The organism is Tsuneonella flava (genome assembly GCF_002870965.1).
Taxonomy (GTDB): domain Bacteria; phylum Pseudomonadota; class Alphaproteobacteria; order Sphingomonadales; family Sphingomonadaceae; genus Tsuneonella; species Tsuneonella flava.
The window spans coordinates 55,826-165,027 of sequence record NZ_PHSO01000002.1; the positions used below are offsets into that span (position 1 = coordinate 55,826).

Consider the following 109,202-nt stretch of genomic DNA (forward strand, 5'->3'; position numbering starts at 1 on the left):
CCTTTTCGATATCCGCCTTGGTATAGGGAACACCGACCCGGTTGAGAGCCGTCAGGTTGGCTTTCATATCCGCAACGTGGAGGTCCGTATCCGCAAGGAAGCCATACTTCGGCATAACCGAGTCTGGCACCACCGCTTCGGGGTTGGTCAGGTGCTGTACGTGCCACGCATCCGAATAACGCCCGCCGACACGCGCCAGATCGGGCCCGGTACGCTTGGAACCCCACTGGAACGGGTGATCGTACATCGATTCCGCTGCCAGAGAGTAATGGCCATAGCGTTCCTGCTCGTCGCGGAACGGGCGGATCATCTGGCTGTGGCAGACATAGCAGCCTTCGCGCACATAGATGTCCCGACCGGCCTGCTCCAGCGGAGTGTAGGGCCGCATACCGTCCACTTTCTCGATCGTGTTATCGATCCAGAACAGAGGCGCGATTTCCACGATGCCGCCGATGGTTACCGTAATGAATGCCAAGCCGGCCAGAACCGTGACGTTACGTTCAATCTTCTTATGAGTACTAATAATGCTCATGGCTCAGGCCTCCTGCGCCGCAAGTGCGGGTGCGGAAACGATCGGGCGGTCGAGTTCGGCGTCGTAAGGCGCGTTCGTCATCGGAGCTTCCTCACGCTGCCTGCCCTTGATCGTCATCCAGACGTTGATGACCATCAGCACCGCGCCGGAGAGGTAGAGCACGCCACCGATTGCACGCAGGGCATACATCGGGTGCAGCGCAGCCACCGTTTCCACGAAGGAGTTCACGAGATAGCCGTCCGGCCCGTATTCGCGCCACATCAGGCCCTGAGTGATACCAGCCACCCACATCGAACCAGCGTAGAACACGATACCGGCAGTCGCGAGCCAGAAGTGCCAGTTGACCATCCGCAGACTGAAGAGGCGTTCCCGCTTCCACAGGCGCGGCGTCAGGAAGTAAACCGCTGCGAAGCTGATCATCCCGTTCCAGCCCAGAGCACCCGAGTGCACGTGGCCAATGGTCCAGTCGGTATAGTGGCTCAGGCTGTTGACGCTCTTGATGCTCATCATCGGGCCTTCGAACGTGCTCATGCCGTAGAATGCCACGCTCATCACCAGCATACGAATGATCGGATCGGTGCGGACTTTGTCCCATGCGCCGTTCAGCGTCATCAGGCCGTTGATCATGCCACCCCAGCTCGGCATCCACAGCATCACCGAGAACACCATGCCCAGCGTCTGCGCCCAGTCGGGCAGCGCGGTATAGTGAAGGTGGTGCGGACCGGCCCAGATGTAGAGGAAGATCAGTGCCCAGAAGTGAATGATCGACAGGCGATAGCTGTAGATCGGGCGCCCGGCCTGCTTCGGCACGAAGTAATACATCATCGCCAGGAAGCCGGCAGTGAGGAAGAAGCCGACTGCGTTGTGGCCATACCACCACTGCACCAGCGCGCCCTGCACACCGGCAAACAGCGGATAGCTCTTCGAGCCGAGAACACTGACCGGAAGGTCGATATTGTTGACCACGTGGAGCATCGCCACGGTCAGGATGAAAGCGAGGTAGAACCAGTTGGCCACATAGATATGCGGCTCTTTACGCTTCACGATCGTGCCGACGAACACCACCAGGTAAGCAACCCAGACAGCCGTCAGCCACCAGTCGACATACCATTCAGGCTCGGCATATTCCTTGCTCTGCGTAATGCCCAGCAGATAGCCGGTCGCGGCGAGCACGATGAAAAGCTGATAACCCCAGAATACGAACCGCGCGAGCTTGGGGAACGCCAGTTGGGCGCGGCAGGTACGCTGCACCACGTAAAAGCTCGTCGCGATCAGGATATTGCCGCCAAACGCAAAAATCACCGCACTGGTGTGCAGCGGACGGAGGCGCCCGAAATTGAGATATGGTTCGAGATTAAGCTGCGGGAAGGTCAGTTGCAGCGCAATCACCACCCCCACGAGGAACCCGGCCATGCCCCAGAAAACGGTGGCGATAACGCCCCACCGCACTGGTGCATCGTCGTACACCTCCGGCCCATCCGGCAGCTTGAACATGCCAGTCTTTGTGGCCAGCGGATCGTGCGCGCGCGCAGTCGCGACCAGCGCGATGAACGCTGCGATCCCAACTATCGCCATCTGGATGGCGAATCCACCGTCTTGCGCCCCGGCGATCGCCATGATCGCCAACAATAGGATCGCGAACCAAAGTCCGATCCTTCCGAGTGTAGCTTGCATCGTTCGGGTTCCTCCTGCGCTCGCGCCCTAATCGCCTTCGCGCACCGATTGATTGATTTGGGTCAATTAGACTGAAAAAGTCATGCATGCGGGCCAGTCGGGCCCGCACGTTGCAACAGTGCCTCGGGGTCCAGCACACGCACGCCCGATCGCCCCCCGGTCTCGATCAGGCCTGCATCACGAAGTTCGCCAAACTGGCGGCTAACCGTTTCAATGGTCAACCCCAGACTATCGGCAATATCGCCGCGCGACATAGGTAGCTCTATCAGCACCTCATTATCGCTGGCAACGCCAATTCGCCCCGCCATCTGCATTAACAGTCTGGCAACCCGTTCCTGAGCCGTTTTGCGGCCCAGCCCCACCGAATCGTTACGACATTCAGCCAATGCGGCATCGGTCCGACGGTGAAGTTCGACCAGCAATTTCGATTCTTCGTTCACCGCCTGCAGAAACCGGCGGGTCGGGAACGATAATATCTGCGAGGGGGTGAGCGCGATCAGACCATATTCGTGCTCCGCCCGTGCAGGCACCGAAACAAGATCCCCCGCAAAGTGAAACGACAAAACCTGCGCCCGATCAAGCGCGGCCCATGCAACAAGTTTGCACGCGCCCTCCGCAAGGAAAACGAGGGAATCTTCGTCGGAAAAAATCGTCGCGCTTTCGCCTTTGCCAATTTCAACCGCTTTTCCCAGCGACATTATCTGGGCCTGCACATCCCACGCGAATCCGCGCGTACCGAACGCTTCTTCGAATCGCACGAAGCATTGCGCGGTAATCGCGTCGATTTCCGGTTCACCGGAAGACAGGATGTCAGGTCGATTCATGCTGTGAAATGCAGATATGACTGTTGTCGATAGATCAGGGAACTGATCGAAACTTCCCCGACGTTCATTGACATAGGTCAACTACAACTCTGTCGGATGGGGCCATTGGGCCTCCAACGCAGCAACAATCCTTGGCCGCACGGGGTGGCCACTGCTGTGTAGGACAGTGAATATGAAAGCCTATTTTGCAGCCGCCGGTGTCGCCGTGGCGGCACTCGCCAGCCAGCCCGCCGCCGCCGCAGATGGCGGCAAGATTCAGGTCAAGGTAATGGCCACTGCCGTTCTCCCCGACGGCAAGATCGACAAGGTTGAAAGCATGGACCCGGCCATCGCTACTGCGCTGACCGGTGTGACATTCGACACCACCGCCAACGACAATGTGGTTCCCACGATTGCCGCGGAATATTTCATCAACGATGCCATTTCGGTTGAAACGATCTGCTGCCTTACCAGCCACCATGTGAACGGCACGGGTGACCTCGACGGTGCCCGTCTGGTCGATCACGTGATGATCCTGCCGGCCACGATCACACTCAAGTATCACCTCGATGCCGGCCCGGTTAAGCCTTATGTCGGCGTTGGCCCGACAGTGTTCTTCGTAATCGATGAACGGCCGGGCCCGGATGCCACCGCAGCTCTCGGTGCGACACGGGTAAAAATGTCGAATTCGTTCGGCGTTGCGCTTCAGGGCGGCTTTGACATTCCGGTCAACGACAAGGGAATGATCATCAGTCTCGACGCGAAGAAGTACTTCGTGAAGCCGACCGCCAGCTTCTACGATGCGAACGACACACTGCTGCTGAAAACCAAGCACCAGCTCGATCCGTGGGTACTGAGCGCAGGCGTCGGCTTCCGCTTCTGACCCGACCGGATCGTTATCGATCCAGGCTTATTCGCTCGCCGTCATCCGGTTCTCAATGCACTATGGGGTGTAAGAGAGCCGGAGGGCGGCGACGAATTTTATCTGCGGTTCACCGCCCCCTTCCGCTTGTCCGCTTGATCGTGTGGCGCATTTCTTACTCGAAGGCGTCGCTGCCGAGCACCTGATAGAGTGTGATGCGGTTGAGAATGGACGCCAGTTCCATCGACACCTCTGCCCGCTGAGCGGTGTAGAGACTACGCTGCGCCACCAGACTGTCCAGAAAACTGGCGACCCCGTTGGTATAACGCGCCTCTGCCAAAGTCGCTGTCGTCGAAGCGGCAGCCGCATTGGCCCGATTGGCGCGCAACCGTTCGGCCAGTGTGCCCTGCACTGCCAGTGCATCGGATACTTCGCGAAACGCAGTCTGAATGGCCTTCTCGTAAGTCGCCAGCGCAGCATCGCGCTGCGCTTCGCTGACAGCAACATTGGCGCGGCGACCGCCCGCGTCGAAGATCGACAGGCTGGCATCCGCCCCGGCAGTGGCGCGGAACGCACCGCCAGTGAACAGATCGACCAGCGCCGTGCTCGCCAGCCCGACAAGGCCGGTCAGCGAAATCGACGGAAACAGCTTCGCCCGCGCTACACCGATATCGGCATTGGCAGCGCGCAGATCGTATTCCGCGGCGATCACATCGGGGCGGCGCAGCAGCGCCTGCGAACTCAACCCTGCCGGAAGAGTGGCGAAACTGCCGTCGATTTCCTCCAGCCCGCCGGGCAATAGAGCCGGATCGACATCTGCGCCGACCAGCAAGCGCAGCAAATTTTCATCCTGGGCCAGTGCGGTTTTCTGAGCGGCGATACTGTCCTGCGCGGTGGCGAGGATCTGTTCTGCCTGTGACAGATCGCTGCGCGGTGCGACCCCGCCTTCGAATCGGGCGCGAGTCAGGCGCACGCTTTCCGATGCGTTTTTCGCTGTCGCTTCTGCCAGCGCGAGCAAGTCGCGGTCGGCGGCATAAGTAGCCCATGCCATAGCGACATTGGCGACAATACCCAGCCGCACAGTTCGCGCTGCCGCTTCGGTCGCCAGCGCGCGATCGCGTTGCGCCGCGGTGGCATTCGACAGCTTGCCGAACAGATCGACTTCGTAACTGGCGATGCCGCCTTGCAGCGAATAGAGTTCGGACCAGTCGCCATCGGTCCCTTGCGCGGTGCCAGTAGCCGAAGCGGTCGCGCCAATGGCCGGAAACTGCGCCGAACGCACAGCGCGCACTTGTGCCCGCGCCGCTGCCAGACTGGCCGCAGCAATGCGGATATCGCGGTTATTGGCAAGCGCCTGCGCGATAACCTGCTGCAACCGCCGATCGCGAAATACCTCGGTATGCGAAACCTGCGGCAAGCCCGCTTCGCTCTGCGCCAGATAGGCGTCGCCCACTGGCCACGATTGCGGCACAGGCGGCGGCGGTAAAGCGGTTTGCGGCGCGAGCGAACAGGCAGTGAGCGACATGGCCAGTCCGCCTGCGATTACACGACGCGCGATCATGACGATGCCCCCGCTTCATCGTCAGACCCGTTCACCGGCCCAGCGGATTGTTCGTCTTCCTCCCGCCAGTGGCGCACTTTGTCGTTCAGAGCCTTCAGCGAATCCCGCGTGCCACGACGCACCAGCACGAAGAACAGCGGGATGTAGAAAATCGCCAGCAATGTCGCCGCCAGCATCCCGCCGATTACCGATGTGCCGATGGCGATCTGGCTATTGGCGCCCGGCCCGCTCGCCAACGCCAGCGGCAGGACGCCGAACACGAATGCAAAGCTGGTCATCAGGATCGGGCGAAGGCGGATACGCGCCGCCTCCAGCGCCGCATCGATAACACGTGCACCCTTCTTCTCCTCCTGCTCAGCGAATTCGATCATCAGAATGGCGTTCTTGGCAGTCAGCCCCATCGTCGTCAGCAAGCCGATCTGGAGATAGACATCGTTTTCCAGCCCACGCATCGTCGTGGCGATAATCGCGCCGAGCAAGCCGACCGGGATCACCAGCAGCACCGCCACGGGGATCGACCAGCTTTCGTACAGTGCGGCCAGGCACAGGAACACGACCAGCAGCGACAGAGCATAGAGCAGCGGTGCCTGACTGGAAGCATTGCGCTCTTCATAGGACGAACCCGACCATGCCACACTCGTGCCGGGATATTTCGCCGCCAGCGCGACCATTGTATCCATCGCTTCACCCGAACTGACGCCCGGCGCGGCCTGCCCGGAAAACTCCGCAGTCGGCACACCGTTGAACCGCGAAGAGCTGGATGGCGTGGTCGCCCAGCCGATGTCGGCAAAGGCTGTGAACGGCACCATCTGGCCCGATTTGCCGCGCACATACCATTGCGACAGATCGCTCGGATCGGATCGAAACGGCGCATCGCCCTGGACATAGACCCGCTTCACGCGTCCTTTATCGAGGAAGTCGTTGACGTAGCGCCCACCCCATGCCGCCGCCAGAGTGGCATTCACATCCGATTGCGTCAGGCCATAGGCCGCCAGTCGCGCGGGATCGATATCGACTTTCAGCGTCGCGACATCCGACAGGTCGCTCAACCGCACCGACTCCAGCTTAGGATTGGCATTGGCATCCGCCAGCAACCGGTCGCGCGCGTCGGCGAACTGAGCGGAGGACAAGCTGCCGCTGTTCAGCAACTGCATCGAGAACCCGGCAGACGAGCCTAGCCCGCGGATCGCGCCGGGCACCAGTGTGAACACGCGCGCATCGCGAAAACTGCGGAGCGCGGCATTGGTCCGGTCGGCAATCGCCTGCGCCGAACCTTCGGCGCCGGGGCGGTCGTCCCAGTTCACCAGCTTGGCAAAGCCCAGTCCGGTATTCTGGCCGCCACCTCCCCGCGAAGAACCGGCCAGCACGAACAGCACCTTGATGCGCTCGCCTTCGTTCTTGAGCAGGTAGTTCTGGATTTCCTGCGCCACCTCTTCGGTCCGTGCCATCGTTGTGCCCGAAGGAAGCTGGTATTGCAGGAAAACATCGCCCTGATCTTCGTTCGGCAGGAACCCGGTGGGCAAGCGGAAGAACAGCACCGCCAGCGCAGCAACCAGCGCGACATAGATGCCCAGAAACAGCCACTTGCGTTCGACCACAGTGCCAATCGCATCGCGATAGCGCGTGGACATGCGATGGAAGCCCGAATTGAAGCCGTCCTTCGCCCGGTCCATCGCGTGGACCATGCCCGGATGATGCCGCTCCAGCCAGCTTTCCCCCTCGCCCGCCGCGCGCTTTCGCTTCAGCAAAGTGGAAGTAAGCGCCGGGCTGAGCACCAGCGCGACCAGCACCGAGAGGACCATCGCCGCAATGATAGTCAGCGCGAACTGGCGATAGATCACGCCGGTCGACCCACCGAAAAACGCCATCGGCAGGAACACAGCGGACAGCACCAGTGCAATCGCCACCAGTGCGACCTGAATTTCCTTCATCGATTCGATGGTCGCTTCACGCGGAGTCATATCCGGGTTTTCTTCCAGCAGACGCTCGACGTTTTCGACCACGACAATCGCATCGTCCACCAGCAGACCGATTGCGAGTACCAGACCGAACAGGGTCATCGTGTTCACGGAAAAACCGATCAGCGCGAACACCCCGAATGTGCCCAGCAAGACCACCGGCACCGCAATGGCCGGGATCAGCGTGGCCCGCCAGCTTTGCAAGAACACGAACATCACGATCACGACCAGCACGATCGCTTCGAGCAGGGTTTTCTGCACTTCGCTGACCGACAGCTTGATAAAATCGGTCGAATCGTTGGCGTATCCGATCACCAGCCCTTCGGGCAGGTTCTTCTCCAGATTAGAGATCAGCGCCTTGACCCGTTCGGCTGTCTGCAACGCGTCCGCACCGGGGGACAGCGAAATCGCGATGCCCGCGCCGGGGTGGCCGTTGATCCGGCGGATCGTGCCATAACTTTCCGAACCGACTTCGACCCGCGCCACATCGCCCAGCCGCACACTCGATCCATCGGCCGTGGTCTTGAGCGTGATCGCCCGGAACTGTTCAGGCGTCTGCAGTTTGGAAAGCGCGGTCACCGTCGCGTCGAGCATCTGCTCTTTCAAGGTCGGCAAACCGCCGATTTCACCTGCCGGAATTTCAGTGTTCTGCGCCTGAATCGCACTGATGACATCGCCCGGCATCAGGCCGACCGCCGCCAGTTTGCGCGGATCGAGCCAGATCCGCATGGCGTGCGGGGCGCCGAACACATTGACATCGCCCACGCCGGACACACGCGAAATCGGGTCCTGCAAATTGGAACTGAGATAATCCGCGACAGCATCGCCCGAACGGGTATCTGTCTCGTCGTAAACCGCGATGGTCAGCAGCCGGTCGGGGTTCGATTTGGTGACCCGCAACCCTTGCGTCTGCACCTGCTGCGGCAAGCGAGCCAGCGCCGACTGCACTTTGTTCTGGACCTGCACTTGCGCGATATCGGGATCGACATCCTTCGAGAAGGTCGCGCTGATCGATGCATTGCCCTGCGATGTCGATTGCGAACTGAAATAGAGCAAACCATCCAGCCCGGTCAGTTGCTGTTCGATCACCTGCGTGACGCTGTTCTCGACCGTTTCCGCCGATGCGCCGGGATAGCTGGCGCGAATATTCACGTTCGTCGGCGCGATATCGGGATATTGCTCTGTCGGCAGAGTCAGCAATGCCGCCAGCCCGCCCAGCATCACGATAATCGCCAGTACCCATGCGAAAATCGGGCGTTCGATGAATATGCGTGACATCGACCGATCAGCCGCCCTGCCCGGCAGAACCTGTCGCACCAGCGGCAGGCTTATCCGCAGGCGGCTTACCCACCCGGTCAGGCGTTTTGGCCGGAACGGGTCTGATCGCCGCCCCCGCTTTCAACGTATCCTGCGCCTGCGTGATGACTTTCTCACCGGCTTTCAGCCCCGATGTAATCACCCAGTCGGAACCTGCCGTCCGCTCCGCCGTCACAGTGCGCCGCTCTGCCTTGCCATCCTTACCCACCAGATAGACATAGGCAGCTCCGTCGAAATCGCGTTTCACCGCCTGCTGCGGGATACGGAACACACCTGTCTGGCTGGACTGATCGAAACTGGCATTGACGAACATGCCGGGCAGCAACAGCCCGGCGGGGTTGGGGAAGCGCGCCCGCAGTGTGACCGTGCCGGTATCTTCGCTGACCGAGATTTCCGAAAACTGCACTGTGCCGGGCAGCGCATATTCGCTGCCATTGTCCAGAGTGAGATGAACCGTCGTGCTGCCCGCTGCCGAACCACCTTGCGCCAGACTCTGCCGCAAGGCAGTAAGTTCAGCAGCCGACTGTTGCATGTCTACATAGACCGGGTCGGTCTGCTGAATCACTGCCAGCGGATCGCTCTGATTGTTGCTGACCAGCGCGCCAACGGTGAACAGCGAGCGACCGATACGCCCACCGATCGGCGCGGGCACTGTCGTGAAGCGCAAGTTGATCTGCGCGGTATCGAGCGCAGCGCGGCTCTGCGCGATGGCAGCACGCGCCTGATTGGCCGCAGCCAGCGCATCGGTATAATCCTGCTGCGAGACTGCGCCCATTTCGACCAGTGGTTTGTAGCGATCGGCTTTTGCGCTGGCGGCAGCGGCGCTGGCCTGCGCGCTGGTCAGATTGGCACGTGCCTGCTCAACCGCGGCCCGATACAGGCTCGGGTCGATCTGAAACAGCGGCTGCCCCGCCTTTACATAGCCACCCTCTGAAAAATAAACCTTATTTATCAATCCATTAACTTGCGGACGCACTTCGCTGGTCTGGAATGCCACCACGCGCCCGCCCAAAGTAACGGGCACCGGAACAGTGGACGGCTGCGCCACGACGTAACCGACCGTGGCGGCCCGGTCTCCTTTGCCCGCTCCACCATCACCGGTGCCGCAGGCGGCAACGCCGGAGATCAGCAATACGGCCAGACAAGAAGTAAGCAGTCGACGAGCGAGGGAGCTATCAGTCACAGGAATCCGGCAAATCAGGGGAGAGAGGCGGGCTGAAAGACGTTTGTTGCCGATAATCCGCGGCGGTGCAATGCGATTGATTATCAAAGTGTCTGTCGGCACCATCTGGCGGACATAACCGGATGATGCAGCACCACCTGAAACCCGGCTCGCCCCGGCATTCAGCTTCCGATCACGGACGTTTGGATAGAGCGACAGCATGAAACGCTCTGCCTTCGCTTTTGCCATACCGGCGTTGTGCCTTGCCGCCGCATCGGTTGCTGTCGCAGAAATCCCTGCCGCCGCGCAGTGGGATATTGGCCCATGGGTGCGTGGCCGGAATTACTCGGTCGGAATGCCTGCCCATCCCGCTCCCGGTGCCAATGGCTCGGTATCGTTCGCTTTCCCGGTTGCCGGGTCGGGCGAAGTCGATGCAATGACCACTGCGGTACATCCATTGGGCGGGGCGCAGCAACTGACAATGCGTTTTCGCATCGACGCGCCTGCGGGCACACGCTTCGTCCCATCTGAAAACCCTGACCAGACCGCCACAGTCTCGCTCTATTTCCAGCGCGCCCGCGATACATGGACCGCCAAGGGCAAATACGCATCGTATCGCTGGTATGTCCCTGCCCGCGCGGTCATCCCGCTGGCGCCGGGCGAACACACTGTCACCGTGCGGTTCGACGAACGCTGGACCAATGTGAATGGCCAGCCCAACAGCAGCGACCCAGCCGGTTTTCGGGCCGCGCTGCGCGATACATCTCAGCTTGGGATCGCGTTCGGATCGATGGGCCGCCGTAGCCACGGAGTCTATGCCACCGGCCCAGCGCGGTTTACCTTGCTCGATCTCGACATTCGTTAGGCAGGTGGTGCCCCTCCCCAACCGCGCCCGTCCCTTGTCATTGTGAGGAGCCGCAGGCGATGCGACAATCCATGGCCCGCTCATCGCCCCTCTCACAACCGCCGCGATAGGCGAGTACCTCACCCCATGGATTGCTTCACTCCGTTCGCAATGACGAAGGGAGAGGTAAGCGCGGAAAGCTGGCCCCGCCTCAAGGCCGGGGTAGCCGCGGGAGAAAGCAACTTCCCGTCCTCTCCGCGCCGATGCTTTCCTACATCCCCCTTGCATCGCATAAAGCCGCCGCGCCCCGGACTGGTCCGGGGCGTGTTCGCACTTGCGGGCGGAGTGGGTTTTTCTTGCTCAGGACTGTGTAACATGTGGTCCACGGCTTCAGATAACTGCAATGAAGTCTGAACGGGAAACGCAGGCTTGACCGAATGGCCCTCCGTCCGCTTGATGCGGAAAATGGCAACAGGACATGGCATGACGATCCCTGACGATATCTACACCGAACCCGAAGACATCGATCCCGATACGCTCGCCCATCTGGGGCCCCTGCTGCGGCTGGCGGGGGTGTGGGAAGGCAAATCGGGGGTCGATATCAACCCCAAGGCCGATGGCCCGCAGCAACGCAGCTATATCGAACGGATCGAACTGCAGCCGGTCGATCCCCAACCCAACGGGCCGCAACTGCTCTATGGCCTGCGCTATCACACGCATATCAACGATCCGGAAGAAGAGATCACGTTTCACGACCAGATCGGATACTGGTTGTGGGAACCGGCCACCGGCCTGATCCAGCAAACGCTGGCTATCCCGCGCGGGCAAGTCGCGCTGGCATCGGGTTTCGCTGAAGCAGATGCGGATAGCTTCACTGTCGCGGCGAAGCGCGGATCGACCAGTTACGGCATCTGTTCGACCGAATTTCTGGAAGGGGCGTTTCGCACCGATTCCTACAAACTGGACGTAACCTTCCACTCTGACGGCACGTGGAGCTATGTCTCGGAAACGATGCTGGCGATCCGCTGCGAAGGGGAACCGTTCCTCCATCGCGACACCAACCGGCTAACCAAAGTGGCCGAACCCAACCTCAACCCCTGGGCAGAGATCGTTCGCAACGCGAAAGGTCAGTGAAACCGCACTGCGATAGTGAAATCGAGGCTGGCCGCATCGTCGGGCGGGGCCGCGAATGGCGCCGCCTGACGCACCATTCGCAAGGCCAGACGGTCCAGCTGCACATCGCCGCTCGATTGCGCGATACGGGCCGCGGTGAGTTGCCCTGTGGGAGTAAGGGTGAAGGCCACCGTCGCCTCCCCCTCCTTCCGCAAGCCACGTGGTTTCCAGCGCATGATCGCTGCCCGCAATTGCGCGGCATAGGCGGCAAGCGGGTCGGCCTTGGCCGTGGCTGGTTGCACGTGCGGCGGCGCGGGGCGGGGCACATCGGGCGACGGAGCGCGCACTGTGGGGGGAACCGGCACTAGCGGTAATGGGGTGCTCGGTGGGCGATGCATCGATGGGGCGTCGGCAACAACCGGCGGTTGCTTACCAGTGGGGCGCGGTGACGGTCGAACCTGAGGTGCAACCCGGCGAGCTTTGCGCCCCTCCATCGATGGGGGTGGTGGCACCGGGCTCTCCACCGCTTCGAATATCGCGATCACATCGCGGGTGCGATGGTGCCGGTCCCCCCGTCCGGCAACGGCAAAGGCCGATACCGCCGCGACCAGCAGTGCGCCATGCACTGCGATCGCGGCGGCGAGGCCGGGCAGGCTCCAACCAGTGCGCGTGTCGGCAAAGGCCATCGCCCGCGCCTGGTCAGAACTTCGTCGAAAGGCCGACGTTGAACGAACGGCCACGGCCCGGCACAGTCCGCAATACGCCGGTCGCCTTGTAATCGCCGAGCGACATCCCGCCGAGCGGCAAGGCATATCCCTTGTCGAACAGATTGGTCACGTCGAAGCTCACCCGAACGCCCGACACGGTATAAGCCGCACCGATATTGGCCAGGGCATAGGCATCGGTAACAGGCTCGCCCCGCGTCGCATCGACCCGGCTCTTCTCCGCCACCCATTCGACATCGGCACTCAGTTCCAGCGCCCCCGAACGATGGGCGACACCTGCCTTCACATCGAGCGGCATCTGGCGATAGACCGGCCCGCCATCGCTGAGGTTGTTCGCTTCGAGCCACGACACCGAAGCAGTCAACTGCGTGCCATCGTTCCCGCTACCCTTGGCGATCTGCACTGCGCCAGACAGGTCCACACCATAGAATTCGGCATCCTGATTGGCGAACTGCAACTGCACGAACCCGGTCGGCTGCCCCATCATATCGGTGAAGACTACGCCAGTGGGAGCCGCATCGATATAGTCGTTTACGCGGGTGTAGTAGGGCGCAATCCGCAGGTTCCAGCCCTGCGCCTCTCCGCCCAGTGCAAGCGCCACGCTGAACGTATCGGCCCGCTCCGGCTTCAGATCGAGGTTGCCAACATAGCCGTTGCCATCGCCATACCAGCCAATCATCCGGCTCGCCATCGAACCGCGGCCCCAGCTATAGCGTTCGTAGATATTGGGCGAGCGGACCTTATGGGCATAGCCCAGCTCCAGTGCGGCATTGCCGGACAGGTCATACACCAGCAGCGCCGACCCGCTCCAGTTACCATCGCTGCGATGGCGGTCGGCGGCGTTGAACGCTGCGGCGGCCTGCACATCGGCCATCTGCATCATCCCGGTGCCATATGGTTGCACATCGCCGGTATCCATCGTCACGCTATCGAACCGCACACCGACGATGGAAGACAGCCGGTCGCTCCAGTGACGTTCCCACTCGCCATAACCGGCAATCCGGTCGCGGGTGGCACCGTTGACGTTCACGAAAGTGTTCGGCCCCATCATCATGTTGCCTGCAACCGGCGGCCAGTAATCGTCCAGCCACTGATGGTGGTATTCCGCGCCCAGCCGCACTGTGTCGTGCGGCGATGCAAGAACAGTGACTTTTGCCGATGCATCGAAGCTATGCACTTCGGTGTTCATCGGCATCGAACCGGGCAGTTTGTCTTCAAGGAAGTTCATCTCGTGATCGGTGTCGCGATAGGCCGCCTTCAGGTCGATATCGCCCCAGTCGTAGTATCCGGCATAGCTGGCGTTGAGGAACCAGCTCTTGTTATCGACCATGTCCATGTACTGGTTCGGGAACCCTTCGTAGGGCGCGTACTGAATGCCGCCTTTGACTTGCAGCAGCCCGGTGGCGTGTTGCCAGGCCAGCGCCAGCGCGTGGTCGGTCTTGGCATATTCGGTCGATCGCACGATGCCGTCATTGTCACCGCCGTCGTATTGATCGGACTGGCTGTACGATCCGGTATATGTCGCACTCAGATTGCTGCCCGCTACCGTCAGCTTCACTGCGCCGCCAAATCCATCGCCGTTAGAGCGGTAGTAGGTGGAGGCATTACCGGTGATCAGTGTTTCTCCGCTCGTGGCGAACTGCGGTGGGGTGCTCTCTACCGAAATAACCCCGCCGATATTGTCGCCTCCACTGCTGACCGGTGCAACACCCGTCAGCACAGCAATCGAAGAGATCGATTGCGGATCGGTATAGGACAGCGGTGGATTCATATCGTTGGGGCACGCCGCATCGATAGCGAACCCATCAACCAGCACTGTCAGCCGTTGTTCCGACAAACCGCGAATAGACGGCATAGAGGAGAACCCGCCACCGGTTGCGGCGCTGACGCCCGGCAGAGATGACAGAACAGCCCCCGTATCGCTCGTGGTCGCTTGCTTACGATCGAGTGTCTTGCGATCAATACGGCTTCCCGTGATCGGGCTATTGGCGATCTGTGCACTGGCCTGTTCGGAATCGACATCGATCGGATCGATCCGGGTCGCTTCCTGTGCATGGGCAGCCAGCGGTGCAAGCGCGCACCCGGCAACCAGAGCGGCACGAAGGGCGATGGAATTTCTGGACTTCATTTCATAACTTCCTGCGATTGCCCGCAGCGCGGCGAAGGCATCAAACCGCGCGGCGCAAACGTTGTGGTACGGGCAGTTGAGTCTGGATACGTTGCGACTGCCGCAGTGCTCACCTCTGCAATTTGGCGAGGCGGCAGTTCCGGCGGTCAGTTCAGGATATCAGACAGTCGCAGGTGGCCCGCGCAGCGGCGGCCGGAGGTACAGCGCAGGCGCGAAGGGCAAAACACGCGCGGGGGCAAAGCCCAGTACAAGGATGAACGCAAATGCCAGCGCCTGCAACACACCATCCGCGCCGCCCAATGCAGCATGGAACAGGCTGGTGAAACCGCAGTGCCCATCCTTCTTGGCATGGTCGGTAGAACTGCCGCCGCCGTTGGGCTTGCTTGGTATAATCAGCTTCATCTGCCTGAGGGCACCGGTGCCATCGGTACAGATCGTTACCGTCAGCACAGTATTGCTCGACGGTGAAAGCATGAAGCCGGCCGGAAGAACGGCTTTGATACAAAACGCCACTACCACCAGCGCGAGTGCGAGGTGGCGATGCTGCCGAATCAAGGCGCGCAGGGCGTTCATGGCGGCTCAGCTAGAGCCAAAAGAATGATATGTCAGCCACAACCGTACCCAGAGGATCGATTGCGACAGACGCCTCACCATTTATTCGAGAGGAACGCCAGGCTCGTGCTTGGAGGTGCGAATGGTCAGCGAGGTCTTCACGCTGGCGACATTGGGTGCCGGGGTCAGCTTGCTGGTCAGGAATTCCTGAAAACTCTGCAAGTCGCGGCTGACGATTTTCAAAATGAAGTCGATTTCACCGTTCAGCATATGCACTTCGCGCACTTCCGGCAGGCTGTGCATATGCGCCTCGAATTCGCGCAAGGCATTTTCGGCCTGGCTCTTAAGACTGACCATCGCAAACACCGTGATGGCAAAGCCCAGCTTCGACGGATCGAGTTCGGCGTGATAGCCGCGGATGACCCCGTCTTCTTCCAGGGTGCGTACCCGGCGCAAACATGGCGGAGCAGTCAGTCCGACGCGCGTAGCGAGTTCGACATTCGTGACACGTCCTTCGCTTTGCAATTCGGCAAGCAATTTCCGGTCGATATCATCAAGGTTGGCCATTGCCGCGCCCCTGCCTGAGCCCCTACTCTCCCCTACCTACGGTCATGCACGAGCAATGAAACCACAGGCAAAGCAACGAAAGCCGCAAAGAATCGCCTCTACAGCTAATATTATTGTTTCTGGCAGCAATTGTCCCACTTTGCAACGTGACCCGCGCGATGAATTCCGAATGGAAGGCAAGGTGTTAGGAATTAATAGCGCGGCAATGTGTAAGGCAGCCGAATCGCGCATTCGATGTCGGTCCACAGCAGAGAGTAACGTACAGGCAATGCAGATCGACGACCGCCTCGCGACAGTGCTGCGCCATCGCGCCGCCGGCGAACGTGCGGCGCGTACACAGTATCGGCAGTTGCTCGACCTGCTCGGCGCACGACGCACGACAGGTGACGAATCGATGCTGGCCGCTGCATGGCTGCGCCTCGCGGCCTTGGGTGAAACGATTCCAGTGCCCGATCGCGCTGCGATGATCCGCGAACCGGGACTGCGCTTTCGCAACCCCGAACTGGCGCTGCATCTGGCGGATGACGAACCCGAAGTCGCCGCCTCCGCTCTGGCGGTAGCACAACTTTCGGTGGACGACTGGGAGGCGACCATTCCCCGTTTGCCGGTTCGTGCCCGTGGGTTTCTGCGCCTGCGCCGCGATCTGCCGCCGCAAACGCAAGAGCTGCTCGAACGACTGGGTGTTCACGACCGCGGTTTACCTCGCCCGGATGTTGCCGAAGAAGCAGCAGAAACTGAAAACTCCAGCCCGGCAGCCGATATCGCGGAACGCCTCGGCGCGAAATCCGCAGCCGTCTCGCCGATCCGCCCGATCCCTGCCAATGATCACGCCGCGACAGCGCCCGTTCGGGATACGAACGACGATGGCGACGATGGTGAAATCGGCGCACTGGTCCGCCGGATCGAGAGTTTCCGTAAGGCGCGGAGCAATCGCCCCCAACCGGATAACGCACCGCGTCTGCCGCTGGGCGAAAAGGCGGACAATGGCCGGGTGCCACTGATCGGCTTTGCCTTCACGACCGACAGCGAAGGGCGTATCGATTGGGCGGAACGCAATGTAGCACCGATGGTTGTCGGCGCTATCCTGCCCCCCGCGAGAGAGGCTGCGAAGCGTCATCGCCAACCTTTACGGCATGTCGAATTGCATTGGGAAGGCGCCCCGATGGTAACCGGGAACTGGATCGTGGATGCGGCACCGCGCTTCACCGATCCGGGCGGACGCTTCTATGGCTATGCCGGGCGTTTCCGCCGCCCGCCCCCTGCGGACACCGTGGTGGATCGGCCACAAACCGATCGCAGCGCCGATCTGATGCGCCAGCTGCTGCACGAACTCAAAACACCGGTGAACGCCATTCAGGGTTTTGCCGAAGTGATTCAGCAGCAGCTGTTCGGCCCGACACCCCACGAATATCGCGCGCTTGCAGCAACGATTGCAGGCGATGCAGCGCGTATGCTGGCGGGGTTCGACGAACTGGACCGGCTTGCCAGGCTCGAAAGTGGAGCGTTGGAGCTTCAACTCGGGCATTGCGATTTCGCCGAAGTCCTCGGTCGCACCGTCGATCAGCTCCAGGATGTGCTGAAATCCCGTGGCTCTGCGTTCGAGCTGGACCAGCACGGAAACCGCGATGCCTCTGTCCCGCTTGCCTGCGAAGATGCAGAGGCGCTGGCATGGCGGCTGCTGGCAACCCTTGCCGGATCGGTCGGCGCCAACGAGCGGCTCAGGCTGGAAGTCGCCGATACCGATGGTGTCATCATGCTATCGTGTGACCTGCCCGCTGCATTCGCTGCGCGAGACGATATCTTCACCGATAGTTCCCGTGCAACGGGATCGGTCAGCGCCGGCATGTTCGGTACAGGCTTTGCCTTGCGGCTGGCCCGTGCAGAGGCCCGCGCCATTCATGGAGATTTGCACCGTGAAGGATCGCGGCTGATCCTCCTTTTGCCGCAACTGGCAGCAACCCAACCGGCGATGAGCGCAACCGAAGCTTAACTGGTGCGCGTATAGAGCACTAGATGTATTACCGAATGACAGGGGTTGCGTTTGGACCGATCAATCATCGCTGTTCCGCCCGATGGCCGGCAAGCCGATTTTGGCCCTGACTTTGGCCAACGATCATTGCTGACAGTCGATACCGAAGAGGAATTCGACTGGGACGCGCCGTTCACGCGCGACCGGCACAGTCTGAATCACGTACCCGACATCGCCCATTTCCAGCAATTCTGCGAAAAGCGCGGGGTTGTTCCGCTCTATCTGGTCGACTGGCCTATCGTTCAATCGCCTGCTGCTGTCGAAATCCTCGGCAGCGCAGTGAGGAATGGGCAAGCGGAAGTGGGTATCCACCTGCACCCGTGGGTCAATCCTTCTTTCGAGGAGGAGGTCAATGCCCGCAATTCCTATGCCGGAAATTTGCCTCCGCAACTGGAGCGTGAGAAATTTCTGCTGCTGCGCGATGCGATTGCGGAAAAGTTCGGCAGCGAACCGCTGATCTATCGTGCAGGCCGTTATGGAGCGGGGGCGGCCACGGCCGATCTGCTGCGGGAGACAGGTATACTCATCGACACCTCGGTACGCGCCAATTTTGATTATCGCGCGGACGATGGACCGAATTACGCCAATCATCCTCTGTCTCCCTATTGGATGGACAGCGAAAGGCGGCTGCTCGAACTCCCGCTGACTACCGTTTACTGGGGCCTGTTGCGAAAGCAGGGTCGCGCCCTCAACCCGATCCTCGATCGTATACCACATGGCCGCGGCGTATTTTCGCGCCTTAACCTGCTTGAGAAAATCGCACTGACCCCGGAAGGTGTGAGCGTGGAAGAGGCGCTGCGCGGGATCGACATCGCAATTGACGACGGGCTTCCCCTGCTGGTGATGAGCTTCCACTCGCCGTCACTTGCTATCGGACATACACCTTATGTTCGCAATCAGGCGGATCGGGAAAAGTTCTACGAATGGCTCGACCGGGTCTACGCCTATCTCGCCAATCGCAAGGTGCTTCCGACCTCTGTTGCACAAATTGTACAGGCCGTGGGGCTTCGATAAGCTTGCCAGTTGGCGCGATGGCCGCTACCGGGCGCGCTCCGGCAACCGGAACGGGCCTGTAGCTCAGCGGTTAGAGCTGGCCGCTCATAACGGCTAGGTCGCGGGTTCGAATCCTGCCGGGCCCACCACCGGGGCCGGAAGGTAACGTCGGGGAGTAGCGCAGTCTGGTAGCGCGCCTGCTTTGGGAGCAGGATGTCGCAGGTTCGAATCCTGTCTCCCCGACCAACCTTCGAAAACCGCTGCATTGTATGATTTCGGGGCTCGCTTCGTAATGTAGTCTGTGCGCTGACGAGGATAACTTCTATGTACGGTTGCGCCATAAAGTGAGCGCCCCGGACAGAAATCAGATCCAATCCGTTATCGCCCCCGATGGCTACGCATGGCGAAGCTCGATGTGATACGAGACACCCCCGGCAACCGCGACAGTACATCGCGATGGAATTGTCCGTAATCGTCGATCCCGGCGATCTGTACGCGCAGCAGATAATCGCCATCGCCTGTCATCAGATACCATTCCTGAATCTCGGGATGCATCCGCAGCGCATTTTCGAACCGGGCGAGATATTCTTCTGTCTGACGCTCCAGTTCGATCTGGACGATCGCGCTCATACCTTCTCCCGGCCCCATACCGGAAATAATTGCGGTATAGCCCTGTATAACGCCCGTGCGTTCGAGAATCCTGATGCGGCGCAGGCAGGCTGACGGGGACAGGCCGACCGCTTCGGCAAGAGCATTGTTGGTGATCCGCGCATCGAGCCGGAGACACTTCACTATCCGGCGATCGATCTCGTCCAGCATGGCCATGCAAAATAATCCATTTGTTCGCAGCTCGTGCATATTACGAGCGAAGATCAGAATAAACCGCGCCACATCGGCAGATATTTCGAATCTTTGTCCCCTATCCCTACGGCAGGGAGGTGGCCATGGCCGAACGATATCACCAATATGCCGCGTCCAGTATCATGGAAATCGATCTGGATGCCTTACGCGCCAATTATCGCGAGATCTCCTGCAAGGCTGAGCCCGCCCAGTGCGGTGCGGTAGTAAAAGCCAATGCATATGGGCTTGGCGCCTGCCGGGTGGTTCCTGCATTGCAGCGCGAGGGATGCCGCCTGTTCTTCGTCGCTCAGCTTTGCGAAGCTATTGCGATAGAGCCTGTTCTTGGTCCTGACAGCACGGTCTACGTTCTGAACGGAATCGATCCGGGCGACGAAGCACTATGTGCGGATCATGGCTTTTTCCCGGTAATCAATTCCACGCTTCAACTCCGGAACTGGCGCACCCTGGCTCGCGAACGGGGGCAGGCGCTGCCCGCCGCGTTGCAAGTGGATAGCGGAATGTCACGGCTCGGCCTGCCCGCGGCAGTGGCCGCCGATTTGGCCAGAGATCCTTCTTTACGAAGAGAAATCGACTTCAGGTTACTCATGACTCATCTGGCATGCGCTGACGAACCGACCCACCCAGCCAATCGCGATCAGCTTGCAACCTTTTCCAGTCTGTCTGCTTTGTTCCCCGATGTCCCGAGCTCGATTGCCAACAGCGCAGGCAGCATCTTGGCCAAAGCATTCCACTGCAATGCGGTCCGCCCCGGCATCGCGCTCTACGGTGTCGATCCCGGCCCCGGCACCGCAAGCCTGCTCCCGGTCGTAAGACTGAGTGCGCGCGTTTTGCAGATTCGCAAGATCGTTGCCGGAACCGGTGTAGGTTACGGACTGACGCATGTCGCGCCGGGCGCGCAACGGCTGGCGACCATCGCAATCGGTTATGCCGACGGCTGGCCGCGTAGCCTGAGCGGAATCGGCGCGGCCTATTTCAACGGAATCCGACTACCCATCGCAGGCCGCGTATCGATGGATAGCATGACCGTCTGCCTCGATGCGCTCACCAGCCAGACTCTGTCCGAAGGCGACTTCGTTGAGCTGATCGGGCCATCGCAGACGTTGGCCGATGTGGCCCGCGATGCGGACACAATCGCTTATGAAATTCTGACCCGGATCGGGTCGCGCCATCAGCGGATATATTCCGAACAAGGCGATATCGAAGTCCTCAATCCAGGAGAGCTAGTGTGAGAGTCGTTGTCTTGGGCGCCGGCGTAATCGGCGTCACATCGGCGTGGTATCTGGCCGAAGCCGGGCATGAAGTGGTCTTGCTGGACCGACAACCCGGCCCGGCACTGGAAACCAGCTTCGCTAACGCCGGCGAGATTTCGCCGGGCTATGCCTCCCCATGGGCGGCACCCGGCATTCCCGTGAAGGCAATGCGCTGGCTGTTCATGGAACATGCTCCGCTGATCCTGCGCCCTCGCCTTGATCCGGCGATGATACGCTGGATCGCGGCTATGCTCGGCAATTGCACCGAAGCCCGTTATGCATTGAACAAAAGCAGGATGATCAGCCTGGCGGAATATAGCCGGGACGAACTTGTGGCACTGCGAAACAGGCTCAATCTGCAATACGATCACGGTTCGCGCGGAACCCTGCAATTGTTCCGCTCCCACAAGCAAATCGATGCAAGCGCAGGCGATATCGCGGTCCTGCAAAGCTATGGCGTACCATACGAAGTGCTCGACCCCGATGGCTGCATCGGCGCGGAGCCAGGCCTTGCCGCATCGCGCGAGCGGTTCGTGGGCGGCCTGCGCCTGCCGGGCGACGAAACAGGCGATTGCCACCTGTTCACCAACGAACTCGCCCGCCGCCTCGCCGGCGCGAATGTCGATATACGATACGGCACGCGCATCGACGCTATCGATCGCGTTGGCGACATCATTGCAGGCGTACGCACCGAGAGAGGCGTGGTCCAAGGCGATGCCTATCTGGTGGCGACCGGTAGCTATACGCCCGCTCTGCTCGCGCCTGCGGGCATAAGGGTGCCGGTATATCCGGTGAAAGGTTATTCGATCACATTGCCGGTCTCGAACCCCGAACTCGCTCCGGTGTCCACTTTGCTTGATGAAAGCTACAAGATTGCAATCACCCGCCTCGGCAATCGTATCCGCGTAGGCGGAATGGCGGAATTGTCCGGTTTCAACGCAGCGCTGCCACCTGCGCGCGAAGCCAGCTTACGCCATTCGTTGAACGATCTGTTTCCGGGCGCAGCGGACCATGACGCATCATCGAATTTCTGGTCCGGTTTGCGGCCTATGACCCCGGACAGCACTCCGATTGTCGGCTCCACTCCGGTAAGCAACCTGTTCCTGAACACGGGCCACGGCACATTGGGTTGGACGCTGGCATGCGGCTCCGCAAGTCTCATCACCCATCTGATTTCGGGCAAAAAACCACCTGTCGAACCTGAAGGCTTCAACATCGCCCGCTATTTACGCTGAAACAGCAGTAACTTGCCCTGCAAACGCAATGCGAGCGCCTGATTGGTTGTATATCCATTGGGCGAACCGGATGGCCCCGTGCAGCGATCACCGAAATTGAATTCTCCCGACCCCGTTTCGCAAAGGTTGTTCTCGTGATTTCCCGCCGCGCAACTCGCTGACGTCAGTTCTGATCAGCAGGTTTGATCATACCACTTTCGTTGGCCAGAATGCCCGTCACCTGAGTCCATACAGCAACATTTTGCCGCAAGGCTGCGGGATCGATCTTGTCGAGTGTGTCGTCAGGTGTGTGGTGCAGATCGAAGTAATGCGTGCCATCCTGGTTAAGATCGATGATTGCCGCCCCTGATTCCCGCGCCAGGTTCAGGTCTGCACCACCAGTGGCTTCGTCCTTGCCTGCCGTGACTCCGAACCGCGCGACTGCGTCCGCCAGTCGCTTATAAAGCGCAGGGTTGCTTTCCGTGAAATTGGTATCGATTCGCCAGATGCGGTCGGCACCGAAATCGCTCTCGATCCCGACAGCGATCTTCCCACCCTTATGTGCCGCAGCATAGGCTTTCGATCCCCATAGCCCGGTTTCTTCCGAACCGGCGAATAGCACGCGAATCGTCCGCAGAGGCTGTCCGGCCAATGCCACGCCTTTCGCGGCGGCGGCGGCAATTCCGCATCCGGCGCCATCATCGATCGCACCCGTGCCCATATCCCAGCTATCGAGATGGCAAGCGAGCAAAACCGGTGGCAGAGAGGGATCGCGCCCAATGATTTCCCCGGTCACATTGCCGCTTTCGACAACCCCCAAATCCTTTGGCGTCAACACCAGCCTGAGCGTGAGCGGCTTACCCCGCTTGATCATCCGCACGAGATTGTCGGCATCGGGATTGGACAATGCCCCTGCCGGTGTAGCGGCAACCCCATCGGGAAAGCTCGTTCCACCCGCATGGGGAGTCCGGTGATTTTCCGTACCGATAGAACGGATAACCGTTGCGATCGCCCCTTTGCTCGCCGCCAGCCCCGGACCGGTCCACCGCGCGGGGCCGGCAAAGCCATAACCCGACCCGTCTTGCGTGCGCTTCATATGATGATCGATGAAAGCGATCTTTCCCTTAAGGCTACCCGCAGGTGCCGCCTCCAGCGCAGCATAGCTCGGGAAATAGGCCACTTCGCCCGTTACTCCGCCAGGCGGAGTGGCGACACTACGCCCCAGTGCAGTAATCGTCAGCGGTTGCGCGAAGGGGGAAACAACCCATGCCTTCTCTTCCCCGCGCACCCAGCCCTGAATGGGAAAGGTTTCGACCTTCACATTGGCAAAGCCGTTGGCGTTCAGCCATGCCTGTGCCCAATCGCGGGCACGCGCTTCCGCCTCCGTCCCCGCCATCCGCGGCCCGATTTCGGTCGTGATCCCTTCGACGAAATTCCATGCCACCGTATCGCTTTCAAGCACCTTATCAGCGACAGCCTCCACCGTTGGCTGCTTGAGCGAAGTGGCCTGAAGCGGGGATGCAAGCGACAGTGCGACAAGCGCGAAAATGGTTTTCTGCATGAAGGCTTAGCTATCGGCATCGGCTGATAGTGCCAAGCCCTTTAACCGCGCTTGCCCTTCTGCCTGACTCCTCCTATCTGCCGCCACACGTTTTCTCACATCCCAGCGACATCCGAAGGACGACTGATGGCCGCCCAATATGCATTCGTCATGAAGAACATGACCAAGACTTTCCCCGGCGCACAGAAGCCGGTTCTGTCGGACATCAACCTGCAATTCTATCAGGGGGCTAAAATCGGCATCGTCGGCCCCAACGGGGTGGGTAAGTCGACCCTGATGAAAATCATGGCCGGGATCGACACCGATTTCACGGGCGAAGCCTGGCCGGGTGAGAACATCACTGTCGGCTATCTGCCGCAGGAACCGCATCTCGACGAGAGCAAGACCGTCCTTGAAAACGTCAAAGATGGCGCGCGCGAAGTGGCGGACAAGGTTGATCGTTTCAACGAAATCACCGGCCTGATGGGTGACCCGGATCGCGAAGATTTCGACGATCTGATGATGGAAATGGGCACTCTTCAGGAAGAGATCGACGCAGTTGACGGGTGGACTCTCGACAACCAGCTCGAAATCGCGATGGAGGCACTGCGCTGCCCGCCGGGCGACTGGGAAGTCAGCAACCTTTCCGGTGGTGAAAAGCGCCGCGTCGCGTTGACCCGGCTGCTGATCCAGAAGCCGTCGATCCTGCTGCTTGACGAACCGACCAACCACCTTGATGCCGAATCGGTCGAATGGCTGGAAAACCATCTGAAGGAATATGCGGGGGCGGTTCTGATGATCACCCACGATCGCTACTTCCTCGATAACGTGGTCGGCTGGATCCTCGAACTCGATCGCGGGAAGTACTTCCCCTACGAAGGCAACTATTCGACCTACCTCGAAAAGAAGGCCAAGCGTCTCGATCAGGAAGATCGCGAGGAATCGGGTCGCCAGAAACAGCTCAGCCGCGAACTCGAATGGATTCGCCAGACGCCCAGCGCGCGGCAGACCAAGTCCAAGGCTCGTATCCGCAAGTTCGAGCAATTGCAGGACGCGCAGAACGATCGCAAGCCGGGGAAGGCGCAGATCGTCATTCAGGTGCCCGAACGGCTCGGCGGCAAAGTCATCGAAGCGAAAGGCATCACCAAGGCATATGGCGACAAGCTTCTATTCGAAGACTTGTCATTCATGCTGCCCCCCGGCGGGATCGTCGGTGTGATCGGACCCAACGGCGCAGGTAAATCGACCCTGTTCCGCATCATCACCGGCCAGGAGCAGCCCGACAGCGGGACGCTGGAAATTGGCGACACCGTGCGACTGGGCTATGTCGATCAGAGCCGCGACGATCTGACTGCATCGAACAACGTGTGGCAGGAAATTTCCGACGGGCTCGATTACATGAAGGTCAATGGCCACGACATGAGCACACGTGCCTATGTCGGGGCGTTCAACTTCAAGGGTCAGGACCAGCAGAAAAACGTCGGTAAGCTATCCGGCGGTGAACGCAATCGCGTGCACATGGCCAAGATGCTGAAGCAGGGCGGCAACGTGCTGCTCCTCGACGAACCGACCAACGACCTCGATGTGGAAACACTGGGCGCACTGGAAGAGGCGATTGAAAACTTCGCCGGTTGCGCTGTGGTCATCAGCCACGATCGCTTCTTCCTCGATCGTCTGGCAACACATATCCTCGCCTTCGAAGGTAACAGCCATGTCGAATGGTTCGAAGGCAACTTCGAAGCGTATGAAGAAGACAAGCGCCGCCGCCTTGGCGATGCGGCAGATCGGCCTACGCGCCTTGCGTACAAGAAACTGACGCGCTGATAGGAGGCTTCTTCGGTGGGCCTGGATTGGTTCACACGAAGACACTAAGGCACGAAGAAGTGGAGCAATGGTGGCGGCCCGTGTGCGGCAGCCATCATTCTCACACTAAAGGCATGAACGGTTTGATTGCTGCCGCACGCTCATCTTCGTGCCTTAGTGTCTTCGTGTGGACAAAACGACAAACCACAAAGCTTCCTGCTTCAAGGCTTCTCGATTTCCACACCCTCACTCGCTTTGGCGGACTCTTCAGGCGTTGACGGGATGAACCCTTCCGCCAGCGCATGATACAGCCGCTGGCGACACACCATCGCTCCGGCCCAGTCCCCAATCAGCGCAGTGGCAAACAAGGGCAGAATGGCGGTCGAATTACCAGTCGCTTCCGACAGGATGATTACCGCCGTCAGCGGCGCGCGGACAACGCCGGTGAAATAACCCGCCATACCCAGCAGCACGATCATCCCGGCATTTTCCGGTGCGAATAGCGGAGTGAACAGATGGCCGATCCCCGCACCCACCGACAATGATGGTGCGAATATTCCACCGGGAATTCCACTCACACTCGTCGCCAGCGCAGTTATGAATTTGGCAGGGCCAAACCACAAATCGCCGTGCGAACCGGTTTCCAGCATCAGTTTGGTCGGCGCATAGCCAGTGCCCGATGTTGCCCCTGATGTCACGAAGCCAAGCGCCCCCACCACGATCCCGCAGACCAGAGCAGCTTTGACCGGATGCGCCTTGAACGGCCCGGCCCATTTTCCCGCCGGGCCGCGTGCCGCCAGCATCAGTCGCGCGAACAAGCCGCCCAGCGCCCCGCCGACAATACCCGCCAGCGGCGCAGCGATCAGCACGGTCGTGACAGGCAAGCTGCCATCGATCACTCCGAAATAGGTGTAGTTGCCCGCCAACCCCTGTGCCGTAAGGCCGGAAATCATCACAGCACCCATGACCAGGACCGCCACACGCTGTTCATATGCGACAGCCAGTTCCTCGATAGCAAAGGCGATCCCTGCCAGTGGTGTATTGAACGCCGCCGCAACCCCGGCCGCACCACCGGCGATCACAACACCCGATGTAACCCGCACGTGGAGGATCTGGTGCACTTTCACCATCAGCGCAGCGGCCAGTTGTACTGTCGGCCCTTCACGCCCGACCGACGCTCCACCGAACATTCCCGCAACTGTCGCCACCACTTTGAACAAAGCTACGCGCACAGACACCAGTGCTTGCGCCGCCTTTCCGTTGGGCTGATGGCTGGCGGCAATCGCCTGTGGGATGCCTGAGCCACGGGATTCGGGCGCAATTCGCATCGTGACCCATATGATCCCGGCGAACAGCGCAGGCGTAACCACAAGGTGAATCCAGGGATAGCTGCGCTGGAGATGTTCGAACGTATCCTGCGCGCGGTCGCCTGCCCATGCGAACGTCAACGCGCCCAGACCAACCAATACCGCCGCGACAAGCGTTGCAATGCGCCGCCCCCAATCCTCTGGATTGACGAACTCGTCTGGCATGGACTGGCGCAGGCGTCGGCTTGAGGGGAAGCGCAACCTCATAACACGGCGCTTATTCCTCCGTCTGCCACATGTCGAGCATGGTTGCCACAAAATCGCCTTTTTCTTTTTCGTTCAGATAAAGGACAGCCTAGCTTAACTAAATAACGATTCATCGCATATTGGCCGCAGGTGGTGGAGCGGCTTCATGATGGAGAGCCGCCATGACTTTAAAAGCCTTACTACATACCGGGGCAGCCGCAGCGATCGCTTCAGCGATGATGTTTGCGGCCTTCCCCTCCGCTGCCACCGCTGCGGAAAGAGGCCCGCGCTGGGGCCGCGAAGATGCCCCGCGCATGGAACGCCAGTCGCGGCAAGAACGGCCGCAGCGCACCATGCGAGCCCCTGTCCAAACTCAAACTGCCCCACCGCAACGCCGAGCCGAACAGCGCGCCCCCGTCGTTCAACAACGCAGCGGCGGCAACTGGAACCGTAATGACCGTGGCACCCGGACGTGGAACCGCAGTGATTCGCGACCGGCCGACACACGCACCGATGCACAACAGGCCGGAGTTCCCGCGTGGGATCGCAGCGGTCGCAATCGCAGCTATACCGACAACAATCGCAACCGCACTTATTCCGGTCGCGATGGCGACCGCCGCAATAACTGGCGCGACAACCGGCGAACCGACAACCGTTCCCGAGGCACCTACAACCGTGACAATCGCCATTGGAATGGCAATCGTCAGACTTGGAATCGCGACCGGAACGGCTGGGATCACCGCCGTGACAGTCGGCGGTGGAGCCGCAACTGGCGGAGCAATTCGCACTACGACTGGCACCACTATCGCAGCCACAACCGCAGCGTTTTCCGCATCGGACGGTATTACGCGCCGTACAATGGCTATCGATACAGCCGGGTCGGGATCGGATTCTATCTGAACAACCTGTTCTTCAGTAGCCGGTACTGGATCAACGATCCGGGCTACTACCGCCTGCCGCCCGCCTATGGCCCGTATCGTTGGGTGCGTTACTACGACGATGTGCTGCTGGTGGACATCTACAGCGGCGAAGTGGTCGACGTGATCCACAACTTCTTCTGGTGAAACAGCCACTTATTCGTTGACGACGGTTTCGAGTGGTTCGTCGTCAAACGGAGCCCCCGCCAGCGATACGCTGGCGGGGGATTTCATATGAACGCTCAGTCGCGCGCGGTGCCGAACGGCAGCATTCGGAACAAATTTCCGTCCTTGTCGACGAAGGTGTGCTTGAGCGCGCCGAGCACGTGAAGCCCGGCCAGATAGATCAGCACAGTTCCCGCAGTGGCATGAAGCTCGAAAATTTCATGCCCGGTCCCCTCGTCCAGCCCCAACGGGAGTGCCGGGAATTCGAACAGGCCCCAGAAAGGAACGCCCGAACCATAGCCCGACATGGCGATCCAGCCACCCAGCGGCAATCCAATCAGCAGAATGTAGAACAGCGTATGTGTTGTCTTCGCCAGAATACGTTCCCACGGCTTGAGACCGGCTGACAAAGCGGGAGGACGGTGCATCAGCCGCCAGATCACCCGCAGCAGCGTGAGCAGCAGGATCGTCATCCCAAGCGAGAAGTGATAGGACATTACTTCGCCCCGTTCTGCCTGTGGCAGATCGTGTGCACGTTCGGCGATCTGCCAGTTGGCGATCACGGCAATCGCGATCAGCCAGTGCAGCAGCATTGCTACTTTCGAGTATTTGGCACCCTGTGTCATGCTCATCGTAGAATTCCCCAAGTATGGTCCCCCGACTCCTGCAGTGTTGTAGCGATGGTGCGAATCACCGCAAGCGGCAGGCTTGAAACCATGCGCCAGCTTGCTAGGAAACCGGCATGGCGAAGACCAAGACGATCCCCGATCAGGACGCGCTGCGCCGCATTGGCGAAACGGTCCGCGCGCGGCTCGATGCCGATCCCAAGGCTTACAAAGTCCCGACAGATAAAGCGGAAATCTGGGCGATCGGCGAGTTTCTCACTCCGGTCGAATGCGACCGGATGATGCGAATGATCGACGCGGTCGCCCGGCCCAGTTCGCTGTACGATCAGGATTACGAATCCGGTTTCCGCACCTCCTATTCCGGCGATCTGGAGCCATTCGATCCGCTGGTCATGGCCGTCAGCCGCCGAATCGACGACCTGATGGGGATCAACGGTATCTGCGGCGAGACCCTGCAAGGGCAGCGCTATGCCCCCGGGCAGGAATTCAAGGCCCACAACGACTGGTTCTATACCGATCAGGATTACTGGAAATCGGAACGCAAACGCGGTGGCCAACGCAGCTGGACCGCAATGGCATTCCTCAATGAAGTAGGAAAGGGCGGCGAAACCCAGTTCGTGGAGGCAGAGATCAAGATCGCCCCTAAGCCCGGCGTCCTGCTGGTGTGGAACAACGCGCTGCCCGATGGCACTCCCAACGAAGGCACGCTGCACGCGGGCACCCCGGTGATCGAAGGCGTCAAATACGTGCTCACCCGCTGGTATCGCACCCGCAAGTGGGGGTGAGCGGCGGGCTGCGCCAGAGCGTGGCGGAAGCAAAGCCGCCATTTGCAGGCTGTCGGGATAGACTGAAGCCTCACATCCCCCTCGTCATTGCGAGGAGCGCAGCGACGCGGCAATCCACGACCCGCACCTCACCCCATCCACAACCGATGCGATAGGCATCACCCGCGCGCCATCGATTGCTGCACTGCCTTCGCAATGACGAGCCGGTGAATGAGCGTTTGAGTGAAGCGGGCAGAAAGCGAGCTTGCCCCGACCGCCCCCTAATCCTCGTCCGGCGCGCGCTGCTTCACCGTTTTCGCATCGTCGCGTTCCAGCACCAGCGTCGCGAACCTGTCGATCTTGCGCGACAGGCGCAGGATTTCGAGCTGGGTCCGCAGGTTCACTTCATAATCGTGCTGCGCTGTAATCCGGTCTTTCGCAGATTGCCGGTTCTGGCTCATCATGATGACCGGAGCCTGTATCGCCGCCAGCATGGAGAGCATCAGATTGAGGAAGATGTAAGGATACCGGTCGAATGGCTTCACGCCCAGATCGGTTAGTATCTCGCTGTTCACCAGCATCCACATCAGCAACACGACACCGAACGCGATGATGAAGCCCCAGCTCCCGCCGATGGCCGCCACACGGTCCGCCAGGCGATCGCCGAAGCTGGAGTGCAATTGCGCCGCTTCGGATGCATCGATGCCCAGGTAGCTGCCGCTAGCCACGCGCTTGATAACGCGCTGTTCTTCCGCGTCGAGTTCCTCCAGCACCCGCCCCAGCAGATCGCGCGCAAGCTTGTCCGGGTCGGTTGCCGATGCTGTCATCGCGCCAGCGCCTCTGCTATCAGCGCGCGGGTTTCGGGAATGCCGTAGAGCGCGATGAAGCTGCCCATGCGCGGCCCTTGCGCCGAACCGAGCAGTGTTTCGTACTGCGCCCTGAACCAGTCGCGCAGCGATTCGAACCCGAATTCCTCCCGCTTGCCGATTTCGTACACTTCGGTCTGGATGTCTTCCGCCGAAGTATCGGCGGCCATTCCGGCCAGTGCGCTGTCGAGCGCCCGCAGTGCCGCCGCTTCGTTGGCGGTCGGGGCGCGCTTGCTGAGGGTCGGTGCCACGAAGTCGCGGTTATAGGCCAGCGCGGTATCGACCAGTTGCGCCAGCGCAGGATGCGCTTCGGGCGTAGCATTCTCGACATAGTTGCCGAGGTATGACCACACCTGCTCCGCATTCGCTTCCGCCCCCAACACTCCGACGAGGTTGAGCAGCAGGCCATAGGTCACCGGCAGAGTGTCGCCCGCACCCGGCGCTTCACTCGATACACCGCGGTCGGATGAGAGGTTGGCGCGCAACAGGTGCCACACCGGGTTGCCCAGTTGCTTGTCCAGTTTCTGTTCGGCCAGCCGTTCGCGGAACTGCCAGTAATCGTCCACCGCGCGCGGGATCACCCCGGCGTGGAGGCTCTTGGCGCTCTTGGGATTGGGGAAGATGTAGAAACTCAGCGAATCGTCGCTGCCGTAAGTCAGCCATTCTTCGATCGTCAGACCGTTGCCCTTCGACTTGGAGATCTTCTCTCCCTTCTCGTCGAGGAACAGTTCGTAGATCAGCCCTTCGGGTTTACGACCGCCCAGCACCTTGGCGATACGCCCCGACTGCACCCCGCTGTCGGTCAGATCCTTGCCATACATCTCGTAATCGACGCCGAGCGCGACCCAGCGCATCGCCCAGTCGACTTTCCATTGCAGCTTGGCCTGACCCGACAGCGCCGACTGTTCGATCACAGTCCCGTCTTCATCGGTGAAGCGTATCATGCCCGCATCGGCATCGATCACTTCCACCGGCACTTGCAGCACCGCGCCGGTCATCGGACTGATCGGCATGACCGGGGAGTATGTCTTGCGCCGTTCTTCGCGCAAGGTCGGCAGCATGATGTCCATGATCGCACCGAAATTACGCAGTACACCGCGCAAGGCATCGTCGAACGCGCCCGAATTGTAACGTTCGGAAGAGGACACGAACTCGTATTCGAAACCGAACCGGTCGAGGAAGTCGCGCAGCATGGCGTTGTTGTGCGCGGCGAAGCTGTCGAACTTGCCGAACGGGTCGGGAATGCGGCTGAGCGGCTTGTTGAGGTTATCGTGCAGCAATTGCGCGTTCGGCACGTTGTCGGGCACTTTACGCAGCCCGTCCATATCGTCGCTGAATGCCACCAGCCGGGTGGGCGCGCCGCCGGTCATCGCTTCGTAAGCGCGGCGCACCAGCGTCGTGCGAAGCACTTCCTGAAATGTGCCGATATGCGGCAGGCCGCTGGGGCCATAGCCGGTTTCGAACAGCACCGGCTCGCCGCCCGGTTTGCCGTCGGGATAGCGTTTGAGCAGCTTGCGCGCTTCCTCAAACGGCCATGCCTTGGACACGCGAGCGGCTTCTGTCAGTGCATTATCGGTCATATCAGCGCGCCTATGCCCATGCCCGCCACCGTTGCAAGTGCGAACAGCGTTCCACGGTGCAGACATGGACCGCTCCTTAGAGTTTTGAATGATGTGACTTTTGCCCGATTGTCACTATTTTTCAATACACTGTGCATGACTTTCCAAAGCGGAGTGTGGACTTCGCCAAATCGGCAGTTGAAACGGCAAATCGATAGTGTGCAACCGATGGTCATAACCCGCCAATAAACGATCCGCCCGTCTGTAGGACAGACGGGCGGATTGCCTGAGAGGTATGCTCCCTCCCTTCGGACAGAGAGCTATCTGTATGAGAGCGAGCGCCGGGATTCAGAGCACCTATGCAGACGCCGGTTTCCAGCCGCGCAGCGCGGGCCAGTGATAGGCGTACTGGCGCAAGTCGATCCGTGGCTTGGCCTTTTCGAAACGACGACCAAGCGACTGGAGGATCAACCGCGCACGGCGGGCACGCGCACGGGGCGACCGAAACGGGTTGGCTCGATCCGGTGCTGCGGCAATCATTCGCTGGAGCAAAGCGTCGCGCTCCTCGAATGTCTGCGGCAACTCATCGGGCAGCGGCACCGCACCGCGGTCGGTAGCCGGTTCAGAGCGATACGGCGCATATGTTCCCGCAAACGCAGTCGGTTGCGACGCTGTACGCGAAGCAGAGGCGGCCTGCACAGGGGCATCCAGCGCGGTGACTTGCGGTTCGCGATCGAACACCGGTTCAGCGGCGGACGGCGCAGGCTGGCGCGGCCTGACCGGAGCAGCCGTTGCCAGAGCAGGCGCACGGCGACGGCTCCGCGAACGCAGCAGGAGATAAGTTCCGGCACCAATGCCACCGGCGGCCAGCAGAGCGATCAGGATTTCGAACGGAATACCTTCCCCCCGATCGGGTTGCTGAGCGGGATCGGGCGCGACATCGGCAGCAAGCGGAGCGGCGACATCGCCAGTCATTTCCATCGCAGCGCCGCCGGCCACACTTCCGGCTGCGTTGTCGGAGGTAGCCGCGTCGCCTTCGCTCGGCACCGCCGATGCATCGCGCACCGTATTAGCGCTGGCGCCAGCAGCCGGAGCGGTGGTGGTTTGCCGAGGCGTGCCCACGCTGCGCTGGCTGGTGGTTTCGTTCGCAGCTTCGGGTACTGAGGCTTCATTCGCGGCTTTGGGCGCGGAGACAGCGGAGACAGGGGCAGTGCGCGCCTGCTGCACAGGAGCGGCCTCAACCGGAGATGCCATCGGCATATCGACAGGCTCGCTGGTCACCGGCTGTTGCGGCGCGGACGCAATGCCGGGCAGCGTTACCGTGTCGGGCTGCCTCTGCGATCCGACGGAAGCACTATCGAGCACGATCACCGGGGGCGACGTGCTCGTGGCATCCTGAGCCATCGCGGCAGCGGGGAGGAGCGCAGCCATCGCAATCGCGAGGGGGGCGCAAGCGAGCGGATTGGGGGTCTTCGTCATGCCATTAAAAACGGTCACTGTTTCGCCACAGTTCCAGACAGCCCAATTGGTAAAAATTTATAGTACATTGTTTTTAAATGATTTTTCGTTTTAAATTCGCGGCAAGCTGCCGATCGGGCGCGGTGAATGGATTGGCCCTGGCACACAGAATCCGCTGGTCTGTTTACTTTTCGTTCCGGCGACTTCATGGTCGCCGCAATGGCCGACCCGCTGCCCCTTCCCGCCCTTCATGCCAGCCACGCGGGCACATGGTTGCGCGATGGCATTGGCGGCACGCGGGGGGTGAGCAAGGGCGAGGCGGTGATGGCCGTGGCCGATACGCCGCTGCTGATCCTCAATGCCCCGCTCGTCGCCAACCGGCTGGGCTATCCCGATCTGTCGGGGCTCGATCTGCTGGAACTGTTCGCTTTCGTCCATCCGGCGCGGTTCGCAGTGCCGACCCCGCGCGGACTGGCTCATGCGCTGGGGATCGACGAACCGGACAGCGACGACGGCGTGCCGGCATTCCTGCAGCGCGCTGCCGGTCATCTGCTGGCGACATGCGAAAGCCACGATTGGGCCGAACGAGAGGGAGCATGGTCCAGCCTGCAATCGCTGGTTCGCCTGCGCTGGCCCTGGGCAAACATTCTCAGCCCGCATATCCGCAAGCCCGAACGCGCGGAAAAATGGCTATTCGCCCGACTGCCCGAATGGGAGGAAAGCCCCGAACGCGGCCAGCCCGCCAACGTGCTGATCGAAGAGGCGGAGGTCGAGGCGCGGCTCGAACGGCTGACCGGCGAAGGTTCCGAACAGCGCGAGGGGCAACGCCGTTATTCGCGCGATGTCGGCAAAGTGTTCGCGCCCCGGCCCCGCCGCGAAGTGCCGCATGTGTTGCTGGCGCAGGCAGGCACGGGGATCGGCAAGACGCTGGGCTATCTCGCTCCGGCGTCGCTATGGGCGGAACGGTCGGGCGGCACCGTGTGGGTTTCGACTTATACCAAGAACCTGCAACGCCAGTTGCGGCAGGAAAGCGGGCGCGCGTGGCCGCCGGTGCGCCGCGATGGCAGCCGCCCCGTGGTCGTGCGGAAGGGGCGCGAAAACTATCTCTGCCTGCTCAATCTGGAAGATGCGCTGCAAGGCGGCTTTTCCGGGCGCCTCGCTGTGCTGGCGCATATGGTGGCGCGATGGGCGGCCTATTCGCAGGATGGCGACATGATCGGTGGCGATCTGCCCGGCTGGCTCGGCTCGCTGTTCCGCAAGCGCGGCATTGCCGCACTCACCGATCAGCGCGGCGAATGCGTCTATGCCGGGTGCCCGCATTACCGCAAATGCTTCATCGAACATGCCGCACGGGCCAGCGCGCAAGCCGATCTGGTGATCGCCAATCACGCGCTGGTGATGGTCAATGCCGCACGCGGACGCGACCATGCCCAGCGCCCGACCCGCGTGGTGTTCGACGAAGGGCACCACGTATTCGAAGCTGCCGACAGCACGTTCGCCGCTGCGCTGACCGGGGCAGAGGCAATCGAATTGCGCCGCTGGATCGTCGGCCCGGAAAAATCGCACAAGGGCCGCCGTCGCGGCCTGTCCGCTCGCCTTGCCGATGTGGCAAGTTACGATGAAGCCGGGGGCACCGCGATAGAGGCGGCAGTGGAGGCGGCGCAGGCCCTGCCCGCCGATGGCTGGCTGCAGCGACTGAACGAAGGCGTACCCGCTGGCCCGGTGGAGGCTTTGCTGGGTGCCGTGCGCGCAGTGACATATGCCCGCGATGAAAGCGGCGGGCAGGAAGCGGGCTATGGCATAGAAACAGAGGCTGCCGGTCTCGATGGCCCGGTGGTGGAACTGGCCGGGCAGGCAGCAGGGGCGCTGGCCGCGATCCGTTCGCCATTGTTGCGACTGGGTGGGCGGCTGGAGGCGATACTGGCCGACCCTCCCGATTGGCTCGACGCGCAGGGCCGCGCGCGGATCGAAGGCGCGCGCCATTCGCTGGCCTGGCGGTGCGACTTGCTGTCCGCGTGGGAGGCTTTGCTCGACCGGTTGGGCGGGCCGGGCGATCCCGAATTCGTGGACTGGCTGGCGGTGGACCGCAACGAAGCGCGCGAATTCGATATCGGACTGCACTGCCACTGGCTCGATCCGATGAAGCCATTTGCCCGTGTCGTGCTCGAACCCGCCCACGGCGTGATGCTGACCAGCGCGACATTGAAAGACGGGACCGAATGGGATGCAGCCATCGCCCGCAGCGGCGCGGCGCATATCGACAGCGCACCGATGCTGGGCGAATTCGAAAGCCCGTTCGATTACGCCAACCGCGCCGAAGTGCTGATCGTAACCGATATCCGCAAGGGCGACATTCCCGCGCTGGCAGGTGCCTATGGCCGGATTATCGAGGCATGTGGCGGCGGCGTGCTGGGCCTGTTCACAGCGATCCGCCGGATGCGCGCGGTGCATGGCCGCATTGCCGACCGGCTCGCGCGCAGCGGATTGCCGCTGTACGCGCAACATGTCGATCCGATCGACACCGGCACATTGGTGGACATTTTCCGAGACGATCCGGCGGCCAGTCTGCTGGGCACCGATGCCCTGCGTGACGGGGTCGATGTGCCGGGCCGCAGTTTACGCTGCGTCGTGATGGAACAAGTCCCTTGGCCGCGCCCCACTATCCTGCACCGGGCCCGCCGCGCGGCGGGCGGTGGCAGTGCGTATGACGACCGCCTGATCCGCGCCCGACTGGCACAGGCATTCGGGCGGCTGATTCGCAGCCGGAACGATGCCGGGCACTTCGTTGTCCTGTCGCCTGCATTCCCCAGCCGCTTGCTTTCTGCCTTCCCTGAAGGGACGCCTGTTTTGCGTCTGACGCTGGAGGAGGCTTTACAACGGCTCGCCAACAGTGTTTTCGAAACGGCGAGCCATGCCGATGCCTCGGCCCCACCGTTCGAAGGATGATCTGACCGTGCCCAAGTTGCTCGGCCTCCTGCGCCACGCCAAGTCCGACTGGGATGATATGGGCACCCGCGATTTCGACCGCGGGCTGAACGATCGCGGGCGGCGCGGTGCGAAAGTGATCGGAGATCATATCCGCGATCACGGTGTAAAGTGGGACCGCGTGATCGCCAGCCCGGCCGAACGTGTCCGGCAAACACTGGCAACTGCCCTGCCCGAATTCACGCCCGAATTCGACAAGCGCGTCTATCTGGCCGATGCCGATACATTGATCGATGCGATCCGCGAACATGCGGGCGATGCATCCTGCGTGCTGCTGGCGGGGCACAACCCCGGCTTGCAGGATCTGCTGTTCACGCTGGTATCCCCCGCCAACGAAAACGCGCTGTTCGACGAAGCGGCGGTCAAATTCCCGACGGCAACATTCGCTGTGCTGGAACTGGCAATCGACGACTGGGCCGATCTGGGCAAGGATTGCGGCAAGCTGGTCCATTTCGCCCGCCCGCGCGATCTCGACCCGGAACTGGGGCCGGAATCGTGATCAACGCAGCACGCGCGGCCCTGCCCCCTCCGCAGCCCATTTATCCTGCGGGTTATAGAGCTTGCACCGCGCCAGGCTGAGGCATCCGCAGCCGATACACCCGTCGAGATCCTCGCGAGTCTTTTCCAGAATGGCGATTTTCGCGTCGATGGCTTCGCGTACCCGCCCGCTGATCCGCCGCCAATCGCGCGCGTCAGGCGTGCGACCATGCGGCAGACGGCGCAGCTCCTCCTCTATATCGCCTAACGACAGGCCAAGCTGCTGTGCGATCAGCACGAAACTGAGCCGCCGGATATCGCTGCGCGGGAAGCGCCGCTGATTGCCGCCGGTGCGGATCGGTTCGACCAGCCCGCGTTCCTCGTAGTAACGGATCGCTGAAACAGACAACCCGGTGCGCCGGGCCAGTTCACCGATGGTCAGCAGATCGCTGGCGCGCAAGCGACGGGTCATGGCACTAAACTCCTTGACCTCAAGTTACCTTGAGGTTGCATTAATGGCAAGCAGGCGATTCGCCGCCCTGCCCGGCACTGGCCGGACACGATTGATACGAAGGACTGAGGCAATGCCCACCGGAACACTCGAACACGTGAATATCTCTGTCACCGACCCACGCCGCAGCGCGGACTTCCTGAGCAAGCTGGCCGGATGGCGGGTGCGCTGGGAAGGCCCTGCTCTCGGCGGTGGCCATTCGATCCATTGCGGTAACGACGATACGTATGTCGCGCTCTACACGCACCCCAGCACCAAAGGCAGCTTCCAGAAGGGTGTGCCACTCAACCACATCGGGGTAGTGGTTGACGATCTCGATGCCGCCGAAACCGTTGTAACAGAGGCAGGGCTGGAGCCATTCAACCACGCCGATTACGAACCGGGACGGCGGTTTTATTTCTACGACTGGGACGGGATCGAATGGGAAATCGTCAGCTATTCGTGAATTGCGCTCGCAGCGTTTGCGATGGAGGCGCTGTTTTTGAAGTGTCACGCCGGAAGATAAGCTGGACCCCGGCTCGGAGGCCGGGGGGACAGGACAGGGAAGATACGACCCGCCCCTGCATCATTGCAACTCCCCTCCCCCCTCTCGTCATTGCAAGCGCAGCGAAGCAATCCACGGACTGCCACGTCGCCTGACGGCTCCTCGCAATGACAAGTGGAGCGACACAGACCAAACCATGCCTTCCCCACACACAGAGACTACGAACTGCCGACCACAAAACACGCCGCAGCCATCAACGCCCCGGCGAAGCGGTTGGCGCGGAAGCGGGCCAGGGGATTGGTCGGATCGCGCTCGTCAAGAGTGGCGACCTGCCAGCTCAGATGCGCCGCCACCGGGATCAGCGCAAGCAGCGCGATCCAGTCGTGCCGCAGCAGCCAGAACGCCAGCGCCCACAGCGCCACTGCACCGCCGTAAAACAATGCCACGCCCGCTTTGACATGGCCGCCCAGCCGCAGCGCGCTGGAGCGGATACCGACCAGCGCGTCATCCTCCCGATCCTGTAAGGCGTAGATCGTATCGTATGCGATGCACCACAGGATTGCCCCGCCATAGAGCGCAGCGAGCACGTCGAGCCGGTCGCTCCGCATCGCGACCCAGCCAGTCGGCGCGCCCCAGGTGAATACCAGCCCCAGCCAGGCCTGCGGCCACCAGGTGATCCGTTTCATGAAAGGATAGGCGATGACCAGCGCGATACTGCCCAGCGCCACCACCTGCGCCTGCCAGCGCAATTGCAACAGCACGACAAGCCCCACCGCACACAGCGCCAGCAGCCATAGCCATGCCAGTTTCGCGGAAATGCGCCCGCTTGCGACCGGGCGGCTGGCAGTGCGCGCCACCTGGCGGTCGAGATCGGCATCGACGATATCGTTGTAAACGCACCCGGCCCCGCGCATCGCGATCGAGCCGAGCAGCATCCATGCCACCAGTACCACCTGCAATCCGCCACCGGACAGCCACACCCCCCAGGTGCACGGCCAGAATAGCAGCCACCAGCCAATCGGCCGGTCGAACCGGGCAAGCATGGCCAGATCGCGCGGCACTTGCGGCAGGCGCGCGATCAGTCCGCGATGTTCGCTGTCTGGGACGATGGGTTCGGGCGTTGCCTGTTCGGTCACGGCTTGTCCCCTAACGCCGCGCGTGCCAACTGCATAGTCATGGCTGCAACACACGATCCGAAGGTTCCCGCCTGGCCGCCCCGCAGCGCGCCGCGCCTGTTCGTTCCCGCTCCGCTGGCGGCAGGGATGCCGGTGACGGTTTCAGGCAACCCGGCGCACTATCTCTGCCGCGTGATGCGGGTGAGCGAAGGCGACGCTGTGATCCTGTGCGACAATGCGACCGGCGAATGGGCCGCACGCGTGGTGTCGGTTGGCAAGCGCGATGTCGTGCTGGAACCGGTGGAACGACTGCGCTTGCGCGAGGCTGTGCCCGATCTGTGGTTGTGCCCCGCTTTGCTGAAGAAAGACCGGTTCGACACCGTGCTGGAAAAGGCGACCGAACTGGGCGTGGCCGCGATCCGTCCGGTGGTGACGCGCCGCTGCGTGGCGGACAAGCTCAACCTCGACCGGGCACGGACCGTTACGACAGAGGCCGCCGAACAATGCGCCCGCACCGCGCTGCCCGAACTGGCCGCGCCGGTTACGCTCGACACGTTGCTGCGCGACTGGCCCGCTGAACGCGCGCTGTTCTTTGCCGATGAATTGGGCGGTGAACCCGCCGCCGCCGCCTTTACCGCGGCCGGAGCGCCTGCCGCGATCCTGATCGGGCCGGAAGGCGGGTTCGACGATGCCGAACGCACCGCTATTCGCGCACACCCGGCCACCCGTGCGATCACTCTCGGCCCGCGAATCCTCCGCGGCGAAACCGCAGCGATAGCGGCAATGGCACTATGGATGGGTGCTGCTGGCGACTGGTAAGAGGCTCCGCCCTCGCTACCCCCTCGTCATTGCGAGCGCAGCGAAGCAATCCCTGGGCCGCCCTCACTGACCACCACAGCAGTTGTAAACCGCATCCACACTTACCTCATAGATTACCACGTCGCCTGACGGCTCCTCGCAATGACGGGTGAGGGTTACCCGCCCCACAGGCCACACGAACGGGCTGAAAGAAGAATTCTCTGGCGCGTAAAGATTGGGTTGCCTACGGCCACCCACTATGAGCACGCGGACCACATCCGAGCAGGCCGATCCGGTTATAGAGAGCCGCGACCAGCTAATCGCCCCCCTCGCCGCCGGTGCGAAACCGGCGGACAAATGGCGCATCGGCACCGAGCACGAGAAGCTGGTTTTCCGACGCAAGGATTTCGCCGCCCCGAGTTATGACGAGCCCGGCGGCATCCGCGATATCCTGCTGGCGTTGCAGGAATTCGGCTGGCAACCGGTGGAAGAGGGCGGCAAAGTCATCGCGATGAGCGGGGACGACGGCACTGTCAGCCTCGAACCGGCCGGGCAGCTCGAACTATCGGGCGCGCCGCTGGAAAACCTGCACCAGACGTGCGCTGAAACCGGTCGCCATCTGGAACAGGTGAAGGCGATTGGCGAACGCTTCGGTGTCGGCTTCCTTGGCCTGGGCATGTGGCCCGACAAAACGCGCGCGGAACTGCCGGTCATGCCCAAGGGGCGGTACGAGATCATGATGCGGCACATGCCACGCGTCGGCTCGCTGGGCCTCGACATGATGCTGCGGACCTGCACCATTCAGGTCAATCTCGACTATAGCAGCGAAGCGGACATGGCGCAGAAATTCCGCACCAGTCTGGCGCTGCAACCGCTGGCCACAGCTCTGTTCGCCAATTCGCCCTTTACCGAAGGCAAGCCCAACGGCTTCCTTTCCTATCGCAGCCATATCTGGTCGGACACCGATCCGGCGCGCACCGGGATGCTGCCGTTCGTGTTCGAAGACGGTTTCGGATACGAAGCCTATGTCGACTATATGCTCGACGTGCCGATGTATTTCGTGTTCCGCGATGGCAAATACATCGATGCCGCCGGGCAGAGTTTCCGCGATTTTCTGGACGGCAAGCTGCCCGCTCTGCCAGGGGAAAAGCCGACCGAAGGCGACTGGTGGGATCACTTGTCGACCGCCTTTCCCGAAGTACGCTTGAAATCGTTCCTCGAAATGCGCGGTGCCGATGGCGGGCCGTGGAGCCGGATCTGCGCGTTGCCTGCGCTGTGGGTCGGCCTGCTATACGATCAGAGCGCACTCGATGCCGCATGGGATCTGGTCAAGGACTGGACGATGGAGGAGCGCGAGGCGTTGCGGACATCGGTGCCCAAGCTGGCGCTCGACGCACCGATCCCCGGCGGCAAGACATTGCACGACATCGCCCCCGAAGTGCTCGCCATCGCGCGCAGCGGGCTGAAATCGCGCGCGCGGCTCAATTCGGGCGGCGACAACGAAACCGGCTTCCTCGAAACGCTCGACGAAATCGTCGCCAGCGGGAAAGTCCCCGCACAGCGCCTGCTCGACATGTACAATGGCGAATGGGGCGGCGATATCGAACGGGTGTACAAATACAGTTTCTGAGGCGCGCGTGATCCTGATCGTCGGCACAGTGCGGATTCCGGCAGACGGGCTGGAGGTGGCACTGCCCGCCATGGCCGCAATGGTCGCTGCCAGCCGGGCGGAAGCCGGCTGCATCCATTATGCCTACGCGCAGGACGTGCTCGACCCCACAGTGATTCATGTATCGGAAGCCTGGCGCGACCGCGCTGCACTGGCAGCCCATTTCGCCACCCCGCACCTCGCCGCATGGCGCGAACAATTTGCTGAGCTGGGCATTACCGACCGCGATCTGAAGCTATACGAAACCGGCGAAGGCGAACCGGTCTGACGGATTGCCCGGAACTGCGGCGCGGAATTGAGCGGGCCCGCGGATCAGGCCCGGCCTGACGCAATGACACGGTAGCGGGCATCCCCTTCACTCGTCATTGCGAGGAATCGCAGGCAACGTGGCAATCCATGCGCCGCACGCCGCCTCCATCCACTACCAATGCGATGGGCGCTACTCCCCCGGGGCGGCCGTGCGCTGCATCACCGGGCCGCGCGGACGCAGAAGCCGCAGCAATTTACGAAGGCGTGCGGTTACAACGCCGTGTTCGGCCATCCACGCGTGGTATTCGCGATACTTTGCATCTTCGGACAGCAGGTGCATCTCCTCCGTCCGGGCGCGCCAGTAGTAAATCCCGCTAACGCAGGCGAGGAAGAACGCATTGCGAATCGGGTCGGTCCACGATCCCGAGGTCACCAGAAACGGCATGGTAGAAAGCCACCAGAACGTGTTTTTCGCCAGATAGGCCGGATGCCGGGTAAACGCATAAGGGCCATTGGTGATGACCCCGCGATAGGTGAGGTTGGAGAAACGCAACCCGAATGCCACTGTCGCCCAGGCATAGATCGCGGTCAGCGCCATCAGCAGCGCCGCCCAGATCCACATCAAATGGGTGTGCCCGGCGAACCAGAACGCCCAGTTATTCTCCGCCCAGCCCGGTGTGCCGACGCTGTAATCGAGCAGGCCCACGCCGTTCAGCGGGGGGTAGCATAGCAGCGCGGCAACCCACCCGGCCACGAACGGGTTGCCGCTGCGAATATGTGCGTCGAGCGGGCGGAACGTGACGAGATAGCCGACCGTTCCCAGTTGCACGTCCACCAGAAACAGCAAGCTGACCAGCGCCATGCCCAGTTTCACCGGATCGGCAGCAATCGCAGTGAAATCAACGTTGACCGCTTCCCGAAACCCCGGCGGCAAGATCGAGATCATGAACGCGCCGAAGAACCCCTTGATGACCCATGCACGCCAGTGCTTCTTCACTTCCGCCGGATCGTATGCCTCCCGCCCCAGCAGTAACGCACCGAAATGCCACGCATGATCGCGCGGTTCGATCATAAACCTGTCGAGCCACAGGACATAAGGGATCGACAGCGCGAACATCGGTAGCGCCGCGTATTTCAGCACTTCCATCGCGAACAGATACTGCCCGTCCCAATACCACCGCGCGAGGCAATAGATCGCAGCGATCGCTGCCCAGGTGGCCCACAGACCCACCAGCTTGGTACACGAAATCTCCTGCGTTTCGGAAAGCGGGCGGCGCAGGCCCCAGTCGATCCCGGTAGATGGGCGACGGTGGACCTTGTCTTTCAACAGCGACACCGCCGCCATTGGCAGCGAGGTAAACACCAGCCCGGCCAGCGCGGCGTTCGGACCGTCGAGCCGGGCATGCGGCCCCGGCAAGCCGAACATATCGACCAGCCACGGCCAGTGGCGGCAGATCATCACCCATACGAACAGACCAGCGAGACCGGCCATGCCGACTGCGGCAGATACATCGCTCGCCGGGCGGCGAGCGGAGGTGTCGGGGCGGTGAGCGCTCATATGCGCGCCCGCCTTAGGGCAAAAGGGTTAAGAGGCTGGAAACCTGGCCCCATCCCGCCCTCGCCATTACAGCAGCAGCAACGGTCGCCTTAACGGAAAGCGGTGATGCGGCCGCTGTCGTCCAGCACGTAAAGCGTCTGGTTCGCGACGACCGGCGGCAGGCTGATCGCGCTCTTGAACCTGGTCCACACAGCAGCCGAACCTTCGCCGCTGCTGACCCGCCAGATTTCGCCCTGCGTATTGGCGATCCACAGCTGGTTTCCAGCGAGCACCGGCCCGGTCCAGAAGATCTGGTTGGTCTTCTTTTTCTCGTTGCGATATTCCGGCAGATCGGTCAGCCAGCGGACTTTGCCGGTGTTACGGGCAATCGCCAGCAGCTTGGCACTGTCAGTCAGCGTGAATATCCATTCGCCTGCTACTGCCGGGGTCGAAATACCCGCCAGATTGAGTTCCCAGATACGCTGCCCGGTGGCCAGTTCGTAAGCGGCCATACGGCCACCCTGCCCCAGAGCATAGACGCGGCCACTGTCGATGATCGGATCGGCATCGATATCGGTCAGCGACCCCACTTCAGTGGAAATCGACGTGCGCGCCAGCGCGTCCGACCACAAAGTGCGTCCGTTTTCATAACGGTATGCCGCCAGTTCGCCGGTCGAATACCCGGCGATGACCGTGCCCTGCCCCGCAGCGGGGGCAGCCACGCCGAACACGCCGGTCTGCGCGCTCGATCCCGATTCCTGCCATTGCAGCGAACCATCGGTTTCGGACAACGCGAAAATCTGGTTGTCCTGCGTCATGACATAGACCGAGCCGAACGCGACCGTCGGCGATCCGCGCAGCGGGCCAGAGGGGTGCGCGCGCCACAGTTCGTTGCCGGTCGCCGCATCGAGCGCGACGACTTCGCCCACACCGTTGGTGGCATAGACATGGCCATTGGCGAAACTGGCCCCGCCGCCGAAATTGGCCGCAGCAGGTGCGCCGTCCAGCTCTGTACGGTGCGACCACACTTTGGCGCCGGTATTGGCATCGAACGCTGTCACGACGCCATCGGTATCGGATACGAACAGCTTGCCGCCGCCGATCACCGGAGAAGCTGCCAGCCGCCGGCGATCGCTTGAGCCGGAAACCTGCGCAGTCCAGATCTGCTGCGGACTGTCGGACAGCGCGAGGTTGCCCGGCGCCTTGCCCGCGGTGCCGCCCGGCTGCGCCCATTCGGTGTTGGCTTGCGGTGTCGGCAGCACCACGGAGACCCCGGCCAGCGCCGGATCGACTTTCGCCCCGCTTTCGATGCGCGACAGGATCGGCATACGATTGCCGACCGTGGGCGTCACTTTTGCGTCTTTACCGCCGAAGATCTTACAGCCGGTCAAACCGACCGACAGTGCTGCAATCAGCAGTACGCGCCCGGTAATGGAAATAGCCTTGCCAGTCATTCGGTATCCGTTCCCTGTGATTGCATCGCAGCCTGCGTTCATTGCCGGGGCGCCCCCGCGCCACCCGGCATTTCAGCGCCGACTTCCTGTTCCTTGAGCACTTTATCCACGTCGTCGATCGCATCGACGCCGAGCAGCCCGGCCATCTGCCGCGCGCGCGATTTCAGTGTTTCCGATGTATTCTTGTCCCGCACGATCTGCGCGAACAGTTTGCCAGCTTCGGCATTCTTGCCCTGATCGAGATAGGCCATCGCCAGCATTTCCCCGGCAACGGGGAACCACGGCTTGTCCGGTACGACCAGCGGTTGCAGGCGAGAGACGACATCGGCCGATTTCATCTTGTCGTAATTGGCCGCGACGGCGCGCACTGTCGCCAGATCGCGCAGCGTTTGCGGTGCACTGGCATCGGCAGCAACGGCATCGAACAATTTGCCCGCTTCGGCGGTCTTGCCCTGTTCCATCGCGATCCCGGCTTTCAGCAACTGTGCCGACGCGGCGGCACCCGGTTCGCCATCTTCAATCACCGGGGCCAGGCCCTTGTCACCGCTAGCCAGATCGCCTGCCTGCACTTTATCCAGTGCAGAGACAAACGTTTCCGAATCCGCTTCGTACTGCCCTTCGCGGTGTTCGTGCCACCAGAGGTATCCGCCGAAAGCCAGCAAGCCGACGACCACGATGGCCAGCAGCGGCCTGCCGTATTTACGGCTGAAATCCGCATATTGATCCTGCCGCACAGCGTCGTCGACTTCGCGCAGCAGAACATCGTCCTGCGCCGCCTGTTGCTGTGCGCGCTTCTCTTCGCGGGAGAGGGAATTGCCGGGTTTCAGGGCCACGTGGCGGCTCACCTTATTCAATACATAGTTTCGGGTAACGCGCGTCTTTAGACGATGGGGCAGTCAATTCAATCGTCAAACCCGACTGTCCCCGCCCGCGTGAACCGCGGCTTAAGCATAGATACGGCGTATCAAGCAGGGATCTCGCGCCCCATGATACCCGAATAGAGGCGGCGATAAGCACCAATCATCCGGTCTTCCCCAAATTCGGCGACCGCCTTTGCCCGGTTGGCTTCACCCACCGATTCGCGCAACGCTGCATCGCTCGCCAATGTGGCCAGCGCATTGGATAGCCCGCCGATATCGCCCGGCCCGACTATAAACGGCAGATTTTCATCCGCCACCATCGCGCCGACATCCCCCACAGCCGGGGCGGCAGCGGGCAACCCGGCGGCCATCGCCTCGACCAGAGAGATCGGGAACTGTTCGCTTTGCGAAGACAACGCAAAGATATCGAACAGGCCGACGAACTTCACAGGATCGCTGGCGAAACCGGGCAAATGCACACGATGTTCGATGCCATGAGCCTGTGCCTCCGCCCGGATCGTCGACACTTCCGGCCCTTCGCCCACGATCACCAGTTGCCACGGATCAGGCAGCGAGGCGAAGGCGCGCACCAGCAGGTGCAATGCCTTGATCGGGCGCAGGCCGGCTACCGTGCCGACCCACAGCTCGCCGGGATGCTTGATAATCCCGCGCAAGGCATCGGCCTTCGGCTTCTTCGCAAAAGAGGCGACGTCGATCCCGTTGGGAATTCGCCTGACCCGCCCGAACGGCTGCGCCCATTCGGTGAGCGCAATACCCTCCAGCTTTTCCGACGGGACCACCAGCGCACTCGCCCGGCCCAGCGCAATGCGGCGATACCAGTTGCGGCTCGGCTTCAGCTTCTGTTGTTCATCGACATTGAAGCCGTCTTCGTGATGGATCAGCGGGGGCAGCGCAATGGCCTTGCCGAACAGGGTATGCGCCATCACTGCGTCCATCGCGCCCCAATTATATGTCAGCACGAGATCGTATTCGGCCATCGCCTGCGCCATGGCCTGCAGACGCCACGGCGTCGGCTTGCCCACGAGCGGGGGGAACTCATCGGGGTAATCGACATCGATCCCGTGCGCGATTTCGTTCGCAGCGGACAGTTCGCCCGGCTCCCCCGATACCACGGCGTGGTTCAGGTTCTTGCCGAACGCATTCATCAACCGCACCGCGCGGCGCTCCTTTCCACCCGAAGAAAAGGTCGAATGGAGGTGAAGAATACGCGGAATCGCGTTCCTGACGCTGTCGGTCATGCGACTTGTGCCAGCAGCCGGTCGAGCGCGGCAACCGCCTCCGGCTCGGTCAACAGCGGGGTGTGCCCTACGTTGGGCACCGTAACCAGGTCCATCGCGGGAATGCGCCGCTTCATTTCCTGGGCAGTCGCGGCCGACAGCACGTTCGAGCATTCCCCCCGCACCAGCGCCAGCGGGCGACCGGCCAGCGTTTCGAACATCGGCCACATATCGGGGGCGGCAGATGGATCGGCGTCTTCGAACGGAGCGGCAATCGCCATGTCGTAATCGAATGCGATACGCCCGCCGGAACCCAGCACCATTACCCGCTTCGCCATTGCCAGCCAGTCGTCGATAGTGAAGCCGGGATGCGATTCCCTGTGCTGCGCCTCCAGCGCGCGGGCGGCGTGCATCCATGTCGGAAAACTGCGCCCCTGCCCGACATAGTCGACGATACGCTCCAGCCCTGCCGCCTCAAGCTGAGGGCCGACATCGTTGAGCAACACCGCGGCAATGCGATCGGGCGTAGTGGCTGCGATCAGCATTGTCATCAGCCCGCCCAGCGACGTGCCGACCGATACGAACCGTTCGATCCCCTGTTCTGCCAACAGCGCCATCACATCCGCCACATAATGCAGCGGCGTGTATGTCGCGGAATCTTTGGCATAATCGGATTCGCCGCGTCCGCGCATTTCGGGCACGATCACCCGCCATTCGCCCGCGATCCGTTCCGCCAGCGCGGCAAAGTCGCGGGCATTACGCGTCAGTCCGTGCAGGCAGATTACCGGCGGCCGATCGTCGCGCCCCGGATAATCGCGATAATGCAGTTCCAGCCCGTCTGCGGTTTGCCAGGTGCGATCTGCCCATGCCCGTTCGGCAGACTTGCCGCCCGCATCGGGGGCACCGGTGAAACTGGCAGTGTTGTGCATAAAGTGCGAAACGGTCCCGTATCTGTGCGCGGATTGGCACCGGCGCAGTTATCGCCCGATGCGCGCCGTTCCGCAAGCGCGCAGGTGGGCAGCAGATAGCCAGCGCCCCGTGTGGGGACGAGTTTGCTTGAACCTGCTGTACTGTATCTCTAAGTCAGGTGCGTGGCTGCGTCCTCCTGTTCAGGGCCCGTTTCGGCGGCAGTGACGCACCACCCACGTCGCACTCAAAAGGCCTGCATGGGATCGCAGGCGTGGGGGAAATACCGCTTGTCTAACACCGAACCTGTAACCGAAATCGTCTCCTTCGAACCGGCCACCGGTGCCGAACTGTGGCGCGGCCCAGCGAGCGATGTCGATGCCATTGTGGCGCGCGCCCGCAACGCGTGGCCCGACTGGGCCTCCCGCCCTCTGGCCAACCGGATCGAACTGTGCCGCCGCTTCGCCAACGAAGTGCTGAAGGCGCAGGATCAGTTCGCGGAACTGATCGCCCGCGAAAACGGCAAGCCGCTGTGGGAAGCCCGCACCGAAGTCGAAACGGTGATGGGGAAAGTAGATATTTCGGTCACCGCCTATGCCGAACGGACCGGCCAGAAAAAATTCGACAGCGCGCTGCAGGGCACGGCAGCGGTACGGCACAAACCGCACGGTGTGATGGCAGTGCTCGGCCCGTATAACTTCCCCGCGCATCTGCCCAACGGGCATATCATCCCGGCGCTGATTGCGGGCAATACCGTGGTCTTCAAGCCAAGCGAGAAAACCCCCGCCGTGGGCGAATTCCTGATCGGTTGTTTCCACCGCGCAGGTGTTCCGTCAGATGTGATCCAATTGCTGGTCGGCGGCCCGGAAGAGGGCAAGGCGCTGGTCGCGCACCGCGATATCAACGGGGTACTGTTCACCGGCAGCGCACAAGCAGGGATTGCGATCAACAAGCGACTGGCGGGCAATCCGGGCAAGATTCTGGCGCTGGAGATGGGCGGTAACAACCCCATCGTGGTGCTCGACACCCCCAAGATAAACGATGCCGCCGCCCTGATCGTGCAAAGCGCATTCACCAGCGCGGGCCAGCGGTGCACCGCTGCACGGCGTCTGGTCGTAGTCGACAGTATGTATGATGCGATCATCGACGAAGTGAAGAACCTGGCCGACCGGATCGTGTTCGACGAACCGTTTGCCAATCCAGCCCCATTTATGGGCTGCGTGATCGACAACAATGCCGCCGATCAGTTGATGGAAAGCTTCCTCTACCTGCTCTCTCACGGGGGCAAGGCGATCAAGCACATGCAGCGGCCCGATAACGACAAACCGTTCCTCAGCCCCGGCCTGATCGATGTCACCGCGATGAAGGAACGGCCCGATGTCGAGCTGTTCGGCCCCCTGCTGCAAGTGATCCGGGTGCCCGATTTCGAGGCCGCGATTGCAGAGGCGAATTATACCCGGTTTGGCCTGTCGGCATCGCTGATCGGTGGCTCGCCTCAGGATTATAACAAGTTCTGGGCCAATGTCCGTGCGGGGATCGTCAACTGGAACCGCCCGACCAATGGCGCCAGTTCCAAGGCACCGTTCGGTGGGCTGGGCCTTTCGGGCAACCATCGCCCGGCGGCCTATTACGCTGCCGATTACTGCGCCTACCCTGTCGCCAGCACCGAAATGGACCAGCCGCGCGCCAGCATCGGCGTGGGCCTGCGCGAAGAGCGCCGCCGCACCCGCCGCTCAGCGCACGACGACGAAGCGACCCAGAGCGGCGGAGCGGGCTGATCGGCGCGCCCTCTAGGAGCGCTCGAGAGGCGGCGGACAGACACGGGCAAACAATCGTGCTTTTCCACCGCCTACTCGTCGCAGGCCGCTTGCCGTATCCGAACGCGCCCTTAGACTGCCGAATCGCAGACCCGAAAGGAGCGCATGGCCCGTAAACCCGCCCGCGCCGGGCAACCGGCGATTTCACCTCCTCCCGCACCTTTGCGCGAATCGCGTCGCGCCCGTGCAGAGCTGACGTTCGAAGATCAGTCGTTGCTTGTCCCGTTATTCGGGCAGTTCGATGCCAATCTGGTGCAGGTGGAAAACCGGCTGGGCGTGTTCATCTCTGCCCGCGGGGATCGCATCCTGATCGAAGGGAGCACGGATTCGGTGGCCCGCGCGCGCGACACGCTCAATGCGATGTACGATCGGCTGGCGCGGGGCGAAGATCTCGATACCGGCGCGATCGAATCGCTGATCGCGATGTCCAACGAACCGACGCTGGACGGGATCGTGCGCGGCGGAGACGACGCACCCAAAGTGATGATCCGCACCCGCCGCAAGACCATCGTTCCGCGCAGCGCGGGGCAGATCCCCTATATGCAGCAACTGGCGAGCAAGGATATCGTCTTCGCGCTCGGCCCCGCGGGCACAGGCAAGACATACCTCGCCGTGGCGCAGGCGGTCAGCCAGCTGATCAGCGGCAGCGTACAACGCATGATCCTGTCGCGCCCGGCGGTGGAAGCGGGGGAGAAGCTGGGCTTCCTGCCTGGCGATATGAAGGAAAAAGTCGATCCGTACCTGCGTCCGCTGTACGATGCTCTGTACGATTGCATGCCGCCCGAACAGGTCGAACGCCATATCGAAAGCGGGGTGATCGAAGTGGCCCCGATCGCCTTCATGCGCGGGCGCACATTGGCCGATGCTTTCGTAATTCTCGACGAAGCGCAAAACACCACGCGCGAACAGATGAAGATGTTCCTCACCCGCTTCGGCCAGAACAGCCGGATGGTTATTTGCGGCGATCCGAAGCAGGTCGACATTCCCGGCGGAGATTCGATGAGCGGGCTGGCCGATGCCGTAACCAAGCTGGAAGGTATCGAAGGCATCGCCGTCAGCCGCTTCACCGCCAGCGACGTAGTGCGCCACCCCATCGTGGGCCGCATCGTCGAAGCATACGAAGGGCCGGGAGCATAAAATTCAGCGGCGCAGAACGCAGATGCCATGCTTTCAACGCACTTCGTGGCCGGTGAGTATCACCTGAAGCTATAACGTCGGCCCTGTTGCGATACTTCACCTGACGCGGTTTGGTAATCGGATTTGAAAGAGCCACAGACACGCCTTAAGGTTGCCCTATGCCAGCAACCCGCTTCAAACGAGCCGCTTCGTTGTTCGCCACTGCCCTGCTTTTCGCTTTCCAGCCTGCCGTTGCAAAGGATCAATCGCAAGCTGCGTCAGATGAGACTGCGGACCCGGCTGTGGGTGAGTACGTTTTCTCCCAGATGGAGCTTATTGCCGGCCTTCGCCTCCATGCAGACGGCACTTTCGAATATGGTCTGACAGTGGGCTCGCTGGATGAACGGGCGCAAGGTCGATGGAAGCGCGCCGGCGACAGAATCGAACTTGGCAGCGACCCAAGACCACTCGCGCCGACTGTCACCCCCGACACGATTGAGGCCACGCCGGGCAAGCCGTTCGCAATCCGGGTGCGGGCGCCCAACGGGCGCGATGTTCCCGGCATCGATCTGCGGATCGATTTTGAAACCGGCGCTCCGCTCGAATCGTATCTTGACGGTGGCCCGTGGACGTTTCCAGCGGACGAACATCGTCACCCGCGCTTTGTGACTTTCACCCTGAAAGGCTACCGGATCGATTCCGGCCCTTTGCCGCTCCGCGCCGAGGACGGGACGACAGCGAACTATCTGCTGACACCGAACGATTTCGGGGTCGTCGATCTGACCGGAACCTATCTGGAGCGGCAGGCAGACGGACTGCTGCTATCGCGACCGGAAGGCACGATCCTGTTCAAACGTAGAAGCAATTGATTGCGGCGCTTCGTCGCGAATATCTGCGACAAAGTCTGGCTGGGGCGGCAGGATTCGAACCTGCGCATGCCGGTACCAAAAACCGGTGCCTTACCGCTTGGCTACGCCCCAGCAGGCGGCCCCCTATAGCGCCTCCTGCGGCGATGTGAAGTGGTCTGACGGGATTACTGGATTCTATCGTGAAATGAAGGACAGTTGCAGCAAACGAAACCTGTTGTGACAGTAAAGCACCATCGGTTTGACGCGCGACAAATGCGACAGAGCACCGCAGAGGTATTCAATCGGTCGAGCGATAACTTAGCTGTTGTAGCTCTCCCGAATCCTCCTTTAAGGGCGGCAACTTTCGAACTTGCCGCCCACTTTTTGCTGGTCCCGCGCTGCGGGCAGGCAGGCAGGCGGGCTGGTCCGGTAACGGGATTTATCGCTCTCGGTAATCGAACCGATGATCGCGAATGCGACGCGCCAGCCAGCGCTTACTCCCCGGTAAAGTCGGGTTTCCGCTTTTCCAGAAACGCATCGACGGCTTCCTTGTGGTCGCGGGTTTCATGGGCCAGCGCCTGCATCGATGCCGACATTTCCAGCACTTCGTTGAGCCGCATGTTCTGAGCATCGGTCAGCAAGCGCTTGGCCAGTCGCAGCGATCGGGGCGGATTGGCCGCCACGCGTTCGGCCAATGCCATTGCTTCGTCCATCAGGCGCTCTGCAGGGACGACCCGCGATACCAGCCCGATCTCCTTCGCTTCTTCCGCGTTGAGCGTATCGCCGGTGAACATCAGTTCCGCTGCCTTCGCGTAGCCCACTGCGCGTGGCAGTGCCCATGCTCCGCCATCGCCGGGGATCAGCCCCACTTTGACGAAACCGGCAGCAAATTTTGCAGTGTCGGCGGCGATCCGCATATCGCAGAAGCACGCCAGATCGTTGCCCAGCCCGATGGCATGGCCATTGACAGCAGCGATCAGAGGCACTTCACAGTCGTTGAATGCCCGGCTGATGGTCTGCACGCCGCGGCGATAGTTGCTGCGCGTATCGGCAGGGGATGCCAGCGGACCAATGCCGTTGCGATCCTTCATCGCCTGCAAGTTGCCTCCGGCGGAAAAAGCCCGGCCCGATCCGGTGACGATAGCAACGCTGATGCCTGTATCGTCTCCAATATCGTGCAACGCCGACACGAGATCGGCGCAGTCTTCGTGCGTGGCGATGGCATTCATCGTATCGGGATGGTTGAAAGTGAGGATCGCAATCCGCCCCCGCTTCTCCATCTTCACGAAATCGCCCATTCTGCCCTCTCCTTTGCCGAATCCGAATCTATTGCAAAGGCGACCGTGGGGCGGATTGGCGATGGTGGCAACGGCTACATCGCGCCCCAGCTCTTCCACAGCATATAGATCGCGACAACGAAGATCAGCACAGCGAAGACAGTCTTGAGCTGCCCGCCGCCCGAAAGCCGTCGGGCCAGCCGCGTCCCGAAGAAAGCGCCGATAACGCCCCCGGCGATGAAAGTGCCGGCAAGCACCCAGTCGACCAGCCCGGAGAAGGCATAGTTCGCGGCTGTCGTCAGGCCGAATGCCGTCACCGCCACCAGACTGGTGCCGACAGCATTGATCATCGCCATGTCTGTCGCAGCGATCAGGCCGGGCACGATCAGGAAACCACCGCCAATGCCGAAAAATCCGCTGAACGCCCCGGTGCCGAAGCCGTAACCCAACACTTTGGGTGCGTTAGTCCGGTTGCACTGTGCCCCCGGCGTGCCCTGATTGCGCCGACCACGCAGCATCAGCACCCCCACCACCAGCATCAGCAGCGCGAAGAGGAACAGCAGTTTGTCGCCGTCAACGCTCTTGCCCAGTGTCGATCCGCCGAATGCGCCCACGATCCCGGCGGCGGCATAGATCAGCCCGCAGCGCCAGCGCACAGTTCGCTCGCGCGCATGTTGTAGCAGGCCGCTGGCGGCGTTGGCTGCCACGGCCAGCGCGCTGGTGCCGATGGCCACATGCGGGCTGGACACGCCGACAAGATAGACCATCAGCGGCACAGCCAGAATCGATCCGCCGCCACCGACAAGGCCCAGCGAAAAGCCGACGACCCCGCCCGACAACGCGCCGAGTGCCATATGTAACGGATCGAGCACTGTAAGCTCCTGAAATTATCCCGCAAACAAGCGGGCGGCAATCAGCCCTTCTTGCGCGTATCGAGGCCGATCAGCTTATACGCCGGGCAGAAGCCAATCAGGCTGGTCAGCAGCAGCACCGCCGCCACGATCCATGCGACAGTCGCCAGTGTACCTGTCAGAACCCCGGTGGCCGCCAGTACCGCCAGAATAATCGCACCGATCACGCGCAGGGTTCGATCCGATTTTCCCATGTTCAACATTGCCTTGGTTCCTTCATCGCATGGCAAGACCCGCCATTGGGCTGCCGGTTCATACCCCTTGCACGGGTATCTTGAGATAGCGCGTTCCGTTGTCTTCCGGCGGCGGGAAATGGCCCGCGCGCATATTGACCTGGATCGAAGGCAGGATCAGCCGCGGCATCCCCAATGTGACATCGCGTGCCTCGCGCATGGAGACGAAATCGTCTTCGCTCACACCAGTCGCAGCGTGGATATTGCCATCCCGCTCCTCCGCAATGGTCGTTTCCCACGCGAATTCGTCGCGCCCCGGTGCCTTGTAATCGTGGCACAGGAACAGCCGCGCCTTGCCCGGCAGTTCCAGCAATCGGCGGATCGACCGATAAAGCGTGCGCGCGTCGCCGCCCGGAAAATCCGCCCGCGCAGTGCCGAAATCGGGCATGAAGATCGTATCGCCCGGAAACACCGCATCGCCCACGACATAGGCGAGATCCGCTGGCGTATGGCCGGGAACGTGCAACACCGCAGCTTCGATTTCACCAATTGTGAAGATGTCACCATCTGCAAACAGATGATCGAACTGCGATCCATCGTGCCGGAAATCGGCCCCGACATTGAACGTGGCGCCGAAAGTATCCTGCACGTCCACAATGTGCGCGCCAATCGCAATCCGGCCACCCAGCGCCCCTTTCAGATAGGGGGCGGCAGACAAGTGATCGGCATGGGCATGGGTTTCCAGAAGCCAGGCGACCTCCAGGCCCTGCTCTTTGACGTAAGCAATTACCTGATCGGCAGATTCGTGCGATACCCGGCCCGACGCCGGATCGTAATCCAGCACCGGGTCGATAATCGCAGCAGCCCGATTTTCAGGGTCGTGGACGACATGGGTGGCAGTGAACGTCGCTTCATCGAAAAACGTGTGAACGACCGGTGCCCGCGTTTTGCCCAACAAGGCATTTTCGACGATTCCGGTCGCCTGAGATAACGCTGTATCCTGTTCGCGATCAACCATCGATAACTCCATATTCATTTTCAGATAGTAAGTAATCATGTATATGTCTTGCGTCAAGACGAGAGGGAAACTAATGACAAGGTTGATGGCGCCATTTTCAGACAGCACTCAGGACACCCCGCCGCTTCGTATCGGGGAAATCGTGCCCCGCTTTACCGCGCGCAGCACCCAAGGGGTGATCGACCTCGCAGATTATGACGATCGGTGGTTCATCCTGTTTGCCCACCCCGCCGATTTCACACCTGTTTGCACCAGCGAGCTGATCGAGCTGGCGAAGGCTGAGGCAGATTTTGCCGCGCTCGATTGCGCGCTGATCGGCCATTCCGTCGATAGTCTTTACTCTCACCTCGCGTGGCTGCGTGCGATCCACGAACTGTCTGGGGTGAAGGTCGGCTTTCCACTGGTGGAAGATCCATCGATGGAGATCGCCCGCGCTTACGGAATGATGAGCTGCGATGCCACCGATGCGACCACTGTTCGCACCACGTATTTCATCGGGCCGGGCGGCATTTTGCATGCCTCGATCTGCTACCCGCTCAATGTCGGGCGATCGATCCCTGAGATGCTGCGTCTGGTGAAGGCCTTACAGGAGGCGGAACGCAACGACGCACTGGCTCCGGCAAACTGGCAACCGGGCGACGCATTGTTGCGCGATCCTGAAGAGACTATTGGGAAGGTCCTCTCCGGCAGCAAAGCAAACGACTGGTTCTATTCCCCGTTCAGGGCCGGAGGGCGCAGTGGCAAGTAATCCCGAACGCGATTTCGAAGGCAGCGCCGAATTGCTGCGCGCCATTGCCCATCCGGTACGCCTGCAAATCCTCTGCGCGATCAAGGATACAGATCACGCGGTGAGCGAGATCGAGGATCTCACCGGCATTTCGCAGCCCGGCCTGTCGCAGCAACTGGCCATTTTGCGTAAAGCGGACCTCGTCACTACCCGGCGCGACGGGAAGAAGATCTACTACCGCGTCGATCGTGAGCAGATGCTGGGCGCGAGCGACCTGCTCGATGCGCTCGCCGGCACCAATCTGGGCCCACAGCGCGACCGGCGGGCAGCGCAACTCCACAGTGGCGGCGGGGCGGCGACTTTCGCCCGTATCGTCAGCCGCTCGAACGACTAAGCGGGCCGGGCGGCAGGCTGGGCAACCCGGCAGATCTGGCCGGAATGCCCAGCCTGCGATTGCCCGATAGCAAAAGGGCCAGCGCGCCGGATACCGGTTTGCTCGCGCCCAACCGCAAGACCGCTTTCCGCACCGGACGGGCAAAGGGCGTATCGTCGGTGTAGAGCCCCACGAGATGGCGCGTCGCTTCGTACAGCGGCAAAGTCGCCATCTGCCGCTCGATCGCATATCGCACCAGACGAGCATAGCGTGGCATCCCGCCACGCAGAACGCGCCCCAGCTCCCATGCACCCGCGAGGCCGAAGTTGAACCCGTGCGCCGTCACCGGGTGCATACCCACCGCCGCATCGCCCACCAACGCCGCGCGTGGGCGCACGAAGCGTTCGGAGAAGGTCATCGTCAGTGGATAGGCGAACGGTTGCTCCACCGCTTCGATATCGCCCAGTTCCCCGGCGAGGATCGCCCTGGCATAGGATTCGCGACATGCCTCGGGCCAGGCGAGGAAATCCGCCGCTTTCGCGTCAGGCAAAGTAAGCACAAACGAAGTCAGTCCAGGGCCGAGCGGGAGCAGCGCAACCGTGCGCCCGCGGTCGAACCATTCCAGTGCCTTACCACCCAGCGGGTCGCCCGAATGACGCACCCGCATACAGATCATCGTCCGTTGCGTTTTATGGATTCGCGCCCCTATGCCCAACATCCCGCGCACTGCGGAAAAGCGCGAGTCCGCTGCCACCACCATTGCGCCGCGCAGTATCTCGCCCGACGCCAGACGAACCTCTGCACCGCCTTCGGTGACGGCAGCGCCGATCACCCGCTGCTCGGTTCGCAAGTCGAGCCGTTCTTGCCCGCTAACCGACTGATAAAGCGCGCGGCGGATGGCGTGGTTGGGCACCAGATTGCCGAGTTGACCGCCATCCTGCCCGGTCGGATCGATGGCCATTGCGAAAGACGATCCGCCGTCGCGCACCCGCGCGCCGCGCAACGGGTGGATTTCTTCCTGCGGAATCAAGGGCCAGACGCCCAGATCGCTCAGGATGCCTTGCGAACGCAGCGTCAGCGCGATCTCTCTGCCATCGGGCCTGGGATCGGCAATGGTCGCTTCGGGCTGATATTCCAGCACAGTGACCCGCACCGGCGCATCGGCCAGGCTCCGCGCGAGTGCCAGCCCTGCCGGACCGGCACCGACGATGATGACATTATCGAGCGTTTCGTGTGACATGCGGCAAGTGATCGCACCGCATTGCCATCGGTTCATTGCGTTCGATCAAGCGGGATCGGGTTCTTTATCCTGCTTTTCGTCGAACAAAGTGAGCGGGCGGCCATCGTCGCGCAGCACAACGTAGATTGCCGGAATCACCAGAACCGTCAGCAGCGTCGAACTGGCCAGCCCGAACAGGAGCGAGATCGCAAGCCCTTGAAAAATCGGGTCTGTCAGGATCACCGCGGCCCCGATCATCGCCGCCGCAGCGGTCAGCACGATCGGCTTGAAGCGGATCATCCCGGCTTCCAGCAGCGTGTCGCGCAGCGATTTTTCCGGGCTGCGGGCGTGGCGGATGAAATCCACCAGCAGGATCGAATTGCGGACGATAATCCCCGCCAGCGCGATGAAACCGATCATGCTGGTGGCTGTGAATGGTGCGGAAAAAAGCATATGGCCCAATACGATACCGATCAGGGTCAGCGGGATCGGGGTGAGGATCACCAGCGGAATCTTGAAGTTGCGGAACTGCCCGACGACCAGCACATAGATGCCCAGCAAAGCAACCATGAAGGCCCCGCCCATGTCGCGGAAAGTGACCCAGGTAATTTCCCATTCGCCATCCCACAGCAACGTTGTCTGCTGTTCGTTCGCTGGCTGGCCGTTGAGGCTTATCTCTGGTTTTTCAAGACCATGTGCCGCCCAATCGAATTGATCGATGGCCTTGTCCACCGCCAGCATTCCGTAAATCGGCGCTTCGTAGCGGCCAGCAAGTTCGGCGGTGACCATCGCCACGCCGCGTCCGTCGCGGCGGAACAGCGCTTCGCTGCCTTTGCTCTCGTGCGCGTCAACTACTTGATCCAGGCGGATTAATTGCGGACCCATCGGGCCTTGCGCGGCGGCGACCGGGGTGGCGCCGAGCGACTGGCTCCAGCTGCGTTGCGACTGGTCTAGGCCGATCTGGATCGGCAGTGGCGGGCGGCCCATCCCTTGCGGGGCGTAACCCACTGTTTGATCGGACATAAGTACGCCGATGCTGTCGTAGACCTGCCGTTCGGAGAGGCCGTAATGATCGAGCCGGTCACGGTCGGCCACCAGCCGCAATTGCGGAGTCTGCTGGCCAAAGCTGTTGTCGACATCGACAATGAAAGGCACTGATTTAAATATCTTTTCCACTTGCAAAGCGGTCGCGCGGCGGGCTGCTTCGTCGGGGCCGTAGATTTCCGCCAGCAGTGTGGCGAGAACCGGCGGGCCCGGCGGGGTTTCGACCACTTTGATCGATCCGCCTGCCGGTAAAGCTATTTTTTCCAGACGCTTACGCATATCGACAGCGATGTCGTGGCTGGAGCGGGAGCGATCCCCCTTGGGCAGCAGAGTGACCATCACATCGCCCATCCACGGTTTGTCGCGCAGGAAGTAATGCCGCACCAAACCGTTGAAATTAAACGGCGCACTCGCCCCGGCATAGGCCTGCATATTGACCACTTCGGGCATCTGGCGGGCGACGGTTGCCGCCTGTTCCAGCACGCGCCCGGTCTGTTCCAGGCTGGTGCCTTCCGGCAGGTCCACAACCAATTGAACTTCCGACTTATTATCGAACGGAAGCAGCTTCACCGTGACCAGTTCGAAATAGAACATTGAACACGATATGGCGGTCGCAACCCCAACAAATATAAGGAAATTCCGCGCCGACTTGCGATCTTTCACCACACGAGCGGCGATTTTGCCATATAGCGCGCCCAGTTTGTCAGGTTGGCCCGTATGATGCGCGTCACCGGCCAGTGTCGTGCGCGCAAACCGGATCATCAGCCAGGGTGCGATGATGACAGCTACGAAAAAGCTGAACACCATCGCCGCGCTGGCGTTGATCGGGATCGGCGCCATGTACGGCCCCATCAGGCCCGAAACGAACAGCATCGGCAACAGCGCCGCGACCACCGTCAGCGTGGCGACGATCGTGGGGTTGCCCACTTCGGCCACGGCCTCGATCGCGGCCTGCTGGCGAGTGCGGCCGCCATCGGTGCCGACATCGGACATCGCCCAGTGGCGCGCGATATTTTCGATCATCACGATGGCATCGTCGACCAGAATGCCGATGGAAAAGATCAGCGCGAACAGGCTGACCCGGTTAATGGTAAATCCCATGACGTTGCTGGCAAACATCGTCAGCAGGATCGTGGTGGGGATCACGATGGCTGTCACCCCCGCTTCGCGCCAGCCGATGGCAAAGCCGATCAGCAGCACGATCGACACTGTCGCCAGAGCCAGATGGAACAGCAGTTCGTTGGCCTTCTCGTTCGCGGTTTCGCCGTAATTGCGGGTGACCTGCACCTTCACGCTTTCGGGGATCAGCGATCCTTCGAGTTCGTGCACCCGCTCGACGACGTTTTCGGAAACCGTGACGGCATTGGCCCCGGCGCGCTTGGCCACCGCCAGGCTCACCGCCGGTGCGGTGTTCCACGCGCCATCCTTGCCATCGCGCGACCAGTCCCACACGCGGGCCTGATCCTGTGTCGCCCCTTCGGTAACGGTCGCGACATCGCGCAGATAGACCGGCGCGCCGGTGATCGAGCGGACTTGCAGGTTGCCCACTTCCCGCGCGCCCGACACCGTCTGGCCCACCACCACCGTGGCCGCCTGCCCGTTTTCGCGCACTGTGCCAGTGGGGAACGAGCGGTTGGCCTGACTGGCGGCATCGATCACGGCATTGAGCGGCACCTGATGCGCGGCCAGTTTCGCCGGATCGGGCACGATGCGGATTGCCTGCTGCTGCCCGCCGACGACGAATGTCAGCCCGACATCGCCCACTTTGGCGATTTCGGTCTTCAGGCGATCGGCCAGTTCATAGAGCGACTGATCGCTCCAGTTACCGGGCGCACCGGGCTTCGGCGTCAGCGTCAGCACCACGATTGGCACATCGTTGATGCCGCGCACAGTGATCTGCGGCGGCGGGATGCCCACAGGGATGCGGTCGATATTGGCCTGTATCTTCTCGTTGACCCGCACTGCGGCATCTTCCGGGTCCGACCCGACGAGGAAGCGGGCAGTGACCATCACGCCGTTATCTTCGGCCTGGGTGTAAACGTGTTCTACACCGTCAATCGATTTGACGATGGTTTCCAGCGGCTTGCCTACCAGCTCCACAGCATCGCCCGCCGATAGACCGGGCGCGGCCACGCGGATATCGACCATCGGCACTTTGATCTGCGGTTCTTCCTCGCGCGGGATCGTCATCGTCGCGATCAGGCCAACGAGGATCGCCGCCAGCAGCAGCAGCGGCGTGAGCGGAGACTGGATCGTCGCCCGCGTCAGCCGCCCGGAAATGCCCAGATTCACCGCTTCACCGCTCATTTGCGCGCCGTTCCGCCCGATGCCCCGGCATTCGCCCCGGCTGCAGGCTTCACCAGCCTGTCGCCTGCGGAAACGCCGGAGAGGATTTCAACTTTGCCCGCTTCACCCGCAGGCGCGGTCTGCACCGGCACAGCGGCAGCAACGCCCTGTTTCGGCTGCACCGTGACATAATCGACGCCAAAGCGGGTGACGACATAGCCAGCAGGCACGATCAGCCCCTTGCGCGATCCGCCATCGATTTGCGCGGCCACGCGCCGCCCGATCAGCGCGGCATCGAGCCCCGGCACATCGGCATCGGCGCGCACCTGCCCCGCCGCGACCGAGGGATAGACCCGCGCAATCGTGCCGGCCCGCTCGGTCCCGTCATCGGTGGTGACGCGCACGGCAGAGCCGGGGTGAACCTTCGCCGCCAGCGATTCGGGCAGATCGAGCCGCAGGACGACCGGGCCGGAGGTAATCGTAGCGATCACCATGCCAGGCGCGACCGCCGATCCGGCGGGCACGTCTGCCGCCAGCACACGGCCACTGGCAGGTGCGATCAATGCGCCCTGCCCGGCCACTGCACCCACTGCCTTCTGCTGCTCGCGCGCGGCGCGCACTTGCGCCTGCGCGGCAGAGGCCGCTGCCTGCGCCTGTTCCAGCCGCGCCTTGGCATAGACGCCGTTTTCATAGAGATAGCGAGTGCGCGACAGCTCCGCCTGTGCCTGTGCCGCCTGTGCCTGCGCCGCAGCCGCCTGCGCGCCATAGGCACCCGACTGATAGCCAAGCTGGCTGTCGACAACGCGGCCAATCGCCTGCCCGCGCTTCACATAATCGCCTTCCTTCACGGAAAGCGCGGTGAGGATGCCGGGGATGCGGGCCATGACTTGCGCCTGATCGACAGTGGCGACTTCCGCGCTCACTGCCGTCCAGTTGGGCACTTCGGCCTGACGCACCACCAGCACGGGGCCGCTGGTCGCCGTTTTCGCCGGTGCCTGCGCCACCTCGCTGTCGCCGCATGCTGCCAGCGCCAGACTACCGCTCAGCGCAAAGATCAGTGCCGTGCCCCGCATCGTTATCCTCATTTCTTTTTGGGCCTCACTTCTCGTCTGGCCTCATTTCTCGACCGGAAGACCCGCACTGTTCCATGCACCCATGCCACCGGCAAGGTGCGTATCGACCGGCACCTCCGAACATTTCGTCAGCGCCTTGGCCGAACGAACCCCGCCCGCGCAGTTAAGCACGACAGTCTTGCCCTCCGCAGCGGGAAGCTGCGCGGGATCGAACTGCGTCAGCGGCAGGTTGATCGCGCCGGGAATGTGCCCGCCTGCGAATTCGCCGGGCTCGCGCACGTCGACCACGACCGCCTGACCGTTAGTCACCATCGTGTGCAGTTCGCCCGCAGTCACTTCGCGAACAGGAGATTTTTTGCCGAAACCGAACATTTTCGATCCTTTCGATTATTGATTTGCATATATCGTGTATATGTTTTATCCGTCAACCCGTAATCGCAAGAGAGGATTCGATGATGTCCCACCCCCATATCGTTGTTCTGGGTGCCGGCCTGGGCGGCACGATCGCCGCTTACGAGATTGCCAGCGCCACTAAGGGCAAGGCGCGCGTTTCGGTCGTCAACAAAGGCGATGATTACTGGTTCGTGCCATCGAATCCGTGGGTTGCCGTGGGCTGGCGGGAGCCGGAGGCGCTGCAGGTGCATTTGCCGCCGGTGATGGAAAAACACGGCATCGCCTTCACCGGCACGGGCGCGCGCAAGGTGGACCCGGCAAATAACCGGATCGAGCTGAACGATGACTCATATATCGATTATGATTATCTGGTAATCGCCACCGGCCCCGATCTGGCGTGGGATGAAATCGACGGCTTCGGCCCGGATCGCAACACTGTGTCGATCTGCGAAACCGCCAGTGCGGAGCAGGCGCGTGCACGTTTCGAAGAGCTTTGCGCCAACCCGCGCCCTGTCGTGGTCGGCGCGGCGCAGGGGGCCAGTTGCTATGGCCCGGCTTACGAAATGGCGATGATCCTCGATACCGAGTTGAAGAAGCGCGGCATTCGCCACAAAGTGCCGATGACGTTCATCACCCCCGAACCCTATATCGGGCACCTCGGGCTTGACGGCGTGGGCGACACCAAGGGCTTGCTGGAAAGCGAAATGCGCGACCGGCACATCAAATGGGTCACCAACGCGAAAGTGGACAGTGTCGAAACCGACACGATCCACATAACCGAAGTGAACGACGACGGCAGCGAGAAGAAGCGCCACGATCTCGATTTCGGGTGGTGCATGCTGATGCCGCCGTTCCGCGGCATTCCCGCGCTGATGGGGCTGGAAGGGCTGGTCAACCCGCGCGGTTTCGTGCTGGTGGACGAACATCAGCGCAATCCGAAATACAGCAATGTCTTCGGGCTGGGCGTGTGCATCGCGATCCCGCCGACCGGGCCGACCCCGGTGCCGGTGGGCGTACCCAAGACCGGCTTCATGATCGAAAGCATGGTCACGGCCATCGCGCAGAACCTGAAGGAAATTCTCGACGGGCAGGAACCGACGCACGAAGCGTCGTGGAACGCGATCTGTCTGGCCGACTTCGGCGATGGCGGGGTGGCTTTCGTTGCCAAGCCGCAGATTCCGCCGCGCAACACCAACTGGGCATCCGAAGGGAAATGGGTCCATCTGGCGAAAATCGGCTTCGAAAAATACTTCCTCCGCAAGATCCGCAAGGGCGAAAGCGAGCCGTTCTACGAAAAGCTCGCGCTGCATGTGCTGGGGATCAAGAAACTGACGATGGACTGATCGTTTTGAAGGAGATGTTGCGATGAACCTCGACCGTGCCGTGCTGGCCTTTGCTGCGATTGTCGTGCTGGCGGGATCGATCCTGTCGGTCACTGTCCACCCTTACTGGATCGCACTGACGATCTTCGCCGGGCTGAACATGTTGCAGGCGAGCGTGACGGGTTTCTGCCCCGCGGCGATGGTGTTCCGCCGGATGGGTGTTGCGCCGGGCTGCGCCTTTCGCTGAACGCCTTCCGTTCGCGGAGAGAACCCCTTAGCTGAGAGAACCGATGCGTATCGCTTTCCCCCGCTCCTCTTCCGTCGCACTGCCTTCTGTCACACTGGCCGTCGCGCTGGCATCCGCTGTGTTCGCGGCGCCCGTCGCTGCCGAAACGCTGGACGAAACGCTGGCCGCCGCGCTGGCCCATTCGCCTGCGATAGAGGCAGCGCAGGCGCGGGTCGATGCCGCCGATGCCGCTGTCGCGCAGGCGCGGGCGGAGCGGAATCCCAGCGCCAGTGTGCAGGGGCAGATCGGCTATGGCCGGATCGATCCGCGCGGGTTCTTCGGCTTGCAGGCGGAAAACGTCACCCCGCGCGTGGCGCAGGTCGGCGCGGAATTGCCGCTGTTCACTGGCGGGCGGATCGGCGCGGCAGTGGCGCAGGCGCAGGCCGGGCGCGACATGGCCGCGATCGGCACCGATGCCGCTGCGCTCAACCTCCGGCTACAGGTGATCGCCGCCTATACGCAGGCACTCGCTGCGCGGCAGCAAGTCGCCAGCTATGGCGCGATGATCGATACTTTGCAGGAAGCGGTGCGCCATTCGCAGCTGATGTTCAAAGTCGGCGCAGCGACCTCCACCGATATCGCGCAGGCAGAGGCGCGTCTGGCGGAGGCCGAGGCAGGCCGCGCCGGGGCGCAGGGCGCGCTGAACGAAGCGCAGGCCCGGCTGAGTGCACTGGCCGGGCGCCCGATTACTCCCGACACCGCGCTGCCCCCGCCGCCGACCGTGCCCGCCAGCGCCGATCAGGCTGCGATGCTCGCTTCTGCCGACAACCCGCAAGTGGCGCAGGCGCGCAAGGCAGCGGACATGGCCAGCGCCGGGGTCCGCGCCGCCAAAGCAGAACGGATGCCGACCGTCGGCGCCTATGCCGAAGCGTCCACTGTGCGCGATCAGTTCTTCCCCGGATACGCGGCCGACAGCGCCAGCGTGGGCCTGCGCGGGCAGTGGAAGTTCTTCACCGGCGGCAGAGTCGGCGCCAAAGTGGACAAGGCGGAGGCCGAATCCCGCGCCGCCGCCGCCGATGCGCGGCTGGCCGAACAGGGCGTGCGGATACAGGCGGTGCAGGGCTTCGAAGCGGTGCAGTCGGCCCGCGCAATGCTGGCCGCTGCGGAAAAGCGCGCTGCCGCCACGCAAGAGGCGCTGCGCGGCACCCGGCTGGAAGTGAAATCGGGGGCCAAGCCACAGCTCGCGCTGCTCGATGCCACGCGGGAGGCGCTGTCTGCCGAATCCGCCCGCATCGTGGCGCAGGGCCAGTTGCTCACCGCTGCCTACACCCTTCGCAGCGTGACCGGGATGGAGCAGCAGTAGCAGTAGCCGCAGCCACCGCGCCGCTCGAAGGGCCGCGCAATAAAGGCCGCGCGCGAGACAGTGGATCGACGCGGCAAATCGGCGGCTCCGCCCTTTTCACGGATTAACAATTGCATTAACCCAATCGGCGGGAGGACACTTTCGCATGACCGGTCAATGCTAGAGCAGCATCTGGAAATAGCGCGCCTGACGCGCGAGCTGGCGTCTCAACTACTTGAAAAGGCGGTATTGGTTGCGCGCCACTTCGATCTGGGAACGACCGAAGTGCGCGCTATCGAACAGCTTTACCTGTCTGGCCCGATGACAGCAGGCGACCTGGGCCGCGCCCTCGCGCTGACCAGCGGATCGGTGACTGCGCTGGTCAAACGATTGCAAGCCAACGATCTGGTCGAACGCACAGTCGATCGGCAGGATCGCCGCAAAGTATGGATTTCGCTGAGGGGCGACAAAATCGAGGAGCTCCTCCAACCCTACCTTTCGACCATCGCGCAGGGGCAAAGCGTGATCGATCGCTTTTCGGATGGCGATCTGGCGACGGTCACCCGCTTCCTGAAGGAATACTGCGCTGCGTCGAGCGCCGAGAGTTTGGCGACCGAACGCGATGGCGACCGCAGCGCGAAACCTGGCGGCAGGCGGGACGCGTCAGGCAAGATCACCGGGGTCGGCGCAGGGCTCGGTTAACGCAGATCCAACCACGTCCGCCCCCCACCATCCCTCCCTTGTCATTGCGAGGAGCCGCAGGCGACGTGGCAATCCATGGCCCGCACTTTGCCTCCACCACAACCGATGTGATGGGCTGCTCCCTCAGGCCATGGATTGCTTCACTCCGTTCGCAATGACGAGCGGATGGGTCGGTGCCGGGACAGGCACGGAGGCGAGGCAAAGCAGAACGGCCCCACTCCCCACCAACGTCGCCCCGGACCTGATCCGGGGCCCCGCTTTTCTTCCAGCGCGGCGCCAGTGGAAGCTGGGCCCCGGCTCGGGGGCCGAGGTGACGATGTGGGTGGGAGCAAGCCGATTGGCTGGCAGCCACGCCCCACCGCCCCTCCCTCGTCATTGCGAGGAGCGAAGCGACGCGGCAATCCATGGGCCGCCCTTGCCCCGGCCACAACTGCCGCGATGGAGGGGAGGCGGGAGGCGGGTGGAGGCTTGTCACACGAAGGCACGGAGTGGATTTGGGCCCACACTGCCGATGCCTGGCCAATACTATCACGCGTATCCCCAACCCTCGTCATTGCGAGGAGCCGCAGGCGACGTGGCAATCCATGGGCCGCCCATCGCCCCAGCCACAACACACGCGATGGGCCGCACCCTCAGGCCGTGGATTGCTTTACTGCGTTCGCAATGACGAGTGGACGGGAGCGAAGTGGACGCGGGTATACTCCGCCTCGCCCCCGCCTTACCCCCCGCCTCACCCCTGGGCGGCGAATTCGCGCAGCATGTGTTTGGCGATCTGGAGCTGGAGGATCTGCGTGGTGCCTTCGTAGATGCGATAGATGCGGGCATCGCGGAAAAACCGCTCCGCATCGTATTCCGCCAGATAGCCTGCGCCACCGTAGATTTGCACCACGCGGTCCACCACCCGGCCGCACATTTCGCTGGCGAACACTTTGAATGCCGCGGCTTTTCGCAGGATATTCTCCCCCCGGTCGGCACGGGCGGTCACATCCGCCATCATGCATTCGGCGGCGTAGATCTCCGTCTCGCTTTCAGCCAGCATCTGCTGGATAAGCTGGAAATTGGCGATCGGTTCGCCAAATGCCTTGCGCTCCGTCGCGTAGCGCAGCGCGCTGTCGAGCGCGCGGCGGGCATAGCTGGTGCTGGCCGCGCCCACCGAAATGCGCCCGTTGTCGAGGCTCTTCATCGCGAACACGAAACCCTTGCCGGTTTCCCCGCCCAGCAGCGCGTCGCCCGGCACATGGACATCGTCGAGCATGATATCCGCGATATGGCTGCCTGCCTGCCCCATCTTCTTGTCCGGGCTGCCGACCGACACGCCCGGCGCATCCATCGGCACGATAAATGCGGAAACATGCGCGTTCTTGGGCAGGTTCTCCTTCTCCGTGCGCGCCATGATGAGGCCGACCTGCGCGTGCGGAGCGTTTGTGATGTAGCGTTTGGTGCCGTTCAATATCCAGCCGTTGCCATCTGGATCGGGGCGCGCAGTGGTCGCCATCGCCGCGCTGTCGCTGCCCGATCCCGGCTCTGTCAGGCCGAAACAGGCAATCTCACCCCCGGCGATGCGAGGCCACCATTCGGCCTTCTGTGCATCTGTCCCGCCGTTCTTGATCGCGGAATTGAACATCCCGATATTGATCGAGAAGATCGAACGATAGGCTGGCGCGGCATAGGCGATGGTCTTCACCGTGCGCGCATACTGCGCGGTGTTGAGCCCGGCCCCGCCAAATTCTTCGGGAATCGACAGGCCGAACAGGCCCATATCCTTCATTTCCTGAACGATATCGTCGGGGATGCGGTCATTTTCGATCACTTCGCGTTCGGCAGGGATCAGGCGTTCGCGAACATACCGGTCGAGCTGGTCGATGAACTGTTCGAACAGTTCCGGGTCCATGCCGGGGTTTACGGTCGCTTCGCTCATAATAATCCTCTCGTCGCTGCTGCGCGGCATACGCGGTTCCCGGTATCCAGCCGGGTTTCGAAAGAATGCCTAATCGAATCGAGCAGTACAGGCCATACCCATATTTCGAAACAGACACCTGCCAGATCCTGCCAGCGCCCCGCGATCAGGCCTGTTTCAACAGGCCGGCAAGGAAAAAATCGATTACTGCCGCTGCATTGCGCTTGCTGACTTCGGCATCGATCTCTTCGCCCAGTTCGCTGCCGAGAATGAAACGCGCCGCGTTCAGCCCATCGGCCGCCCCCACTGTCGCGAAATAAAACAGCTTCTTATCCACCGGGCGGAACACGCCCTGCGCCACCCCGGCATCGATGATAGTGGCCTGTGCATCCATCATCGGGTGGATCAGCCGCTGCGTCAGGCGCGCGGCCTCTTCCGGCGATCCGTCGCGGACCATCGCCTGCAACAGGCGATTGAAAAACGGGAAGCGGAAATAGGCTTCCGCAATACCGTTCAGATGCATCCGCATCTTTTCGACCGGATCGTAATCGGCAGCGAGCAGGCTTTCCAGTTGTGCCAGCGCGCGGGCAATGCTGCGTTCCAGCGCGGCCACCAGCAGCCCTTGCTTGTTGCCGAAATAATATCCGATCAGGCCCTGCGGGTGTCCTGCCCGCTCGGCAATATCGACGAACGACACATCCAGTGTGTCGCGTTCGCGCATCAGATCGATTGCGGCCTGCACCAGTTGCTGCGCGGATTCCGAATTCGCCGGATCGCCCCGCGCGCGGCCTGTCGCCACGCTACGTGATGCCATATTCTCCCCCATGCATGGCCGCTTGTTTTGAATAAGCAGCCTTATGGGGCTTCTTTCATACAAATTTGCACAATTTGGCAAGCAATTAGCGCCACTGGCGGCAGTGGAGCGAAAGGGGGACGCGCTGCCGCCTCCCGCTATTTCTCGCTCTGGCGTATCTTCAGTGCCGAACAGGCGATCTCATGGCCAAGGCTGCACCCCTTTTCCAGCGCACGGTTCGATGCTTCGCGGTCGCGCGGGCCGCCTTCGCCCAGTTCGGCCAGCACGTTGAAGGTCATGCAGGATTTCGCATCGCCGCCGCTGCACAGGTCGGCATACATCTGCCGCGCGGCGGTGCGATCTTTTGGGCCACCTTGTCCGTCGAACGTCATCTGCGCCAGTTTGCTGCACGCGCTGACGATCCCCCCGTCGCAACTGGTGCTGTAGGCAGCGCGGGCGGCAGGCAGATCACTGCCACCCGCCAGATCCTCTATCAGCACTTCACCCAGATTATAGCAGGCGTTGGCTTCGCCGCCCTTGCAGGCAGCCGCGAACAGCGCCTTCGCACGTGACGGATCGCGATCCCCGGCAAGACCGTTGAGGAGGATCAGCCCATAATGGTCGCACGCAAAAGTGGACCCTTGCTCGCACGCAGTGCTCAGCAGCTTCGCGGCGCGGGCCGGGTCTTTCGCGACCCCTTCGCCTACCATCAGCATGTAACCCTGATTGGCGCAGGCATCGACGTTCTTGCCCGCTTCGCACACCGCTTCGAACATCGACACCGCACCGACCAGATCCTGTGGCCCGCCTTCGCCGAGTTTCATCATAACGGCGTAATTGTTGCACGAATCCGGGATGCTGGCCTCGCATCCTTTGACAAAGCTGGCGCGGGCATCTGCCAGTTCGGGAGCGCCTTTCGCGGCGTTTTCATACAGCGTCTGCCCCAGATTGTGGCACGCTCCGCTATAGCCGCCGTCGCATGCGCGGCGATAATTCCGCACCGCGCCGGGAACATCCACTGGCCCGCCCAGCCCATCTTCCAGCAAAGCGCCGAGATAATTGCAGCCCAGCATTTCCTCCAGCGCGCAAGCTTTGGCCGCGAACCGGCGCGAAGCGGTGTAGTCCTGCGCGATATCCTTGCCATGATAGAGCCGGATCGCCTGATCGAGACAGGCCCGCCCGTTGCGATCGGCCTCGCACCCGGTGGCCGGATCGGCAGCCGGGGCAGGATCGGCGGCAGGCTCCGTCGCCTGTACAGGGAGAGGAGCAAGACCGAGCGCGATCAGCGCAACCGGCGCGAGGAAACGAAGGATCGGTCCGCTCACGGCCGGTCCTCCTTCGCGGGCATCGGCGCATTCGCCCAGACGAGCGCCTTGCGGATATTGCCCATTTTCTGGCTCTGCACCGGTGGGTCGCGGCCGATTTCGAGGAACGGCGTCCATTCCTTGCCATTCATGCGATAGGATACCGTGACCGCCGCATCGTCGCCCAGCCGCGCCAGCTTCGCCTTGCCATCGGGCGGCAGGACGAATTCCGATGAGCCGAGTACGTTGCTGCCGCTGCCCGATTGCTTGGTCAGCGCAATGCGCGATCCATCGGGCAGGTTCAGCGCGACTTCGTCCACATTGCTCCGTAATTTGGCGATCCAGCCGCCCTGCCGGGTGACCAGTATCTTGCCATGCGGATCGAATGTGCCGGGGCGCGAGAGGTGGAAGAACACCACCGGCTTATCGCCCCGGTCGAGGACACGATAGACATTCAGCCCCAACGATGGACGGTTTCCGATAAAGCTGCCCATGCGCGAACGCCACGCCCCCATGTCCGCCGAAATCGGGGTGGCGGAGATGTAGGTGCCGACCGATGTGGACACCTGAACCTGCTTTTTGCCTTTCTGGAGATACAGATTGATTTCTTCTGTCAGCAGGATCGAATCGTATCCCGGCTGCATCATCTGCGACACGCCTTTCTTGCACTGCTGGTCGATGATCGCAGCGAACTCCTTCGTCAGCGCATCGTAATCCGTCCGTCGCTTGGCGATAACGGCTGCGCTTTCCGAGGCCGTGCGCGCGAACCTCCATTCGGTCGGATTGAGCGCCTGGTACACTCCGTCCACTTTGCAGGTTTTGGAATCGGTGGCGATATTCGAAGGGGCCGCAATCATCGCCAGCGCCATCACATGCGCGTCCTCAATCACCTTCCACTGCTTGGGATGGTTCGCACGGGCGAGGCACCCTTTCCATTCGGCCTTTGCCTTGTCGTACAGGCTCAGTTGATCGATCTGCTCCTTCTTCAGCACTTTGCCGAGATCGGATCGCAGCAGATCGCGGAATATACGCAGACCGCGATATTCGCCCAGCGGGAACAAGTCGCAATTCTCGTTCGCGCCGAGGGCATAGTCCGTCACCATGTACATGTTGGCAAACTGGCGGATCTGCTGCTGCATCTGTTGCTGTTGCGCGGTCGTTTGCTCCTGAGCATTCGCGCCAGCAGGCAACACCATCGCCAGCGCCGCGGCCAGAGCTACCCGTATCGCTGACCGGAATGACTCAATCATTTGTATTCGCCTCGCTATCGGGTGCCTGTATCCGGTGGGTTTCGACCGGCTTTGTTTCGTTGAAGGTGATGGAAGCCACGTTCATCAGATTGCCCGCAGGCATCTCCAGATCGATGAACGCCGTGCCGCCAGTGGCGCAGCAACCGCCGTCGCTTTCGCGCTTCACCGGAACGGCAACGAACATCTCGCGGAAATCGAAGTTCACTCCGCTCGCCAGCGAAAACCCGGCCGGCAGCATCTGCTCCGCTTCGAACAGCAGTTCGTTGACATCGAACGTGGTCCACCCCTGTTCGTGGCGGGAGAGGACGATATCGGCATTGCCCATACCCGTGCCGCCAGTGCGGCCCGGCGCGTGAAGCAGCATCAGTTCGTTGGTGTTTTCCACCAGTTGCGGCGGCGCGAACCACCCCTCTGTCTGCCGCGCGACCAGCACGTACAAATCGTTGGCAGTCACCCCTTCGAGGATCACCATCATTTCGACCCGTGGCCCGTCTTCAGGATAGAGCACCATATGCTGCCAGGTCAGCGGCGGACCTCGCTCGACAGTGATGATCCGCCCGAACGCGACCGGGTAACACCGCGCCTTCGTTTCATAGAGGCAACGGGATTCGATATCGGTCGGCAGGTCTTCGACCCGCTCCACCGCGCGGATCAGATCGGACGAGTCGCACCCGCTCTCGTATTTGCCATCGGGGCAGACGAGCACGGTTTCGACCTGATCGACATAGGCAATCTCGCCATCGCCGGTCACTTCCTGCGCCACAGCCGAATGCGCCAGACCGACCGGGGCCAGCAGCGCGGCGAGCAAGCAGGGCCTATGCCAGCCGGTCATTGGCATGTTCCCAGGTATTCCATCATCACCTCCAGCCCGTGCTCGTCGCCGTTGGCATAGTTGGCGTATCGGCGGTCGGCAGCGCTTTCGGCTTCGGCCTTGTTTTCTGCCAGATATTCTTCGTCATAGCCTTCGTCGGCGAACCGGCGCGCCTCGCGCGTCCATTTGATACGCCGCGCTTTGGCATTGCCGACCGAGAGTTCGGGGTGCAGCGCCTGCACAAAATCTGCATCCGCCGCGCTTTCGACGATATAGATCCAGCGGTCCCACATCGCCGCGCATTCGTACATTTCCGAAACCGACTGGGGCGACAGGCCGAGTTTCTTTGCGTCTTCGTACAAGGCGTTGTGGGTGGCGGCATCGCGTGCGCCCTGTTCGCTGGCACTGCCCGGCACAGCGGCCCCCAATACCGCTATCGCCGCCAATATGGCTGTTGCTGCGCGGATCATGCGCCGACCTGCCCGGCCAGCTTACAGCCATCCTGAATGCCCAGTTTGCAGCCAAGGTTGAAATAGCGCTTCGCCGCTGCCGGATCGCGGGTGCCGCCCTGTCCGTCACGCGCCATCATCGCTGCGTTCATGCAGGCCCCGGCATTGCCGGTATTGCACGCCTTGCCGAAACTGCTGCGGGCACCGGCCAGATCGGCACTGATTCCCGCGCCGCTATATTGCGCCACTCCGTATTCGAGGCAGCCGTCGGATTTACCCGCTTCGCACGACTGAGCAAACGCTCTGGCCGCCCCGGCCAGATCGACCGCGCCACCCTTGCCATCGCGTTGCAGGAGCGCCAGCGCATAGCAGCCATCGGCGGCATAGCCCGGACATGCTTTCGCCATATACTGCCGCGCCTTCGCATAGTCGGGTCCGTTGCCCACCCGGCCATAGAAATAGCTGGCGCCCAGATCGTAGCACGATGTCGCCTTTTTGGCGTTGCAGGCGGTGGTCAGCGGCGCGATTGCTCCGGCGAAATCCTGCGGCCCGCCACTGCCGTTTTTCAGCATGGAGCCATAGTGTTCACACGCCTCGGCAATCCCCTTCGCACAGCCGATCTTGTGAACACGGCGAGCGAGCGGCAGGTCTTTCGCTCCACCTTTGCCTGTGCTGGCCATCGCACCGAGGTTGGTGCAGGCAACGGCGTTGCCATCGGTGAGGCACCCTGCCTGATACTTCGCGCGGGCAGTGGCGAAATCGCCTGAGTTGTAGGCTTTCTGCCCTTCCATCGCATTGCCGGTGCCGCCTGCTTCGACCATTCGCACAGGCTGTGTATCCTGCCTGGTCGATGCAGAAGCCTGCTGCTGTGGCTTGTCCGCTTCGGAACAGGGCCTGCCTGCCTTGTGCACCTGTTCGTAGTTCAAGGCCCAGTCGATCTCTTCATCGCTGATCCGACGTTTATCGGGGCGATTGGAATTGAGATTGCCGAAGATATCGTCGTAACGCGCCTTGCACGCCTTTTCCGCCGGTGAATTCGGATTGACCTGAGCGCTGGCCGGGCCGGCGATCAGCGCCGCCATCAATAAGGCCAGTGCCGCAATCGGATTGCTTTTCTTCATCGCCTCACCCCGTCTCAGGTTATATTACTGGCAGGTCGGATGGCTGCTGGGGAGCCGCCTGCTGCCGGTGCAGTTGTAGGATCGGTATCGGTTGCGGATCTGCTTCACGATCTCCGCGCTGCTCGGCCCAGTGACCGGTTGGAACGAACTGCCACCAGATGATGGCCGGTATCCCGACCCGCGCGATCCGCCCGCAGCCTGCCAGCGGCGCGTGCTGGCGCCGGGCATGTTGGTGCAGTTCCAGATACCGCAATCGTTACCGCGACCGCGCTTGCGCTGGGCCATTTCCGACGCAACGATCCCGGCGATCGCGCCAGAGGGAAACCAGTATTCCAGCACGTAGAGATGATCTTCGAAAATGCGCGACATCGCCCCTGCGCGCGCTGCCGCCATCACAGCGGTTTCGGCCTGCGATTTCGAATGCGTGCGATAGAGCGCGTAATACAGCGCCCCATCGTAATCGCGGCGCTGCATGAAAGCATCGAACACCGCAGTTCGTTGCGCCTGTGCATCGAGCGCAGCCTGCTTCTTCGCTTGCTGCTCTGCCTCGATCTTGTGCCGCCGATCCTGCAACTGTTTCCCGAAATTGCAGATTTCCGCGCTTGCCGGATCGGCGGGTCGGCAAGCGTTGAGCGCGATCTGTTCCGCAGGCAGGTAATCGTCGAACGTGTAATAGATATGCGCCAGATCGATGCACGACTGCCGGTTGCCGCTGTCGCAGTTTATCCGGCGATAGCGCAGAGCCTTTGCCGGATCGAATTGCGGCGATGCGCCGTCTGCGAACACCGCCTCGGCCACTTCGCACCCGTCGCGATCCTGCTCCGCACAGGCACGCTGAGCGAAATTGGCGGCGCTGGGCAGATCGCGTTCGACATCCCCTTCGCCAGCGAAGAAGATCAACGCCAGACGCCCGCAGGCCGGTGCCTGACTGGCGGCGCAGGCCTGTTGCAGAAACCGCAGGCTTAAAAACGCATCGTATGCCGGGCTGGCGGTGTCGGACAGCGCCATGCCCGCTTCGCCGCAAGCCGCTCTGTCACCCGCATCGCAGCGCGCAATCGCGGCCTTCACCGCGCCCCCCGGTTGCGCGTGCGCGGGCGACAGAGCGGAGAGCCACGCTGCCGCCGCAATCGCCATGGTGGCAATGGCGGGGATGGCGGCAAGCGCAACTGAGGCCAAACGCATCACCGGCATTTGGTGATCCACATCCCCGGAAAGCCAGGTTCGGCCGGGCGATAACTCTTCTCGCAGTGCTGCCCGAGAGAGCCCACCGGGCGCGCATTCGCCTGTCGCGCTTTCTCCGCCCGGTCGGCGGCTGCACGTTCGGCCCAGCGACGCCCTTCGTCCACCGATTGCCGTTTGGCCCGCATGCGGCGGGTATATTCCGCATCTATGATCCGCGATGCGGGCGGGTTGTATTGCCAGTAATGCTTATAGGCGATGGCATAGATCGCTTCATCGCTGAAACTACGCACCCCTTTCGCGCCGATCTGCGCGATAATTTCGCCCAGATAATCGCCATCCGCGTTCGGTTTGAACAGGTCTTTGCCATAGGGATAGTGATAGACGAGGTAATCCGCGACGGCCGCGTAATCGCCCGTCTGCGCGACATGCGCGCGCAGCGATGCCGCGGACAGCGTGCCCAGCGAATTCAACTGCATCGGCGCGCTTGCTTGCTGTGGGGCTTGCTGTGGAGCCTGTGCGCTGGCCTGCCGGGTGGCGGCATTCCGGGTACCCGGCTTGTAGGTACCGGCCTTGCGCGCGGCGAGTTCCTGATAGAGGTCGGAACAATCGCGCGCGGTACCCAGCACATAGGCTTCCAGCCCGGCCTGCCCCTTCTCCTTGCGGATCTGCTTCCATATCCGCCGCACTTCGGCGTCGGCGCGTTCCTGCACTTCTTCGCTGCCACCGGTCTCCTTCACGAAGTGATCGTTGGCGAACTTGCTGGTGATGGGCAGCTTAATGCCTTTCGTTTCAGACACGTGCAGCGCTACACCGCATTCGAACAGGTATTCCGCCCCGTCGCTTTCCTGTGCCGCCGACACAACAGGCGCGGCGGAGATCAGCGCAACCGCGGCAGCGGCCACGATTGCCCGTCGCGGCGCATTGGCGGGGCGGATCATCACAGCCCCTCCAGTTCCTTGTCGCAGGCTTTCGCGCGCTGCATCATGTGCGACAGAGCCTCGTCAGCGCCCATCACTCTGGAACGCTTGCGATATTTCGCCTTGGCTTTGTCGACATAGGATTTCGCGTCGAACTTATTCCGCTCCGCGAACATCTGCATCACCTGCGCCCACTGTTCGGCGGAGTGATTGAGCCGCGCACCGTTCGATTCCGCGACATGCACCACATAGACGCATTCGCCGGCCGCTCTCATCACAGCTTCGTTGCTGGTCTTGGCCTGCGCCTGACCTGCAACCAGCACAGCGGCAACCATTGCCGCACCACCAATCAATGTCCGTATTGTCATGAGCCCATCCCTTTCGTGATGGCTCACTCTTACTCAGCGGCCCGGCCCCGGCGCAGACACGATTGCCGTTAGGATTATGACATTTGTTGTTAAGTGTCTGTTTCTGCACCCGGTAAAGGGCCACAACCGAATTCCTAACGAGATTTGTCACGGGCCGCAGCCAGCGATCGTTGCTAGGTAAGAGTTGCGACCCGAAGGGCATTTGCCCTGACACCTTGCGGGCCCCGCTCCTGTTGCGGGGCCCGCCTTTTCGGTTTGTTCGTCCCGTCGCAATCCACTGCGCGCGCTTGCGGGGGGATCGATCCATCGGCAAAGTGGGTGCGGGGAATATGTGACGCGGTTTGGGGGCTACGATATTGGCATGAAAGTCCTTTACATCGAAGACGATGCCCGCGCCGCAACCGAGGTGCGCGAACTCGCCTGGCAACAGGGCGATACCATCGTAGTCGAAAACAACGGCACCGACGGACTGAAGCGCGCCGGGCTGGAACCGTTCGACGTGATTATCATGGACCGGATGCTGGGCGATGCCGACGGGCTGGAACTGATCCAGCGGCTGCGCGGCAGCGGAGTCAGTACGCCGATCCTGATGCTGAGCGCATTGGGCCGCACCAGCGACCGGGCCGAAGGGCTGGAGGCGGGGGCCGACGATTACCTCGCCAAACCGTTCGAAGCGCTCGAACTGCTCGCCCGTATCCGCGCACTGCATCGCAGGGCATCGGGCCGCGAACACAGCGCGGTGATCCTGTTCGGCGCGTTCGAATGCCATGTGAAGGCACGCACCGCGTTCCGCGACAACCGGCACTTGCCGCTCAGCCCGCGCGAATTCGAACTGTTCCGCTATTTCATGGAAAATGCCGGGGAAGTCGTAACCCGCGAGATGCTGCTGCGCGATGTGTGGAACATGTCGTTCGACCCGCAGACCAATGTCGTGGACGTGAATATCGGCCGTTTGCGCCGCAAGCTGGAGGAAGGCTTCGGTAGCCCTGCGCTGGAAACGGTGTGGGGCGCGGGATACCGCCTGTTGCAGGGGCGCACATCATAATCGCTCGCCGCTCCATCTTCACGCATATCGTTTTCCTGTCGGCCATCCTGTCGGCGGTGCTCCTGCTCGGGCTGTGGTGGGTGACAGACCAGACGATCCGCGAAACGCTGGCCGCATCCACACGCAACAATGTGGACGTGGACCTTGCGGGTCTGGTCGATATTCACGCCAGCGGCGGACAGGCGGAGCTGGAACGGCGGATTGCCGACCGTCTGGCCGTGGTGCCGGTGGATGGCAGCCGCCCGCACTATCTGCTGGCCGATGCAAAGGGCCGCGCGATCGCAGGCGACATCCAGTCGTGGCCGACGCTCGACCCCACGATATCCGAAAGCGGGACTATCCCTATCGGAGACCGCACGCGGGCCTATGCCCGCGCCACACTGATCGCGCCGGGCCTGCGCCTGCTGGTCGCGCACGAGCCGCTGGACGAAGGGCCATTGCTGGCACGGGTAGCGACAGTGTTCCTGCTGGGCGGAGCGATTTTCGTCGCCTGTATCGCGCTGTTCGCACAAGCGGCGAGCGGACGCGTCCGCCAGCGCGTATCGCAAGTCAGCAGCGCATTCAGAGCGAGCGACGATGACGCGCTAAAGCGGCTGACAATGCCGGACCGCCCCGACGAAATAGACCGCATCGCCAGTCAGGCCGCCGACGCGATCAAACGGGCACGCCAGCTATCCGAAGCGAACCGCGAAACCTCCGAACAGATCGCTCACGAAATCCGCACCCCGCTGATGCATCTCGACACGCGATTGGTGAAGGCGCTCGAACAGCAGGGCAGCGCCCCGACAACGGCCGCGCATCTGACGGAGGCGCGGGGCGAAATCCGCCGTCTGGTCGGCACGCTGGAAGCTCTGCTCGATATTGCATCGAGCAAGGCGCACACTGGCGATACTCAGGGGATGAAACCGGTCGATCTCAGCGCGATGGTCAGCGGCATTTGCGAACTTTATGCCGACAGCGCGGAAGAGGCAGGGTACGATTTTCAATGGCAAATCGCATCCGGTGTGAGCATGATGGGGGACGAAGCGCAGCTGGGCCGGATCATGACCAATCTTCTCGACAATGCCTTCAAATATAACCGCGAAAGCGGATCGATCCGCGTGGAGTTGTCCAGCGGACCGGTCCTGACGGTCAGCGACGATGGCCCCGGCATCCCCGATGCCGACCGCGAGCGGGTGTTCGACCGGTTCTATCGCGGCAAAGCGGCCAGCGGGGATCAATCGGGCAGCGGTTTGGGCCTTGCGCTGGCCCGCGCCATCGCAGTGCGCCACGGATTGCACATCCACCTGGCGGCAGGTGAAGGCGGGGCGCGCTTCGTGGTCGAACCCACAAGCGAGGACGCGATATGACGGTGTCGCCTCGCTTGCTGGCGTACACCGCCATCGCACTGCCGCTTACGCTGGCCGGATGCGCCACTGCGCCTGCGGAGGGAAGCATACGCGCCGCCCTGCCAGCCGAGGCAGGCTCTGCGGCCTTCGCTGCGACCGATCTGGCGGCAGCGCAGGATGCCTATGACGCGGGCGACAGCGCAGCGCTTACCATTCTGCTCGACCGGCTGCGTAATCGCGGTGTCAGACCTCTCGACCCGGACGGGGAACAGACGGTCGATCGCTGGTCACAGGCCGCCACTGAAAGCGGACCGCCACTGCGGGGCCGTGCGCTTGGGCCGGGGTTCCTGCGCGGGCGACTGAAACCCGAAGAGCTGCGCGCAACCAGCCAGATTTTCCTGGCCGGCAAGCCCACCGAAATTTCCGTAGCGGGTGGCAAAGGCCAGCCGCTGCGCCTGCGACTGCTGGATGCAAAGGCGAACGTGGTGTGCGAACGCGACCCTGCTTACGGGCGGTCCTGTCGCTTTACGCCAATCTTCACACAACGTTATTCGATAGAGATCGCCAATCGGGGGGCCAATGAAACATCGTATTACCTTGTGTTCGACTAGAACAGTTATCGCCGCGACTCTGCTGGCCTTTGCGTTTCCGGCACACAGCGCACAGCCTGCGGAAGACGATTTGTTTCTCGGCACTGTCGCCCGCTACGAAGCCGCTGTCGCCAGCCTGAAGGAAAGCGGCGGCGATCTGGCACCGCAGCAAATCGGAGCTATCGCTTCGCGCGCGATTATCGCTGCTTACTTTTCCGAACGATACGATGCCGCTGCCGATCTGTATTCGCGATATCGCGATAAACCGCTCGATACACTGGCGGTGGTGACCGGGCTGGGTGCGATCTTGCAAGCCAGCAGCGATGCCGATGCGAAGGCCGCTGCCCGCAAACGTCTGGCGGCATACGCCACGCAACCGGTGCCAGACGCTCCGCTCGCCCCCGCTGTGTCGCAGGCGGCACTGGGCGCGGATGCCATGTTGCGCGACGATCTGCCCGGCGCGGTCGCGTTCTTCCGCAAGGCGATGGAACTGGCGCAGCGCGATCTGCCTGCAGACGATCCGGCGCAAGTCATGTTCGCCAACGCCTATGGCCGCCACCTGCAATATGCCGACCGCACAGCAGGCCGCACCGCTGTCGAACGGACCGAACGGCTTGCGCTCGATATCCTGCCCGAAGGCCACCCGCTGTGGATCAACGTGTGGTACGATATGGCCGCTCGCTCGCAAGCGGCAGGGCGGTTTAGCGAAGCGGCGGCGATCTATGCGCGGATCACCGATCTCGCGGCCCGCGAATGGGGGCAGGATGACAGGCGGCTCTATCCCATCCTGCAATACCGCGCGGTCGCGCTGTCCGGGCTGGGCGAACGGCAGACCGCGCTCGACATTGCCCGGCTCGCGATCACTGTCGAAGGCAGCCAACCGATGGGGGATCGTGCGATGCACCGCGAACTGATCGGAGGGCTGTTGCTGGGCGAGGGGCAGATCGAAGAAGCCACTGCCTCTTATCGCGAAGGACTGGCTCTGCTCGATGGGACGGACCCGGACGATCTGCGCTGGGCCTTCATCCAGTCGCGTCTTGCCCGCACGCTCAGCGTACTGGGGCAGGATGCCGAAGCGCTCGAAATGGCGAAAAAGGCCGAAGCGGGGTTCGCTGCCAAATTGCCCGCCACGCACCCGGCGCGGATCACGACGGATGCGATGATAGCCAAGGCATTCGCCCGGTCAGGCGATCCGGCCCACGCCTATGACATGCTGGAAAAAATCGTCGCGACAAATGAAAGCAAGATGCTGGATGCCTATGCCCGGTCGCAGGACGTGCGAAGCGTGGCGGCAGCGAACAACACACTGTTTCGCGATTTCGCATGGGTCGCGCTGAAGAACGCGCGGATGGAACAGGCCTGGCGCGCCGCGCAGCTCGCAACATTGGGCGAACTGGCGATGTCCTCCGCCAAGCTCGGCTACCCCGGTGATGCGGAAGGGTTTCGCAAGGCGTTGGAAGGGGTGCAGGCCGCCCGTACGGCAGAGGCAGACACGCGCCAGAAACTGGCCGACGGGAAAGCCAGTGCCAATGCACTGGCCGCAGCCATCGACCACCGCGAAACGGCCGAGCGCCAGCTCGACAGCGATTTCCCGCGTCATGCGGAAATCCTGCGCCCCACTCCGCTAACGCTGGCGGAAACGCAAGCCGGGTTGAGCGACACAGAAGCTGTCGTCATCCCGCTGGTAGTGGAAGATCGCAACGTCACGCTCGTTGTCACCAGCAATGCAGTGATCTGGCAGGAAAGCACCTCGCCATATAACAGCACAACGGCACTGATCAGGCAGCTGCGGGCCTCACTGGAAGAAGCCAGCGTGGCCGATGGCGATGCCGACCGGTTCGACAGCGCCGCCGCGCACGAGATCTATCGCCGTTTCTTCGGCCCAGCACTTGCCCCTGCGCTGACAGGCATAACCAAGCTGATTTTCCCCGCAGGCGGGCCGCTGGCGCAGATTCCACCCTCGGTTCTGGTGAGCGAAACGCCGGTCGCAGGCAAAACACCCCGGTTCCTGATCCGCGATTATGCAATTGCCGTGCGCCCGTCGCTACGCCCGCTGGCTCCGCCCAAAAAGACGCCAGCTCATGCGTTTGCCGGGATCGGTGCGCCTGCGCTGTCTGCAAAGAATGGCGATGCACGGTCGCTGAGAGGGATGGATATCGACATCAAGGCCCTGCGCGCATTGCCGTCGCTGCCCGGATCGCTGGCGGAGCTGACAGCGATGCGTAATGCCTTTGCCCGGGATGACGCGCTGTTGCTGACCGGTGAGCAAGCGACCGAAGCCGGCGTGCGTGCAGCGCCGCTGGGCGATTACCGGGTACTGGCGTTTTCGACCCACGGCCTTGTCGGTGGGCAGATCCGCGATCTGGCCGAGCCGGCACTGGTGCTGACTCCGCCCGATGCGCCGACTTCTGCCGAAGATGGCTTGCTGACCGCATCGGAAATCGCCGCGATGGATCTTGCCGCCGACTGGGTTATCCTGTCCGCTTGCAACACCGCCGCAGGGGATGGCCGTGGCGGTGCGACGTATGGCGGGCTGGCACGCGCGTTTCAGGTGGCCGGGGCGCATTCGCTGCTGCTGTCGCACTGGCCGGTGCGCGACGATGCCGCGGCCTTCCTGTCGGTCGAAACCCTGCGCCGCGCCGAAACCGGTGCCGACCGGGCGCAGGCGTTGCGAGAGGCGCAATTGCAGATGATCACCGATCATGCGGGAATACCGGGAGAGGTCAACCCCGGCGTGTGGGGCCCGTTCGTATTGATAGAGGGGTGAAAGGCCGGACAGCTAGGCACCTGTACCCCTTCGCCCGATGGCGGCCAGCCACCATGCCACCGCCAGCAACGGCAGAATGCCGCCGGAAAGCAGCGCCGTGCTGAATTCGCGGCTGCAGAAGAAATACATGTTCATCGACAGCGCGATAGTCAGCACCAGCCGCAGATCGGCCCAAGCGATGCGCGATGTCGCTACGGTCGCAAACGACGCGGTGCCACCCGCCATCAGAGCAAACAGTGCAATCCCCGGCCACCCGAGCCCGGCATAACCCGACCCGATAAAGCCGACCTGATACGTCGTATCGGCCCCGAAATACCTGCGCGGAATGAAGCTGGTGACGTTAAAGAATTTCTCCCCCAGCAATTCGGCCAGCAGGCCATAATTGCGGATACCCAGAAATGCGGTGCGGGCCGGGAATTCGCTGAACCACAGCCGCAATGCATCGGCCTGAGCGAAGGCCCCGCGATAAAACACCAGCTTCACCAGATCGCCGCGCGCCAGCAATCCATCGGCCAGGGCTGCGCGGTATTGCACCAGATAGAGCACGAATATCAGCCCCATCGCCGCCGCCGCCACCAATGCGGCAACAGCTTTCTCTTTCGATGTCAGTGACAGTCTGCCGCAGGAGTATGCAAACAGTGCCATCCCCACAGCGAACAGCGTGTAGATCAACGGAAATTTGTTCAACTGGATCATCGTGAAAACGAAAATCGCCACTGCCATGATCGCCGCTGCAATTCGCAGTGAGCGATATCGCATCGCGACGACGACATTGAGCATCAGCAGCACGATCGACAGCGTTTGCCGGGTGTAGTTCATCAGCAGCTCTATCGGAGCGCCGCTGAACAGCTTGCGCCTCAAGGCGGTGTAGCTGTGGGGCGACGTGCCGCGCAGATAGTCGAAAATGCCCGCAAGGCGCGGTGGCCCGACCAGCTCCACCGCATAAAACGCCAGGCAAACCATAGCGCTGATGCCGATCAGCCCGAGGGCCGCTGAACGGTTACGAAGGAGCAGCGGCGCGCCTTCGCCTCTGACGGCTATCGCTGGCGCTATCGCTTGCGGGTAAGCGGCTCGCACAGCCAGCATTGCAAACGCTATGCAGTAATTGGCGAGCGCGACAGCGAGCACATATTGCAGCTCTACCGCATCGCTCACATCGGCACTCAGATCGCGCAAGCTGCGAATCAGGGTGTGCGGACCATATTGCAGCAGATAAATCGCCACCAGAAACGTCGCAGGAGAGATCGTGGGGAAGCGCGCATACCTCAGCGCCAGCAGCAGTACGGCATAGCTGACCAGCGCAGCCGCATATCCGACCATTTCCATCATGCGCGCCATTCCGTCAGAAGCGAGCGGTAGAGCCGCCAATAGCCAATCCCCATCGCCGCCAGCGCCATCGCAGTGCCCACCGCCGCGCCCATTGCGCCATAGGTGGAGATCAGAGCGAAGCCGACCGCCAGGTTGATCGCCGCTCCCACCGCCACGATCCGGGCAATCCGGCGATTATGGCCCAGCGTCACGAACATCGGCATCAGAGCATTGAAAGGGGCAGTAAACAGCTTACCCACAGCCAGCACCGCCAGAACACCGGCCGCCTGCCGATATTCGGGGCCGAACACACCGGCCAGCAATGGGCCGGGACACACGATCAGCGGCAGAGCGATCGCCAGCGACAGCCCGGCGGACGCACGCAGCACCACCCGCGCGAGCTGGCGATGCTGAGCCGGATTGCCTTCCCCCACCCGCAACAGGCGCGGCCCGGCGATCAGCCCCACGATTTCTGGCACGATCTGAAGAAAGAAAGTAATGCGAATGGCGACACTGAAATCCGCCACCTGATCGATAGTCGACAGCGGCGCGAGCAGCAGGACATCGACCCGGTTGATCGCCTGTGCCAGCCCTTGCGATACCAGAGAGGGCAATGCCATCGGCATGATAACCCGCCTCACCCGCCGGTGAGGCAGAGGCGAAAAGCCAGCAGGCACCGGGGCAACGATACGTCCTAAATCGCGGTGCGCCCATAACGCTGCCAGCAGGTTGGCCCCCAGCAACGCCACGCCGAACGCAAATGACGTCGATATCGGTGCGATCAGCAATATCGCGATGGTCAGCCCACTTACGGTGGCCGTATCATGCACGACCGCCCGCAACCGCTGTGCCCTGCTCAAAAACGCCGTTCGCGCGATCCGGCGATAGATCATGCTGGCCGAACATACCGCCGCGATACATAGCAAAGCGATACTCTGGCCCCACGTCCGCTCCGCCCGTTCGAACACCAGCCCTGCCGCGATCAGCGCCGCGACCGGCAGCGACACCAGTACGGCCAGCGTTGCATACTGGCGCATCTTCCACAGTGCCCCCGAACGGCGGAAACGCGGCAGCACATAAGCGGCAAAACCATCCAGCCCCAGCGAACCAACCGACTGCGCGAACGCGATCAGCCCGACCAGATAGAATGCCGATCCGGCCTCCCCCTTGCTCAGCAAACGGGCCAGCAGCACAGCGATTGCAAGCTGCATCGCCTTTGATGCAGCATATGCAGCCAGCAGCGGAGCGCCTCCGGCAAGGCGCGCCTTCATCGCCCCACGGCTTCGTCGAAAAAGTCGGCCAGCAAGCGGGCGTTGCGTTCAAAAGCAGGGGTCACGCGGTCATGATGCAAGTCCGCACGACGCGCCAGACGCTCGCCCGCCTGTGCTGCTTCGTCCAGCCGGATGATCTGCCCGTTCAGGCCCGCCTGTTCGAACACACCGGCAATCTTGCGCTCGCCCGGCCCGACAAATGCATATGGCGTGGCGCCCGCCGTTGCGGCCAGCAGCAACGAATGGAGCCGATTGGAAACAATCGCCCCGGCATTTGCATAGACCCCCATCGCATCGTCAAATCCGGGCCGCCCGCCAGCCAGATTGATCATTCGCAGATCGAGCTCGGCAGCCAATCTGCGATGCAGGTTGGCATCTTGCGCGACCTGACAATACAGCTTTGGCTCCAGCCCGGCTTCGCGCATCTGCAGCGCCAGCGAACGCACTGCGATCCGCAGGCTGTCGAACGGGATGGAGTTCACTTTCCGCATGGCGATCAGCCCGTCGCGCCCGCCGTTGGCCGATGTACAGGGAAGCGCAAATGCGAGATCGGGCACAATTGGTACCTCGATACCCTGCCGCGCGAAAGCAGCCAGAGAAACCGGATCGCGCACCGTGATCGGCTGGCCTCGCTCCAACAGGCGCGCGAACAAGCGCGCATCGGCCGGTGCAGGATCGGCCATCGAAGCCCCGACCTGCAGCGTAGTGCTCCGCTGCGGCGCGATGCGCGACAGTGCCGCCAAGGCTCCGCGTCGAATCCATCCACGCCCGCTGCCGATATCGCCAGGCGACAGGGTCAACGCTATGCCATTGCGGCACAGCGCACCCACGCCGGCGTAAAGACCTGCCAGTGTGGAGGCATAACGAATGTCACACGCCCCCAGACGCGAAGCGAGCACATCGAATTCAGCGAGATATCCCTGTGGTACGCCATCGGTCAGGCACACCAGAGGCGCGCGGGCAGAAATGCATGCCGCAAGAACGGCGTTGATCGTCAGATCGCCGAGGTTGTCGAACTGCGTCCGCAGCGACATCAGATGCAGAGGGCGTGTCACTGTGCGCTCAATCAACCAGCCCGATATCGGCAAACCGCCTGCGGACCGGTCGCGCCGGATTGCCGACGCAGATCGTATATGGCGGCAGATCCCTGACCACCACCGCCCCGGCCCCGACAATGCAGCCATCCCCGATAGCGACCGGGCCGACAATGATCGCACCGAAACCGATCAGCACATCGCTGCCGATACGGACCGCGCTGTCATCGCGACGTGGCTGAGTGTACACTGTGCGGCCTGGGTCGTCGAACGGATGATCGTTGCCAACAATCGCCACGTTGCTCGAAACCAGAACGTGATCGCCGATTTCGAGATCGGTTTCGCAGGTGAAGTTCTTGCCAAACGATACGTAGCTGCCGATGCGGCAGTGGTGCGGGGCGCGTATGTCGGCATTGCGCGCGATGGCCACGTGTTCGCCGCAGACCAGATCGCCCGCCATCGTGCGCCGGACCCATGCCAGTCGCAGGCGATGCAGCCCGATCCGCAAACTGCTGAGCGGCCACGGTCGGGGCCTGAACGGAGCGCCTCTGTCCACTGGCACCTGAAAGGGTGGCGATGCCATCGATGACAGGTTCATGCGCTGCCTCCGCACGTTTCGATCACGCAGCGTTCGATTGCGGCGGCCTGCGTTTCGGGGTTCCATCTTTCATGAACGGACTGCCGCGCAGCCACGCGCACCGCCGCTCGCGCAGGGGCGTTATCGAGCCAGTCGGCAATCGCCCGCGCCAGATCGTGCGCCGCGCCATAATGGAAGAAGGCACCGGTACGGCCCGGCTCAATTGCCTCCACCTCAGGCATCTGGCGGTCGAAATCATCGTGGGTGATCACCGGAGTGCCATACATCAGAGCATGGATGGCAGAGAGGCCGATCTTGCCCGGCGCCACAACGATATCGGCGTGATAGATCGCCGGGCCGATTATCTCTTCATCGTAGCAGGCGCCGTAGAACCGAACCGCCAGATCGCGCCGCGCCGCGTCGGCTTCCAGCACGGCGCGTTCCGGCCCGTCGCCCAGCAACGCAATATTGACCGGTCGCCCCCGCAACGCCAACCGATCCGCTGCATCGAGCAACAGATCCAGCCGCACCTGCCGCGTCAGCCGCCCGGTATAGACCAGTAGCGGGCGTTTGGGTTCGTCGAACGACGCCCGCGGGCTGGCGGAGGGCAGCGTACCGGCTTCGATCTCCGACACCACACGGTCCGCCTCAGTCAAATCGAGACTGTTGTAGATCACGCGAACGCGCGACGGGTCGAACCCGCCCTTGATCCCCAAATTGCGGGACCGCCGGGAATAGACCATCACGCAATGGGCCAATGCGTGGAAGGCATTGCGGCCCCGTCGCCGGATCGCCGATTCACGCCGCAACCAGCCATGCGACCAGAACAGCACCCGCTTGCCCGTCAGGCGGGCCAGCGCCGCGCCCAGCCATGTCGCGATAAAGTGCTGATCCGCCAGATAGATTATCGCCGCATACCGGCGCGAAAGCGCAACGCGAAAGGCCGCGAATTGCCACATGAACGGGCCAAACATCCAAAATGGCGCATCGACAAAGCGGTGCACACTGGCCGGATCGACCGGCTCGATCCCCTGATAGGGGGCATTCCGACCATAGAAATCGTATTCGATGCCCGCACATCGATCCATCGCCTGCATCACGGCGCGCCGATAATGGGGCCATACGTGATAAACCACAGCCACGCGCAAGCGGCGAGAGCCGGTCATTTCCCGATCAACATCGGCGGGGCGCTATGCCTTCCGTGGCCCGCCGCCCGAACAAGGCTCCGGAACACGGACGGGCCAATGGCGCATCCGACAGCATGCAATACGCGACCTGCCTGCGCTCCCGGTAAACGCACATAGCGCTCGGTTGCGGCAAGGATCGCTCTGCCCCGCCCTGCCCGACATCCCGAAAAATGACCGGCAGTGCGAAGCAAAGTGTTGAAGCGCAACGGCAATCGCGCGCCTCTAATGGAACGCAAAAAGTCGACAATCGGAAAACTGTAATAATATTTTCCGTTTAATTTTTTACCGTTCATAAATAAAACCTGCAATATATAGGTTTTATATTGAAGACTTTGACCATAATTCGCAAGTTTTACTGTACACCACGCATATCGCGTGCCGACAGCAATATTATCCCGTCAATCCGCGCGGCAGATATCCCGGCACCAATGAAACCGACTGAAACAGCGCCGGTTGCGATGCCGGATTGGCCGCGCTGTCATGGAACAGAGTGACTCTTATCGCAGTCGCATCGGCAGGCACCATCAGGCCACTGATACACCACGGCACCCAGCAATCCGCCTGATTGAGCGCATAGTTGCGGGAGGTCGCGATAGCCGTTCCACCCTGCGGTGCAGCGGCCCGTATCTGAATGCGCGCCACCGATCCGGGCACCCCTGCGGGACGATAAACCCACGCGAGCAGGCTGACCGGCCTGCCCCGCATCCGCGCATAGTCGTTCACATCCTGATAGATCGCACAGCCGCCTTCGGTCCCCAGTACTGATGCCGCGTATCCATTGCGCGGCGAACGCCGGATGACCTCTTCCCGCTTCACGGACACTGGACCCTGAGACAACCACCCATCGGGCAAGCCGAGCGGATCATCCCAACTGGCGAAGTCCCCGTTGGATAAAAGGCTCAGCGCCGGGTCCAAAACGGGGGACAACAGTGAATCCGGTCCTGCACATGGCCGCGGGTATGCATCGCCCCATGCCGCGTGCAACGCAGGGACAAATCCATGCTCAATCCCGGTATCGCTTGGATGAATCGAATCGTAGAGTTTTAGTCGCGTATCGGGCCGATCCTGCGATCGATTGACGGTATAGGTTCCAGCACCACCCCTTCCGCTGCCCAGACCGGTCACGCATGTATTGGGATCGGTACCACCAATACGGTCACCCACCGCAATGCCCTGCTCCGGCTGCGCCAACCATTCGGACACAGTCAGCGTTTTGCCGGCGATAACGCCACGCGCCACCCCTTTCTCTGAATACCAGTCGAGCGGTTTGCCCGCCGCTATCCACGGTGAATACCCATCGATCAACGTAACATCGCGCAGTTGCTCAAGGCGCTTCCACGCGCCGAATGCAGTCGCCATCGCATCGTTCGATCCTTGCGGATTCTGGATCAGAGCGGCAATCGGCACGCCGGGGTGAGCAAGCCGGAAATACTCGATCGCCGCCAGCAATTCGCCCGCCACCATTTCGATAGTCGTGCCGACGACATGGTTATGCCCATGGCATAGCATCAGGACATCGGGCGTATCCCACGCCAATTCGCTGCTGCCTGCCCACAATTGGCCCATCGCATAATGCAACGGCGCACCCGGCACGGCAAAATTGCGGATCGTCACGGTCGGCCCGGTGCCGCGCGCTTCGGTAACCGGAGGGGAGAACGCGCCGTCCCCATTCCATGTGGCAATCTCTATGCTCGGGTTCGAATGGTGGGTTGCGATCAGATCGGCGACCCGGAATATCCATTCGCGCGGGTTCTGCCCGCTGTTGGAAAGGCTGTCCGCCCAGTTATAAATCGATACGTCACGACCTTCGTTGAGCAGCCATTTGATATGGCCGAACGCATTCGCATGGCCGCCGATCGCGGCGTTCACGGTGGGAAAAGCGGAATAAAGCAATGCCGTTCCCCTTCTCAGTCGAGCAATGTAAAAACGGCGCGTTCCGCACCATCAAGGGCGCTGATCGCCACAACGGCGAACGGCAGAAGCGTCACCCCGGCCGTTATCGGCAAGGCCACGGTGCCCCCATTGGCGAGTTCGATCATTACCTGCACGGGGCCAGTGGCAGCAATCATTAGCGCACGTCCCGGATCGAGCGCGGTATCCGGTATCGCCGCGCGCGCATGGGAATAACTCACTTCCCCGATCGGCAGAGGATTTTCGTCGTCAACAGGCCTTGCGGAGCCCGCTTTCGCGAATGCAATTGCTGTTTGCGTCACATAGCGTGCGGGGCTGGCGATGGAGGGGATCATGGTTCATTCTCCTGCAAGCGGGTTCGCGACGGCGCGAATCGGCGGGCAGCGACCTAGGTCGGGCCGGCGGCTGTAGGAAAGAACAAAACGGGAACTATTTGAAAACCAACTGCCTCATTTCCTGATCGCAGCGCTGCAAAATGGCGCTTCTTGCCCAGCTGCGTTCTGCCTTGATCCGCGCAGCCCGCCCCAGACGTGCGCGGCGATCCGGATCGTTCAACAAGTTAGCGATGGCATTGGCAAAGGCCGCAGCATCGCCGGGCGGAACGACTACGCCTGCCCCGCTCACCTCGTCGGCAATTCCGGTGCCGGGGTCTGCAGTGGCCACCACCGGCCGCCCCGAAGCAAACATGTTGGCCAGCTTCGACGGTAGAACCAGATCCGCAATTCCGGCGATCTGTGGCAACAGATGAACGCTGGCAAGGCCCAGCAAGTCTACCAGACGTTCGCGCGGTTGAAGATCGTGGAAGCAGACATTCGGCAAGTCGGCAGCACGGGATTCCAGCCGCGCGCGATCGGGACCGTTGCCGCAAATCACGAACTGAATATCGCTCCGTTGGCGCAATATCCGGGCGGCATCGACCACCAGATCGATCCCCTGTTTATTGGCGATATTGCCCGAATAGAGCGCGACATGCGGCGCGGAAATCTGCCACTCATCACGCAATGGTGAAGGCCGATCGAGCGGCCTTATCGCATCGATATCCGCCCAGTTCCGCAATTCGCGAATATGCTCCTTCGCAACGCCCTTCGCCGCCAGCTTGCGGCACATTTGCGGGGAAATTGTGCTGATAACATCGAAGCTTGTAAGCGCCCAGCGCTCGAACCGGCTGCCGACATTGAGCAGGAATCCGTCAGCCAGCAAACCGGTGGAGAGCGCCGCCTCCAGCTCGAAATCCTGTACGTGGAGCCACGATTTCGCCCCGGCCAATGCCGCTGCAAACCGCGCGACGGGCGCAGCGATGAGCGAGGGCGCGACCGCGACAACCAGATCGGGCCGCCGAACGATTGCGCGCGCCAGCATGGGCCACATTGCCGCAAGCGCAAAGCTGGCGTGATGCAGCACGCGCCTCATCCCGGTCGGTTGCCGCGGGACATAGTGCGGGCATCGCACGACTCTCACGCCATTTTCCACTGTCCGCCGCCACAGGTTGCGATGGCCTGCCGCGATGCGCCAATCGGGATAGTAGGGTTGCGCTGTTACCACCGTCACCCGATGGCCTGCGCGCGCCAGATGCTCCGCCCAGCCGGTTGAACAGGGGCCGATGCCGATTTGCTCAGGTGCATAATTCAAACTTAATATCAGTACCTTCATTGCCTTCGCGCCGCATTCGCGAGGAACCATTGGTATGTCGCGGCGATCCCGGCCCGCAGGGGCATCTGCGGGCGCCAGCCCATCTGCGCCAAAGTGCTGCTGTCCAACAGTTTTTGCGGTGTTCCATCGGGCTTATCCCGATCGGTTTCGATCCCTCCGTCAAACCCGATCTCGGCACAGACAAGCCGCGCGAGTTCGGCAATCGACACGTCCACGCCCGCTCCCACGTTGATGGGCCGTTCGCCGGTATAGTTCTGCAATAGGCACACACAGGCATCCGCCAGATCGTCGACATAGAGAAATTCGCGACGCGGAGTGCCGGTGCCCCAGATCGCGATCGCCTGTGCTCCGGCCACTTTCGCGTCATGCGCCTTGCGGATCAGAGCGGGTATCACATGGCTGTTTTCAAGGTCGAAATTGTCACCCGGACCGTAGAGGTTAGTCGGCATGGCAGCGATGAAATCGCACCCGTATTGCTGACGGTAGGCCTGGCACAATTTCACCCCGGCGATCTTGGCGATTGCGTACCACTGGTTAGTCGGCTCAAGCGCGCCGGTCAGCAACGCATCCTCGCTAATCGGCTGAGGCGAAAATTTCGGATAAATACAAGATGATCCGAGCAAGAGCAGCTTGCCCACCCCATGCTGTCGCGCGGCCTCCACCACATTCGCTTCGATCATCAGGTTGTCATATAGAAACGATGCGGGGAAACGCTGGTTGGCGAGGATACCGCCGACTTTTGCCGCCGCCAAAACCACGACATGCGGCCGATTTTCTGCAAACCAATCAAGCACTAGCGCCTGTTCGCGCAAGTCGCATGCGCGCGGTGCCGTAAGAATGGCGCACCCCTCGTGCTGCAAGCGCCTGACCAAAGCAGCACCGACCATCCCGACGTGTCCGGCAACATACACCCGCTTGCCCACAAGGTCGAAGACCGGCCGCGTCATACCGCCGCTTTCAGAGCGGGATTACGCTGCAAGGCACTGATATCCGCAGCAACCATTTCGCGCACAAGATCCCGCACCGAGGTTTCGGGCTCCCAGCCGAGCTGGCGGCGCGCCTTGGTCGCATCGCCAACCAGAATATCGACTTCTGTCGGGCGGAAATATCGCGGGTCCACTTCCACTCTGCATCGTCCGCTGGCGGTGCAAAAGCCCTTTTCATCAATCCCTTCCCCTTCCCACCGCAAGTCGATCCCGGCATCGGCGAAGGCCCATTCCACAAATTGCCGCACCGAAGTCGTTTCCCCCGTTGCCAGCACATAATCGTCAGGCTCTTCCTGCTGAAGAATAGCCCACATTCCCTGGACATAGTCGCGCGCATGGCCCCAATCGCGACGCGCAGCGAGGTTTCCGAGATAGAGCCTGTCCTGTCGGCCCAGCTTGATGGCCGCGGCGGCGCGGGTGACCTTGCGGGTGACGAAAGTTTCACCGCGCATCGGGCTTTCATGGTTGAACAGGATGCCGTTCGACGCATGAATTCCATATGCTTCCCGGTAGTTTACGGTGATCCAATAGGCATAGAGCTTGGCCACGGCATACGGGCTGCGCGGGTAAAACGGAGTGGTTTCCCGCTGCGGAATTTCCTGCACCTTTCCATAGAGTTCCGATGTCGATGCCTGATAGAACCGGGTTTTCCGCCCCAACCCCAGAATGCGGATCGCTTCCAACAGCCTCAGCACTCCGGTCGCGTCGGAATTCGCCGTATATTCAGGCACTTCAAAGCTGACGGCCACATGGCTTTGCGCGGCGAGATTGTAGATTTCGTCGGGCTGCACCTGCTGGATTATGCTCATCAGATTGGCGCTGTCGGTAAGGTCCCCATAATGAAGGATTAATTGCGGATCGAGTTCGTGCGGATCCTGGTAGAGTTCCTCTATCCGGCCGGTGTTAAACGACGAGGATCTGCGTTTTAAACCATGGACTTGATACCCCCTCCCGAGCAGATATTTCGCGAGGTAGGCACCATCTTGACCGGTAACACCCGTTATTAGCGCCGTTTTACCCACACAACCCCTTACACTTCACTACCATCGATGAATCGCGAATGATCAGGGTGACATATAAATCATGTCACACAAGTGTAGGATTGAATTCAGGAATCACATTTCAATATTTAATTGACTGTATTGCCATCATACGCCTGTATTCAATAAAACAATTGTCGACGACAAGCGGAAATCAAATTATTTGTTAACCAAACGCCTCTGATGCGCCCGCTCAAAACAATTCAGGGCATGTCTGGCGAAAGAAAGTCAGCCCCATCCCGCACCGATCCGCCCCGGCAAAGTCCGGCTGAGCGACGCAAGCCCCGCGCTATGGCAACAGGTCGGCAAGCAGTTCGGCCAGTCGCACGATATCGGTCCGATCCACATTGCGCGTGATCGAGATACGCAGACGCCCGGTGCCGGGGGGCACCGTCGGCGGTCTGATGCCGCGCACATCCAGTCCGGCATCCTGCAACGCCCCGGCGATAGCCATCGTCTGCCGGTCGTCGCCCACGATCAGCGGCACGATATGCCCCCCGCCCAATGCGCCCAGTGGTTCGAGCAATTGCGCGGCCAGTCGGACATTCGCCGCCAGTTCGGCGCGCAGATAGTCCGACCGTCCGACAAACAGCAGCGTTTCATGCACCAGTTGTGCGATAAAGGGCGATGGCGCGGTCGAGAAGATGAAACCCCGCCCGCGGTTGACGAGGAATTCGCTCACCACCGCCGGGGCGCAAACCAGCGCCCCTTCGCACCCCAGCGCCTTGCCACAGGTATGTACGCTGATCACATTGTCGCGCCTCGGCAGATCGGCCGAAAGGCCCCGCCCCATCGGGCCAAGCACACCGGTCGCGTGGGCTTCGTCGATCACCAGAACGGCATCGTATCTTTCCGCGATCACAGCCAGATCGGCCAGCGGCGCGCTATCGCCATCCATGCTGTACACAGATTCCACGCCAATCCAGATGCGCCCTTCGGGATGATCGCGCCGCCATGCGCGCGCGGCACTCTCGAACGCAGAGGCATCGTTGTGCGCCACAACGCAATGTTCGGCGCGCGTGACACGCAGGCCATCATGGATGCTGGCGTGGATCAGTTCGTCGCACACGATCAGATCGCCGGTCTGCGGCAAAGTGGCAAACAGCGCGGAATTGGCGGCAAAGCCGCTCGACAGGAACAGCGCGGATTCACTAGCGAAGAATTCCGCAGCAAACCGTTCCAACGCGACATGTTCGGAGCAATTCCCTCGTAACAAGCGCGAACCGCCCGATCCCACAGGCACCCCGTCTGCAACAATGTCGCGGGCGATCCGGTTCAGTTCATCGGATGCCGCAAGGCCAAGATAATCGTTGGAGGAAAAGTCCGTTCCGCTTTTAGGGGACAGCGTACGATATCGCCCGATCTGTCTGAGGTGAGCCAGGTCGGCCCGCTGCCGCGCGAACAGATCGGACCGATGCGACGGCTGGGCACCATTTGCACCATCGGGAGCCGTTGAAATCCGCTCTTCATCCGCCATGCGATCAGGCCCCCTTCCGCGATTGCTATCGTCGTTCCGAGGGCTCCATGGCAGAGCAACCCGGCAAATACCACGCCCCCCGAAGCCATCCACTCCGCGATCTCGCCCGGCGCGCCGGGGCCAGCGTTTCTTCGCCAGGACGGATCAGAACCAGAAATGGAGGTCGACGACATAATTCGTCACGCTCGGATCTTCGCCCGCAGCACGGGCATAGTCGGCGCTCCCGCCCGCCTTCCATTCCTGTTCAATGCCGACATCTGGGGCAAATTCGCGCGTGAATTCGTAGTGCAGGCGCAACCCGGCTTCTGCCGAATCCAGCCCCGCGCCGCCCCCCAGTTCGAAGAAATGACCGTGCAGATGGATCGGGTGCGCCACCATCGTGTCGTTGACCAGCTTGACCCGCCCCCCCGCTGTCGTCGAAGTGATCTGAACTGCCGGGGAGAAAACGAACCGCCCGCCTTCGCCCCAGTAGTGCCTATTCGCCGGGGGTATTCGCAGGGGCGGCTTCAAAGCCCCCGCCCAGCGCGACAAACAACGTCGCGCGGTTTTGCAGCCACGCCCGCTGTGTCGCCAGCAACTGCTGGCGGGAGGCCAGCAAATTGCGCTGCGCGTCAAGCACCTCCAGATAATCGGCCACCCCTTCGCGATTTCGCAGAGTGGCGATGCGCGTGAGATGCTGTTGCGCGGCAACAGCCTGTTCCAGCACGGCAATCTGTTCAGCGAGGTAGCGCCGCCCGGCCAAGGCGTCAGCGACTTCGCGGAAAGCCCCTTGCACAGTGCGATCGTAAACTGCGACCTGTTCGACTTCCAACGCGCGGGCGAGATCGAGATTGGCCTCGCGTGCGCCCCAGTCGAAGATTGGCAAACTGATCTTCGGCCCGAACGACCAGCCGAAACCGTCGCTGGAAAACAATCCGTCGAGGCTGCTCGATGCAAAACCCGCGTTACCGGTCAGCGAGATGTTGGGGAAGAAGGCCGCACGCGCCGCACCGATATCGGCGCGGGCCGCGCGCAGGTTCTCTTCCGCAGCAATGATGTCGGGACGCAGGAGCAACAGATCCGATGGCATCCCCGGATCCAGCCGACGATCGTCACCCTGTGCCGCCAGCGAAAGCCCATCGGGCATCTCTGCCGGTATGCGACCGCCGACCAGCACGGCCAGCTGATTTTCCAGCCGGGCAGCCGCCAGACGCTGAGCCGCCAGATCCTGCCGGGCCTGCGTCAGCAGGGTTTCCGCCTGCCGATAGGGCAAAGCCGAAATGACACCTTGATCGAGCCGCAAGCGAGCCAGACGCAAACCCTCTTCGCGGCTTTCAGCGGTTGCCTGTGCAAGAGCGATCTGTTCGCGAGCTTCGACCAAAGCGAAGTAGGTGTTGGCCGTGTCAGCGATCAGCGAAAGGTAGAATGCCCGCTGCGCCGCGACACTTGCCAGATACCGCGCGCGTGCGGCCTCGCTCATATTCGCAATCCGACCCCAGAAATCGATTTCATAAGCGCTAACGCCTACGCCGACCGAAAACCGGTTGCCGGTGACAGCTGTCACATCATCGGCGGTTGCCCCGCTTTGCACCTGGCTGCGTGCACGCGTGCCGCTGGCATCGGCGACAGCCGTCGGCAGGCGACGACTATCCTCGATCCGGTAGCGCGCCCGCGCCTGTTCGATTCGCGCGGTTGCAGCGATCAGATCGCGATTGTTCTGCAAGGCCGTTGCAATCAGCATTTCCAATCGCGGATCGGCGAACCAGTCGCGATAGGAAAGCTGCGAAGCGACCACCTCACCATCGGGCCGGTATTCGGGATCGAACGCGGGCGCGGTCGCCGCCGACGGGCGAGTGTGTTCAGGCGCCAGGTTTACACAGCCAGCCAGCGCGCTGGAGGATAGCGCAAGCGCGATCAGGGTTCTGACGGGACGGTTCATCGCGCGGGCTCCCCTTTGCTGTTGGATGCTGGTGGTTCGGTGTCGGACTCGTCCAGATGCCCGACGGCTGCCGGCTGCTTGCGGCTGATCTTCCGCCGCACCAGCAGGTAGAGCATGGGGATCAGGAAGATGCCCAGCACGGTTGCAGCGATCATGCCGCCCATCACACCCGTGCCGACCGCGATGCGGCTGGCCGCGCCTGCGCCACTTGCCAGCACCAGCGGGACCATGCCCATGGTAAAGGCGAGCGAGGTCATGATGATCGGCCGCAGTCGCAATTTGGCAGCTGCCTTAACCGCATCGATCCGCCTGAGGCCGCGCTCCTCTTCCTCGATCGCGAATTCGACGATCAGGATCGCGTTCTTCGCGGCAAGGCCGATGATAGTGATCAGGCCAACGTTGAAATAGACGTCCGCCGAGAGACCACGCAGCATCGAGAACAGCACCGCGCCCAGCACGCCCATCGGGACGATCAGAAGCACCGCCAGCGGCACCGCCCAGCTTTCGTAGAGCGCAGCCAGCACCAGGAACACGACCACCACCGACAGGCCGAGCAGGAGCCCGATCTGACCGCCGGCCTGCTTTTCCTCGTAGGAAATGCCGGTCCATTCGTAACCGATACCCTGAGGCAGCTGGTTAGCCATCTCTTCCATCGCCGTCAGTGCGGCGCCCGAGGATTTACCCGGCGCGGCCATGCCCGAGAGGGTCATCGCGGGATACCCGTTATAGCGCGACAGGCTGGCGGGTGACGCAGACCAGTCCGCCTTGGCAAAGGCGCTGAAGGGCACAAGTTCACCCTTCGCATTGGGAATGCGTAGCGCCAGCACTTCGTCGGGTGTCATGCGATAAGGCGCGTCTGCCTGTACGAGGACTTGCAACACACGGCCATTGCGGTTGAAGTCGTTGGCGTAGGCCGAACCGAACGTGATCGACAGCGCCGCATTCACGTCGTTCAACGACAGGCCGAGCGCGCGCGCCTGAACCCGATCGATGTCGATCTTGACCTCTGGGCTTGGCCCCTGGTCCTCGGGCCGCAGATTGGCGATGACATCGCTTTGCGACGCCATGCCCAGCAATTGGTCGCGCGCAGCGGTCAGCGCCTCGCGGCCCAGCCCGGCACGGTCCTGCAGCTTGAGCGAAAAGCCGGTCGCCTCGCCCAGAGACTGGATTGCAGGCGGCTGGATCACGAAAGACAGCGCCCCTTCGATCTGGTTGAACCGGGCCGTGGCGTCCGCCAGTATGGCGCTGGCGCTGCTGCCTGCTTCGGTCCGTTCTTTCCACGGCTTGAAAGTAGTGAACATAATCGCCTGATTCTGCCCCTGACCGAAGAAGCTGAATCCGCGCACGACGACGAGTTTTTCGACCTCTTTGCGCCCCAGCCAGTAGTCGGAGATTTGGTCGAGCGACTCCTCGGTCCGTTCGCGGGTGGCCCCCGGAGGTGCCTGCACCGCAGTGATCAGGTACCCCTGATCTTCGTCCGGCAGGAAGGCAGTCGGCAGGCGCATGAACAACAGCACCGTGACGAGAGCCAGCGCGAGGAATACCGCGAATGCGCGCATCGGGCGCGACAGGATGCGATCATTGGCACGCCCGTACTTGTCCTGCATACGTGCGAACCAGCGATTGAACCCGGCGAAGAAGCGGGCAGACTTGCCCCGCGCACGCGCCAGCAGGCCACGCCAGCCGGGCTGCGCCTCGGCCTCTTCATCCACCTCTACTTCGGCGGAATGATCGTGCCCTTTCTCGATCGGCTTAAGGAAGGTCGCGCACAGTGCCGGGGTCAGCGACAGGGCGAGAAGCGCGGAGAAGAAGATCGAAACAGAGAGCGTGACCGAGAACTGGCGATAGATTCCGCCTGTCGACCCGGGGAAGAACGCCATCGGGATGAACACCGCGACCAGCACAAGCGTGATCCCGATGATCGCGCCGCTGATCTGCCCCATCGCCTTGCGTGTCGCCTGCAACGGGGGCAAGCCTTCGTCGCGCATGATCCGCTCGACATTCTCGATCACCACGATCGCGTCGTCGACCAGGATACCGATCGCCAGCACCATACCGAACAGCGACAGAACGTTGATCGAAAAACCGAACAGCCACAGACCAAGGCAAGCCCCAGCCAGCGCAATCGGCACAACCAGCGTCGGGATCAGGGTTGCACGCCAGTTCTGCAGAAACAGGAACATGACAAGGAAGACGAGGAACATAGCCTCGACCAGTGTCTTCACCACTTCCTCGACCGACGCATCGACGAATGGCGTCGTGTCGTAGGGAATCGACCAGACAACACCGTCAGGCAGCGAGGGCGCGATCTCGGCCAGGCGTTCCTTCACGCCTTCCGCCGCAGCGAGCGCATTGGCACCGGTCCCCAGCTGGATCGCCATCCCGGCCATCGGCTGTCGGTTAAGAGTGGTGTCGTATGCATAAGTCTGCGCGCCGAGTTCGACCCGCGCGACGTCGCCCAGCCGCACCACCGCTGCACCATTGCTGGCACGCAGGATGATATTCTTGAACTCCTCGACCGTGCTGAAACGGCCATCGGTGGAGATCGTCGCGGTAATCTCTTGCCCGTTGGTCGTCGGCTGCGCGCCGATCGAACCACCGGCCGTCTGCGCGTTCTGTTCGCGCACCGCGGCGAGAACCTCGCTAGGCGACAGGTTATAGGAAGCGAGCGCGTCGGGATCGAGCCAGATACGCATAGCGTATTCCGATCCGAACACCAGCACATCGCCTACGCCCGGCACGCGGCGCAACTCGTCCGCCACTTGCGTTGCAGCTATATTGCCAAGATCGGTCGGGCTCTGGGCGCCCCCTTCCGATGTCAACGCGACGATCATCAGGAAGGTGTCATCGGCCTGCCGCATGGTGATGCCCTGTCGACGAACCTCTTCGGGCAGCCGCGCTTCGACCGTGCTCAACCGGTTCTGAACTTCGGTCTGAGCGATATCGATATTGGTCCCGGCTTCGAAGGTCAGCGTAATGCTTGCTGTGCCGTTCGAAAGGCTGGACGAGGACATGTAGAGAAAGCCCTCGACCCCGTTGAGCTGCTGCTCGATCACCTGAGTGACGTTCTCTTCCAGGGTCTTGGCATCGGCACCGGGATAGACCACGCTGATAGTCAACGAGGGGGGGGCGACTTCGGGATATTGCTCGACGGGCAGCGCGCGCAGAGCGAGGAACCCAGCCAGCAGAATGCCGAGCGAAACGACCCAGGCGAAGATGGGTCTGTCGATGAAAAAGCGTGCCATGATTTATTTGGCTCCGCTGGTGCGTGCGGGTTGCTTGGCGGCGGGCTTGGCCGCAGGCTTGCTGCCCGTCTGGGTCTTGGCGATTTGCACCGGGGCACCGGGGCGCAGTTTTTGCAGATTGCTGGTGATGACTACATCGCCCACGGACAAGCCGCGCTTCACGATCCAGAATCCGTCGAACATCTCGCCCAGTTCGATCGGGCGAATTTGCGCTTTACCATCCTTGCCAATCACGAAAACCGACGCGCTATCCTCGCTCAGCGAGACGGCGCGCTGGGGCACCGCGATGCCATCCGCCCGATTGCCCGCCACGATCCTGGCGCGGACGAATTCACCGGGCAGCAACAGACGTTGCGGGTTGTCGAATATCGCGCGCAAACCGATAGTGCCGGTTTGCGCATCGACCGACAGCCCCTGGAAATCGATAGTACCCGTGCCGGGGTAATCTGTCCCGTCGCTGAAGGTCAGCGATACAGGCATACTGCCACCGTCCGCCGTTTTGATTTCACCCGCTGCTACGGCACGGCGCAGAGCCATGACCTCGCTCGCGGACTGAGCGAAACTGACATAGACGCGCGAAATCTGTTCGATCCGGGTGAGCAAAGTGCCTTCACCCTGAGTTACCAGCGCACCTTCTGTGACCTCGGCACGGCCCGCACGGCCGGCGATCGGTGCCCGCACGGTCGTATACCCGAGCTGGAGCGAAGCGCCGCGTAGCTGCTGCTGCAATTGCGCGACATTAGCGTCGGCCGCGCGCGCGGCTGCCAGCGCCGCATCGTATTCCTGCCGACTGATGGCGTTTTCGCCGACCAGAGGTTCGTAGCGGCGCACGACCGCCCGGGCATTGGTCGCCGTGGCACGGGCTTGCTGAAGCGCCGCTGCGGTCTGCGAATAGCTGGCCTGCATTTCGCGCGGGTCGATGCGGAACAAGGGCTGGCCCGCGGCCACATCGCTACCTTCGCGGAAAGATCGTGCCTGTACGATGCCGGTCACCCGAGCGCGCACTTCCGCAGTCCTGAACGCTTCGACCCTGCCCGGGAGTTCGATCACATATGGGACGGAACGCGCAGCGATAGTGACAGCCTGAACCGGCACGGCAGCTGGTGCGGGCGCCTCCTCTGCAGCAGAGCAGGCAGCTAGGGCGAGGCTGGCCAGCAGGCCAGCAAACGGTCGAATCATGGAGAGAAACTTTCAGTCAGGTCTTGTGCAGGTGCGAAGGTGTAATAGCCATTACACGATTGCATCGCAAGCACCTTTGAGAGAAGTTGTTTACCTATGATTACAGACACCCTCTGCTGCCGCCTCGATCAACGCCGCCGTGCATTCATCGACGCGGCACGCGCCCTGTTCATCGAACAGGGATACGAACGCACGACTCTGGGGAGCATTGTGGAGCTTGCCGGAGGCTCTCTGGCGACCCTTTACAAACTGTTCGGGAACAAGGACGGATTGCTTGAGGCAGTGGTGTTCGACCATTCGGCAATAAGCGAGAGTTTGAGCCGCAGACTTGCCTCTATGCGTAGCAACCCGCAAGAAACTCTGCCCCTCATCGCAGCCGACCTGCGAGAGCAATTACTCGATCCCGAATTCCTCGCCCTTGCGCGGATCGTTATGACCCGCTGCATTGAGGATCAGGCATTCGCTAAGAAATTCTTTGATCAGACAGCTACCCGAAAGCGCGACGATCTCGTCGAGATGTTTGCCCAATGGCAACAGGACGGGGCCGAACTAACTGCCAGCCCCGAAGTGCTGGCCGACATGTTTCTCGACGTGATCGCCAGCGATATGCACAGCGACGCCATCAGTCACAGCACAGAAATCGTCCATTCCCCGGAGCGCACAAACGCACGCCTGCAGATATTTATGAAAGGCGCAGGGCTCGACAAACTGGTTCGAAAGTAACCCTCTCGGATCGTGAGGAAAGCCTCACGCGACAGCAATCTTTCGACTTACGACAATAATTTCTGCATCTGGACGCAAGCCGGGTCAATTACGGACGCTTGTCACGAGGCCGAAAAGGTCGGGATGGATCTTGAGCCCAGCGCATTCGCTCCTGCCTGAACGCTCATGCGACCGGCAGCTTAGCTCATCGGCTTGAGCAGCGGCAGAGATCTGTTGGGGCCAGTCACCGTCTCGTACCCGAAAGCTCGCTCGATGATTGCCAACTGCGCGGTACGACAGGCCTTCAACGTACAAGACCCTGAAATCGCCAAGCTGCTGTCGGATATGCTCGGCACGGCCATGGTGCGAATGCATTCGGACGGCCAAAGCTCGCCGCTGCCCTTTAACATCGTGGCGGGCTCATTTCATTCAGGCGCGTTCGAAGGCGCCCGCCCGCTTATGACCACGGGCGAAATCCTCACCATGAAAGACAGAGAGCAACTGATTTTCGTGCAAGGCCTCCCTGCCTTCCGCGCCCGCAAAATGCGCTATTTCGACTGGTGGGAGCGGCGAATGAAACGTCGAGCTGCGATTAGTAACGATCATTGATCATGGACCGCTGCCCAGCGTCAGCATCATCAAGCTGACCGCGTAACTCGGGTGCCAGACTTGCGGCGAGCGCCTTTGCACGCTTCTTTGCTCTGCCCGAAACAACGATCAAAACAGCGCTTCCTATCGACATTGCCAATAGAACGAGCGTCCATGAACCGACAGATTCTTGGGCCTCGGTAGAATAGCGCAACGCCATCTCCGAGGTCTGGTTCATTTTATAGAGGAACAATAGCCAGCCTAACCCCGTGACCACACTCACGATGGTAGCAACCTTCTTGGCTTTGGCATGGCGCTCCATCGCACCCTTCCATTGCTCGAATTTCAGATCAGCACTATTGCCATTAGCCAAAGATATTCTCCTCAAAATCCAATGTGCATGGTCTTGGGATGACGTTCCTTCAGGCGAAGTCATTCCAATGAATTCTGATCAATTGCCTGCTTATGTTCAGCGCTTCGGACTCCGCTGAAGTCATCTATTGCGGGGGGTTGAAGCGTAGGTTCACTTCATTGCGACCCATTTCCGTCATGGTCGCCTCCATGCCGCTGTCATTTGTGTAGATTATTTGCGGCCGACCCCGAGCTGTATCGACATACTGGTTTGCGAGCAGGGCGCCTCGCATCGCAGTCCGAAATTTCTGTTGCTCTTCATCGCTTTCGATCCCGCCCATCTTGAACATGTATTCGTACAATTCTTCGTAGGCCAAGGGATGAGAATGCTTGCTCATCTCGAAGACAACCGTTCCCGGCCGCGCCTGTGCTGACCCGCCGGTGATGAGGGTGATACCGTACGGCTCTTCGGAGGAAATCCTGCCTACGCACACGGACGCCTCGGCACCGTCAAACTCGCCACTGCGGCCCGTCTGGCTGGTGAGCCCATCCGAACATCCGCGTTTCACCTGCTGAAATTCGGAAAGCAGTTGAAGCTGACGGTCAACATCGGGGTAACTGCCCCTGGCATCGCCGCAACCACTCAACCCGGCGACCACGACCATCACACAGCCTATCCAACCAAACTTCTTCACTGTCACCTCCCGGTTGCGCGCTTTCACATAAGATTCAGAGAATGCGCCTCACCTAGTAAATGAGGATTAGGGCGCAATGGACTCCTTGTCCTACTGCCGGCTGCAGTCTCCACAATGTCCTTGGAGGCTACGCGCATGGTCTCGGAATTGATCTCCGAGCCATCGCTATCAATGATGGCCAGCGTAACCAGCTTGGGTTCATCGGCTGTGTTGCGAACGCTGATTTCCGTCTGGTCGAACATTCCAGGCTGAGTAGTCATCTCCACGTCAGAGCATCCATCCGACAACGCGCCGCAGGAAGCCAAATTCAGGCCCGCCATCGGGACAGTTTTCGACCGTGCAATTGTGAACATCACGCCTCCGCACGTTAAATGTTTCTGCATCAGGCTATGCAGTTCACTCATATGCTAGTCGAACGCTTCGGCTCGGTTAAACCTATAAAAAGATTAAGGCTGGCGGAAATGACGTGCCCGCATCAGGTATTTAGTCTTGGAACCGCTCCAATCAGCCCGTAATGATAGGCCTTTGGAATGATCTCGCGATTGAGGCTGCATCCCAGCTTGCTACGCAACTGTTTCAGGTGGAACGAGACCGTCACTTCAGAGACACCCAGCCGTTCGGCGATCTGTTTGTTCGACAGCCCACCCCATAGCGCCATAAGCAAGTCATATTGCCGAGATGAAATTTTCAGTTCGTCCAGTGCAATCCTTTGTCGCCGCTCGGGATGTAGTCGCCCATATGCGATCGAATAGATTATATAAAGCAGAGGCACACGTTCATTCAAAAAGGTCGAGAAATCGTGCGCCGACATCATGTCGGTTCCGATAGCGATCCCGCCATCAACGATCCCGTCACCGTTCTTATGGGAAAAGCCTATCGCCCTTTCCATGCCCGCGTCTTTGGCTTCCGCAATGAGTTGCTTGCCCTTAGTCGACCATTGGAGAGGTTGCCGCTCGTCGGCACCAAGCATCAGCGCGGGGATGTCGCTCTCCAGGACATGCGGTATCAAGGCATCTTCGGGGCCATAATCCTGCGCGGTGTAATGCTCTACCCAACCGTTGCGAAAGTTTTCGATGAAGACCGGGTTTTCGTATGTCTCGGTATTCGGAAAAACAGTGTAGTTGACCACATTGAAGCCAAGCGTGCGCAGCGTATCGGTTAGACAATCCCACTTTTGATCGAAACTATCAGCAGCTTCCATGCGACTAATGTAGTCAACCAGTAACTTCTGCATTCTCTGCTTTCAACGCCAGTCGGACCATGTGGACCACTGGCACCTCCCAATCACAACTCTCAGTACAAAGAAAAAGCAGAAATCTCCCGCTGCATCAAGGTATTCGGCTGAGTGCTGCAATTCGGATTTTTGGTGATTGCCGAGACGCCCAACTCAACGGTCCAGATAGTCAAGCCCCTGCGTGCGATTGCAGTCTCTCTCTCCCGCTCGCGTTCTCGCTTGCGTTCCAGATAGCGACGGCGCGCGCGCAGTAATTCCATCTTTCTATCTTCAGCGAGATTGCTGGCGATGATGGCTTTGTCGTCTGTCTCTGTTGAGTACCGGCAAGTTCGGGAAGGCAGCAGTAGCCGCTGGTCCAAATTGCTCCAAAAGGGAAGAAGGCACCCGTGCCAGTCAACACTTTTAAAGCCAATAAGCGATACGCAAAGCGACTGAAGCCACCGTTGCTTCTACAGATCGCCGATCGCGAACGTTGCTGAAATGTAGATGTGCCCAACGACATGATCGTGAGGAAAGCTTGCGTTGGATTGTTGCGTCTTGCTGTGCATGGTGGTCCAAATTTGGTCTAAAAACGAAAAAAGGGCCTAGCTAATCCAGCTAAGCCCTTGTTTTATTTGGTTGCGGGGGTTGGATTTGAACCAACGACCTTCAGGTTATGAGCCTGACGAGCTACCGGACTGCTCCACCCCGCGGCACCGATCGCCTCGAATTGAGACGAAAAGAGGGCCTCAAGGGCCCTCCAAAAAGGGCATAAAGCCCTGACAAGTGAATGGGTTTACCGCGCACCCGCCGGCTACAATGCCTGGCGACGACCTACTCTTCCAATGCTTAAGCATTAGTACCATCGGCGCAGTCTGGTTTCACGGCCGAGTTCGAGATGGGATCGGGTGGGTCACAGACGCTATGGCCACCAAGCAATGAAGCAGGCGGATGCGGGTTTAAATCGATGCACCATACTCTCCAACAGAGAGCTATTGGGCGTTATCCGACTGGAGAAATCCTCCAATATCGCGGACAGCGCAGGGCTGTCGTTGATGGTGGGATTCAACAAGCGCGAAAAGAACTATTAGGACCGGTTAGCTACACGCATTACTGCGCTTCCACACCCGGCCTATCAACGTCATGGTCTATGACGGTTCGAAGATACCTTATCTTAAGGGAGGCTTCCCGCTTAGATGCTTTCAGCGGTTATCCCGTCCGTACATAGCTACCCTGCGGCACCCTTGGCAGGATGACAGGTACACCAGAGGTACGTTCACCCCGGTCCTCTCGTACTAGGGGCAACTCCTTTCAAGTATCGACGCCCACGGCAGATAGGGACCAAACTGTCTCGCGACGTTCTGAACCCAGCTCACGTACCACTTTAATTGGCGAACAGCCAAACCCTTGGGACCTGCTCCAGCCCCAGGATGTGATGAGCCGACATCGAGGTGCCAAACGATTCCGTCGATATGAGCTCTTGGGAATCATCAGCCTGTTATCCCCGGCGTACCTTTTATCCGTTGAGCGATGGCCCTTCCACGAGGGACCACCGGATCACTATGACCGACTTTCGTCTCTGCTCGACTCGTCAGTCTCGCAGTCAGGCAGGCTTATGCCATTGCACTCTTGCAGACGGTTTCCAACCGTCCTGAGCCTACCATCGCGCGCCTCCGTTACTCTTTAGGAGGCGACCGCCCCAGTCAAACTACCCGCCACAGAGGGTCCCTACACCGGATAACGGTGCGAGGTTAGACATCAGAAAACAGCAGGGTGGTATTTCACCTATGGCTCCACTCGGACTGGCGCCCAAGTTTCAAAGCCTCCCACCTATGCTACACAACTCTTTCCTAATGCCACTCTGAAGCTGCAGTAAAGGTGCACGGGGTCTTTCCGTCTAACCGCGGGTACTCCGCATCTTCACGGAGAATTCAATTTCGCTGAGCATATCCTGGAGACAGTGGGGAAGTCGTTACGCCATTCGTGCAGGTCGGAACTTACCCGACAAGGAATTTCGCTACCTTAGGACCGTTATAGTTACGGCCGCCGTTTACTCGGGCTTCAATTCGGAGCTTGCACTCCTCCTCTTAACCTTCGAGCACCGGGCAGGCGTCAGACCCTATACGTCGTCTTGAAGCCGACTTAGCAGAGTCCTGTGTTTTTGCTAAACAGTCGCTACCCCCTGGCCTGTGCCCCCCACCAAAAGTTGCCTTAAGATGGGGCCTCCTTCTTCCGAAGGTACGGAGGCAATTTGCCGAGTTCCTTCAGGATACTTCTCTCAAGCGCCTTGGTATACTCTACCTGACCACCTGTGTCGGTTTCGGGTACGGTCTATATGGAGAGGCTATTTCCTGGAACCGCTTGGCTGCCCGTTCAATCCAATAAGAACGAACAACTTCCACGATCCGTCACACATCTCCAGGCCCACGAATATTAACGTGGTTCCCATCGACTACCCCCTTCGGGCTCGTCTTAGGGGCCGGCTCACCCTGCGCCGATTAGCGTTGCGCAGGAACCCTTGGTCTTTCGGCGACAGGGCATCTCACCCTGTTTGTCGCTACTCATGTCAGCATTCTCACTTCCGATACGTCCACCGTCGGTTACCCTTCGGCTTCGCTCGCTTACGGAACGCTCCGCTACCGCTGCAGTAAACTGCAACCCTAAGCTTCGGTGCATCACTTTAGCCCCGATACATCTTCGCCGCAGGAACCCTTATTTAGACCAGTGAGCTGTTACGCTTTCTTTAAAGGATGGCTGCTTCTAAGCCAACCTCCTGGTTGTTTTGGGATTCCCACATGCTTTCCCACTTAGTGATGACTTGGGGACCTTAGCTGTAGGTTAGGGCTGTTTCCCTTTTGACGACGGACCTTAGCACCCGCCGTCTGTCTGCCGGATAAGACTCGATGGTATTCGGAGTTTGGTTAGGTTTGGTACCGCTCGCGCAGCCCTAGCCCATCCAGTGCTCTACCCCCATCGGCATACGTCCGACGCTCTACCTCAATAGATTTCGCGGAGAACCAGCTATTTCCCGGCTTGATTGGCCTTTCACCCCTAAACACAGCTCATCCGAGAATTTTTCAACATTCACCGGTTCGGTCCTCCAGTGCGTGTTACCGCACCTTCAACCTGGCCATGCCTAGATCGCCGGGGTTCGGGTCTAATGCATCATACTCTGTCGCCCTATTCAGACTCGCTTTCGCTGCGCCTACACCTAACGGCTTAAGCTTGCATGATACACTAAGTCACTGACCCATTATGCAAGAGGTACGCTGTCACCCCCTATGGGGCTCCAACTGCTTGTAAGCATCCGGTTTCAGGTACTGTTTCACTCCCCTAATCGGGGTGCTTTTCACCTTTCCCTCACGGTACTGTGTTCGCTATCGGTCATGTACGAGTATTTAGGCTTGGAGGGTGGTCCCCCCATGTTCAGACAGGATTTCACGTGTCCCGCCCTACTCAAGTCTTCATTCATCACTTTCGCATACGGGGCTATCACCCGCTATGGCCACTCTTTCCAAAGTGTTCTGCTAGTTGAAAATGAAGCACTGGCCTGGTCCCGGTTCGCTCGCCACTACTACGGGAATCTCTGTTGATGTCTTTTCCTCCGGGTACTGAGATGTTTCAGTTCCCCGGGTTCGCTTCACCAAAGCTATATATTCACTTCGGTGATACCCTATCCACCTCTTTCCGACCCCCAAAAGGGATCGAAAGGAAATGGTGAGGGTGGGTTTCCCCATTCGGAAATCGCCGGATCAAAGTTTGCTCACAACTCCCCGACGCTTATCGCAGCGTGCCACGTCCTTCTTCGCCTGTACATGCCAAGGCATCCACCAAATGCTCTTACCTCACGCTTGAGAATCCACACCATCAACGACAGGCCTGCATAAAGCACAGTCGCCTCACGATGATGCGGAGGAATTATCTCAGCCAGATAATCAATTTGATTGATTTGTGATGATATCAGTCACTCTGATCGTAATCAGTATGACGATACCGCCACGGCATCGATTTAAAAACCCATTCACAATGTCAAAGATCGCAGGCAGCAAATCCACCCACTACCGACCGAAGCCGGATAGTTTTTCGTTTCATCCTGGAGAAATCGCACACACTCGAAAGTGTACCGCGCGGCTGGTGGAGCCTATCGGGATCGAACCGATGACCCCCTGCTTGCAAAGCAGGTGCTCTCCCAGCTGAGCTAAGGCCCCTAATGCCAGCGCGGTGCGGAATGGTGGGCCTGAGAAGATTTGAACTTCTGACCTCACCCTTATCAGGGGTGCGCTCTAACCAACTGAGCTACAGGCCCAATCCGCTGCCCAGCTGGCCGTAAGGCCGCGGGCGGCGTGAGCCAGCTCAGGCGTCATGCCACAGGCCAAGCCTGAGGCAATCTCCAGTGATGAAAGGACATGAGGACGACGGCAATGTTCTTTGGAAAGGACGAAGCACTTTCCGACGCGAGGTCGGACGCTTTCGGCCATATCCTTAGAAAGGAGGTGATCCAGCCGCAGGTTCCCCTACGGCTACCTTGTTACGACTTCACCCCAGTCGCTGATCCCACCGTGGCTCGCTGCCTCCTAAAAGGTTAGCGCACGATCTTCGGGTGAAACCAACTCCCATGGTGTGACGGGCGGTGTGTACAAGGCCTGGGAACGTATTCACCGCGGCATGCTGATCCGCGATTACTAGCGATTCCGCCTTCATGCCCTCGAGTTGCAGAGGACAATCCGAACTGAGACGACTTTTGGAGATTAGCTCACCCTTGCGGGATAGCTGCCCACTGTCATCGCCATTGTAGCACGTGTGTAGCCCAGCCTGTAAGGGCCATGAGGACTTGACGTCATCCCCACCTTCCTCCGGCTTATCACCGGCAGTTTCCTTAAAGTGCCCAACTAAATGATGGCAACTAAGGATGAGGGTTGCGCTCGTTGCGGGACTTAACCCAACATCTCACGACACGAGCTGACGACAGCCATGCAGCACCTGTCACTGGTCCAGCCGAACTGAAGGAAAAGATCTCTCTAATCCGCGACCAGGATGTCAAAGGCTGGTAAGGTTCTGCGCGTTGCTTCGAATTAAACCACATGCTCCACCGCTTGTGCAGGCCCCCGTCAATTCCTTTGAGTTTTAATCTTGCGACCGTACTCCCCAGGCGGATAACTTAATGCGTTAGCTGCGCCACCCAAGTTCCATGAACCCGGACAGCTAGTTATCATCGTTTACGGCGTGGACTACCAGGGTATCTAATCCTGTTTGCTCCCCACGCTTTCGCACCTCAGCGTCAATACCTGTCCAGCGAGTCGCCTTCGCCACTGGTGTTCTTCCGAATATCTACGAATTTCACCTCTACACTCGGAATTCCACTCGCCTCTCCAGGATTCTAGCCATCCAGTTTCAAGGGCAGTTCCGGGGTTGAGCCCCGGGATTTCACCCCTGACTTGAAAAGCCGCCTACGTGCGCTTTACGCCCAGTAATTCCGAACAACGCTAGCTCCCTCCGTATTAC

General features: G+C 61.3%; 93 protein-coding genes, 6 tRNA genes and 3 rRNA genes (1 of these 102 cut by a window edge). 33 read left to right on the forward strand and 69 right to left on the reverse strand.

Going from position 1 to position 109,202, the window contains the following annotated elements; translation table 11 throughout:
• The 3 genes from ccoO to CV013_RS02110 form a co-directional block, all read right to left on the reverse strand.
• A protein-coding gene (ccoO, locus tag CV013_RS02100; protein ID WP_102153631.1) for a cytochrome-c oxidase, cbb3-type subunit II crosses the window boundary here: on the reverse strand, positions 1-532 show its 5' portion. It extends 215 nt beyond the left edge of the window; only the first 532 of its 747 coding nucleotides appear in the window; its start codon is at positions 530-532; its stop codon lies off the left edge, out of view.
• Positions 533-535: 3 nt separating this feature from the next.
• On the reverse strand, positions 536-2,206 hold the full coding sequence (gene ccoN, locus CV013_RS02105) for a cytochrome-c oxidase, cbb3-type subunit I (protein WP_102153632.1): 1,671 nt from the start codon (positions 2,204-2,206) through the stop codon (positions 536-538).
• Between the two features lie 80 nt (positions 2,207-2,286).
• Entirely contained in the window at positions 2,287-3,030 is a 744-nt protein-coding gene (locus CV013_RS02110) for a Crp/Fnr family transcriptional regulator (RefSeq protein ID WP_102153633.1), read from the reverse strand.
• A gap of 172 nt (positions 3,031-3,202) precedes the next feature.
• On the opposite strand from CV013_RS02110, the gene CV013_RS02115 reads away from it, so the two are divergent.
• Positions 3,203-3,892 carry an OmpW/AlkL family protein gene (locus CV013_RS02115; RefSeq protein WP_102153634.1) on the forward strand — a complete coding sequence of 230 codons (690 nt, stop codon included), beginning with the start codon at positions 3,203-3,205 and terminating at the stop codon, positions 3,890-3,892.
• A gap of 154 nt (positions 3,893-4,046) precedes the next feature.
• On the opposite strand, the gene CV013_RS02120 is transcribed toward CV013_RS02115, so the two are convergent.
• Genes CV013_RS02120 through CV013_RS02130 form a run of 3 tightly spaced genes read right to left on the reverse strand, consistent with a single transcriptional unit; the run spans position 4,047 to position 10,118 of the window.
• Positions 4,047-5,432 carry an efflux transporter outer membrane subunit gene (locus tag CV013_RS02120; RefSeq protein WP_102153635.1) on the reverse strand — a complete coding sequence of 462 codons (1,386 nt, stop codon included), beginning with the start codon at positions 5,430-5,432 and terminating at the stop codon, positions 4,047-4,049.
• Entirely contained in the window at positions 5,429-8,668 is a 3,240-nt protein-coding gene (locus tag CV013_RS02125) for an efflux RND transporter permease subunit (RefSeq protein WP_102153636.1), read from the reverse strand. The genes CV013_RS02120 and CV013_RS02125 overlap by 4 nt, the downstream gene beginning before the upstream one ends.
• 7 nt (positions 8,669-8,675) lie before the next feature.
• Positions 8,676-10,118 carry an efflux RND transporter periplasmic adaptor subunit gene (locus tag CV013_RS02130; protein WP_223805345.1) on the reverse strand — a complete coding sequence of 481 codons (1,443 nt, stop codon included), beginning with the start codon at positions 10,116-10,118 and terminating at the stop codon, positions 8,676-8,678.
• Between CV013_RS02130 and CV013_RS02135 the strand changes: the two genes are divergently transcribed.
• Together CV013_RS02135 and CV013_RS02140 are read left to right on the forward strand one after the other, a co-directional pair.
• Positions 10,090-10,734: a hypothetical protein gene (locus tag CV013_RS02135; RefSeq protein WP_102153637.1), complete on the forward strand. Its 645-nt coding sequence runs from the start codon at positions 10,090-10,092 to the stop codon at positions 10,732-10,734. The two genes, CV013_RS02130 and CV013_RS02135, sit on opposite strands and share 29 nt — an antisense overlap.
• 444 nt (positions 10,735-11,178) lie before the next feature.
• Positions 11,179-11,847, forward strand: a complete 669-nt coding sequence (locus CV013_RS02140; RefSeq protein ID WP_232806550.1) for an FABP family protein — start codon at positions 11,179-11,181, stop codon at positions 11,845-11,847.
• Here CV013_RS02140 and CV013_RS15790 read toward each other — a convergent pair.
• From CV013_RS15790 to CV013_RS02160, 4 genes are all read right to left on the reverse strand, one after another.
• Entirely contained in the window at positions 11,841-12,512 is a 672-nt protein-coding gene (locus CV013_RS15790; protein WP_102153639.1) for an energy transducer TonB family protein, read from the reverse strand. The genes CV013_RS02140 and CV013_RS15790 overlap by 7 nt on opposite strands.
• A 13-nt stretch (positions 12,513-12,525) precedes the next feature.
• Positions 12,526-14,679 carry a TonB-dependent receptor gene (locus CV013_RS02150; RefSeq protein ID WP_102153640.1) on the reverse strand — a complete coding sequence of 718 codons (2,154 nt, stop codon included), beginning with the start codon at positions 14,677-14,679 and terminating at the stop codon, positions 12,526-12,528.
• Positions 14,680-14,838: 159 nt separating this feature from the next.
• The gene (locus CV013_RS02155; protein ID WP_102153641.1) at positions 14,839-15,252 is read right to left on the reverse strand and encodes a DUF2946 family protein; all 414 of its coding nucleotides are present in this window, start codon (positions 15,250-15,252) and stop codon (positions 14,839-14,841) included.
• Between the two features lie 81 nt (positions 15,253-15,333).
• Positions 15,334-15,798 carry an Lrp/AsnC family transcriptional regulator gene (locus tag CV013_RS02160; protein WP_102153642.1) on the reverse strand — a complete coding sequence of 155 codons (465 nt, stop codon included), beginning with the start codon at positions 15,796-15,798 and terminating at the stop codon, positions 15,334-15,336.
• Between the two features lie 268 nt (positions 15,799-16,066).
• Here CV013_RS02160 and CV013_RS02165 point away from each other — a divergent pair, with 268 nt between their 5' ends.
• From CV013_RS02165 to CV013_RS02180, 4 genes are all read left to right on the forward strand, one after another.
• Entirely contained in the window at positions 16,067-17,788 is a 1,722-nt protein-coding gene (locus tag CV013_RS02165) for a sensor histidine kinase (RefSeq protein WP_102153643.1), read from the forward strand.
• A 51-nt stretch (positions 17,789-17,839) separates the two neighbouring features.
• Positions 17,840-18,841 (forward strand): polysaccharide deacetylase family protein, encoded by a 1,002-nt coding sequence (locus tag CV013_RS02170; protein ID WP_223805344.1) that lies wholly within the window; start codon positions 17,840-17,842, stop codon positions 18,839-18,841.
• 52 nt (positions 18,842-18,893) lie between these two features.
• Positions 18,894-18,969: transfer RNA gene (locus tag CV013_RS02175), tRNA-Ile, on the forward strand.
• 20 nt (positions 18,970-18,989) lie between these two features.
• Positions 18,990-19,066 (forward strand) — tRNA-Pro (locus CV013_RS02180).
• Between the two features lie 132 nt (positions 19,067-19,198).
• Here the strand turns inward: CV013_RS02180 and CV013_RS02185 are convergent.
• The gene (locus CV013_RS02185; protein WP_102153644.1) at positions 19,199-19,645 is read right to left on the reverse strand and encodes an Lrp/AsnC family transcriptional regulator; all 447 of its coding nucleotides are present in this window, start codon (positions 19,643-19,645) and stop codon (positions 19,199-19,201) included.
• Between the two features lie 119 nt (positions 19,646-19,764).
• On the opposite strand from CV013_RS02185, the gene alr reads away from it, so the two are divergent.
• Positions 19,765-20,910, forward strand: a complete 1,146-nt coding sequence (gene alr / locus CV013_RS02190) for an alanine racemase (protein ID WP_102153645.1) — start codon at positions 19,765-19,767, stop codon at positions 20,908-20,910.
• A complete protein-coding gene (locus tag CV013_RS02195) occupies positions 20,907-22,166 on the forward strand; it encodes a D-amino acid dehydrogenase (protein WP_102153646.1) in 1,260 nt (419 codons plus the stop codon). The genes alr and CV013_RS02195 overlap by 4 nt, the downstream gene beginning before the upstream one ends.
• A gap of 163 nt (positions 22,167-22,329) precedes the next feature.
• Here CV013_RS02195 and CV013_RS02200 read toward each other — a convergent pair whose 3' ends face one another.
• Positions 22,330-23,706, reverse strand: coding sequence for a M20/M25/M40 family metallo-hydrolase (locus CV013_RS02200; protein WP_102153647.1), 1,377 nt, complete (start codon positions 23,704-23,706; stop codon positions 22,330-22,332).
• Positions 23,707-23,832: 126 nt separating this feature from the next.
• Here CV013_RS02200 and ettA point away from each other — a divergent pair, with 126 nt between their 5' ends.
• Complete coding sequence (ettA, locus tag CV013_RS02205) at positions 23,833-25,509, forward strand: energy-dependent translational throttle protein EttA (protein ID WP_102153648.1); 1,677 nt, start codon at positions 23,833-23,835, stop codon at positions 25,507-25,509.
• Between the two features lie 200 nt (positions 25,510-25,709).
• Here ettA and CV013_RS02210 read toward each other — a convergent pair whose 3' ends face one another.
• Positions 25,710-27,020, reverse strand: coding sequence for a chloride channel protein (locus CV013_RS02210; protein WP_102153649.1), 1,311 nt, complete (start codon positions 27,018-27,020; stop codon positions 25,710-25,712).
• Between the two features lie 203 nt (positions 27,021-27,223).
• Here CV013_RS02210 and CV013_RS02215 point away from each other — a divergent pair, with 203 nt between their 5' ends.
• The gene (locus CV013_RS02215) at positions 27,224-28,105 is read left to right on the forward strand and encodes an RcnB family protein (RefSeq protein WP_102153650.1); all 882 of its coding nucleotides are present in this window, start codon (positions 27,224-27,226) and stop codon (positions 28,103-28,105) included.
• 95 nt (positions 28,106-28,200) lie between these two features.
• On the opposite strand, the gene CV013_RS02220 is transcribed toward CV013_RS02215, so the two are convergent.
• A complete protein-coding gene (locus tag CV013_RS02220; RefSeq protein WP_102153651.1) occupies positions 28,201-28,755 on the reverse strand; it encodes a cytochrome b in 555 nt (184 codons plus the stop codon).
• Between the two features lie 110 nt (positions 28,756-28,865).
• On the opposite strand from CV013_RS02220, the gene CV013_RS02225 reads away from it, so the two are divergent.
• Positions 28,866-29,534, forward strand: coding sequence for a prolyl hydroxylase family protein (locus CV013_RS02225; RefSeq protein WP_102153652.1), 669 nt, complete (start codon positions 28,866-28,868; stop codon positions 29,532-29,534).
• Between the two features lie 260 nt (positions 29,535-29,794).
• Here CV013_RS02225 and CV013_RS02230 read toward each other — a convergent pair whose 3' ends face one another.
• The 3 genes from CV013_RS02230 to CV013_RS02240 all read right to left on the reverse strand — a co-directional run bounded on the left by CV013_RS02230 (position 29,795) and on the right by CV013_RS02240 (position 33,417).
• A complete protein-coding gene (locus tag CV013_RS02230; protein ID WP_102153653.1) occupies positions 29,795-30,340 on the reverse strand; it encodes a DUF1003 domain-containing protein in 546 nt (181 codons plus the stop codon).
• Entirely contained in the window at positions 30,337-31,959 is a 1,623-nt protein-coding gene (locus CV013_RS02235; protein ID WP_102153654.1) for a lysine--tRNA ligase, read from the reverse strand. Before CV013_RS02235 ends, CV013_RS02230 begins: the two co-directional genes overlap by 4 nt.
• Before the next feature lie 336 nt (positions 31,960-32,295).
• Entirely contained in the window at positions 32,296-33,417 is a 1,122-nt protein-coding gene (locus CV013_RS02240) for a hypothetical protein (protein ID WP_102153655.1), read from the reverse strand.
• A gap of 198 nt (positions 33,418-33,615) precedes the next feature.
• Between CV013_RS02240 and CV013_RS02245 the strand changes: the two genes are divergently transcribed.
• Positions 33,616-36,342: an ATP-dependent DNA helicase gene (locus CV013_RS02245; RefSeq protein ID WP_102153714.1), complete on the forward strand. Its 2,727-nt coding sequence runs from the start codon at positions 33,616-33,618 to the stop codon at positions 36,340-36,342.
• Entirely contained in the window at positions 36,314-36,880 is a 567-nt protein-coding gene (locus tag CV013_RS02250; protein ID WP_102153715.1) for a SixA phosphatase family protein, read from the forward strand. The genes CV013_RS02245 and CV013_RS02250 overlap by 29 nt, the downstream gene beginning before the upstream one ends.
• On the opposite strand, the gene soxR is transcribed toward CV013_RS02250, so the two are convergent.
• Positions 36,881-37,330 carry a redox-sensitive transcriptional activator SoxR gene (gene soxR / locus CV013_RS02255; RefSeq protein WP_223805343.1) on the reverse strand — a complete coding sequence of 150 codons (450 nt, stop codon included), beginning with the start codon at positions 37,328-37,330 and terminating at the stop codon, positions 36,881-36,883.
• A 112-nt stretch (positions 37,331-37,442) separates the two neighbouring features.
• On the opposite strand from soxR, the gene CV013_RS02260 reads away from it, so the two are divergent.
• Positions 37,443-37,814: a VOC family protein gene (locus CV013_RS02260; RefSeq protein WP_102153656.1), complete on the forward strand. Its 372-nt coding sequence runs from the start codon at positions 37,443-37,445 to the stop codon at positions 37,812-37,814.
• 257 nt (positions 37,815-38,071) lie between these two features.
• On the opposite strand, the gene ubiA is transcribed toward CV013_RS02260, so the two are convergent.
• Positions 38,072-38,989 (reverse strand): 4-hydroxybenzoate octaprenyltransferase, encoded by a 918-nt coding sequence (gene ubiA / locus CV013_RS02265; protein WP_102153657.1) that lies wholly within the window; start codon positions 38,987-38,989, stop codon positions 38,072-38,074.
• Between the two features lie 39 nt (positions 38,990-39,028).
• Between ubiA and CV013_RS02270 the strand changes: the two genes are divergently transcribed.
• The 3 genes from CV013_RS02270 to CV013_RS02280 all read left to right on the forward strand — a co-directional run bounded on the left by CV013_RS02270 (position 39,029) and on the right by CV013_RS02280 (position 41,703).
• A complete protein-coding gene (locus tag CV013_RS02270; protein ID WP_102153658.1) occupies positions 39,029-39,787 on the forward strand; it encodes a 16S rRNA (uracil(1498)-N(3))-methyltransferase in 759 nt (252 codons plus the stop codon).
• Between the two features lie 238 nt (positions 39,788-40,025).
• Positions 40,026-41,396, forward strand: coding sequence for a glutamate--cysteine ligase (locus CV013_RS02275; RefSeq protein ID WP_102153659.1), 1,371 nt, complete (start codon positions 40,026-40,028; stop codon positions 41,394-41,396).
• Positions 41,397-41,403: 7 nt separating this feature from the next.
• Positions 41,404-41,703, forward strand: a complete 300-nt coding sequence (locus CV013_RS02280) for a putative quinol monooxygenase (RefSeq protein ID WP_102153660.1) — start codon at positions 41,404-41,406, stop codon at positions 41,701-41,703.
• 171 nt (positions 41,704-41,874) lie between these two features.
• On the opposite strand, the gene CV013_RS02285 is transcribed toward CV013_RS02280, so the two are convergent.
• The 5 genes from CV013_RS02285 to CV013_RS02305 all read right to left on the reverse strand — a co-directional run bounded on the left by CV013_RS02285 (position 41,875) and on the right by CV013_RS02305 (position 47,702).
• Positions 41,875-43,242, reverse strand: coding sequence for a methyltransferase family protein (locus CV013_RS02285; protein WP_102153661.1), 1,368 nt, complete (start codon positions 43,240-43,242; stop codon positions 41,875-41,877).
• Between the two features lie 89 nt (positions 43,243-43,331).
• Positions 43,332-44,675, reverse strand: a complete 1,344-nt coding sequence (locus CV013_RS02290) for an outer membrane protein assembly factor BamB family protein (protein ID WP_102153717.1) — start codon at positions 44,673-44,675, stop codon at positions 43,332-43,334.
• A 38-nt stretch (positions 44,676-44,713) separates the two neighbouring features.
• Positions 44,714-45,508, reverse strand: coding sequence for a tetratricopeptide repeat protein (locus tag CV013_RS02295; RefSeq protein ID WP_102153718.1), 795 nt, complete (start codon positions 45,506-45,508; stop codon positions 44,714-44,716).
• A 131-nt stretch (positions 45,509-45,639) separates the two neighbouring features.
• Positions 45,640-46,794 carry a glycosyltransferase family 4 protein gene (locus tag CV013_RS02300; RefSeq protein WP_102153662.1) on the reverse strand — a complete coding sequence of 385 codons (1,155 nt, stop codon included), beginning with the start codon at positions 46,792-46,794 and terminating at the stop codon, positions 45,640-45,642.
• The gene (locus tag CV013_RS02305) at positions 46,791-47,702 is read right to left on the reverse strand and encodes an alpha/beta fold hydrolase (RefSeq protein WP_102153663.1); all 912 of its coding nucleotides are present in this window, start codon (positions 47,700-47,702) and stop codon (positions 46,791-46,793) included. Before CV013_RS02305 ends, CV013_RS02300 begins: the two co-directional genes overlap by 4 nt.
• Positions 47,703-47,969: 267 nt before the next feature.
• Between CV013_RS02305 and astD the strand changes: the two genes are divergently transcribed.
• The 3 genes from astD (at position 47,970) to CV013_RS02320 (ending at position 51,481) form a co-directional block, all read left to right on the forward strand.
• Positions 47,970-49,457 carry a succinylglutamate-semialdehyde dehydrogenase gene (astD, locus tag CV013_RS02310; protein WP_223805342.1) on the forward strand — a complete coding sequence of 496 codons (1,488 nt, stop codon included), beginning with the start codon at positions 47,970-47,972 and terminating at the stop codon, positions 49,455-49,457.
• A gap of 144 nt (positions 49,458-49,601) precedes the next feature.
• The gene (locus tag CV013_RS02315; RefSeq protein WP_102153665.1) at positions 49,602-50,633 is read left to right on the forward strand and encodes a PhoH family protein; all 1,032 of its coding nucleotides are present in this window, start codon (positions 49,602-49,604) and stop codon (positions 50,631-50,633) included.
• Between the two features lie 158 nt (positions 50,634-50,791).
• Entirely contained in the window at positions 50,792-51,481 is a 690-nt protein-coding gene (locus tag CV013_RS02320) for a hypothetical protein (RefSeq protein WP_102153666.1), read from the forward strand.
• Between the two features lie 36 nt (positions 51,482-51,517).
• On the opposite strand, the gene CV013_RS02325 is transcribed toward CV013_RS02320, so the two are convergent.
• The 5 genes from CV013_RS02325 to CV013_RS02345 form a co-directional block, all read right to left on the reverse strand.
• Positions 51,518-51,592: transfer RNA gene (locus tag CV013_RS02325), tRNA-Gln, on the reverse strand.
• 362 nt (positions 51,593-51,954) lie between these two features.
• A complete protein-coding gene (locus CV013_RS02330; protein WP_102153667.1) occupies positions 51,955-52,758 on the reverse strand; it encodes a crotonase/enoyl-CoA hydratase family protein in 804 nt (267 codons plus the stop codon).
• Between the two features lie 74 nt (positions 52,759-52,832).
• On the reverse strand, positions 52,833-53,591 hold the full coding sequence (locus tag CV013_RS02335) for a sulfite exporter TauE/SafE family protein (RefSeq protein WP_102153668.1): 759 nt from the start codon (positions 53,589-53,591) through the stop codon (positions 52,833-52,835).
• Between the two features lie 59 nt (positions 53,592-53,650).
• Positions 53,651-53,842, reverse strand: coding sequence for a YgaP family membrane protein (locus CV013_RS02340; protein WP_232806552.1), 192 nt, complete (start codon positions 53,840-53,842; stop codon positions 53,651-53,653).
• Positions 53,843-53,900: 58 nt separating this feature from the next.
• Positions 53,901-54,839 (reverse strand): MBL fold metallo-hydrolase, encoded by a 939-nt coding sequence (locus CV013_RS02345; protein ID WP_102153719.1) that lies wholly within the window; start codon positions 54,837-54,839, stop codon positions 53,901-53,903.
• Between the two features lie 85 nt (positions 54,840-54,924).
• On the opposite strand from CV013_RS02345, the gene CV013_RS02350 reads away from it, so the two are divergent.
• Both CV013_RS02350 and CV013_RS02355 read left to right on the forward strand, forming a co-directional pair.
• The gene (locus CV013_RS02350) at positions 54,925-55,587 is read left to right on the forward strand and encodes a peroxiredoxin (RefSeq protein ID WP_102153670.1); all 663 of its coding nucleotides are present in this window, start codon (positions 54,925-54,927) and stop codon (positions 55,585-55,587) included.
• Positions 55,577-55,960, forward strand: coding sequence for an ArsR/SmtB family transcription factor (locus tag CV013_RS02355; protein ID WP_157935723.1), 384 nt, complete (start codon positions 55,577-55,579; stop codon positions 55,958-55,960). The genes CV013_RS02350 and CV013_RS02355 overlap by 11 nt, the downstream gene beginning before the upstream one ends.
• Here the strand turns inward: CV013_RS02355 and CV013_RS02360 are convergent.
• From CV013_RS02360 to CV013_RS02375, 4 genes are read right to left on the reverse strand one after another with little or no spacing between them, the layout of a single operon-like run.
• Positions 55,941-57,179: an FAD-dependent monooxygenase gene (locus CV013_RS02360; protein ID WP_198591818.1), complete on the reverse strand. Its 1,239-nt coding sequence runs from the start codon at positions 57,177-57,179 to the stop codon at positions 55,941-55,943. The genes CV013_RS02355 and CV013_RS02360 overlap by 20 nt on opposite strands.
• Positions 57,180-57,224: 45 nt before the next feature.
• On the reverse strand, positions 57,225-60,494 hold the full coding sequence (locus CV013_RS02365; protein WP_102153720.1) for an efflux RND transporter permease subunit: 3,270 nt from the start codon (positions 60,492-60,494) through the stop codon (positions 57,225-57,227).
• An 11-nt stretch (positions 60,495-60,505) separates the two neighbouring features.
• Positions 60,506-61,561: an efflux RND transporter periplasmic adaptor subunit gene (locus CV013_RS02370; protein ID WP_223805340.1), complete on the reverse strand. Its 1,056-nt coding sequence runs from the start codon at positions 61,559-61,561 to the stop codon at positions 60,506-60,508.
• 42 nt (positions 61,562-61,603) lie between these two features.
• Positions 61,604-61,933: a rhodanese-like domain-containing protein gene (locus CV013_RS02375; protein WP_102153674.1), complete on the reverse strand. Its 330-nt coding sequence runs from the start codon at positions 61,931-61,933 to the stop codon at positions 61,604-61,606.
• A gap of 83 nt (positions 61,934-62,016) precedes the next feature.
• On the opposite strand from CV013_RS02375, the gene CV013_RS02380 reads away from it, so the two are divergent.
• The 4 genes from CV013_RS02380 to CV013_RS02395 all read left to right on the forward strand — a co-directional run bounded on the left by CV013_RS02380 (position 62,017) and on the right by CV013_RS02395 (position 65,546).
• Positions 62,017-63,297 (forward strand): NAD(P)/FAD-dependent oxidoreductase, encoded by a 1,281-nt coding sequence (locus CV013_RS02380; protein ID WP_102153721.1) that lies wholly within the window; start codon positions 62,017-62,019, stop codon positions 63,295-63,297.
• A gap of 22 nt (positions 63,298-63,319) precedes the next feature.
• On the forward strand, positions 63,320-63,523 hold the full coding sequence (locus tag CV013_RS02385) for a YgaP family membrane protein (RefSeq protein ID WP_102153675.1): 204 nt from the start codon (positions 63,320-63,322) through the stop codon (positions 63,521-63,523).
• Between the two features lie 43 nt (positions 63,524-63,566).
• A complete protein-coding gene (locus tag CV013_RS02390) occupies positions 63,567-64,865 on the forward strand; it encodes a TolC family protein (protein ID WP_102153676.1) in 1,299 nt (432 codons plus the stop codon).
• 156 nt (positions 64,866-65,021) lie between these two features.
• Positions 65,022-65,546, forward strand: a complete 525-nt coding sequence (locus CV013_RS02395) for a MarR family winged helix-turn-helix transcriptional regulator (RefSeq protein ID WP_102153677.1) — start codon at positions 65,022-65,024, stop codon at positions 65,544-65,546.
• A 730-nt stretch (positions 65,547-66,276) separates the two neighbouring features.
• Here the strand turns inward: CV013_RS02395 and CV013_RS02400 are convergent.
• The 10 genes from CV013_RS02400 to CV013_RS02445 all read right to left on the reverse strand — a co-directional run bounded on the left by CV013_RS02400 (position 66,277) and on the right by CV013_RS02445 (position 75,638).
• Positions 66,277-67,464, reverse strand: a complete 1,188-nt coding sequence (locus CV013_RS02400) for an acyl-CoA dehydrogenase family protein (RefSeq protein ID WP_223805339.1) — start codon at positions 67,462-67,464, stop codon at positions 66,277-66,279.
• A gap of 145 nt (positions 67,465-67,609) precedes the next feature.
• The gene (locus CV013_RS02405; RefSeq protein ID WP_190276550.1) at positions 67,610-68,257 is read right to left on the reverse strand and encodes a TetR family transcriptional regulator; all 648 of its coding nucleotides are present in this window, start codon (positions 68,255-68,257) and stop codon (positions 67,610-67,612) included.
• Between the two features lie 137 nt (positions 68,258-68,394).
• Positions 68,395-69,561, reverse strand: coding sequence for a tetratricopeptide repeat protein (locus CV013_RS02410; RefSeq protein WP_102153679.1), 1,167 nt, complete (start codon positions 69,559-69,561; stop codon positions 68,395-68,397).
• The gene (locus CV013_RS15490) at positions 69,558-70,790 is read right to left on the reverse strand and encodes a hypothetical protein (protein ID WP_102153680.1); all 1,233 of its coding nucleotides are present in this window, start codon (positions 70,788-70,790) and stop codon (positions 69,558-69,560) included. The genes CV013_RS02410 and CV013_RS15490 overlap by 4 nt, the downstream gene beginning before the upstream one ends.
• Positions 70,783-71,622, reverse strand: a complete 840-nt coding sequence (locus CV013_RS02420) for a hypothetical protein (RefSeq protein WP_102153681.1) — start codon at positions 71,620-71,622, stop codon at positions 70,783-70,785. The genes CV013_RS15490 and CV013_RS02420 overlap by 8 nt, the downstream gene beginning before the upstream one ends.
• Positions 71,619-72,071: a hypothetical protein gene (locus CV013_RS02425; RefSeq protein ID WP_102153682.1), complete on the reverse strand. Its 453-nt coding sequence runs from the start codon at positions 72,069-72,071 to the stop codon at positions 71,619-71,621. Before CV013_RS02425 ends, CV013_RS02420 begins: the two co-directional genes overlap by 4 nt.
• Positions 72,068-73,171: a tetratricopeptide repeat protein gene (locus CV013_RS02430; protein ID WP_223805338.1), complete on the reverse strand. Its 1,104-nt coding sequence runs from the start codon at positions 73,169-73,171 to the stop codon at positions 72,068-72,070. Before CV013_RS02430 ends, CV013_RS02425 begins: the two co-directional genes overlap by 4 nt.
• A gap of 24 nt (positions 73,172-73,195) precedes the next feature.
• A complete protein-coding gene (locus CV013_RS02435) occupies positions 73,196-74,353 on the reverse strand; it encodes a tetratricopeptide repeat protein (RefSeq protein ID WP_232806553.1) in 1,158 nt (385 codons plus the stop codon).
• Positions 74,353-75,291, reverse strand: a complete 939-nt coding sequence (locus CV013_RS02440; RefSeq protein WP_102153683.1) for a hypothetical protein — start codon at positions 75,289-75,291, stop codon at positions 74,353-74,355. Before CV013_RS02440 ends, CV013_RS02435 begins: the two co-directional genes overlap by 1 nt.
• Complete coding sequence (locus CV013_RS02445) at positions 75,291-75,638, reverse strand: hypothetical protein (protein ID WP_102153684.1); 348 nt, start codon at positions 75,636-75,638, stop codon at positions 75,291-75,293. The genes CV013_RS02440 and CV013_RS02445 overlap by 1 nt, the downstream gene beginning before the upstream one ends.
• Positions 75,639-75,999: 361 nt before the next feature.
• Here CV013_RS02445 and CV013_RS02450 point away from each other — a divergent pair, with 361 nt between their 5' ends.
• From CV013_RS02450 to CV013_RS02465, 4 genes are read left to right on the forward strand one after another with little or no spacing between them, the layout of a single operon-like run.
• Complete coding sequence (locus tag CV013_RS02450) at positions 76,000-76,683, forward strand: response regulator transcription factor (RefSeq protein WP_102153725.1); 684 nt, start codon at positions 76,000-76,002, stop codon at positions 76,681-76,683.
• Positions 76,641-78,032 (forward strand): sensor histidine kinase, encoded by a 1,392-nt coding sequence (locus tag CV013_RS02455; protein ID WP_223805336.1) that lies wholly within the window; start codon positions 76,641-76,643, stop codon positions 78,030-78,032. Before CV013_RS02450 ends, CV013_RS02455 begins: the two co-directional genes overlap by 43 nt.
• Positions 78,029-78,622: a hypothetical protein gene (locus CV013_RS02460; RefSeq protein WP_102153685.1), complete on the forward strand. Its 594-nt coding sequence runs from the start codon at positions 78,029-78,031 to the stop codon at positions 78,620-78,622. Before CV013_RS02455 ends, CV013_RS02460 begins: the two co-directional genes overlap by 4 nt.
• Positions 78,591-81,368, forward strand: a complete 2,778-nt coding sequence (locus tag CV013_RS02465) for a CHAT domain-containing protein (RefSeq protein WP_102153686.1) — start codon at positions 78,591-78,593, stop codon at positions 81,366-81,368. Before CV013_RS02460 ends, CV013_RS02465 begins: the two co-directional genes overlap by 32 nt.
• Before the next feature lie 12 nt (positions 81,369-81,380).
• Here the strand turns inward: CV013_RS02465 and CV013_RS02470 are convergent, their stop codons facing one another.
• The 15 genes from CV013_RS02470 to CV013_RS02540 all read right to left on the reverse strand — a co-directional run bounded on the left by CV013_RS02470 (position 81,381) and on the right by CV013_RS02540 (position 100,151).
• The gene (locus CV013_RS02470) at positions 81,381-82,706 is read right to left on the reverse strand and encodes a hypothetical protein (RefSeq protein WP_102153687.1); all 1,326 of its coding nucleotides are present in this window, start codon (positions 82,704-82,706) and stop codon (positions 81,381-81,383) included.
• A complete protein-coding gene (locus CV013_RS02475; RefSeq protein WP_102153688.1) occupies positions 82,694-83,947 on the reverse strand; it encodes a lipopolysaccharide biosynthesis protein in 1,254 nt (417 codons plus the stop codon). The genes CV013_RS02470 and CV013_RS02475 overlap by 13 nt, the downstream gene beginning before the upstream one ends.
• Entirely contained in the window at positions 83,944-85,002 is a 1,059-nt protein-coding gene (locus tag CV013_RS02480; protein WP_157935726.1) for a polysaccharide pyruvyl transferase family protein, read from the reverse strand. Before CV013_RS02480 ends, CV013_RS02475 begins: the two co-directional genes overlap by 4 nt.
• Before the next feature lie 7 nt (positions 85,003-85,009).
• Positions 85,010-85,579 carry an acyltransferase gene (locus CV013_RS02485; RefSeq protein WP_198591819.1) on the reverse strand — a complete coding sequence of 190 codons (570 nt, stop codon included), beginning with the start codon at positions 85,577-85,579 and terminating at the stop codon, positions 85,010-85,012.
• Positions 85,576-86,724 carry a glycosyltransferase gene (locus tag CV013_RS02490; protein WP_102153690.1) on the reverse strand — a complete coding sequence of 383 codons (1,149 nt, stop codon included), beginning with the start codon at positions 86,722-86,724 and terminating at the stop codon, positions 85,576-85,578. The genes CV013_RS02485 and CV013_RS02490 overlap by 4 nt, the downstream gene beginning before the upstream one ends.
• A gap of 411 nt (positions 86,725-87,135) precedes the next feature.
• Positions 87,136-88,638 carry a hypothetical protein gene (locus tag CV013_RS02495; RefSeq protein WP_102153691.1) on the reverse strand — a complete coding sequence of 501 codons (1,503 nt, stop codon included), beginning with the start codon at positions 88,636-88,638 and terminating at the stop codon, positions 87,136-87,138.
• Between the two features lie 14 nt (positions 88,639-88,652).
• Entirely contained in the window at positions 88,653-88,991 is a 339-nt protein-coding gene (locus tag CV013_RS02500; RefSeq protein WP_102153692.1) for a hypothetical protein, read from the reverse strand.
• Positions 88,992-89,085: 94 nt separating this feature from the next.
• Positions 89,086-90,306 (reverse strand): WcaI family glycosyltransferase, encoded by a 1,221-nt coding sequence (locus CV013_RS02505; protein WP_102153693.1) that lies wholly within the window; start codon positions 90,304-90,306, stop codon positions 89,086-89,088.
• The gene (locus CV013_RS02510; RefSeq protein WP_102153694.1) at positions 90,303-91,253 is read right to left on the reverse strand and encodes a GDP-L-fucose synthase family protein; all 951 of its coding nucleotides are present in this window, start codon (positions 91,251-91,253) and stop codon (positions 90,303-90,305) included. The genes CV013_RS02505 and CV013_RS02510 overlap by 4 nt, the downstream gene beginning before the upstream one ends.
• Positions 91,250-92,314, reverse strand: a complete 1,065-nt coding sequence (gmd, locus tag CV013_RS02515) for a GDP-mannose 4,6-dehydratase (RefSeq protein WP_102153695.1) — start codon at positions 92,312-92,314, stop codon at positions 91,250-91,252. The genes CV013_RS02510 and gmd overlap by 4 nt, the downstream gene beginning before the upstream one ends.
• A gap of 307 nt (positions 92,315-92,621) precedes the next feature.
• Positions 92,622-93,809 (reverse strand): 8-amino-7-oxononanoate synthase, encoded by a 1,188-nt coding sequence (locus tag CV013_RS02520; protein WP_102153696.1) that lies wholly within the window; start codon positions 93,807-93,809, stop codon positions 92,622-92,624.
• A gap of 144 nt (positions 93,810-93,953) precedes the next feature.
• The gene (locus CV013_RS15920; protein ID WP_328587408.1) at positions 93,954-94,340 is read right to left on the reverse strand and encodes a copper resistance protein B; all 387 of its coding nucleotides are present in this window, start codon (positions 94,338-94,340) and stop codon (positions 93,954-93,956) included.
• On the reverse strand, positions 94,285-95,727 hold the full coding sequence (locus tag CV013_RS02530) for an efflux transporter outer membrane subunit (RefSeq protein ID WP_102153698.1): 1,443 nt from the start codon (positions 95,725-95,727) through the stop codon (positions 94,285-94,287). Before CV013_RS02530 ends, CV013_RS15920 begins: the two co-directional genes overlap by 56 nt.
• The gene (locus tag CV013_RS02535; protein WP_102153699.1) at positions 95,724-98,972 is read right to left on the reverse strand and encodes an efflux RND transporter permease subunit; all 3,249 of its coding nucleotides are present in this window, start codon (positions 98,970-98,972) and stop codon (positions 95,724-95,726) included. Before CV013_RS02535 ends, CV013_RS02530 begins: the two co-directional genes overlap by 4 nt.
• A gap of 3 nt (positions 98,973-98,975) precedes the next feature.
• On the reverse strand, positions 98,976-100,151 hold the full coding sequence (locus CV013_RS02540; RefSeq protein ID WP_223805334.1) for an efflux RND transporter periplasmic adaptor subunit: 1,176 nt from the start codon (positions 100,149-100,151) through the stop codon (positions 98,976-98,978).
• 96 nt (positions 100,152-100,247) lie between these two features.
• Between CV013_RS02540 and CV013_RS02545 the strand changes: the two genes are divergently transcribed.
• Both CV013_RS02545 and CV013_RS02550 read left to right on the forward strand, forming a co-directional pair.
• A complete protein-coding gene (locus CV013_RS02545) occupies positions 100,248-100,874 on the forward strand; it encodes a TetR/AcrR family transcriptional regulator (protein WP_102153700.1) in 627 nt (208 codons plus the stop codon).
• 252 nt (positions 100,875-101,126) lie between these two features.
• Positions 101,127-101,462, forward strand: coding sequence for a type IV secretory system conjugative DNA transfer family protein (locus CV013_RS02550; RefSeq protein ID WP_102153701.1), 336 nt, complete (start codon positions 101,127-101,129; stop codon positions 101,460-101,462).
• On the opposite strand, the gene CV013_RS02555 is transcribed toward CV013_RS02550, so the two are convergent.
• The 11 genes from CV013_RS02555 to CV013_RS02600 form a co-directional block, all read right to left on the reverse strand.
• Entirely contained in the window at positions 101,446-101,814 is a 369-nt protein-coding gene (locus CV013_RS02555) for a hypothetical protein (RefSeq protein WP_102153702.1), read from the reverse strand. The genes CV013_RS02550 and CV013_RS02555 overlap by 17 nt on opposite strands.
• A gap of 124 nt (positions 101,815-101,938) precedes the next feature.
• On the reverse strand, positions 101,939-102,487 hold the full coding sequence (locus CV013_RS02560) for a hypothetical protein (RefSeq protein ID WP_123639981.1): 549 nt from the start codon (positions 102,485-102,487) through the stop codon (positions 101,939-101,941).
• A gap of 23 nt (positions 102,488-102,510) precedes the next feature.
• Positions 102,511-102,891 carry a hypothetical protein gene (locus CV013_RS02565; protein WP_123639980.1) on the reverse strand — a complete coding sequence of 127 codons (381 nt, stop codon included), beginning with the start codon at positions 102,889-102,891 and terminating at the stop codon, positions 102,511-102,513.
• A 71-nt stretch (positions 102,892-102,962) separates the two neighbouring features.
• Positions 102,963-103,721, reverse strand: coding sequence for a helix-turn-helix transcriptional regulator (locus CV013_RS02570; RefSeq protein WP_102153705.1), 759 nt, complete (start codon positions 103,719-103,721; stop codon positions 102,963-102,965).
• Positions 103,722-103,780: 59 nt separating this feature from the next.
• Complete coding sequence (locus tag CV013_RS15495; RefSeq protein ID WP_123639979.1) at positions 103,781-104,080, reverse strand: hypothetical protein; 300 nt, start codon at positions 104,078-104,080, stop codon at positions 103,781-103,783.
• Between the two features lie 256 nt (positions 104,081-104,336).
• Positions 104,337-104,413, reverse strand: a tRNA-Met gene (locus CV013_RS02575).
• Positions 104,414-104,521: 108 nt separating this feature from the next.
• Positions 104,522-104,636: ribosomal RNA gene (gene rrf / locus CV013_RS02580) — 5S ribosomal RNA — on the reverse strand.
• Between the two features lie 131 nt (positions 104,637-104,767).
• A 23S ribosomal RNA gene (locus CV013_RS02585) occupies positions 104,768-107,554 on the reverse strand.
• 278 nt (positions 107,555-107,832) lie between these two features.
• Positions 107,833-107,908 (reverse strand) — tRNA-Ala (locus CV013_RS02590).
• Positions 107,909-107,929: 21 nt separating this feature from the next.
• Positions 107,930-108,006: transfer RNA gene (locus tag CV013_RS02595), tRNA-Ile, on the reverse strand.
• A 180-nt stretch (positions 108,007-108,186) separates the two neighbouring features.
• Positions 108,187-109,202: ribosomal RNA gene (locus CV013_RS02600) — 16S ribosomal RNA — on the reverse strand; the annotation flags it as partial.

Coding starts and splice junctions, on each gene's coding strand:
- CV013_RS02370 (WP_223805340.1), bottom strand. CDS start 61,561: ATGCGGGGCACGGCACTGATCTTTGCGCTGAGCGGTAGTCTGGCGCTG.
- CV013_RS02485 (WP_198591819.1), bottom strand. CDS start 85,579: ATGAACCTGTCATCGATGGCATCGCCACCCTTTCAGGTGCCAGTGGAC.
- CV013_RS15790 (WP_102153639.1), bottom strand. CDS start 12,512: ATGGCCTTTGCCGACACGCGCACTGGTTGGAGCCTGCCCGGCCTCGCC.
- CV013_RS02395 (WP_102153677.1), top strand. CDS start 65,022: ATGCTAGAGCAGCATCTGGAAATAGCGCGCCTGACGCGCGAGCTGGCG.
- CV013_RS02305 (WP_102153663.1), bottom strand. CDS start 47,702: ATGCACAACACTGCCAGTTTCACCGGTGCCCCCGATGCGGGCGGCAAG.
- CV013_RS02510 (WP_102153694.1), bottom strand. CDS start 91,253: ATGACGCGGCCGGTCTTCGACCTTGTGGGCAAGCGGGTGTATGTTGCC.
- CV013_RS02440 (WP_102153683.1), bottom strand. CDS start 75,291: ATGATCCGCCCCGCCAATGCGCCGCGACGGGCAATCGTGGCCGCTGCC.
- CV013_RS02450 (WP_102153725.1), top strand. CDS start 76,000: ATGAAAGTCCTTTACATCGAAGACGATGCCCGCGCCGCAACCGAGGTG.
- CV013_RS02210 (WP_102153649.1), bottom strand. CDS start 27,020: ATGCCAGACGAGTTCGTCAATCCAGAGGATTGGGGGCGGCGCATTGCA.
- CV013_RS02300 (WP_102153662.1), bottom strand. CDS start 46,794: ATGACCGACAGCGTCAGGAACGCGATTCCGCGTATTCTTCACCTCCAT.
- CV013_RS02185 (WP_102153644.1), bottom strand. CDS start 19,645: ATGGCCATGCTGGACGAGATCGATCGCCGGATAGTGAAGTGTCTCCGG.
- CV013_RS02335 (WP_102153668.1), bottom strand. CDS start 53,591: ATGGCACTCGGCGCGTTGTCGGGCGGGGTCGTCGGCTTTTCGCTGGGC.
- soxR (WP_223805343.1), bottom strand. CDS start 37,330: ATGACCCGTCGCTTGCGCGCCAGCGATCTGCTGACCATCGGTGAACTG.
- CV013_RS02235 (WP_102153654.1), bottom strand. CDS start 31,959: ATGACCGATAATGCACTGACAGAAGCCGCTCGCGTGTCCAAGGCATGG.
- CV013_RS02345 (WP_102153719.1), bottom strand. CDS start 54,839: ATGGTTGATCGCGAACAGGATACAGCGTTATCTCAGGCGACCGGAATC.
- CV013_RS02160 (WP_102153642.1), bottom strand. CDS start 15,798: ATGGCCAACCTTGATGATATCGACCGGAAATTGCTTGCCGAATTGCAA.
- CV013_RS02360 (WP_198591818.1), bottom strand. CDS start 57,179: ATGTCACACGAAACGCTCGATAATGTCATCATCGTCGGTGCCGGTCCG.
- CV013_RS02445 (WP_102153684.1), bottom strand. CDS start 75,638: ATGACAATACGGACATTGATTGGTGGTGCGGCAATGGTTGCCGCTGTG.
- CV013_RS02400 (WP_223805339.1), bottom strand. CDS start 67,464: ATGAGCGAAGCGACCGTAAACCCCGGCATGGACCCGGAACTGTTCGAA.
- CV013_RS02125 (WP_102153636.1), bottom strand. CDS start 8,668: ATGTCACGCATATTCATCGAACGCCCGATTTTCGCATGGGTACTGGCG.
- alr (WP_102153645.1), top strand. CDS start 19,765: ATGGCCGAACGATATCACCAATATGCCGCGTCCAGTATCATGGAAATC.
- CV013_RS02390 (WP_102153676.1), top strand. CDS start 63,567: ATGCGTATCGCTTTCCCCCGCTCCTCTTCCGTCGCACTGCCTTCTGTC.
- CV013_RS02475 (WP_102153688.1), bottom strand. CDS start 83,947: ATGAAGGCGCGCCTTGCCGGAGGCGCTCCGCTGCTGGCTGCATATGCT.
- CV013_RS02340 (WP_232806552.1), bottom strand. CDS start 53,842: ATGGGAAAATCGGATCGAACCCTGCGCGTGATCGGTGCGATTATTCTG.
- CV013_RS02530 (WP_102153698.1), bottom strand. CDS start 95,727: ATGAACCGTCCCGTCAGAACCCTGATCGCGCTTGCGCTATCCTCCAGC.
- CV013_RS02220 (WP_102153651.1), bottom strand. CDS start 28,755: ATGAGCATGACACAGGGTGCCAAATACTCGAAAGTAGCAATGCTGCTG.
- CV013_RS02350 (WP_102153670.1), top strand. CDS start 54,925: ATGGCGCCATTTTCAGACAGCACTCAGGACACCCCGCCGCTTCGTATC.
- CV013_RS02520 (WP_102153696.1), bottom strand. CDS start 93,809: ATGGCGGATGAAGAGCGGATTTCAACGGCTCCCGATGGTGCAAATGGT.
- CV013_RS02130 (WP_223805345.1), bottom strand. CDS start 10,118: ATGGCAAAAGCGAAGGCAGAGCGTTTCATGCTGTCGCTCTATCCAAAC.
- CV013_RS02505 (WP_102153693.1), bottom strand. CDS start 90,306: ATGAAGGTACTGATATTAAGTTTGAATTATGCACCTGAGCAAATCGGC.
- CV013_RS02215 (WP_102153650.1), top strand. CDS start 27,224: ATGACTTTAAAAGCCTTACTACATACCGGGGCAGCCGCAGCGATCGCT.
- CV013_RS02120 (WP_102153635.1), bottom strand. CDS start 5,432: ATGATCGCGCGTCGTGTAATCGCAGGCGGACTGGCCATGTCGCTCACT.
- CV013_RS02285 (WP_102153661.1), bottom strand. CDS start 43,242: ATGAGCGCTCACCGCCCCGACACCTCCGCTCGCCGCCCGGCGAGCGAT.
- CV013_RS02405 (WP_190276550.1), bottom strand. CDS start 68,257: ATGGCATCACGTAGCGTGGCGACAGGCCGCGCGCGGGGCGATCCGGCG.
- CV013_RS02155 (WP_102153641.1), bottom strand. CDS start 15,252: ATGAACGCCCTGCGCGCCTTGATTCGGCAGCATCGCCACCTCGCACTC.
- CV013_RS02225 (WP_102153652.1), top strand. CDS start 28,866: ATGGCGAAGACCAAGACGATCCCCGATCAGGACGCGCTGCGCCGCATT.
- CV013_RS02375 (WP_102153674.1), bottom strand. CDS start 61,933: ATGTTCGGTTTCGGCAAAAAATCTCCTGTTCGCGAAGTGACTGCGGGC.
- CV013_RS02490 (WP_102153690.1), bottom strand. CDS start 86,724: ATGACCGGCTCTCGCCGCTTGCGCGTGGCTGTGGTTTATCACGTATGG.
- CV013_RS02565 (WP_123639980.1), bottom strand. CDS start 102,891: ATGAGTGAACTGCATAGCCTGATGCAGAAACATTTAACGTGCGGAGGC.
- CV013_RS02260 (WP_102153656.1), top strand. CDS start 37,443: ATGCCCACCGGAACACTCGAACACGTGAATATCTCTGTCACCGACCCA.
- CV013_RS02110 (WP_102153633.1), bottom strand. CDS start 3,030: ATGAATCGACCTGACATCCTGTCTTCCGGTGAACCGGAAATCGACGCG.
- CV013_RS02250 (WP_102153715.1), top strand. CDS start 36,314: ATGCCTCGGCCCCACCGTTCGAAGGATGATCTGACCGTGCCCAAGTTG.
- CV013_RS02500 (WP_102153692.1), bottom strand. CDS start 88,991: ATGATCCCCTCCATCGCCAGCCCCGCACGCTATGTGACGCAAACAGCA.
- CV013_RS02140 (WP_232806550.1), top strand. CDS start 11,179: ATGGCAACAGGACATGGCATGACGATCCCTGACGATATCTACACCGAA.
- CV013_RS02570 (WP_102153705.1), bottom strand. CDS start 103,721: ATGCAGAAGTTACTGGTTGACTACATTAGTCGCATGGAAGCTGCTGAT.
- CV013_RS15490 (WP_102153680.1), bottom strand. CDS start 70,790: ATGATTGAGTCATTCCGGTCAGCGATACGGGTAGCTCTGGCCGCGGCG.
- CV013_RS02290 (WP_102153717.1), bottom strand. CDS start 44,675: ATGACTGGCAAGGCTATTTCCATTACCGGGCGCGTACTGCTGATTGCA.
- CV013_RS02425 (WP_102153682.1), bottom strand. CDS start 72,071: ATGATCCGCGCAGCAACAGCCATATTGGCGGCGATAGCGGTATTGGGG.
- CV013_RS02470 (WP_102153687.1), bottom strand. CDS start 82,706: ATGGCGCGCATGATGGAAATGGTCGGATATGCGGCTGCGCTGGTCAGC.
- CV013_RS02135 (WP_102153637.1), top strand. CDS start 10,090: ATGAAACGCTCTGCCTTCGCTTTTGCCATACCGGCGTTGTGCCTTGCC.
- CV013_RS02230 (WP_102153653.1), bottom strand. CDS start 30,340: ATGACAGCATCGGCAACCGACCCGGACAAGCTTGCGCGCGATCTGCTG.
- CV013_RS02115 (WP_102153634.1), top strand. CDS start 3,203: ATGAAAGCCTATTTTGCAGCCGCCGGTGTCGCCGTGGCGGCACTCGCC.
- CV013_RS02165 (WP_102153643.1), top strand. CDS start 16,067: ATGCAGATCGACGACCGCCTCGCGACAGTGCTGCGCCATCGCGCCGCC.
- CV013_RS02240 (WP_102153655.1), bottom strand. CDS start 33,417: ATGACGAAGACCCCCAATCCGCTCGCTTGCGCCCCCCTCGCGATTGCG.
- CV013_RS02275 (WP_102153659.1), top strand. CDS start 40,026: ATGAGCACGCGGACCACATCCGAGCAGGCCGATCCGGTTATAGAGAGC.
- CV013_RS02435 (WP_232806553.1), bottom strand. CDS start 74,353: ATGCGTTTGGCCTCAGTTGCGCTTGCCGCCATCCCCGCCATTGCCACC.
- ccoN (WP_102153632.1), bottom strand. CDS start 2,206: ATGCAAGCTACACTCGGAAGGATCGGACTTTGGTTCGCGATCCTATTG.
- CV013_RS02465 (WP_102153686.1), top strand. CDS start 78,591: ATGAAACATCGTATTACCTTGTGTTCGACTAGAACAGTTATCGCCGCG.
- CV013_RS02330 (WP_102153667.1), bottom strand. CDS start 52,758: ATGGGCGATTTCGTGAAGATGGAGAAGCGGGGGCGGATTGCGATCCTC.
- CV013_RS02315 (WP_102153665.1), top strand. CDS start 49,602: ATGGCCCGTAAACCCGCCCGCGCCGGGCAACCGGCGATTTCACCTCCT.
- CV013_RS02550 (WP_102153701.1), top strand. CDS start 101,127: ATGATTGCCAACTGCGCGGTACGACAGGCCTTCAACGTACAAGACCCT.
- CV013_RS02430 (WP_223805338.1), bottom strand. CDS start 73,171: ATGAAGAAAAGCAATCCGATTGCGGCACTGGCCTTATTGATGGCGGCG.
- ettA (WP_102153648.1), top strand. CDS start 23,833: ATGGCCGCCCAATATGCATTCGTCATGAAGAACATGACCAAGACTTTC.
- CV013_RS02420 (WP_102153681.1), bottom strand. CDS start 71,622: ATGACCGGCTGGCATAGGCCCTGCTTGCTCGCCGCGCTGCTGGCCCCG.
- CV013_RS02380 (WP_102153721.1), top strand. CDS start 62,017: ATGTCCCACCCCCATATCGTTGTTCTGGGTGCCGGCCTGGGCGGCACG.
- CV013_RS02385 (WP_102153675.1), top strand. CDS start 63,320: ATGAACCTCGACCGTGCCGTGCTGGCCTTTGCTGCGATTGTCGTGCTG.
- CV013_RS02150 (WP_102153640.1), bottom strand. CDS start 14,679: ATGAAGTCCAGAAATTCCATCGCCCTTCGTGCCGCTCTGGTTGCCGGG.
- CV013_RS02200 (WP_102153647.1), bottom strand. CDS start 23,706: ATGCAGAAAACCATTTTCGCGCTTGTCGCACTGTCGCTTGCATCCCCG.
- CV013_RS02540 (WP_223805334.1), bottom strand. CDS start 100,151: ATGATTCGACCGTTTGCTGGCCTGCTGGCCAGCCTCGCCCTAGCTGCC.
- CV013_RS02535 (WP_102153699.1), bottom strand. CDS start 98,972: ATGGCACGCTTTTTCATCGACAGACCCATCTTCGCCTGGGTCGTTTCG.
- CV013_RS02545 (WP_102153700.1), top strand. CDS start 100,248: ATGATTACAGACACCCTCTGCTGCCGCCTCGATCAACGCCGCCGTGCA.
- CV013_RS02245 (WP_102153714.1), top strand. CDS start 33,616: ATGGCCGACCCGCTGCCCCTTCCCGCCCTTCATGCCAGCCACGCGGGC.
- CV013_RS02270 (WP_102153658.1), top strand. CDS start 39,029: ATGGCTGCAACACACGATCCGAAGGTTCCCGCCTGGCCGCCCCGCAGC.
- CV013_RS02320 (WP_102153666.1), top strand. CDS start 50,792: ATGCCAGCAACCCGCTTCAAACGAGCCGCTTCGTTGTTCGCCACTGCC.
- CV013_RS02460 (WP_102153685.1), top strand. CDS start 78,029: ATGACGGTGTCGCCTCGCTTGCTGGCGTACACCGCCATCGCACTGCCG.